We start from the raw sequence: 115343 nt of genomic DNA, 5'->3' as shown, positions 1-115343 counted from the left end.
GCACTCACGCCATTGAGCCGGAACCAACCCGCAATACTGAAGCGCGGGCGGTGCGCGGGCAGTACTTCATGGGGAAAGTCCTCAGACAGAAACATCACCAGGCGCCCGCCTTTAGGCACCAGCTTTGTCAGAAAGCTCTCATCATCATTGTAGATAACCAGCTCTCCCCCATCCTTTTCCTGCCAGTCTTTATCGTTCAGATACAATACCGTCGTAAGAATACGGTTGGCTTTACCACGAAAACTATCACGATGCTTTTTATAGAAATCCCCCTGCTCGTACTTGGCAAAATGCGCCTCGTATTCAAACAGGCCCAGATAAAGGTAGCGATTAGCCGCCTGACGGATCACTTCCATTTTATCCAGATAGTGATGAACCGGCTGGCCCATCTCTTCTTTCAGCCAATGAATCTTATCACTTCGGATAGACGCCACATGGGTATGGGCATCCTGACGCCCGATACCCGCTTGTGACCATTCAGATGGCAAGCATTGCAACAGTGCAGAAATTTCGTTTGCAGAAAGAAAATCGTCCCACACACACCAGCCCTGCGTGTGCAGGCTATCAAGCATAGTGTCGAGATCCATGCGATCAATCCGTATTAGCCTAGCGTTGAGGCTTTATAGACACTCACATGGCGAGTCACAAATCATTGATTGAATGGAAAAGAGAAAAAAAAATCATGGATAAATTTTACAGCTTATAACCATAAAATAATCTGATTGATAATTATCCACTGTTTGCCAGAACCCACTGTTCTATTTTTCTGGCGACAAAGGGATGCGTGAGCAATCCCATATGATTAACACTACCTATAACAAACTGATTATATTCAGGAAAACCCACAGAAAGATGCTGCTCGCCTCCTTCCCCCAACGCGCTCGAAACCGGCACCAGACCATCGCCGATACGGCGGCTTCTTTCATCCTGGGTATGTTTACTCAGACAACTGGCGACAGCGTAACAGGCCACACCGTCCGGTAAAGGAGGGCGAAGGGGATGAGGTGGCGGTGGCTCTCGTTGCCAGTCGGAATGGCAGATAGTGCCTAGACTGAGATCTTTACTGCCGGCACTGCGCTGCCGGGTCAGATTGGCCACGGATTGCAGGTAAGGCACCGCCTCAATACGGGTTTCTGCCCAGCTGGCCAGTTTTGCTAAAGGTGCGCCGTTATGCGGGGTGCCCAGGGTAACCAGTGTAGATAGCTGATTTATCCAGCTCACCTGATGTTTTGCAGCATAGAAGCAAGCACTCCTGCTGACCAGCCCGCCCATGCTGTGGGCGATAATGACAATTTCCTGTACCGGACAAGGCCACGCGGCAATCAGCTGCTCTAACAATAGAGCGAAATCTTCACCATTGGTCGAAATGTGGCGTCCGGTGTTATAACGCAGATACACGGGGGTATAGCCAAACTTCGCCAAATTTCGTCCGTGATCATGGGGCTTACGTTGCCATTGACTGTCATTCATACACCAGCCGTGGACACAAATCACAATCCGGGTCTGCGGCAGCGACAATTGTCCGGCCAACCTAATAGGATCCAGGCTCAGTGGCTGCATACCGCTGCTGAATGCCATTCTCTGTGCTAGCCGGCTTTTGCGCTCTTCAAGCGCATCCCCCATCACACCGTTCAGGGTGGCGATCACCAGATCACTGGGTGCCGGTGGCAAACCGGTTTCAACAAATTCCCCCAAACCAGCCCGCCATTGACTCGCGTTGGCAAGAGCACGATCAGATAGATCACTAAACAGTAACTGAAGTGTACGGTTAATCCGTCGTTTAAATACCATACTCACACCCTTACATCAGATCTCAGACCTGGCCACCGCTGGTCACCTCGGTGCAATACTGCGTACTCACAGCGTATCACGGTTCTGATATGCCGCAGCCATATTAAGGATAGGTTATGGCCCACCGGTCATTTACGTACGCCAGCATTGATGTGAAATAGCTCAAGCTCTCGCATAAAACCTGTCCAGTCCGCTCGCCAAGATAGAGCTTAGACTCTAGTCTGCTAGATACATAACAACACTGGGATCTCTTAACATGGAAGACCAATTAAGCGCTACCGAGTACTTTGATTTTCACCACCCGGCTATCCAACGTTTCAGCAAACAGGTGGCAGGTCGCACAGCGGCCGAGAAAGCCATCAGTATGTATTATCTGGTTCGCGATGAAATTGTTTACAATCCTTACACGCTGAAGGATGGCCTGCCCAGTCTGAAAGCCAGCTATTGCTTTCAGACAAATCAGGCATATTGCATCCCAAAAGCGGCGCTTATGGTCGCACTATGCCGTCTGCATGGTATCCCGGCCCGTCTTGGTCTCGCAGATGTGATCAATCACTTATCAACGCCGGCATTGGTTGAATGGCTGGGGACAGACTATTTCGCTTTGCATGGCTATGCAGAGATCTGGCTGAACCAGGGCTGGGTAAAAGTGACACCTGTATTCGATCGTGCTTTATGCGAGAAGTTTAACGTTGAACCACTGGAATTTGACGGTAAACATGACGCTATTCTCCATTCCGCGACAAAAGATGGTAGCAAACACATGGAGTATGTAAAATATCACGGTTGTTTTGATGACATGCCCATTGAATTTATTAGAAAAACAGCCTCCGCGGCTTATCCGAAATTTGCAGATTTATTCAATCAGGACCGGGTTAGCACTCACTAGTTTCGCCCGGTCAATGAGTCAGCATCAGAACGCGTCTATACACTCTGTTTCATTTTTCCCTGATTAATCGCGACTCAAGAGCACAAGCGAGCCGGATAAAATATGATTATTTATTTTACTCTGAAAAGTTAATTCGCTTTTTTGCGTTAATTGCATACAATAACGGGGCAGCTGGACAAGCTTTAGGAGAGAAGTAGTGACCACGCCAGTGAAAAAAAAATCAACGTTAAAGAAATCACCCACTGTGGGTCCGACACTTACCCAGGATGATATTGTCTACGGACACATTTTTGATGCCATCCTGGAACAGCGCCTGCCACCAAACACTAAGCTCAATGAAGAAGCACTGGGTGAAATTTTCGGTGTCAGCCGAACTATTATCCGTCGTGCCTTACTTCGCCTGTCTGTCGAGCAGATTGTTAAAATTCGCCCGAACCGTGGTGCCATAGTCGCTGCGCCTAATGTTGAAGAAGCCCGACAGGTACTGAAAGCGCGTGAAGTACTGGAGCTCGCCATCACAGAACTGGCCGTTGAACATGCAACCAGCGAACAAGTCGCTAAATTACGTGAACTGGTTAAAGAAGAGCATGCCGCTTTTGATCAAGGCGATGTGGGCCGGGGTATCCGCCTCTCCGGTGAATTCCATATCCAACTGGCCAGCATGGCTAATAACCCTCCTTTGCTTTCCTTCCAGCGCAGTATTGTGTCACAAACTTCTCTGATCATTGCACTTTATGAAGTCGGTAACCGAGGTCAATGCTCTTTTGATGAACATAATCAGCTGCTGGACGCTATTGAAGCGGGTGAAACAGAAAAAGCGGTTTCACTGATGCGTAGTCACCTGGGCCATATCAATGCGAAGTTAGCCCTTGATGATGAAGCGATAAGTAGTGACCTGCACGCGGTATTTTCTGATGTTGTGTTGAAGAGAAGATAAGTCGAAACAATTTCTAGCAAAATATAGAACAAGATTGTATACAATACTGATATGCCCTATACTGTTCTCAGTGGGGCATGCAGCCTACGCGTTCAGTTCGGTATTGTATAAGTTGGTGCTGCACGCTCCCACCTACCTCTCTCTATTGCTAAATAGCATGACAAAATTACGATGAGTGCGTTTGCCATTCTAATCGTTGTCCTGAAAACATAATCCTGCGCAATATCCCTGTGATCATATTCAACATTCGTCCTTTATTATCGGCGCTTTAACTTATTTCTAAATGTGATTGGCTTTGCTGACCCCAAAAAATGATAGCATAAAAAAAAGGAATAGTGCCGCTGACACTATTCCCAAAGGGCACACAGTCTCCAAGGACAAAGAAAACTGTGTCTACCGTTGCCTCTTACAACTTACAACATAACTCAAGGAGTTATTCAGTTACCGGATTCCTCCTTCGGAAGAATCAGAATGGCGCGAAAATCATTCACATTCGTCAGCGTTGGACCAGTTGTTAACAATGAATCCAATTGTTTGAAGAAAGTGTATCCATCATTGTTATCCAGATAGTCCTGACTGTTGAGCTCCAGTGCCTGTCCCTGGTGATAACTCTGCGGATTCAGTACAGCACCAGCATTATCTTCGACCCCATCAATACCATCGGTATCGGCGGCCAGCGCAAAGATCTGCGGATGGCCCTGCAGTTCGTGATACAGGCTCAGCAAAAACTCACTGTTACGCCCGCCACGTCCCTCACCCCGGACTGTCACCGTGGTTTCACCACCAGACAGTAATACGCACGGTGCGGTGAAAGGCTGTCCGCGGTCGGCAATCTGCTTGGCAAGAGCTGCGTGTACTTTAGCGACATCGCGAGATTCACCTTCAATGCAATCGCTCAGGATATGCGCCGGAATACCCCACTGACTGGCCTCTTCAGCAGCCGCTTCCAATGACAGCTGAGGGCTGGCGATCAGCTCAAATCTAGCCCGCTCCAGACAGGCATCACCCGGTTTTACCGTTTCAGATTCTGGGCTGTGCAGCCACTCTGTGACCGAATCGGGTACGCTCACCTGATAACGGCTCAGAATATCTAACGCATCTTTACTCGTGGTGGGATCAGCAACCGTCGGACCGGAAGCAATCACGGTCGCCTCATCGCCGGGTACGTCCGAAATGGCCAGTGTAATCAGTTGCGCAGGGGCAACGGCCTTAGCCAGCCTGCCGCCTTTAATGGCAGACAGGTGCTTGCGTACACAGTTCATTTCATCAATGGCCGCCCCGGATTTCAGCAACGCTTTGTTGATTTGCTGCTTTTGCGAGAAGGTAATGCCGGGAGCAGGCAAACTCAGCAAGGCCGATCCGCCACCAGACAAGAGACAGATCACGAGATCCTTCTCGTTAAGCCCGGCAACCAGGTTCAGGATGCGTTCTGCCACTTCACGGCCGGCATCATCCGGCACCGGGTGGGCAGCTTCGATCACCTCGATCTTCTGGCATTCTGCGGTGTGACCATAACGAGTCACGACCAGACCTTCCAATTCACCTTCCCAGACACTTTCCAGTGCTCTGGCCATTGAGGCGGCGGCTTTACCCGCCCCTATTACCACCGCTTTACCTGTTCTGTCTTCAGGTAAATAGTGTTTCAGGGTTTCACCGGGCAGGGCCTGTTTTACTGCACGATTAAACAGTGCAGTCAAAAATGCATGCGTTTCCATTTGCATGTTGCGCTCCACGTCAAGTTAGCTCCCAGTTACGGCAAGCAACAGGGGAAAAAACCCGAAACCGTCACTGTCACTGTCACCCACATTATTTATCGAACTGGTAGGGCCGGCTAAAGCCACCTCTGACAAGCAGCCAGCCCTAATATCCAACCCGCGGTTTCGGGACCACATAACCAAAGGAGACTAAAAATTGTTATGTGACAATAATTATTCAGGATACAGCTGATTACCAGCTGCATACCTGGGGCGACATCAATGATGCCGCCTTTTCATCAGATTACTGACGGATGCTGTGATTAGCCAGCTCTTCAATCGCACGAATCAATGCTGAGTGATCCCAGCCTTCGCCGCCCAGTTTCACACAAGCGTCAAACAGATTCTGAGCAGACTGGGTATTTGGCAGAGACATGCCCAGTGCTTCAGCGCCGGACAGCGCCAGGTTCAGGTCTTTCTGATGCAGTTGGATACGGAAACCTGGGTCAAAAGTACCCTTAACCATACGCTCACCGTGGACTTCCAGCACTTTAGAGTTGGCAAAGCCACCCATCAGCGCTTCACGAACACGGGCTGGATCGGCACCGGCTTTAGAGGCAAATACCAGGGCTTCAGCAACCGCTTCAATGTTCAGCGCAACAATGATCTGGTTTGCCACTTTACAGATCTGGCCTGCACCGTTATCACCGACCAGGTTGATATTCTTACCCATGACTTCAAACAGTGGCAGTGCTTTGGCGTAGGCTTCTTCGCTGCCGCCAACCATGATGGTCAGCGCGGCATTAATGGCACCCACTTCGCCACCAGATACAGGCGCATCCAGGTATTCTGCACCGGTTTCTTTCACTCGAGCTGCAATTGTTTTGGTCTCGATAGGCGAGATTGAACTCATATCGATAACGGTTTGACCCGGCTTCAGGACTTCGGCCACACCATTTTCACTAAACAGTACATCTTCCACCTGAGGGGTATTTGGCACCATCAGGATGATGTATTCGGCCAGTTCAGCCGCTGCTTTTGCCGAGTGGACAACCTGAGCACCGTTAGCAACCAAATCTGCCGGAGCTGGATTGTAATGGTCAGAGAAGACCAGTTGGTGTCCAGCTTTCTGCAGGTTTTCGGCCATTGGTTTACCCATGATGCCTGTACCGATAAATGCGATAGTCGTCATTATCCTCTCCTTAGATTTGATTAAATTCTTTCAGCCAGCCAAGGCCTTCTGTGGTGGTGGTCTGCGGTTTGTACTCGCAACCAACCCAGCCTTCATAGCCAATTTCATCCAGATGCCTGAACATGAAGTGGTAATTGATCTCACCCGTTCCCGGTTCATGACGGCCTGGATTGTCAGCCAGTTGCACATGGCGGATTTGACCCAGTTCACGACTCAGGGTCGTTGCCAGATCACCTTCCATGATTTGCATGTGGTAGATGTCGTATTGCAGCTCCAGATTGTCACTGCCTACTTTCTCAATAATATCCAGACCTTGTTTGGTGGTATTGAGGAAGAAACCTGGAATATCACGGGTGTTGATCGCTTCGATAATCAGGTTAATCCCTGCTTTTTTCAGCTCAGCCGCAGCAAAGCGCAAGTTATCAACAAAAGTGGCTTCCGCCTGACCCGGGGTGACACCGGCAGGGACAATACCTGCCAGACAGTTCACCTGAGTACAGTTCAGTGCTTTGGCATAGCGAATGGCTTCCGGTACGCCGGCACGAAACTCTTCAACCCGCTTAGGGTCGACCGCTATACCGCGGTCGCCTGCTTCCCAATCGCCCGCAGGGAGATTGAACAGCACCTGAGTCAGACCAAACTGATTCAGCTTTGCCTGAATCGCTTCTGCTTCAAAGGCATAAGGGAACAGATATTCCACGCCACGGAAGCCCGCCTGCGCGGCGGCCTCAAAACGATCCATGAAAGGTACTTCCGTAAAGAGCATGGATAAGTTTGCTGCTAATTTCGGCATGTCACATTCCTTTTGCTATTCGTGGCATCTTATTGATTGAAAGTGATGGCCGTTGGCGCATCCGCCTGATCTTCTGTCAGTGCTTCAAACTCGTTGATGCCGTCGATCTCGACGCCCATCGCAATATTCGTTACACGCTCCAGAATCACTTCAACCACAACAGGTACTTTGTGCTTGTTCATCAGAACCTGGGCTTCGCGTAACGCATCGGCGATTTTCTCAGGGTCCGTGACACGAATAGCTTTACAGCCCAGACCTTCAACCACGGCAACGTGGTCAACACCATAACCGTTCAGTTCCGGCGCATTCTGATTCTCGAACGCCAGCTGAACACAGTAATCAATGTCGAACTGACGCTGTGCCTGACGGATCAGACCCAGATAAGAGTTGTTCACCAGTACGTGGATATACGGCAGGTTAAACTGCGCACCAGCAGCCAGTTCTTCAATCATGAACTGGAAGTCGTAGTCACCAGACAGTGCCACAACAGGACGCTGAGGATCGGCAGCCCGTACACCCAAAGCGGCAGGGATCGTCCAGCCCAGAGGTCCAGCCTGACCACAGTTAATCCAGTGGTTTGGCTTGTATACATGCAGGAACTGAGCTGCGGCAATCTGAGACAGACCAATGGTGCTCACGTAGCAGGTCTCTTCGCCAAATACTTTGTTCATTTCTTCGTAAACACGCATTGGCTTCACTGGCGTTTCAGTGTAGTGCGTCTTACGCAGCATGGTTGCCTTACGCTGCTGACATTCAGAGACCCAAGCGCTGCGGTCGGCCAGCTTACCTGCGGCTTTCATTTCGCGGGCAACTTCAACAATCAGTTCCAGTGCGGCTTTTGCATCCGATACGATACCCAGATCAGGGCAGAATACGCGACCAATCTGAGTCGGCTCGATATCAATGTGAACAAACTTTCGGCCTTTAGTGTACACATCTACTGAACCTGTGTGACGGTTTGCCCAGCGGTTACCCACACCAAACACAAAGTCAGAAGCCAGCATGTTAGCGTTACCGTAACGGTGTGCTGTCTGCAGACCCACCATACCCACCATTAATTCGTGGTTATCCGAAATAGAACCCCAGCCCATCAATGTTGGAATCACAGGCACACCGGTGATCTCAGCGAACTGCTGCAGCAAGTCGGACGCGCCGGCATTAATAACACCGCCACCGGCAACAATCAGTGGTTTTTCAGATTGGTTCAGCATGGTTAATGCTTTTTCAATCTGAGCACGGCTTGCTGTTGGCTTGTAAGCTTCCAGCGGTTCATAGCTGTCGATATCGAATTCAATCTCAGCCAGCTGAACGTCAATAGGCAGGTCAATCAATACCGGGCCCGGACGGCCTGAACGCATCAGGTGGAAAGCCTGCTGGAAGGCACGGGGCACCTGAGCTGGCTCTAGTACAGTGGTTGCCCATTTAGCAACGGGTTTGGCGATGCTCTCGATATCAACCGCCTGGAAATCTTCCTTGTGCAGACGAGCACGTGGCGCCTGACCTGTGATACACAGAATTGGAATAGAATCAGCAGCTGCTGAATACAATCCTGTGATCATATCTGTACCCGCTGGGCCTGAAGTACCGATACAAACACCGATATTACCGGTATTGGTGCGCGTGTAACCTTCTGCCATGTGAGAAGCACCTTCCACATGACGAGCCAGAATATGATCAATGCCACCCAGTTTTTTCAGTGCAGCATACATGGGGTTAATCGCTGCACCTGGTACACCAAATGCCTGAATAACGCCTTCTTTTTTCAAAACTTCAACGGCGGCTTCAATTGCCTTCATCTTCGCCATACTGCCTCCTGCATAATTGTATACAATGTTGTGTATGATTGTATTCTAGACATACATAATTGATCTTAGCAAGGGGGCTGTTACGATTTAAAACAAACTTAATGTATCGGTAGCTTACTATTTATTTAAATAACAGTAAGTTATGCGCAAAATCAGCGATACATAAAAACAACATCAGATTTACATAGTGATAAAAACCACTTTACCTGATACGCCCATATAGGTTATAGATAATAGGAAAATTATAAAATGTATACAAAACGATAGACCGTTTGTTCTAAGGAGACGCAATTGGATACCCAACAACATCAAGAGGCACAAGCCGATTCCCTACAGCTCGCCGTTGGTTCACTGTCACCCGACTATCAGGCTATCCTGAACGACGATGCCATGGCGTTTCTGACGGCACTTGTCAGTCAGTTTTCAGGCCGTCTGGACGATCTGCTTGCCCGCCGTGAAACACGTCAGCGTGAATTCGATAATGGCAAACTGCCTGGTTTCAGGGCCGACACAGCCGATATCAGAAATGATAAAAGCTGGCGCATTGCTGATATCCCTGCTCCTTTACAGGATCGCCGGGTGGAAATTACGGGTCCGGTTGATCGCAAGATGGTGATTAATGCACTGAACTCAGGCGCAAAAGTCTTTATGTGTTGTTTCGAGGATGCCACTGCGCCGAGCTGGGACAACATGGTACAAGGCCAGATCAACCTGCGTGATGCCAACCTGGGCGAGATGCGCTATTTCGACGACAAGCGTCAGAAAGAATATGTACTGAATGATGATCCGGCCCTGCTGATTGCCCGTCCTCGCGGTCTGCACCTGCCAGAGCAGCACATTCAGTATCAGGGTAAGTCTATTCCTGGCTGTCTGATGGATTTCGGCTTGTATTTCTTCCATAACTACCAGACACGCGCTGACAAAGGCTTGGGTGTTTACTATTACCTGCCAAAGCTGGAGTCAATGGAAGAAGGCCAATGGTGGGCCGATGTGTTCCGTTTTACTGAAAACTACTTCGGTGCACAAACTGGAACCATCAAAGCAACCGTGCTGATTGAAACCCTACCAGCCGTTTTCGAAATGGATGAAATCCTGTACGCCATGCGCGATTACATTGTTGCCATGAACTGCGGTCGCTGGGATTACATCTTCAGCTATATCAAAACCCTGAAACAACACAAAGACCGCATTCTGCCCGACCGTCACGATGTGACCATGGCGCAGCCTTTCCTGACAGCATACAGCCAGTTGCTGATTGCAACCTGCCACCAGCGTGGCGCGCTGGCAATGGGTGGTATGTCTGCCTTTATTCCAAGCAAAGATCCTGAAGAAATGAAGCAGGTTCTGGAAAAAGTCATCGAAGACAAAGAGCGCGAGTCCAGCAATGGTCACGACGGCACCTGGGTAGCCCACCCTGGTCTGGTTGATACCGCAATGACAGTGTTTAACCAGCGTCTTGGCGGTAAACCAAATCAGCTTGATTATCTGCCATCTGCCGCCAACGACATCACAGCAGCAGATCTGCTGGCACCTTGTGAAGGCCACCGCAATGAAGCCGGCGTCCGTAAGAATGTGCGTATCGCTTTGCTGTATATCGAAGCCTGGATCCGCGGGCTTGGCTGCGTGCCAATCCATGGTCTGATGGAAGACGCAGCAACCGCAGAAATCTCGCGCGCCAATATCTGGCAGTGGATTCACCACGGCGTCACGCTGGACGATGGCCAGTTGTTCACTGCAGAACTGTTCCGCCAATGGCTGCAACAGGAAGTGGACAGCCTCAAGCTTGAACAAACGGACAACAGCCAGAATCGTCGTTTTGACGATGCGGCCAAACTGTTTGATGAACTGTCAACATCAGACGAATTTGCACCATTCCTGACATTGCCAAGCTACCCGCTGTTGGTAGGCTGATTGTCAGCTCAGGGGGATTTCCCAGGGCGGTAGAGACGTTTACTTCCAGTCATCATCTTGAATGACATTTTAGGAGTAAAGCCGCCCACCGAGCATGGATTGGTGGCACATACACAACATACCCGGCAGTCGGCTAACCGGCTGCCGCTCAAAAAGTTAGTCAATTAATTCTTGATCGGAGGGATCACTATGAGCTTAACACTGGACGAAGCACTGGTAATTACCAAGGGCGCATTCAGCACTGCCCTGACCAAAGGTGCTGCACCTCTTACTGTGGCTGTCCTCGACAGCGGCGGTAAACTCATTTCACTGCAACGTCAGGATGGCTCCAGTATGCTCCGTCCTGAAATTGCCATCGCCAAAGCCTGGGGAGCCCTGGCATTGGGTTGTTCTTCCCGTAAACTCGCCCTTGATGCCCAGCAGCGCCCTGCGTTCATGTCAGCCGTCAATGTGCTGGCCGAAGGTAACCTGCTGCCGGTACCGGGTGGCGTACTGATCCGCGGCAGCGATAACTGCCTGCTGGGTGCCGTTGGTATCAGCGGAGACTTATCCGAACTGGATGAGCTGTGTGCCATCGCAGGCATCAAAGCGGCGAACCTGCTGCCGGACGAAGTGGAAGTCGTGGAGTAATCAGCGATACCCCGTTCGTTATGCAAAGGGCCATCAGTGATGGCCCTTTTACTGTTTCACGGTTAATGACAGCTGCTACTTATCACTCTTCTTACTGCCTGCCAGCACCTCATCTGATGAGTCAGTAAAGCCAATACTGGCGCTTTCAATAACACTCACCCGCCGCGCTGCCCGAAAAGGCCGGGATCCCACGCGGTACAATATCAGAGACGACAAAATCAGCAGACATCCCAGCGCTTTGTTGAGCGTGAATACTTCACCGTACCACAGCACGCTGAGCGTCGCTGTCCACACAGGCTCCAGCAACATGATCAATGCCGCATTCGAGGCAGTGATCTGTTTTTGCCCGACCGTTTGCAGCACGTAACGTAGACTGGTTGCCAGCAAAGTACTGAGTGCGAACCAGCCCCAAATAGTCACCGGCACGTGAGTCGGTATTTGTTCGACAGTCAAAGACATAGTCAACGACAACAAGCCAGTGACAAATAACTGAATGCAGGCCAGTAACAGTATCGGTATCTGCTGGGCAAACCGGCTGTTCACGTTGAAGTGAATGGCCAGCATAAAGGCACAGGCGGCAAACCAGATCTGACTGTCAGACTGCTGCCAGCCGCCGGACAGCGACAACAACGCCATACCCGCCACCGCGACCGGCATAGAAAGCCAGAAGGCACGCGGCGGTTTCTGCCTGAAGAGCACCCAGGCGACAACCGGCACAAACAGCATTGACAAACTGGCAATAAACGCCCCTTCCGCTAAGGCTTCCGTATTGGACATGGCATGGATCCAGCACATCATGGCCACACCCAGCAACACCCCCACCAGGGCGGAAAAACCGATGGTTTTCAGCGTGGTGCGCCTGAACGCTGCATAACAAAACGGCAGCAGGCACAGTGAAGCGAGCATAAATCGCATGCCAATAAACAGAAACGGCGGCAAGCCCTGCAGCGTCTCTTTGGAGAAAATCCACCCGATGGCCGCGAGCATAGTCGTCAGCACCAGAATCGCGCTTGCTTTATAGTTCGGATTCAACAGAAACGCTCCTTTTTAGTGCCACAACAGACAATTACACTCGTGTAAGTCACACGATGACAACCATATCAACACTAAACCGCCAGGCTGGCAATGCTTTCTCTAGGGAGCTGGTAGGAATGTTTTTTCATGCTGGTGAAACGGAGAGATTGAGCGTCAGACATAAAAAATGGCCATCAGTATCAGTGACAGCCATTTTTATAAAAACGAACAATTACCCGACCCGATGAACGCGTATCCAGGTATGCGCACAATCCCCTTCTTTGTCGTAACCGATATTCACGGGTTTACCGGTTGCATAAGCAGTTAGCAACCGTGACAGTACCTGGTGCCGGGTTTCACCAGGTGTGCTCGCGTCAATGGCGAACAACTCAGGCTTGCAACTGGGGTGTGATGTTGGCTGATTCTTCAGCAAAAAATAAATCTGATTGCCATCCGTGTAAGTTAATACTTGCGTTACTACGCCAGTCATATTTGCGTTGTATACCGCATGTGAACTAAAAGATAAAAGCGACAACGCAACAAGCAAAAATCTATTCCATTTTTTCATTTTATTCTCCAACCAACTTAACGTGAAAAAACCAAAGTGTTAGCCCTTAATCAGCCACCAGCCTTCAAATTCGGTATTATCTGGCCATCCATCAATACATTGGGTGAAATTTAAATCACCTTCCCAGCGAACCCGAACAACTTTCCCACTGGCAAATGCCGTTAACGCCATCGATTCATCCGACTTGGTTGGCATCCGAATCCAGTTCGTCACACCTTCAGGTGTAGCTACCTGAATAGACAACGTTTGTCTGTCTGACCACTTGTATATATTTTCAATTTTTCCTTCACACAGTACACCTGCACTGGCGAACGGTGCGCTCAGAAACCCAGCTGCAATCAATAACCCCTTGACCAAACTTGCATATTTTTTATTCATTTTTTGCTCTCGAATATTATCAATATGATTATTTAATATACTTGGAAATAGTAAACGCTATCATCTGGCACCACCCAGTCACCAATTTCATTGCAGCGACTGCCGTTTTGGCTACCTGATACTGACGGGTGTTCGTAATAAATAGTCACCTTCCGGTTTGACATTTTGGCTGACAGAGCAGCAGATAACCATGCCTTACAATACTCTTCGGATACATTACACAACTTGTGGACGCCAAAGCCGTTACTGACCAATAGGTTTGACCTATCAACACCAAAATGTTTCACTTCGCCGGTGCAGTGGTAGTTGGCGTGGGCTGATAGTGACAACAGAGCTAACATGCTAAAAAATAATTTTCTCATAATAAAACCTTGAGCACCTTAAAAAGTTTGACCAATAAATATAGAAGCAACCATTATAAAAATTATGATGTACATGATCCTTATGTTTTTCACACAGCTTCTGTAAAGTCTTTTCCTACTTTCTTCTTTCAAATCAAAAACTGACTCTCCCTTAGAAAAAGCTTCAACCTGAATAATGTAATACACTTCAATAGTGCCTTTTTTCAATCCAATATCATGCTTTAAAATGTTAGCTAAAATAACACCTCGAAATGCAAGAATAATTGTTAAAATAAAACCAACAATAAAAATAGCTGTTACCATGCCTTAACTCCCGATCCACCCCAGACACCAATACCACCAGGAAACCTTAACTTCATTTCTACGTTAGTATTTAAATGACCATTGAGATCAAATTTCGTTGTAGAAAAGCCAATTGGCCCTAGTTGTACAGAAAAATTCCTATAAAAGCTCATCTCATCATTGACTGCTGTATTAGTCACAGAGTTATAAAGTGTCAGATCGCTGCCTACTCCACCGGATAGTCCAACACCCCATGAAGTCCCCAAACCAGCAGAACCTGATAAGCCATATTGATAAGTCGATTCTCCTTCTAAATTGATACAAGGACCCAAACATCCATCAATATCAACTGAAAAGTCTCCGTTATCTCTAAACCAACGAGTAATTGGATCTGCACCAGCTGCAACATCTATATGCTGTCTTAGTGAAGTAGATGCATTTCCGCCCATAAAAAATTCTTTAGCTATACTTAGACCTTTTTTCATTCTACTAGTAAAATCTTGAGGACTTCTGCCTAGTTCATTCACAATAAACTGAATTGCAGAAGTCACTGCACCATTAGCAAACTTCCCACCAGTAAGTTTTGATACTGTTCCACCCACTAAGCTTTGGACTGTAATACGAGCAAATGCGTTTGAAGTTCCTATTTTACCTGCCCCCTTCATGACCGCTGCACTCAGAAAGCCTGTACCAAAATCTCCGCCTTGTAAAACAGATAAGGTACCACCAGCAACACCATGTGCTGCCATTTGAGCTGCCGCACTTGTGACATTGAAATCTGTAAAAGAACCACCAAGAGCCCCAAATGCAGCCCCAGTTAGAGCGCCTCTTAACCCACCTTTAAAACTTCCTGTTGAAACAACGCCTGCTGCAAACCCGGTGATTGCACCTGCAATTGCACCGATAGCAATCTGGCTTCCAGCTAATGCCGTACCAGCTAACCAAGCTGCAGCCCAACCTGTTGCAGCTCCATATGTAACTACAGAGATCACAACAGCAGCAATAACCCGCCAGTACTTCTTAATTGTTTTAAACAACTTCTTAAAGAAATGTCCGCTTGGATCGTTGTACTTCATTGGGTTACTCAGCACATAACTATAACGGTTAAATGACTGACTATTGCTCGGTGCCTGAATAAAGGTGTCTGCGCTGATAAATCGGCCCAGGGTCGCGTCATACATGCGGCCATTCATGTGGATCAAGTCCACTTCATCCACCTGTTCATGGCCGGTGTAGCCCCGGTTGGCCATTAAGGCCTGCTGTACAAACGACTTATCTGTCTCCCACACAAAATCCCGCTCTTTGCCCCAAGCATCAAAATTGCGGCGATCGACCACATTGCCCCAGATATCTGTGATGAGATCAGCACTGCCCAGCGCATCACTGTGGAAATAGCGCAACTGCCTGTCGACCGACGCTTCAGTGCCGTTTTTGGAGGTTTTCTTGTCGATATTGAGCGCGACCAGCTTACCGCCAGCATTGATGAACTGCTTGTGTTCTACATCACCGTTGCTGTAATCAATCCGCTCGTAAGCTTTACCCAGATACCAGGTTTTATCCCCTTTATTATTGGTCTTCAGGTAGCGCGCTCTGTCCGGCCCATAACTGAAGGCTGCCCAGCTATCGCCACGGGTAATTTTGGTGGGTTTATTAAAGCTGCTCCATTCAAAGACACGCCCGTCGCCCTCCAGCATATTCCCGTTCAAATCGTATTGATAGGTACGATCCCCGGCACTGGTCACCGCGTGAACATGTTGTTTATCCTGATACGCGTAGTGGCCCACGTCCGACTTGTAAGTGATATTACCGTTTACACCATAGTCAACACTGTAGGTTTTATTAAACAATGGGTTATCACGATTAGCCCCTATCGTATCGATAATTTTATTGGTCTTCAGCCGATCCAGAGCATCATAGGTGTACGTCTCAGAGATACCCGTCATGATATCTTCCCGCAGAGTCACATTATCCATCGCATCATAGCGATAATGGAGCAGACGTTTTGCTTTCTTACCCTGATGTGTCGAAATGTTCTGCAGCTGGCCGTTCCCTTCGTTATAGTCGTACTGGTTGAACAAACCATTACCATAGGATTCAGCCGTAATACGCCCTTCTGCATCCAGGCTGTTCAGTTTCCAGTAATAAACACGATTTTTGTTAATTTGCTGCTCTGTTAAGTCTGTCAGTTGCTCGTACTGAACTTGATTTTGTTCACTTAAGTTTTCATAGCGGGAAGCAACCAGTAAAGTCTGTTTGGTTAACGTCACCAATTGAGCAGCCGCTGCTGCGTACGTGGTCGCCTGCATGCGGGTATGATCTTCCACATACTCGAGACGTTGAATTTCAGACGCAAGCTGGTTCAGACGCTGAAAATACTTGCTGACCAGACTGTCATAAATCTGCGGCATTGCCTTGCTGATCGCCAAGCGGGTTAGGTCATAAACACCGTCATTATTGTAATCACCAAAGAACGCGCTCTCGCCTGTTGCCTCCAGGCTGGATACTTTACTCGTCCAGTCAGCCAAACTTACCTTGCTTAACTGACCATCGACCAGCTTCAAATGATATGACGGCGGTGTGATAATCGGAATACTGACATCATTATGAATCAGGATAAAGTTGTCTGGCACTTCCAGATAAATATCGCCTGCCGAATCTCTGTAAACAGTCAGTGTTTTATGGTTAACCTGATTGTAAATATCAGATGTACCACCACTCACATTTTTGACCTGATCCAACAGCGAGTTAAACTCTTCACGACGTTGATTGTAGGTGATAGCCTGATTTTGAAGCTCTTTTGACTTATTCACATAATCAGATGCTTTCGCCAGTGCCTCAGCCAGCAAAGGCTTTATGACCTGATTATATTCTGCAGGATTGAAATCGAGTTTAAACTGACTCGGCGCACCATAAACACCGGTTAATGCACCTGTAACGGCATCGTACTCATGTTCAAGTGTGAAGTTATTCGGCCGAACATCTTTCACCATACGACCAAACTTGTCATATTCAAATTCACGAGCGAATGTGTGATCAGCCGTGAAAATTTCTTCTTTGCGCAACTGACCAAAGCTCGTATAACTGAGTTTCTTCAGGTAGCCTGGTGCTTCTGAACGGATTAACGCACCCTGCCAGGTTTCCCCGCCATAGCTGTCGTAATACCATTTACTCTCAGTAAACTCGCTTTTCGGTTGTTGGTTTTCAACAATGAGCTTTTCATCAACCCGCTTCACTATTCGGTTGAGCGCATCGTATTGCATAATTACGCTTTGTCCTTTGGCGTCCGTTTGTTTCAGCAGATTTCCGAAAGAGTCGTATTCATACTGCCAAAATCCCAGGTCAGGATCCCTTGTGCTTGTCTTGTTACCCAAATCATCATAGGTATTGACGATCGTGGCACCACCCGCACCCGTTGCCATCGACAGATTACCGGTTGGGGTATATTGATTCTTCACACTTGCAGATAAAGGTTGATCAACCTGAATTACCCAACCCATTGCGTTGGTAAAGGTCGTCTTTTTGCGACCTAAGGCATCCGTTTCTGTGACCTTTAGCGGTTCGTAAACATAAGACGCATACACATCACCTTTACCAGCAGGACCGGGCTCAGAGACAGATTGAATACGACCTAAAGCATCATAAATGGTATTCGAATATTGTGGTGTGTCACCCTGATAATACGGACGGCTAACTTTGACAATCTGATTCTTAGCATTATAGAAGGTATCTTTTATGATCCAGCGCTTACCGCCAACCGCCAGCGTTGCTGTGCGCCATTCTCGCTTAAATTTATCAAAGAATTGCTTAGCTTCACCGCCACCATCCGATTTGGTCACCACACAATATACAATCTGATTATTTGGTTTAAGACTGCTGCACTGTGAATGACTCGCGGGCAGATATTGAACTGAAGTACTCAGTTGTGCGGCGGTTCCTTTGAGCACTTCTTTTTTCACTTCACGACCAAAATCATCGTAATAAGTTGCAGCAATCAGCCCGTTACTGTCTTTGACAATTACTGAATTATTGAAACGATCAATGGTTTGAGTCGATGACTGGCCAAGCGTATTGGTATTAATAACAGTAACAAAATCACCCGCGTAAGTTTTTTTCACTGATGATGAGCGTTGAGATATACCACCATTTCCAGCAAAACCACTGATGAGTGAAGACTCAACAACCCCTTCATCATTACGGGTATAAGTCGTCGTTAAGGCAAGCGGACTACCCGCGGCGGATACTTCTTTGATCAACAAACCTGTCGTGGAATCATATTCAAACGATGCTTTTCTGACTTCTGTTTCGCCCTTGGCATCCGTGTGAACCACTTCAGATTCCAGCAAACGGCCTAAGTGCCATTTAGCGGTATCGTTCTTAAAGAGACTCTTGGTTTGCTTGGTGAATGTTTCATCAGTTTGAGTCAGCGGATTCTTCGCTGTAGTCGATACTGTAACCTTACCGACATTGCCAAATTTATCTATATCGGCATGTTCGGTAATGACAGTAGAAACGAGCTGGCTGTTTAGATCATAGCTCTGCTCAATTGTTTTTTTCTGCTCGACTTGGTAAACACGAGCCGTCGACAGTTTATTCACTGTTTTTGTTAAGGTTTGATAACCATGTCCATTCGAGGCTGTACCACTTGCAGAAATAACATAAGTCGCATCGGCAGGGCCTTGCATTAGCGGCCTCAATTGTTCAATTTCTGCTGCTGACAAGCCTTTTACTGAGGCGAAATGAGTAGGGTTCCCGTTTTTATCATAAGAGTAAGCTCCGGTTTTACTGAATTCATAATATTCATGAGAAGGGATAACAACCGGGATCATTACATCCCCATGAATTGGAATGAATTTATCTGGTGCTTTTAAATAATCCTTACCATTAACACGATACATTTCATACTTATGTGTTTCTTCTGTCGACAATAACTCCACTTTACCAAAAAGCGGAGTGAGACTCACCGTCTCAGAAATTTGTTGTTCATAATGGGATCCAGTCAAAGAAATAGAGTTACTAAACTCCGTTACACTTTCATTTAATAGGACGGATTTGTTGCCAAAATATTCACGACTTTCTTTTACAGTGCCATTGAGCGGAAATTCAGTGTTGTAATAAGTTTCACGAACACGAGTCAATTGACCATCATTTTTCTCTTTCTGCTGTATCCACTTAAACCCCGAAAAGCCATGACCTAGTAGATCATAGCTTGCACTTCCATAAGTAAAGTCATACGTATTAAACCGATTTGAGCCAGCCCCATTTTCAGATTTAAGCTGTTTCACAATGTACATTGGTCCGTAAGCATTTAGCTTGGGAAACTGATAATTCAGCTTACGTTTATCACCTGGGTATAACGCATTTTTATGGTAAACCTGACCATCAAATAGAGTCGTGAAAGAAACAGAAGAGTAATGCCCTAACCCATTTGTCACACCAGTAAACAAGTTTGGTGAAGGCTTTATTGTTGTATTCTCACTACAACGAATATAGCTATTTGTACCTGATTTATCACCAACATGACGACAATATTCAACATTTCCATCACTATTGGTATCGACAAACCAATTCTTATCTCTGTATCCCCAATCACCAACTTTATAAGTATAATCTACCCATGAACTTCCACTCTTCATGCTAGAGCAGCGCATATAGGTATTAGGGTGATCGCCTACAGCACGACAATAGTCTTGCTTTCCGTCTTTGTTTAAATCAAGCCACCAGCGTTTATCGCTATATCCCCAATCGAAATTAGCGACTTCAAAACCCGTTTTCAGTTCACTCACTTTACCAACGGAGCCAAGAGAACAGCGAAGCCGGCTATTGGCACCAGATTTATCGCCAACGGCACGACAGTAATCACTGGCGCCATCACCGTTGAGATCCGTCCACCAACGACGATCATCATAACCCCAGTCATCAATATGAATATCCTTGGTGGCAGAAATTCTGTCGCCATTAAATAAATCGCATCGCAGAGTACCACCATTCCCTGAATCTGCTACAGAACGGCAATAATCCGGAAAACCATTGCCATCAATATCAGCCCACCAAGTCCTTTTGATGTCACCCCAGTTAGAAATATTAAATTTTTTCTCATAGAAAGATCGGCCATCTTTATTAATACTGCAACGTAATAAACTGCCATCACTGCGACAGAAATCTATCCGGTTGTCGCCGTTTAGATCAATCCACCATCTTCTGTTTTTATCCGTTCCCCAAGAGCCAATATGAATCGAAAAACTGTTCACACTGCTCGCCGAGAAATTCGAACAATGTAAATTACTGCCTGATAACGCACAGTACTCCGTTTTTCCATCATTATTTACATCAAGCCACCAGCTTTCACTCGCATCTTTATAATTAAGGTTATGAGTAAATGAGCTACCATTACCAAGCCTACAGTCAATTCTCTTAGGGTTAATGTCATAAACACCATCAGTAGTGATTCGAGAGTACTTTTGACAATAATCAAGCTTTTTATCGGCATCTACATCCACCCACGCCCCATCAGATAAGCCACCCGTTGACCAGTTCGGGACCTTGATTGCGAATGAGTGATTCAAACTATAAGCTGAATTTCCGTTCCAGTGAAAGTTGGTTTTCGGCAAACAGGTTTCGTTTGCGCTGCAATATTGAACAGAAGCAAGCCGTGTCGGTGTATTCGAACTGAAATCAGCACCAGTATATGATAAATGATAATAATTCTTTACTTTACCATTTATCGCAATGCTGACTTTTGAAAGTTTCTCGTACTGAGATTTTACTTTTCCATTGACTTTACTAATGAGGCCATTTTGTAATGAAGATGTGTTTGCCTGATAAGTAAAATCTACGGTATAGGCATCATAAACAATCTGACGAATCAGGTTATTACTTGTATAACTGTACTTGATGATATTTTTCTTCGTTGTATCAGTAGATTCGGCCAGTAACCACACTAAATTATCTAAATCATTCTTGTAGGTCAGCACGTCACCAGATTTTGTTTTCACAATAAACTGGCTACTGGTGCCAAGCGAATCACCACTCAGTGTAATCTGGCTATATTGATCAATTTCAGTTTTGTAGCTTGACCCACTCTTACCGCGCTGGCCTGACACTGAAATCAGCCGAGAACCGTCAAGGCAAAAATTATCTTCATGGGTGTAATTTGGTGAACGTTTGAAGCCATCAGTACCTATGGTCGAACCACAGCGGGAAATTGCACTCAACCCTGACAGTGAAAAACCGGGGCCTAAAGCACTATAGCCAGATCCTTGGCTACTATAAGAAATAGATAATTGTGGAGTATTGCCGCCCCGTCCCTCAGGAAGCTGTAGCGGTATCTGATACATAGCAGCACCAGAATCGACCAATAACTCGCCAGGTAAAGAGCCCACTGTGCTGGCGTATGAAAAAGGTACAAAGAGTATGAGCAGTGCCAACATGAAGCGACGCATTATTATTCCTTATTCAAATATTGTTGTAATGAGGAAATATCTTCATCCAGTTGATTGAGATCGTAATCTTGAATGTCTTGCTGAAGGTCTGAGGGTTCTGCAAGTGTTTCCTGCTCATCCTTTAGAATCAGTTTTCTCAGCTGCTGAACACTCACTTGTGAGTTCAGCTTATCAACAGAATATTTATCTTCGAGAAGCAGGGGATCAGCAGGGTCCTGAGCGAACTCCTGCTCTGTAGGCTCTATCTCTGCGTCTGCGCTATGCCAGAGATAGTAATTACCAACAACTACAGCAAGCACTGTAGCTAATAACAAACCTATTATTTTTTTCATGCCAACCAAGAAAGTGAGATTAAATCACAAGTAACAAACCAAGTGCCCGTCATATTTTTGACGGATGGACACCAAATTACAAGGTGGCAATAATATCCATTATGGAAACATGAAGCTAGCGCATATTTATAGAATAAAGCCAAATTTTGCCATTCAGCCTGTAAACAAGATGTGTATCGTATTTCAACCTCACCCAATCACGACTCAATAAAGAAGCAAAAATTTTTCTTAGCTACACCGTATAAATAAAACCCTTATATCAGATCAATAGAGACCTCTTTCACTGGTTAAGTCTTAACAACGTCTCCGATAGATTTGCGTATAAAAAATGGCCATCAGTATCAGTGATGGCCATTCTTGCTTAAAACTAACAATTACCCTACCCGATGAACGCGTATCCAGGTATGCGCACAATCCACTTCTTTGTCGTAACCGATATTGACGGGTTTACCGGTTGCATAGGCTGTTCAGCAAAATGCTCAATTACTCTGGCATAACCGTTATTGCCTTACTATCACTGTCAAACGTAATGGTGTAAGTGGCAAAATCGGTTACCTGATAATCGGCCGACGGGTAGGATTCCGACCAGTTGCCGTCGTCAATTTTAAAACGGGCGGGTGATTCTTCGCCATTGAAGCTTTGCGTGCTTGTATACAAGCCAGTCTGCGAATCAAACTGCATCTCAGTTAAGCCCCAGCCATTCGATGTACCACGGAAATACCAGGTTTCACTGCCGCCAGAAGCGCCGGAGAGACAGTCTGAAATATCGCGCCAAACACCGTCCTGATAACAGAGATTTGGATTGGAAGCGCTGAGATCGGCTGTCTGGTTGTTTCCCTGATCACTGAAAATAACATTGAGTGTGCTCAGATTGACCCCGAAATCATGGCAGTAGCTGCCTCCTTCCTGAACCATCAATACGCCAGGCCAGGTTGCATCGGCGACAGGTTCTGACGCAGACACATTCCAGTAATAGACTGTTGGCTGGCTGAAGTTCTGCGGGTTATCGAAACATACCTTAGTGATAACTGTCTCACCACAATCAGATGTACATCCCTGCCCCAGTTTCGCGCCGACATGAATGGCTGCGGCATCATGAGAAGCGACATCAAAATGCGCATACCCCAGACTGTCGACCTGAATCGTCGGACCGCTGCAACTGCCTGACTGGGCATCAAAGTTACCCGCGATAATATTACAGTACTCACCTTCCGGCATGCCCGTCATCAAATTTTGGCTGATCACTTTAGAATCGTCGCGATTGATGGCTACAAAGCCTAAGCCACCCCGGCCAAAAGCAATCTGGTTGCTGCCATCGTCCCACCAGTTGGTAACACGGAATTCGGTTGCAGTATGGTTTCGGAAAGCGACCATATTTGCGACACCACGCCATCTGTGTTCACACACCCAGTCGCCGCCATCAAATCCGCAGGCATTGCCGGAATGAACGCCGGTGGAAGGCGGGCCCGCGTCAAAGCTATCAAAGTAATATCCTGACATGACTTTGGGGTAGCCGTAGGGATACGCCAGCGTAAATACATTGCCAAGGAAATACAGATTGCCGAAGTCCTGATGGCTGAGCACCTGTTGCGGATTATGACGCTCTTCATCATGGTTTGTAGTAAAAGTGACAGCACTGTCACTGGGCAACCAACCACTCCAGGAGCCAATGCCATTCAGTTCTTTGATGCCGCCATGCTTAAATTTAGGGCCGATAGCTCGGGCAAAATTAAACTCTGTGACATCACCAATATAAGTGTATTCGCTGGTCTGTACCGGCTCGCCGGCAGCACCAATCACTTCCTGAAAAATATAAGGATTACCATTGAGCTTATTCTTGATGGCGGCTATGTCTGCAGCAGGGATATGTTTTGCAGCATCAATCCGGAAACCGGCCACCCCCATGCTCAATGCATCATTCATATAATCTGCAATTTTCTGGCGCACATACTCAGATTCAGTTTTCAGGTCATTCAAACCCACCAGGTCACAATTTTGAATTGACCAGCGATCGCTGTAATTAATATCGTCTGTGCAGGTATGAAAATCGTCTGCGCTATAAGGCACTTCGGGAAAATATCTGTCCTGTGCAGCCATGTGGTTAATCACAGCATCAACATAGATATCAACGCCAGCAGCCTGACAGCGTTGCACCATATCGGCAAACTCGGCGCGGCCGCCACTTCGCCCCTCAAACGAGTAGCTCATGGGTTGATAACGCGCCCACCAGGCTGAATTGCTGACACTCTTCTGCGGTGGTGATACCTGAACGGCCGAAAACCCTTTTGGTCCGAGGAAGGTTTCACATTCCGTTGCGATATCATTCCAGCGCCACTCAAATAAATGAACGAAAGCTGTTCTCGGCACTTCCTGCGCTATCACAGGTGCCGTACTGAGCAGACTGCAACTCAGAACAACCGCTGCAGAGATATGTTTTTTTAATGTCATTGTCTTTCCTTTGTGTTTGGTGTAGGTACAGTTTCATTTTTCAAACAAATCACGAAAAAACTTCAAACACTGTAGGAAAACTGATGATTATCGCGTTAAGAAATTAATGACATTGTGAATAGGCTCTATTTTGGTGCAGAGATACGCCGTAACAGCAATATTTAGATCACAATATGTACCCTTCACCTTGTTAACAGCCATAAAAATAAAACCATCAAATATAAATAAATGAATTAAAATGGAAATATTTAATTACCCCTGTACAATATGTGATGAGAATCATGATTTTCTACCGATATAAAATACACCCATAACTTCACTTCTGGGATATATACTTATAGAATCAAAAACCAATGAATATTTTTATTAACACAAATCCCTTTCACAATATTACAAGACAGATTTAAAGCAAATAAAACCACCAGCATCGTAGCTAAAATAATTGATATTCAAATTGAATTTTCCACTCATTCACATTAATAATAAAACGCATTATTTAACTACCCGCCAAGTTTCCGTGAATCACCCACAAGAGGCACCCAGTTTTCAGCCCAGGTGTGATTTGTGCTTTCGCCCATCGCGGCTAAAGAAGTTGTCATAAATTCAATAAACACTCTGACTTTGGCGGGCAAATATTCGCGCTTAGGGTAGATGGCAAACACACCATTATCAGGCTGTGGCGGCCTGAAATAGGAATACAGTGACACTAAGCTGCCGTCGTTCAAGCCCTGTTTTGCAAGAAAGTGAGGTAGTTGAGCAAAGCCCAGACCATCGGCACACATATTGGCCATGGTTTCGCCATCATCAGTGATATGAGTCCGTTTTAATTCGTAAGGAACATATTCACCCTGCTCATCCGGCAAAAAGATGGGTTGTAGTTGTTGTGTCTCTTTGATCCGAAAACCAATCCAGCTGTGATGGTGAAAGTCATCACCACATTGGGGTGTGCCTTGTGCGGCTAAATAATCTGGTGAGGCGCAGACAAGAAAGTCCATTGGGCTCAGGCGCCGGGCCACCAGCCGACTGTCCTTGACATAACCCGTGCGCAGCGCGACATCAATATCGTTTTCAATGATATCTGCATGTAAATCATTGATTTCAAGATCTAACTGGATAGCTGGGTAACGCTGGCAGAATGCCTGCAGCAAGGGACGAAGATAGAGATGGCCATAACAGACGGCCGAACTGATGCGCAGAATACCGCAGGGTGAATCATTCAGATGCTTGAGTTCATCTTCGCAGACGGTGAGATCCTGAATCATCTTACGCACTGTATCGGCATAGCGCTGACCCGCGTCGGTGATACGCAATTGCCGGGTTGAACGCTGAAAAAGCGTCAGTCCTAACTGCGCTTCCAGACGACTGATTGCCTTACTGACTGTGGATGGATCAGTGTTACAGGCGCGTGCCGCTGCAGCAAAGCTCTCACCATCACATGTGGCTAAAAATATTTCTAACGACCTGAGTTTATCCATTCACTGAGCATCAAATGTTTATCCGTTGGCTGACTATAACAATAAAGACTCATGAATAGTATTCACGACTCAAAGGGATTTCGGCCTATTTTTCTTCCCTTTTCTGAATCTTAATATTCACGCTCCAACAACAAACCGTATTACATCAATGAGGTTTTATGTTCAGAAGAGTATCCGCTAATCATCCTCTGGCCTATTTTTTCCTGGCATTTATCACTATGGCTGGGCTTTCCTATATTAATTTTCTTCCGGGTGTAGTTAATGCACTCGCGGGCAATATTGGTTTTAGTGATACACAAGCCGGACAGATTGTTGCACTCAATGGCTACGGAGGCCTTTTGGGCAGCACGATCGCTATATTCCTGGTGCGCCGAATGCGTTGGCAACCGGCCATGTATACGTTTTTAGCCATGTTAGCTGTTATGGATACAGGGACGTTATGGATTGAAGATTACGGCGTCATGCTCGGCTGGCGCTTTTTAGCCGGGCTATTCGGTGGACTTTGTGTCGGTATCGGCTTTTCTGTACTGGCCAGGTTAAGCAATACAGATCGTGCTTTTGGCACCTTGTTACTTATCCAGTTCAGCCTGGGCGCTTTAGTGATTTATCTGCTGCCGGCACTCGAAACGCTGCTGAGTGCTCATGCGGTTTTTTATGTCATGGCAGGCTTTGCCTTACTGAGCCTGATTATGATGCTGTTTCTGCCTTCTCTTGCGACTGATCACAAGCCAGTCAAGCAATCGGTGTTGTTGTCTGAACTGAATGGAAACACGGTGTTATTACTGCTGGCCATCACTGCCTATCAGGTTGCCGCCAGTGCCATCTGGACTTATGTCGGGCGCATTGGCCTCGGTGCGGGCATTAGCGCGAATAATGTCAGTCTGTATATCGCAATAACCGGATTGCTGGGACTGTTGGGAGCTATGCTACCTGTGATAAACGGTAACCGTTTTGGTCGTTTATCCTGGGTTATCACTGGTGTTGCTCTGTCGATCATTTCCGCGCTATTGCTCAGCGTCACACCGCTAACCCCGCTTCTTTATGTCGCTTCAATGACGCTGCTGTTTTTTTCCTGGCCTGCAGTTCAGTCTTATTTGTTAGCGGTAACGGCTGAAATGGACGGTACAGGCCGCCTTTCAGCGCTGGCTGCTGTTGTTTCTTCTGTCGGTTTAGCGACCGGCCCCCTGCTCGCTGCCGGCTTATTAGATAACGGTAACTTTTCGAGCATGCTCTATGCCAGCGCTCTGGTCTTTCTCGCGTGCCTCTTTCTGTTATTCAAGCCTGTCCAGGCACAGGAAAATGCGGAAAACCCTGTGTTGTCATCTCACTATCAGTCAAATACTAAGGACCCAATATGATTCGCTATCTGTTGAGCAAAATGCTGCTGGCATTCAAAAACCGTTACGATTACGACATTCGTTATCAGCAGGATATTCTGAAAAACGATCTTGGGGCTTTTCTGAAATTTATGGGATTTCAGACCATGTCTTCTCATTCGGGTAATATGCCCGCAGGACCGTTGTATGCCGCCAGAATACGCGCCATTCTCTCGGACGATTGCGGCCCATGCACACAATTGGCGGTGAACATGGCCTTGGAGGCAAAAATAAGCCCGGATACGGTACAAGCCATTATTGATAAAGACTTAAACAATCTGACTGAAGATATTGCCCTGGTAGTGAAATTTACTGAATGTGTATTGGCTCATCATCCTGAAGCGGATGATTATCGTGAGAAAATACTGGTGTTGTGGGGTCCCAAAGGGCTGATTACGATTGGTTTTGCCATCAGTTCTTATCGGGTGTATCCGGCCCTGAAATACACGTTGGGCCACGGGAGAAGCTGTCATCGCATTCAGATCAACGCATCATCAATCACTCCTGAGCGGGGATCTGCTATAGCCGGGGAGACTAAGAATGCTGAATAAATGGAGCATCAGAATAGCAGTACTGCTCGGATTGGCAGCATTGGCTAACGGCGTATTGATGACGATCGCCCCTGAACCCTGGTATTGGATGGTGCCGGGTGTGCCGGACCGCGGACCGTTCAATCAGCATTTTCTGCGCGATATTGGCATGAATTACAGCCTGATCGGTGTGGCTTTTATTTGGGGAGCCATTTACACCCGGCAAAGGTTGGCACTTTGGTTGATGCCGACTGCCTGGTTAGTCGGCCACGCCATTTTCCATGTGTGGGAAGTACTTGCTGGCATTTGTGGGCCTGAATTTCTGGTCATTGATTTTGGCGGCGTTACACTGCCCGCCTTGCTGGCGCTGTGGCTGATTGTGACCAGTTATAAGGGACAGGCGCATGAATAGTACAAAGCGTGTTTTTCTGTTACTTAGCCTGAGTATCGCCTTGGGGGCAACACTGGCTATCGTAGCCCCCGAACCCAGGACACAACAAGCCATTGAATGGCTGGACAACCCGCGCAGTCTGGCAAATTTTAGTCTTGAATCTGAAGCCGGTGAATTTAATAACCAATCGTTAATGGGACATTGGAGCATAGTCTTATTTGGCTTTCTCCATTGCCCTGACATCTGCCCAACCAGTTTGGCACAGCTATCAAGACTCTCTGCAGTCCTGACAGAAAACCCAGGTAAACATAACGTCGCTTTTGTTTTTGTGTCTGTTGATCCCACGCGGGATTCCGTTGCCGAGCTCAGCCAGTATTTGCAATACTTTGATGCCTCAATTCTCGGTGTAACAGGAAGCGAAGCGCAGATAAAGCTATTTGCCGACAGTCTTGGTATCCGGTTTGAAGTCTCAGCAAACAAGGAAGACTACAGCGTTGCGCATTCTATCAAGTTTTCGATTATTGACCCTGAAGGTGTTTTTCGCGGGCGGTTTAGCCCGGACTTCGATATGCCCAGCTTAATCCAGGATTTTGCAGCCAAACTTAAATAAAGTTAACCAATGCCCAGATACAGGAAAGCGCCTTGATGCTAGAGACGCTGACTTAGCGGTTATAGTGCAAGGACCGACTGTCAATATGCATGACTGTAGAAAGGTGAATTGATACGGCTTAAATTTCAATAAGCGCCTTGCCGCTCATGGGCTTATAAAAATAAAACCCCTGCATCAAATCAACACCGGCTTTTTTCACCTGTTCAGCCTGGGCTATGTCTTCAACACCTTCAGCAACCACAGTAACCCCTTTTTCGTTACACATATTCACCAGAAATTTCACATAGGTACGGACTGAAGCATCCTCTTCCATTTTTTTGATAATGGTTCTGTCCAGTTTGAGCTGGGTGAACGGAATAGAAAAAAAGGTGTTGAAAGAGGTATAACCCGAGCCAAAGTCATCTAGGGAAATGGTGAATCCTGCTTTCTCCAGTGCTAACAACTGTTGAACGGCAAAAGGGTTCGATTCAAGAATGACAGATTCTGTTATTTCTATCGTCAGATATTCAGGTTTTAATTGATAGTGTTGGACAATGGCCAGAAAATGGGCAACAAGGTCAGGCTGCATCAGCTGTATAACCGATACATTGACTGAGGTCTTAATAACATTGGAGTGAGTCTGCCTGTATTGATTCAAAAATTCACATGCCAGCACAAAAACATGGTAACCCAACTCGACAATGTCTCCGTTTTCTTCTGCTACGCTGATAAATTCACCTGGCATGATCCCGCCATAGCGAACGCTGTTCCAGCGAACCAGAGATTCCACACTCACTATTTTCCCTGTTGAGGCACAGATAAGGGGCTGAAACAGCAAATAAAACTCATTGTCGGAAATGGCTTTTTTTATCCCTGTTTCTAAAAAAAGATGGCGTTCAATCGATCGCTTTTCATCATCAGCATAGAATGAAATACAGGCGTCTCTTTCTGAGCCGTGCCGCATAATTAGCGTTGACTTATATAACAGCGATTCTGGATCTTCATTAAGGTAGTCATTTTCCATCAACAAATAAACACCCACAGTCATTACCTGTAATGTCGAATGATGAAATGAATGAAAGCGTTGCTCAAAATCAGTCAGAACCAAACCAATCTGTTGTTTCAATACGGCTTCAGAGTAAGTACCGTTCTGTAACACTACAAATTCATCTGACTGAGTTCTGTAGACGTTTTTCGAACCAAAGGCTTCTTTCAGACACTCAGCGAAAAGTAAAATGATACTGTTACCCGCTTGATATCCAAATACATCCATTAGCTGGTTGATTTTATTCACACCAAACGTCATGACCGCTGCCTGCCTTTGAGCTTCAAGCAACTCTGCCAGTGTTTCCACTAATTTACGTCTGTTATTCAGGCCAGTCAGTGAATCACAATACGCCAACTGGTATAGCTTATCTTCATAGTGTTTTTTTTCAGTAATATCTTTATGGGCACCGACCATATACAGAAGATTACCACTGTCATCAGCATGAATAACACCGACCGCTTCAATCCAGTGATACTTCCCCTGTCGGTTACGCACACGGTACTGGCTGGTGAAACGGGTTATTTTCTCAGTCACCTGAGTGTTAATATTTTGAATAAACTGGCTTTTGTCGTCCGGATGCATAATGGTAATCCATTCATCCAGTGGTGAACCGTGTAATGACACATCGAAGTTTTCATAAAAGTGAGTGTTATAAAAGTTCACCGTATTATCCGGTGTCATTTCCCACAAACCTTCACTGCCAGCATCGAATATTTCCAACAACCTATGCTGATTATTAACAACGTTATTGTCGATAATGTCAGATTTCACGTTATGCCCAGTTGATTGTCTGTAAAAAATGAGGCGCGCAATATACCACATAAGGATATGCGATTAAAATATCAACAATATTGAATAATTGGCCTGTCCGTGAAAACAGTTAAACATACTGGTTCATAGAGATACTAAAGAACGATGACCTGGCAATGTATTGAAAAGTCAGGTCGAAAAGATATGCGCATACAACAAGTTCATTCAGGCAAGCACTTCACCTCAGTCCAGATCACACAGAGCACGATCCATTATGCTCTGTAGTAACTGAGTCACTTTTTAGCAATACTTAGCCAGATCTTTACCTAATTCCAATAGCTTCTCGCCGACCATAGGCCGATAGAAGTAGTAGCCTTGTATTAAACCAATACCGGTTTCTCTGACTAGTTCAACCTGAGAAAGATCTTCGATACCTTCTGCGACCACAGAAATCCCTTTTTCACGACACATCGCCACCAGGAATTTAACATAGGAGTACACAGATGAATCTTCAGCCATTTTTTTTACAATGCATCGATCTAATTTGAGCTGGGTAAAAGGAATAGAAAAAAAGGTGTTAAATGAAGAATAGCCTGAACCGAAGTCATCCAAAGAAATGGAAAAACCTAAATCATTAAGAAGCAGTAACTGTTCAACAGCAAATGCATTGGTTTCTAATACCGCCGATTCCGTCACTTCAACAGCCAGATAACTCGAAGAGAGTTGGTACTGATTGACAATCGCCAAAAACTGACGGACAAAATCTGCCTGCATCAACTGAATGACAGAGATGTTCACCGATACTTTAAAATCATGCTGGTGCTGCTTACGGTATTCAGCTATGTATGAACACGCCAGATGCAATACATGATACCCCAAAGGGACAATATCCTGGTTTGCTTCTGCTATGCCAATAAACTCGCCCGGATTAATTTCGCCATAACTGGCACTGTGCCAGCGAAGCAAAGATTCAACACTTTTGATTTTTCCAGTCGTTGCGCAGACTATCGGCTGGAACATTAAATAGAATTCATCATCCTGGATAGATTTCTCTATGCCGGTTTCCAGAAAAAGATGTCGCTCAATGGCTCGTTGCTCATCGTCTGCATAAAATGCAATGCGCGAGTCTTTCTCTTTGCCATATCTCATGATCAACATAGATTTATATAAAATTGACTCTACATCTTCAGCCACTGCGGAACCACCGGGCAATTGATAAACTCCGGCATTTAACTTTTGAATTGTGGTGTCGTGAACAGCACGAAAACGTTGATCGAACAGCGTGACCGCTTTTTTAATCGTGCAACATAGTGATGCTCTATCAGGACTGCCTTTGAGCATGACGACAAATTCGTCGGAATACGAACGGAAGATAAGATCCGTATCCGTAAAAACTTCAGTAATCGTTTCAGCACAGAGTTTTATTAAATTGTTACCGGCCTCAAAACCAAAAACTTCAACAAACTGGCTAAATTTCGTCAACCCAAAAGTAATAATGATGCCCGCTAAGCCGTCTGCCTGCATCGCTTTGAGTTGCTCAACCAATTGCCGGCGATTCCATAAACCCGTTAGTGAATCCTGGTAAGCCAACTGAAACAATTTTTCATCGTGCAATTTTTTTTCTGTTACATCTTTGTGACATCCAACCATAGACAGCAATTCGCCATGCTCATCAGTATTCAATACACCAACAGCTTCAATCCAGCGATATTCATTCTGCCGATTCCGAATCCGGTATTGGCTGGTAAAATAGCTGATTTTCTCCGTCACCTGTTGATTCACATTCTTCTGGAATTGTTCAATATCTTCCGGATGCATAATGGCAATCCACTCATCCATCGGGGAACCATTCAAGGTCACGTCAAAATTTTCATAAAAACGCGTGTTATAAAATTGCACCACATTCCCTGGCGTCAGCTCCCACAGGCCCTCACTGCCCGCATCAAAGATTTCTAACAACCGATTCCGGTTTACAGCTAAATTGATGTTGATAATGCCTGATTTCACGCCGAGCCCAACTCACTGACCAGATCAAAAATTGAGCGCGCAATATACCATATGAGGATATGCTAAAGTACTTTCACAACGCGAATATGTGCTCGCCTGCCAACTTCAAGAAAAAACCACATAAAAATCTAGCCTTACTATATCAGTCATAGCCATAAAGCCATCTGTTCGTCAATTTTAGGAATATTTGCCCTATTATCCGGTTTGACTGCTTTATGGTTACTTTCTGCGTTACACAACATGTTCACCTTTAGTTACAGTTAACATTTATCTTTTTTGCCACTTGAATCAATATCGCTAAAATAGTGCGCCAAATAATCGATCAACCCTCTTACCACCGGCAATAGATATTCTCTTGCGGGATAAAGTGCATATACTGACATTGATTTGGGTACCCAGTCGGCTAACACCACGGCTAACTTGCCGGCTTGAATGTCTTCATTCACAAGATAACAGGGTTGTACGGCTATTCCCGCTCCTTCTATTGCCGCGGCTTTCAATACGGTAGCTTCGTTTGAAATAAATCGGCACTTCACTTCTACCGATTCTGTGTGACTATTTTTTGTCAGATGCCACACATGCTGCTCGAAACTGCGATTGCCAAGGCATTGATGATGGCTGAGATCCGCCGGCATCTGTATAGCAGGCGATCGCTCGAGATAGGAAGGAGCAGCCACAATGACAGAGTCGCAACGTGCTATCGGTTTACCGATTAATGACGGGTCCGGCGCCATAGCAATACGGATAGCCAAATCAAATCTTTCGGCAATCAGGTCTGTTATCTGATCACGGACATCTATCTCAACAGATACCTCCGGGTTGAGCGCTAAAAATGACTGTATCGCCTTAGCAAGCTGTGCATGAGCAAAGGACATACTGGTCGTTAACCTGACATGGCCGGTGAGCCGGTCTGAAGGCAGCAAGGTCACCGCAATGTGCTCCGCCTGCTCTACCCAAAGCTTGATATCTTTCAGACACTGCTGGCCCGCTGTTGTTAACGCCACTTTGCGGGTGGTTCGCTGTAACAGCCGGGCTTTCATCCATTCCTCCATGGTAGCGATATAGCGGGTCACCATAGAGCGTGACATCTCCAGTCGATCGGCTGTCGTGGTGAAACTTTCGGTTGTGGCGACATCAATAAACACTTTTGCTGCCGTGAGTCTGTCCATTAATTTGTCCGATTTAAGAAACAATGTTGTTGATAATTGATTCTATATCCAATCAAGTTAAATCACTATGATGCATGCCATTCCCAATGACATTCGCTGGAGCGAACACATGAAAAAGACAATTTTAATGGCAGCCTCACTTGTGGCACTTTCTACTGCCACTCTGGCCGAAGCGGCGCCGCTTTCAACCCAGGTTTACAACGCCGATGGCAACAGCTTTCATGTCAATGCCACGCTGGTCTATGGTGAGCATGAGGCCATGCTGGTCGATACCGGTTTTACCCGTGCCGATGCCATGCGCATTGCTGCTATGGTGCTCGACAGTGGCAAAACACTGAAAACCATTTTTATCAGCCAGGCCGATCCGGATTATTACTTTGGCGCACAAGTGCTTAAAGAGCAGTTTCCTGAAGTGCGCCTGATCACCACGCCTGCAGTGCGTGCGGTGATAAAAGAGAAAATGGCGGGCAAACTGGCATTCTGGACACCCAAAATGGGTGATAACGCACCAGTGAAGACCTTGCTCCCTGACGCGTATGAGCAAACCACTTTAACGGTTGAGGGTGAAACCATTGACATTCTTGGTACCAATGGCAAGCTGGCGCACCGCCCTTACCTGTGGATCCCGTCCAGTAAAACCGTGCTGGGCAATGTTGCCGTATACGGTAACGTTCACCTGTGGATGGCAGATGCGCAGACACCTGCTGAGCAAACCGCCTGGACACAGCAGTTGGAAGCTATGCAGGCACTGCAGCCACAAACTGTCATTCCGGGCCACATGAAAGCCGGCACACCAATGACAGCTGACAACATCACGTTTGCGCTGAATTACCTGAAGGCATTTCAGCAAACCGTGAAATCCAGTGACAACAGTCAGCAAGTCATCGACACCATGGAGAAACGCTACCCCGACGCAGGCCTGCCGATGGCGCTGAGCATAGGTGCAAAAGTCCATATGGGAGAGATGAAATGGTAAATACTGCGGCGACAGTCCATTACTTTTACGACCCTCTTTGCGGCTGGTGCTACGGCGCCGCCCCGCTAATCGAACACCTGGCTGAACGCAAGGATATAGAGCTCGTACTGCATCCCGGTGGCTTGTTCAACAACCGAACGATAGACCAAGCAAGCCGCAGGCACTTTCTTGACAGTGATCAGCGTATCCATGCCCTGAGTGGCGTCATCTTTAGCGATGCCTATCTGGCAAAAATGCGACATGCAAACTCCGTTGTTCTTGATTCAATAGTGCCGATACGTGCCATTCTGGCAGCCGGTCACTGCGGAAAATCAGCATTAGAGATGCTAAAACGGATCCAGATTGCTCATTATCAACTGGGAAAAACCGTGCATGCCCCTGCAGTACTTGCTGAGTTGGCACAGGCAATGGGGATTGACGCGGATGTCTGGCACGCAACATTTGCAGCAACGAATGAACAGGATGCTATCTCAGAATCCATCCGACAAATGATGCAGTATCAGCTTCAGGGTTATCCATCGATGATGGTGGAAAAGCAGGGAAAAAGGCAATCGGTCCCGGTACAGTCTTTCTTTGGCAAACTGGATGCGTGGGATGATTTTCTGAATCGCCTGTCTGAAAACAACGGAGTGCAATAGCGATTGGATCAAAAAACCCAGCCTGATAGCTGGGTTCCTGATGTCTTGCAGGATCAAAGTGAAAGCATCACTTCAATCAAATATGGAGGCGCGTCCCGGAGTCGAACCGAGGTACACGGATTTGCAATCCGCTGCATAGCCACTCTGCCAACGCGCCATTTTGTGATACCGCTTCATTTGTTGCGGTACGGGTGCTAATTTACTGATTTTAAAATTTGAGTCAAACACTAATTAGTATTTTGCGTTTATTTGCTCAAATTTTCTCTCAACCAGTTAAAAACTGCACCAAAGTGTTGGTGTCTCCGATAAAACAAAGGCCGGTCAGTGACCGGCCTTCAATTTTTTTACTTGGCAGAATCTTAATTAACCGACCATTGTGACAAGGAACGCTTGAAGTCTTCATAGCCGAATTCATTCAGCTTTTGCACGTCGCCATTCGCACGCTGGCAGTAAATCGACGGCATTTTCAGGCCGTTGAACCAGTTCAGTTTCACCATGGTATAACCGGCGCTGTCCATAATGTGCAGACGCTGACCAATCTCCAGCGGCTGATCAAACTGCGTGACACAGAACTGATCACCAGCCAGACATGAACAACTGCCAATCACGTAGCGGTGATCACCGCTCTCGCTTGCGCCGCGGATCGAAGCAGGTTCGTTATAGATTAAGGTATCCAGACGGTGCGCTTCTGTCGCACTGTCGACAATGGCAGTTTTGAGCTCGTTTTCTACGATATCAACAACCGTCACCACCAGATCTGTGGTTTGAGTAATAATGGCTTCACCCGGCTCCAGATAAAGCTGAACGCCATGTTTTTCAGAAAACGCTTTCAGTGCTGCTGCCAGTTTCTCAACATCGTAACCCGGCCAGGTGAAGAAAACACCGCCACCCAGACTCACCCATTTCAGCTGATCCAGATAAGTGCCGAACTGCGCAGAAATGTCATCCAGCAAACAAATAAAGGCATCCACATCTTTGTTTTCACAATTCATGTGGAACATCACGCCGTCAATGCTGCTAAATACTTCCGGGTTAATGTGATTGATCTGAACACCCAGACGAGAGAACTGACGTGCAGGGTCGGCCAGATCCTGACCTGCATAACTGACACCGGGGTTAAGACGCAGACCCAGTTCAGCCTTGCCTTCCACCAAATGGCGGTGTGCAGCCAGCTGATTTTGCGAGTTAAAAATCATTTTATCGCAGATATCCGCGACTTCTTTCACATCGTCTTCGCTGTAACCCACGCTGTAAGCATGCGTTTCACCGCCGAAAGTGTCATAACCCAGCTTCACTTCAAACGGGCCGCTGCTGGTTGTGCCGTCCAGGTAGGGTTTGATGATGTCAAACACACCCCAGGTAGAGAAACATTTCAGGGCCAGAACCAGTTTAACGCCGGATAATTCTTTCAGTTTCTTGGCAATTTCAAGATTGCGGATCAGTTTGCTCTCATCAATCATGAAATACGGGGTTTTTAATTCAGGATGCTGCATATTCTAAGCTTCTATCTAAAGAAGCCGGTGTCGTTTCCAACGCCGGCTTGAATATAGTTAACTCAACAGTCGGTGACTTACTTGAGAATATTAATCAGTGGCTGGCGAGGTTCCAGCTCCTGAACATGCCAGTCCAGACCAATTTTCGGCATGGTTGCCAGGAACGGGTCCGGATCCAGTTGTTCCATATTGAACACACCAGCATCCGCCCACTTACCCGCAAAGAACTGCAATGCCGCAGTAATCGCAGGAACACCTGTGGTGTAGGCAATCGCCTGATGCTCAACATCTTTGTAAGCCACTTCATGATCAGCGTTGTTGTAGATGAATACGCTGCGAGGCTCGCCACTTTTGGTGCCCTGCACCCAGGTACCGATACAGGTTTTACCTGTGTAACCCGGTGCCAGTGTGGTAGGGTCAGGCAACAGGGCTTTCAGCACTTTCAGTGGCTCAACCACAGTACCGTCACCCAGTGTGACAGGATCAGGACTCAGCAAACCGATGTCGCGCATGCAGTTGAAATAGTTCAGGTAACTGTCACCGAAGCCCATCCAGAATTCGATACGTTTCGCCGGAATAAATTCTTTCATTGAACGCACTTCGTCGTGCGCCATTGAGTACACTTTTTGTGAGCCGACCAGCGGGAAATCAAATTCCATCATACGGGTGTGGCAGCCAACCTGCTTCCACTCACCGTCTTCCCAGTAGAAAGAGTCGCCCTGAATTTCCAGCATGTTGGTTTCAGGATCGAAGTTGGTCGCAAATTTCTTACCGTGATCGCCAGCGTTGACGTCCATTACGTCGATTGAATCAATCTCATCAAACAGGTGCTTCACTGCATAGGCAGCAAATACGCTGACTACGCCCGGATCGAAACCGGCACCCAGAATGCCTGTAATGCCAGCTTCTGCAAATTTGTCACGGAAAGCCCACTGAGGGTCATAGGCTTCTGGCACTTGCTGGCCTTCGCTACACAGGTCAACCGCCACTGATGTATCCAGATAGGACACTTTCGCCTGATAACAGGCTTCCATGATTGCAACGTTAACCCAAGGAGGACCAGCGTTAATAACAAGATCTGGCTGAACCTCTTTGATCAGTGCCACCAGGGCATCGACATCGTCAGCATCCACGGCACGAGCCTCAAGCTTCTTGCCTGGATCTTTCATATTGTTGCGACCCTTGATGGATTCAATGATCTGTTCGCACTTGTTCACAGTACGCGAAGCGATAGTAATATCACCTAACACATCATTGTTTTGAGCAGCTTTATGGGCAATAACCCAGCCAACACCCCCAGCACCGATTTGTAAAATTGCCATTTAATTCATTCCGTCTTCTTCAGATAAATCATTGGCTTGCTCCAGCCCCACTGGAGCAAGCCACGTCATTCAGTCAACCAGTGAACAAGCAAGCTGGTTAACTTCATTTAGCAGGTTCTCAAAATCTGCCATAGTCAGACATGGGTTGAGAATCGTAAGCTTGAGTGCAATTTTGCCATCAACTACGGTTTCACCCAATACTGCAACACCTTTCACCAGGGCCTCAAAACGCAATTTTTTATTCAATTGGTCCAGATCAGCCTCTGTATTTCCGACATAGCGGAACAGTACTGTCGACAGCGCAGGATCAGCCAGCAGTTCAAACTCTTCTGACTGGTTAATCATGTCTGCAACCTGTTGTGTCTGACCCAGCAGGTGGTCATACATAGCACCCAGTGAATGTGTCCCGACAGCTTGCATTGTCATCAGTACTTTCAGTGCATCAAAACGCTTGGTCGTCGCGATAGACTTATCAACCAGGTTAGGAACGACATCGTCTTCGCGGTTCAGGTAATCTGCATGGTGCAGCAGATACTTGAAGTTACTCTTGTCTTTGATGATCACTGCACCACAGCTGATTGGTTGATAGAACAGCTTGTGGAAGTCCACACTGATCGAATCAGCACGCTCTATGCCATGCAGACGCGTTTTGTGACGGCTGAGGATCAGCGCACCACCGTATGCACCGTCTACATGCAGCCACATCTTGTTCTGAGCGGCGATATCTGCCAGACCATCCAGGTCATCAATCGCACCGTGGTCTGTGGTACCCGCAGTACCCACTACCGCAAACGGCAGCAAACCATCACGTTTGAGCTCATCAATACGTGTTACCAGCGACGCCAGTTTGATGGTGCCGTCCGGATGCGTATCCACGGTTTCTACCGCATGCTCACCCAGGCCCATCAGCGAAGCTGACTTCTGCACAGTAAAGTGAGATTTCTTCGAGCACAGAATACGCATCTTGCCGGCATACTCAGGCAGACCTTGCTTCTGAATGTTATGACCCGACTGGATATCTGCAAAACGGTCACGTGCCAGCAACAAACCCATCAGGTTGCTTTGCGTACCACCGCTGGTGAATACACCATCAGCTTGCTTGTCGTAACCATAGACACCACACAGCCAGTCGACCACTTTCTGCTCAACAAAGGTGGCAGCCGTTGACTGATCCCATGAATCCATAGATTGATTCAGGGCAGCAATAAATGCTTCAGCCGCTACAGCCGGTACCAGAGGTGGCGTGTGCAGGTGCGCAATGCAGTTCGGGTGCTGAACAATGATTGAGTTCTTGGCAATCAGCTCGCCAGCCTGATCAATAACGGCATCCAGCGGCAGTTGCTGATCATTCAGCTCAATATTGTTGATCAGGTTTTTCAGCACCTGTGGCTCCATACCTGAGTATGGCGCAGTGGTACTTTCAAAAACTTGTTTCAGTACTTTAGTTGTCTGGTTCAGCGCCGCTTCGAACTGATCAGCACCGCCTTCACCTGTCTGGATGAAGAAAGAGCGCCATTTGTCGGCATCGCTTACCGCTGACTTTTCAACCACTTTTGCCGGACCGGCAGTAGCGATAATCGCTTTGCTCAGAGCATCCAGCGCAAAATCAATTTGCTCCAGGCTGATGATCAAAGGTGGCAGGAAGCGCAGGACAGAACCCTGACGGCCGCCTTTCTCAATGATCAGACCACGCTCCAGCGCAGCACGCTGAATTTGCATTGTCAGTTGAGGATCCGCTTCCGGCTCACCGAATTTGTTTTTCTTACCGCCTTTGACGATCTCAACACCCAGCATCAGGCCTTTGCCACGCACTTCGCCGATGCAGTCAACGTAAGTTGCAATGCGCTCCAGACCTTCGCGCAGGTATTGACCCGCCACGCGGGCATGCTCAACCAGGTTGTCACGACGGATAATTTCCAGTGCTTTTGCACCGGTTGCCATCGCCAGCTGATTACCACGGAAGGTGCCTGTGTGCTCGCCCGGACGCCAGGTATCAACCGACTTGTCGAAAATCAGCACAGACATAGGCAAACCGCCACCCACAGCTTTAGACAAGCACAGGATGTCTGGGGTAATGCCTGACTCTTCGAACGCGAAATTGAAGCCGGTTTTACCGATACCACACTGAATTTCATCAAAAATCAGCAGGATGCCGTGTTCTTTGGTAATACGGCGCAATTCACGCAGCCAGAATGCCGGGGCAGGAATCACGCCGCCCTCACCCTGTACGGGTTCAACAATGATTGCAGCCGGCTTTTGTACGCCACTTTCATCGTCGTTCAGCATACGCTCCAGATAACGCAGCGTTTGTTTGGCACCTTCATCACCGCCGATGCCAAAAGGACAGCGCAGGCTGTAAGGGAACGGCATGAAGTGGACATCAGCCATCAGACCCTGGCGGCGTGCCTTGGTGTTCAGGTTGCCCATCATGGCCATAGTACCGTTGGTCATACCGTGGTACGCGCCATGGAAGGCCATCATCACGTTACGGCCAGTGGTTTGCTTTGCCAGCTTGATAGCGGCTTCTACAGCGTCTGCACCAGACGGACCACAGAATTGAATGCGAGCATTGGCAGCAAACTCATCCGGCAGGAAGTTCATCACTTCACGGATAAATTTATCTTTTACTGGTGTCGTCATGTCCAGCGTTTGATACGGGATACCCGCATTCAGCTGGTCAATGATTGCTTGGTTAATCTCAGGATGGTTGTAACCCAGGGCCAGAGTACCTGCGCCGGCCAGGCAGTCCAGAAAGACCTGGCCACGACTGTCTTCAACCAATACCCCTGTCGCCTTCATAATCGCCAGCGGCAAACGACGCGGATAAGAGCGAACTTCGGACTCATAATGCTCCTGACTGAGCAGCAACTCATCTGGTGTCAGGTCATACAGGTCATGAACTACAGGAACATTGGACGCATGCTTGACATCGTCAAAATCAAACACATTACTCATTGGTTTTTAATCCAAAATAGTGAAGCCCACCAAAGGTGGTACTTTTGAGTATAAAAGACATTGATAAGTCAGTAACTTATCGGTAAAGCGCACTCAGCACACAACTAACAGCCCCAGCGATAAACATCACTGTAGTTTGATAGATAGTCAGCTGAAGACATGGTGATCGGACGATCAAGGCTCAGTAATAATACTGCAATTGGGTAAGACAAAGCTGATTTGGGTTAGAGACGTTAATGTATTCACAGTTGGGTTCCCTCAATGATGCCCTTGCTTCATTACGCAAGATTGCACTATTAATGCCCTTCTACTGACAGCGCCATCGCTAGCAGTACCTACGGATCGTCAACATGCAATCAGCCTGAGTTCATGATGACGGATGTGTCTCAGATATGTTGCCCCCTGAGATTGCGCGAAAAATAACATATTGCGCTTTTCATTGCCAAGCAGAATTTGCGATTGAATAAAAAAATTCATCTACTTTGTTTCAACACACTGGTTACAAGAGAAAAAGAAAAGCGGCCAAAGCCGCTTTCTCTAAATAGGTAGGTGATTGTTCTGTCACATATTGTCGGGGTGGAGTAAATCACCCTTTGCGGCTTTCAGATACAGATACATTGACCAATAGGTCAAAATTGTTGCCATGTAGAGGGCAACAAAACCCACAGTCTCCAGCAGTTCGTTGGGATGCCACATCAGCATCACCAGAGCAAACATCTGAGAAGCGGTTTTCACCTTGCCTACCCAGGAAACAGAAATGCTGGAACGCTTGCCCAGTTCAGCCATCCACTCGCGCAAGGCTGATATGATGATCTCTCTGCCTATCATGGTAATCGCCGGAATCGTTACCCAGACGGAGTGATAGTGTTCTGTCACCAGCACCAGCGCCGTTGCTACCATGACTTTATCGGCAACCGGGTCGATAAAAGCACCGAATCTTGAGGTCTGGTTCAGCTTACGGGCCAGGTATCCGTCAAACCAGTCTGTGATACCTGCTATGGTGAAGATAAGAGCGGTGGCAAACGGTGACCATTCGTAAGGTAGGTAGAAGGTAATCACGAAAAATGGAATGAGCACCAGCCTGACGAAACTCAGGATATTTGGAATTGTTAAGCGCATATTGTTCGTTCTTATGTTTAACGTATTGTGCCTGCCAACGAAAACCTTTCCGCTGTAAACAGACCTTAAGGGTGCCGCAAAGCTAGCCGTGTTGCAATGCGTCGTATATTTTTTCGGCCAGAGATCGGCTTATGCCCGGCACTTTTTCGATTTCTTCCCTGCTTGCGCGTTTCAGTTCCTGTAATCCCCCCATGTATTTCAACAATGCCTGTCTGCGTTTCGGCCCGATACCTTCCACATCTTCCAGTGTACTCCGTTTACGGGCTTTTCCACGCTGTGCCCTGTGACCACTGATAGCATGATCATGGCTTTCATCGCGAATATGCTGAATAAGATGCAACGCCGGTGAATCGCCAGGCAGTGAAAACTCTTCCCCGGTGACCAGCAGTAAGGTTTCCAGGCCAGGTTTTCGGGTTGTGCCCTTCGCCACCCCCACCAGTAACGGCCTTTTAGGCCAGTCAAGGCACAACGGGCTCACCACCTCATGGGCGCGGGAAAGCTGTCCTTTGCCCCCGTCGATAAAAATAATATCGGGGATCTTATCAGGATCAATCTGTTTACTATACCTACGGTTTAACACCTGTCCCATAGCGGCATAATCATCGCCCCCTGTGATGCCGGTAATATTAAACCGTCGATATTCTGCCTTGACCGGCCCTTCCTGATTGAAGACAACACAAGAAGCTACCGTTTTCTCGCCCATCGTATGGCTGATGTCAAAGCATTCCATACGGGAAAGTGAATCTAGTCCCAGCAATTCACGCAGCTCCGTCACACGCTGATGAACCGTCATTTTATGATTGAGTTTACTGGTTAATGCCGTCTGGGCATTGGTTTGCGCCAGTTTCAGGTAGCGGGCACGATAGCCTCGGGCCTGTGAACGCAATTCGACTTTACGGCCTGCGACTTCAGTCAGCGCTGTTGACAAGGCCGCCTGCTCATCGCCCAACGACTCACTGACAAGAATAACAGAGGGAATGGTCCGCCCTTCCGCCTGATTGAAATAGAACTGACTGATGAAGCTGGTGATCACCTCGTTCATATCGGTATCGGCTGGCATACGCGGAAAATAACTTCGGCTGCCCAGCACCTTGCCCTGACGGATGAAGAGAGCATGAATACACGCCATGCCTTTATCGTGAGCGATACCTATGACATCCAGATCATCTTCGCTGTCCTGGCTGACAAATTGCTGCTCCTGTATCCGGCGCAACGCCTGAATCTGATCCCGGTAACGCGCGGCCTTCTCAAAAGCGAGCTGCTGGCTGGCCACTTCCATTTTGTTTACCAGCGAATTGATCACCTGGCGGTCTTTACCTTGCAAGAACAGACGCACGAAATTGACCTGTTCAGCATAGTCCTCATCGCTGACTAATCCCTTGACACAAGGGCCGAGGCAGCGACCAATCTGATACATCAGACAAGGACGGCTGCGATTGGCGTAGACCGAGTCTTCACACTGCCGGATAGGAAAAATTTTCTGGAGAAGGTGCAGGCTTTGGCGAACAGCGCCTGAGTCCGGATACGGGCCGAAATACTCACCTTTGCGTTTCTTCGCCCCCCGGTGAACCGCCAGTTTCGGATGATGCTGACCGCTCAGAAAAATATAGGGGTAAGACTTATCATCACGCAGCAGTACATTGTATTTAGGGAGGTATTGCTTGATGTAATTATGCTCGAGGATAAGAGCTTCTGTTTCGGTGTGCGTAACAGTGACATCGATTTTACAGATGTTGCGAACCAGCGCCCGGGTTTTCTCGCTCGACACCTGAACACGAAAGTAACTCGCCAGCCGTTTTTTCAGATCTTTTGCTTTACCGACATAAATAACGTCACCAGCCTGGTCATACATTCGGTATACACCAGGCTGATTTGTGACTGATTTCAGGAAACTTTTTGCATCGAAGGTTTCTGACACTACAAGGTCTCTGTGTCTAACATGCCATGACGAATTGCAAGGTGGGTCAGTTCAACATCGCCATTGATATCCAGTTTATTAAACAAGCGATAACGGTAGCTATTTACCGTTTTAGGGCTTAAGTTCAATTGCTCGGAAATCTCGGTCACTTTCTGACCTTTGGTAATCATCATCATGATTTGTAATTCACGCTCAGACAAATCCTTAAACGGGTTCTCTGAGTTGGATGCAAACTGGCTCAGCGCCATTTGTTGTGCAATTTCCGGCGAAATATAACGCTGGCCACTATTTACCGTACGAATCGCGTTGACCATTTCATCCGCTCCGGCACCTTTGGTCAGGTAACCGCAAGCGCCGGCTTGCATCACTTTTGTCGGGAATGGGTTTTCCGTATGGACAGTCAGCACGATAATCTTCACATCCGGATTGAAGCGAAGGATCTTTCGCGTCGCTTCCAGCCCACCAATGCCTGGCATATTCATATCCATCAGGATTATGTCGGCATGCTCGTTTCGACACCACTTTACGGCGTCCTCACCACTGATGGCTTCCCCTACCACTTTAATACCACGGACATCTTCCAGAAGACGTCGGATCCCTGTGCGAACCAGTTCGTGATCATCTACAAGGAATACATTGATCAAGCTGTATCTCCAATATGATTTGGCTCTGCACCCTGCCGGAATTGGCGGGATAACTTTTGCTGATAGTACCCAATTTTGCCTGAACTTGGAATGTTCTCACAGACTGTTTATGTGTAAAAGCACACGAATTACTCATCGTATTAAGCCACATAAACGGATGAAAACATCCTGTTTCAGCCTGTTAAGTCAAAAACATACAGGGACAGTAACCTATGAAGCAGTGCAGAATAATATTCAGTATTACCGGGCTGTTATAATCCACAAAATAAAAAAATGCTACTCCCGTATTCATTCATCTTATTTATACTCATGCCCTAATTTATCTATTTCAGCCTCTTTGATGAAGCTGGCTGGCTTTTCACAGACTCTTAACATCGGTAGTACTGAAACTATCAAAAAACACACCGCCCGACCCAGCCAGTCCTCTGCTCTGTCTGACCCCTCACCGCGGCTTTCCCTTAACTTCAGTTTAGTTCAGCCCGCCTGTTCAATACGGCATGCTACCGTAAAAAAGCTTGTCAGATCACAGAGTCTCTACATTCATGGTCAATAAGAAAAAAATCATTCTATATTGATATATATCAACAAGTTAACCCATCCAATCACAAACAAACCCACGCCTTCCACTCAGCATATTCCACCAATAAATACTAAAATTTACAGATGAAGATTCCGTTTTATTGATGACAGTTATATCAAAACCATGACTTGTTACCTATATCACAACATTTAGAAACAAATTTGACACAAAAGGCATGACCCAACAGTACAAAAATGGAGCAAGATATTGATTAAAAAGAGTTAAGTGTATTTTTCAACCAAAGCTGCTCTGTCACACAGCGTTAACACAAAAGTTGACTACTGGGTCAAGTATATCCAGAATTGACTTATAGGTCAGATCATGAGCCTGTGAGGAGGTCACTTGATTACTTTTTTGTTAAACCAGGACATTCGGGAAGAAGAGCATGTTTCCCCGAATATGACGGTACTGAACTACCTGCGTACCCATGTAAAGAAAACAGGCACCAAGGAAGGTTGTGGCTCTGGTGACTGCGGTGCCTGCACCGTAGTGCTGGGTGAACTTGTCGACGGAAAACTGCAATACCGCTCAGTCAACTCTTGCCTGACGTTTGTGTCTTCCCTGCATGGCAAGCAGCTGATTACGGTTGAAGATCTGCAAAATGCCAACAAGCAACTCCACCCTGTTCAGCAAGCCATGGTCGAATACCACGGCTCACAGTGTGGTTACTGTACACCTGGCTTTATTATGTCGATGTTTGCGCTGAGCAAAAACAAGCCAGCAGCCGATAAAGAAGATGTGATGGAAGCGCTAGCAGGCAACTTATGCCGTTGCACCGGTTACCGCCCTATCGTCGATGCTGCCCTGTCGCTAAGCCAGGAAGAACAGCTGATGGATCAGTTCGCAGAGCTGGAGCGCCAGACAGTTGCCAAGCTGTCCAAAATCAATCTGTCTAACGCCACTTTGAAACATGACGGTCAATATGGCTTTTCTCCGACCTCAAGCGACGAGCTGGCCAATCTGCTGCTGACGCACCCGGATGCTCGCATGGTTGCTGGTGGTACGGATCTGGCTCTGGAAGTCACTCAGTTCCACCGCTCAATCGACAAGCTGATCAACGTGGGCCTGGTCAGCGATATGAAGATCCTGACCGAGACTGAAAGCAGCATTGAAATTGGTGCAAACCTGCCGATTTCTGACTGTTATGCCACACTGAAAAAGTACTATCCGGATTTCGGAGAACTGCTGCACCGCTTTGCTTCTCTGCAGGTGCGTAATCAGGGCACTATCGGCGGTAACGTCGCGAATGCCTCACCTATCGGTGACAGTCCCCCACTGCTGATTGCACTGAATGCGCAGATTGTGCTGCGTCGTGGTAACGACCGCCGTACCATACCGCTGGAAGACTACTTCATCAGCTATAAAGTCACGGCCCAGCAGCCTTCCGAGTTCATTGAAAAAATCATTGTGCCTAAGCCTGTGATTGGCAGCCAGTTCCGTGCGTACAAACTGTCGAAGCGTCTGGACGATGATATTTCCGCCGTCTGTGGTGCGTTCACTATCGCATTAAGCGATGACGGAAAAGTGGCTGATGCCCGTATTGCCTTCGGCGGTATGGCGGCAGTGCCAAAACGTGCCACCAACTGTGAAGCAGCACTGGTTGGTCAGACGTGGAATCTGGAGACGGTCAAGACCGCGATGGCTGCGCTGTCTGACGATTTCGAGCCGCTGTCTGATTTTCGGGCCAGCAAGGAATATCGTGCATTAACGGCCGCGAATATGCTGCACCGTTTCTATCTCGAACAACAGTCCAACGGCCAAATTGAAACAAGGGTAACTGCTTATGTCTAATCATCACCATAACACATTGAGTCACGATGAAATGGTGGCGAAATTCGCGCAGGATCTGACTTCCGGCGTGGGTAAAAGCGTAAAGCATGACAGCGCTGCCAAACAAGTAACTGGCGAAGCCATTTATATCGATGACCGGCTGGAATTTCCAAACCAGTTGCACGTGTATGCACGTACCAGTACGTATGCGCATGCCAAAATTACCAAGCTGGACGTCAGCCCCTGCTACGCCTTTGAAGGCGTCGCCATCGCTATCACCAGCAAAGATGTTCCGGGACAACTGGACATAGGTGCGGTATTACCGGGCGACCCCCTACTGGCAGACGGCATTGTTGAATTCTACGGTCAGCCTGTTATTGCGGTTGCCGCCAATGACATGGAAACAGCCCGCAAAGCCGCTCAGGCGGCCATCATCGAATACGAACCACTGGAAGCCGTATTGGATGTTGAAGAGGCTCTGGCCAAGAAACACTTCGTCTCAGGCAGTCACCAGCACAAGCGCGGCGACTCTGAAGGCGCACTGGCGAGCGCGAAGCACGTACTGGAAGGCGATCTGCATATCGGCGGTCAGGAACACTTCTATCTGGAAACCCAGGTCAGCTCTGTGATGCCAACCGAAGACGGCGGCATGATAGTGTACACCTCTACCCAGAACCCGACTGAAGTGCAGAAACTGGTGGCAGAAGTGCTGGGTGTGCCGATGCACAAAGTAGTGATCGACATGCGCCGCATGGGTGGCGGTTTCGGTGGTAAAGAAACGCAGGCGGCAAGTCCGGCGTGCCTGGCTGCTGTGATTGCTCACCTGACAGGCCGCCCGACCAAAATGCGTCTGCCACGTATGGAAGACATGGTCATGACGGGTAAACGCCACCCGTTCTACAACCAGTATAAAGTCGGTTTTGATGATGACGGTCGTATTCACGGTATTGATATTACGGTATCAGGGAACTGTGGCTATTCGCCTGATCTGTCTAACTCTATCGTGGACCGCGCCATGTTCCACTCTGACAACGCCTATTATCTGGGTGATGCCACTGTGACAGGTCACCGCTGTAAAACCAATACAGCTTCGAATACGGCTTACCGTGGTTTCGGTGGCCCGCAGGGCATGATGACCATTGAGCACATCATGGACGAAATCGCCCAGCATCTGGGCAAAGATCCGCTGGATGTGCGCAAGGTGAACTATTACGGCCATGATGATCGCAATGTCACCCACTATTACCAGAAAGTGGAAGACAACTTCATTCATGACATTACTGAGCAGCTGGAAGCCAGCAGTGAGTATAAAGCGCGCCGTAAAGCCATTGCTGAATTCAACAAAACCAGTCCGATTCTGAAAAAAGGGCTGGCGCTGACACCGGTTAAATTCGGTATCTCGTTTACAGCCACTTTCCTGAATCAGGCGGGCGCGCTGATCCACATTTACACTGATGGCAGTATTCATCTCAACCACGGTGGTACAGAGATGGGTCAGGGTCTGAATATCAAAGTGGCTCAGGTAGTGGCAGAAGTGTTTCAGGTGGATATCGACCGTATTCAGATCACGGCGACCAACACCGACAAAGTCCCGAATACTTCGCCCACGGCGGCATCCTCTGGTGCTGACCTGAACGGTAAAGCGGCTCAGAATGCCGCGCTGACCATCAAACAGCGCCTGATCGATTTTGCCTGCAGCCATTTTAAAGTCACGCCGGAAGAAGTGATCTTTAAAAACGGCCTGGTGCAAATTCGTGAAGAACTGAAAACCTTTGAAGAAATCATTCAGATGGCTTACTTCAATCAGGTTTCGCTGTCGAGCACAGGCTTCTACCGCACACCTAAGATTTACTACGATCATGAGAAAGCGCGCGGTCGCCCATTCTACTACTACGCCTACGGTGCAGCCTGTGCCGAAGTGGTACTGGATACCCTGACCGGTGAATACAAAATCCTGCGTGCCGACATACTGCATGATGTAGGTGCTTCCCTGAACCCGGCGATTGATATCGGTCAGGTTGAAGGTGGCTTTATTCAGGGTGTGGGCTGGCTGACGACAGAAGAGCTGGTGTGGAACGATCAGGGCCGCCTGATGACAAGCGGTCCGGCGAGCTACAAGATCCCGGCCATTGCTGATATGCCGATTGATTTCCGCACGCATCTGCTGGAAAACCGCAGCAACCCGGAAGACACAGTCTTCAACTCTAAAGCCGTGGGTGAACCTCCGTTCATGCTGGGTATGTCGGTCTGGAGCGCCATTAAAGACGCCATCCGTTCAGTTGCTGAGCCAGGTACTTTAGTGAAACTGGACACCCCGGCAACACCAGAGCGCGTACTGTGGGCAATTAACGAAGTGCAACCGTCTTCGTCTCAACCTTTCCTGAGTCGCAGGAAGAAAGAAGAGGCAGAGACAGCAACAAGTGAACAAGCCCAGTAAAAACAGCCAAAAGTAGTATATGGCGGGCCTTCGGGCTCGCCTGATGAGGAAAGCGCGATGTTTAAAGACAACTGGATTCATGCCCTGGCTGAACTGGATCAACGTGGTGAACCTTGTGTCATGGTCACTGTACTGGCAGACCGGGGTTCAGTACCTCGTGATGCCGGCACCAAAATGCTGGTGACCCGTAACGAGATCATCGCCACCATTGGCGGCGGTCACCTGGAGCACAAAGCGATCAAACTGGCACGGGAAATGCTGCTGACCGGAGACAGACATCCGCGCGTCGAGCACTTCAATTTAGGTGCCAGACTGGGTCAGTGCTGCGGCGGTATGGCCACCTTGAGCCTGGAGCCGATTGGTCAGCAACAACACCATCTGGTGCTTTTTGGTGCAGGCCATGTCGCGAAAGCGTTAATCCATATTGTCAGTACATTACCTTTTCGCGTGACCTGGATCGATCAGCGGGAAAGTGAATTCCCTGCCGAGCTGCCACTCGGTGTATCCAAGCTGGTGTCTGATGATCCGGTTGGCGAGATCCGCGATATGCCCGCCAACAGTTATTATCTGGTGATGACGCACAATCATCAGCTGGATTTTGAACTGGCAAGGGAAATCCTCAACAGAAATGATACTGCCTATTTTGGCATGATAGGGTCGCTGACCAAGAGGAAGAAGTTTGATTATCGACTGTCACAACGCGGCTACGATGATGAAACCATACGGCGTATGGTCTGCCCGATTGGGATTGATGCCGTCAAGGGTAAGCATCCGGCTGAAATTGCGGTTTCCGTTGCGGGCGAGCTGATTGCCCACTATCAGGGCGAAACCCTGGCCGATAAACGCGAGGACTCTGCTGCCACAGAGCTCAATGACAGCACCGACAATCAAGTCGCCTGACAGCGATTAACGAAGGATAAATACATGACATTACAACGCACGGCTTATCGCTCAGCGATTTTACACAGCATTGCCGATCCCCAGGAAGTCGGCCTTGAAAACAGCTTTGAATTTTTTGAAGACGGTGTTCTGGTGGTTGATAACGGCCACATTCTGGATGTGGGCCCGGCCGAAGAAGTACTGGCACGCCACCCGTCCTCAATGCCCGTTACTCAGTATGAACACAAGCTGATCACAGCCGGCTTTATCGATACCCATATTCACTATCCGCAAACCGGTATGATTGCCTCTTACGGCGAGCAGTTGCTGGACTGGCTGGAAAACTACACCTTCCCGGAAGAGCTGAAGTTTAAAAACCCTGTGTATGCACGTCAGGTTGCCAATATTTTCTTTGATGAGCTGGCCAGCAACGGAACGACCACTGCTCTGGTTTTCGGTACAGTACATAAAGAATCGGTAGATGTGTTTTTCGAAGAAGCTGAAAAACGCAAACTGCGCATGATTGCCGGTAAAGTCCTGATGGATCGCAACGCGCCGGATTACCTGACCGATACCCCGGAATCCGGTTATCAGGACTCAAAAGCGCTGATCGAAAAATGGCACAACAAAGACCGCCTGCTGTATGCCGTGACGCCGCGTTTCGCGCCAACCAGCACACCAGAGCAACTGGCCACAGTCGGTAAATTGCTGGAAGAGTATCCGGATGTGTACATGCACACCCATCTTTCTGAAAACAAGAAAGAAATTGAGTGGGTACTGGAACTTTTCCCTGAGCGTGACAGTTACTTAGATGTATACGATCATTACAAGCTGTTGAAAAACAGAGCGGTATTTGCCCACGGTGTTCATTTAACCGATTGTGAGTGCAAACGACTTTCAGAAACCGGTTCTGCCATTTCGTTCTGCCCGACGTCTAACCTGTTCCTTGGCTCTGGTTTATTCAATCTGCCAAAAATGGAACAACATGGTGTTCGTGTCGGTATGGGCACCGATGTTGGTGCCGGCACCAGTTTCTCACTGCTCCAGACTATGAGTGAAGCCTATAAGATTCTGCAGTTACAGCAGCAGAAACTGCATCCGCTGAAATCTCTGTATCTGTCGACACTGGGCGGTGCCAAAGCCCTGTACCTGGACGACAAAATAGGCAACCTGAAACCCGGCAAAGAAGCAGATTTCGTGGTACTGGATCTGCACGCCACACCGTTAATGTCTTTCCGCATGCAGCAAGCAAAAACGCTGGAAGAGCAACTGTTTGTGCTGATGAGTCTGGGTGATGACCGCACCGTCAGCAAAACCTTCGTCTATGGCGAAAAAGCCTACGATGCCGAAGGCACAACCGAACCAGAAATGGTAACTAAGAAAAAAGCGAGCTAAAAACTCGCGTCTCCACAATGCGTCTATCCTTGCCCGTCCCGGTATTCACGTCTCTAACACCGCCGCGGACGGGCGTTTTTTATCTTGCCTGCTTCTGTCTGAATCTAACTCACAACACCTTATGCGGTCCGAAGCACTCATAATGCATCTGCGATTCGCTCACGCCTTTCTCTTTAAGCTGCTTTGCCACATGCTGCATGAAACCTACCGGGCCGCAGAAATAGAAAGTGGTATTGTGCCAGTCAATTGCACCATCCATCTGGCTGAGATCCATAAAGCCGTCAAAATCTGTGTTGACTCCCTGTGGCTCGCGATACCATACACGGCTACTGACACCCTCTGTTGTATTTGCAATCTCTTCCACCTGGCTGCCAAACGCATGCTGACGGTGGTTTTCGGCAGCATGTAGCCAATGAACCGGCGCCTGGTGACTGTCTTTGATGCTCTCCAGCATCGCCAGCACAGGCGTCAGACCCACACCTGCCGAAATCAGGGCAACAGGCTGAGTCACTTCAGAACGGAAGAAGAAGTCTCCGGATGGTGCTGCCAGCTGGACTTTATCACCGACCTTCAGCTGCTGATGCAGATAAGATGACACAGTACCCAGCTTCTCATGCTTGACCGTAATTCGGTAAGTCTTGCCATTGGAGGCCCCCGACAGGCTGTACTGGCGGATTTCCTGATTGTCAAAGCAATCTGGCTTCAGATAAATACCAATGTACTGTCCCGGTTGGTAAGCCGCGACCGGCTGATCGTCTGTCGGCATAAACACGAAACTGGTAATCACATCGCTTTCTGGTGTTTTTGCCACCAGCTCAAATTCCCGCGTGCCGCGCCAGCCACCGCTTTTTGCCTCATTTTCCTGGTAAATGGCCTCTTCGCGATCAATAAAGACTTTCGCCAGTACACCATACGCTTCTGCCCATGCATCCAGCACTGCCTGGCCCGGTGCGAACAATTCATCAATGGTCCCAAGCAAGTGCTCACCCACAATCGCGTACTGATCAGCCGTAATGCTGAAGCTGGCATGTTTCTGGGCAATTTTCTCCACCACAGGCAACAGCACTTCCAGATTATCGATATTAGCGGCATAGCCGTACACCGCATTGAACAAGGCTTCACGCTGACGACCGCTGTCCTGATGGGTAAAGTTAAAAATATCTTTCAGCTCAGGGTGATGACTGAACATACGATCATAAAAATGTGCAGTGAGTTTAGGGCCGGTTTCGGCTAAAAGCGGTGCGGTAGATTTAACGATATCGATGGTGTTCTGGCTCAGCATAGCAGCTTCCTTTAAAGATGTATCTATAATGCATGTTTTAAAGTTGTATCTTAAATATATCTTTCAGTCAACAAAGGAATTACACTTGCTGCTAGTGTTCAAAGAGGAATAAATGTGCAACTGACCAATTTTACTGACTACGGATTAAGAGCGTTGATCTTGCTGGGTTCCTTGCCAGACGGGGAGCTCACCAGTATCAGCCACGTCAGTGACACGTTTGCTGTGTCCAGAAATCATATGGTGAAAATCATCAATAAACTGGGCCAGCTGGGTTATGTAAAAACCGTACGCGGAAAAAATGGCGGGATATGTCTGGCAATGCCAGCGAGTGAGATCATTGTGGGTCAGGTGGTTCGGGATCTGGAACCGCTGCAAGTAGTGAACTGCGCACCCGAGTTCTGCCATATCACGCCAGCCTGCCGCCTGAAATCTTATCTGGCGAAAGCCAAAGACGCTTTTCTGGCAGAGTTAGACCAATGCACCATCACCGATCTGCTGGCTGATAACCAGGAATTGCTGATTTTACTTACCAGGCCTGCATAAATTTCAGACAAAAAAAAGCCCCGATACAAATCGTATGGGGCTGGTCACATATTATGGATTGATATGTAAAGGAGATTATCTGCCCTTCTTTACCCAGGTTTCAGTTTTGGTCACAACACACGCTTATTCAATCAGATTGCCATCTAGTTTATGAACTTCGCCTGCTTGTATCCAAGCTGTAGCACCGGATATGTCTGGGCTAACGGACTATAAAGTGGGGGCTTTCGCCCCCGAGGGGATTAAAGATGCGCGCCCTGTTTCACCCAGGTACCGATCAGCTTACGCTCATCATCGGTCATCTGAGTCAGGTTACCCAGCGGCATTACTTTCGTTTGTACCGACTGCGCAACTATGCGGGGTGCATTCACTTTAATTTCTTCCGGTGTATCCAGTATCACACCCGCAGGCGCTGTCGAGAACGCAGCGTGCGTCGGTTGTGCTGAATGGCACACTGAACAACGCTCCTGAATGACATCATTCACCTGAGCAAAACTCACTCCGCTGCTGGCAGGCTGAGCTGCTGTTGCCGAGCCGGTTTCTGCCTGTGCAGTCGCTGATTCTGCTTTAGCTTCTACAGCAGGGACAGACGCAGCAGGAACAGAAGTCTCACCCATTCGGCTTGCGTAAGGCGAGGTCACAAATGCCAGCGCGATCATGCCCAGAGCTGCCACAGGCACTGTCCAGGCAAACTTCTGGCTGCCATGACGGGTGTTGAAGTAGTGGCGCACCAGGATACTGAAGACCGCCAGACCTGCCAGGATCAGCCAGTTATATTCTGAGCCATAAGTGCTCGGGAAGTGGTTGCTGATCATGATGAACAGCACTGGCAGCGTCAGGTAGTTGTTATGACGTGAACGCAGCAGACCTTTTGCCGGCAGTACAGGATCCGGTTCGCGGTTCTCTTCAATGGCTTTTACCAGACCACGCTGAGCCGGCATGATAACGAAGAATACGTTACCGACCATGATAGTACCGATGATTGCACCGACATGAATGTAAGCACCACGCCCGCTGAACACCTGGCTCAGGCCATAGGCTGCAGCCACTAAACCGAAGAACAGGATAATACCCAGTAACATCGGCTTCTTACCCAGCGCGGAATCACACAGCAGGCTGTAAATAATCCAGCCAGCTGCCAGAGAGCCTACACCCAGTGCAACTGATGCCGTGGCACTCAGACCTGAGCCCGGCGCAACCAGATAGATATCCGCATTGAGGTAATACACCACACCCAGCAGCAGAACACCTGTGATCCAAGTGAAGTAAGCTTCCCACTTAAACCAGTGCAGATTTTCAGGCATGCTTGGCGGTGCCAGTTTGTATTTTTCAAGGTGATAAATACCACCGCCGTGAATGGCCCAGAGGTCACCAGACAAGCCAGTTTTCGGATTGACACGGTTCAGGTTGTTTTCCAACCAGACAAAGTAGAACGAGGCACCAATCCAGGCGATACCTACAATCATGTGAACCCAGCGAATTGCCAGATTCAGCCATTCCGTCATATGTGGATCCATAACGAACTCCTGTTATGTTATGCGAACTTTAATTGCCTTGGGCTTATCAAAGTGCGACGGTTAATGCTTCCTGCTCCAAACTGCTCAGTGATAATTCGATACGAACATCGTCAGAAAAGTACACTTCATCGCAGTTATTGCCAGGCCCGGCACGATCGACGACCAGAAATTGATCATCCTTGCGCAGAGCCAGAACCGGGTGGTGCCAGACCCCTTTTCCATAATTCACGCCCTGACGTCCGTTACTGTAAAACGCCTTAAGCTGAGCGGGGTCCGGTGTGTCCCCTGCCGGGGCCACCAGGATCAGGTACGGATTTCCAAGTAAAGGAATAAAGGCCTGAGATCCCAGAGGATGCCTCTCCATCATGGCTATCTGTAAAGGATAACTCAAAGGCTGGGCTTCAAAGATACTGATGATGGCTGAACCACCTTCTTCCTGCACATCCACATTCGCCATAGCATGGTAACGTCGGGTTGACCCGTTATTGATCATAAAGTAGTCACTTACTTCTTTATCAATAACATCACCAAAAGGGGCAAATGCTTCGCGGGTAAGTGGCTCAATCGTCAGTTGTCTCACTGGTGTACTCATGGTGACTATTCCTGTCCTGATTACATTGTCTGCAGGCGGAATAAAGCGATCTTATTGATCTCTTCCAACGCCTTATCGAACTCAGCCTCAATTTCATTGCCTAATCGCGCCTCGAACGATTCGAGGATTTGATAACGATTGGCCCCTTTCACCGCCATGATGAAGGGAAACTGAAAACGTGCTTTGTAGCTATCGTTATAACGATTGAACTTTTCGAATTCTTCTGGTGAACACTGGCTAATCCCTGCGCCAGCCTGCTCGGCGGTCGACGCTTCGGTCAGCTCACCGTTCACAGCGGCTTTTCCGGCTAAATCCGGGTGCGCATTAATCAGGGCTAACTGTTCTTCTTTGCTGGCTGAAAGCAAAGTATCTGCCATACGCGCATGCAGGGTGCTGATGTCATCATCAGCATCACTGAGACCATTGTCGTAAACTTTTTCCGCCACCCAGGGGCTGTGCTCATACACATCTGCAAATTGAGAGACAAACTCTTCCCTGCTCATTTGGCTCGGTTGGCAAGACGTAAAACGCGCCATCATTAATACTCCTTCATACTTGGGTGCGGGTGGTGTTCGTGCCAGTGCTTGGCGATATCAATTCGGCGGCACAGCCAGACCTTGTCGTGCTGGCTGACATAATCCAGGAAACGGCGCAGTGCAGCGATACGTCCGGGACGGCCAATCAGGCGGCAGTGCAAACCCACTGACATCATTTTGGGTGCTGTAGCACCTTCTTCATACAGGGTGTCAAAGGTGTCTTTTAAATAATTGAAAAATTGATCACCTGCATTAAAGCCCTGCACAGTAGCAAAACGCATGTCATTGGTATCCAGTGTGTAAGGAATCACCAGCTGCGGTTTCGGACCTTCTTCGTGCCAGTAAGGCAGATCGTCATCGTAGGCATCAGAGTCGTACATAAAGCCGCCCTCTTCCGCCACAATGCGACGAGTATTCGGGCCGGTGCGGCCTGTGTACCAGCCGTACGGACGCTCGCCAGTCAGATTTTTGATAATCTCAATCGCTTTCATCATGTGATCGCGCTCTTCTGACTCGTCAATGTTCTGATAATCAATCCAGCGATAGCCATGGCTACAGATCTCGTGGCCGGCTTCGACAAACGCTTTCGCCACATCCGGGTGACGTTCCAGTGCCATAGCCACACCAAATACAGTCAGCGGCACATCGTATTCTTTAAACAAGCGCAGGATGCGCCATACGCCAGCACGGCTGCCGTACTCATAAATCGATTCCATGCTGATATGACGCTGACCCGGAAATGGCTGTGCCGCTGGGATCTCAGACAAGAATGCTTCCGACTCGCTATCACCATGAAGAATGCAACGTTCCCCACCTTCCTCGTAGTTGAGAACAAAAGAGACAGCGACGCGAGCGTCATTTGGCCAACGTGGGTGCGGGGGTACTGCACCATAGCCGATCAGATTGCGTGGATACTCATTACTCACACATGACTCCTTTAATCCTAATTGGTCAACACACTGACCATCTGATAATCAATTTATAACAGTGATTGTATACAATATCCAGAATTTTTGTAAATAAAATGTGCGCAACATTTTTTAATATCCATCAAAAAAAGTTAACTGCTTGTTACCCCTATATAGCTTACTTTAATATCAATACGTTAGCTAACAGTCAGGTACAACAAAGGGTTACATAGCCTAACTTTCGGGTTAACATTTCGGTTACACAAGCCTTTACTAATCGGTAAAGTTGTGTACATAGTTAAATACAATGTGGCGAACTGATTACGGATCACACATCAGAAGGCATACAATAGGTATGCAAGAAGTAATCCATTTTCTGTACAACTTAAGGAGCGCAACGCGCGAGGTTATCCATGGGAAAACTGACAACTCACGTGCTTGACACAGCCTCAGGCTTACCTGGAGCGGAAATTAAAGTGTCGCTTTATCGTCAAGAAGGCACAGACTTCGTTCTGGTTAAAACCACTCATACCAATTCTGATGGCAGAACTGACCAGCCTTTGCTGGAAGGAAGCGAATTCCAGAGCGGTAAATATGAGCTGGTATTTGAGACTGCCCATTACTTCCGCCAGAAAGGCGTTGAACTGTCTTCAGTTCCCTTTCTGGACGATATAGTCATCCGTTTCGGTATCGCAGATACCGGCAGCCACTATCATGTGCCGCTGCTGGTTTCACCTTACAGCTTCTCGACATACCGGGGCAGCTGATCCACAACGGAACACAAGTAGAACAATGATGGTTCCCGGCCTGAGGTCAGATGCAGGTCCGGGTACCGCGCAAGAGAGTTTGAAGATTGTATACAATGAGTGCAGGCTAAGTAGTAATCACTTCAAAAACCACGCAGTCTCCGGCAGTGACCAGGCCGGCAGGGTTTTCAGTAAGTGACGGCCTGGAACATTAGAGGGAAGTCCTGTCTGACAGGTGAAGTTGGGAACACTAAAAAACAACCAGCACACATCGTCACTCAGGCAAAAAAAGGAAGCGTCGTCATGAACAACTCTAAAACAGAAACGCTCGGTCGTTCTGAAGCTGTTTCAGCTTCACTGTTAGAGCGTCTGTTTAAACTCAGAGCTCACGGCACCAACGTGAAAAGTGAGATCGTCGGTGGGATTACAACCTTTGCCACCATGGCTTATATCATTTTCGTTAACCCACAGATCATGTCGGCCTCAGGCATGGATGCCGAAGCGGTTTTTGTTGCAACCTGTATTGGTGCTGCAATAGGCACTTTGCTGATGGGCCTGTTTGCAAACTGGCCTGTCGGTCTGGCACCGGGCATGGGGCTGAACGCCTTTTTCTCTTTCACAGTAGTGGGAGAAATGGGCTACAGCTGGCAAGTTGCCTTAGGGGCGGTTTTGATTTCCGGTATTCTTTTCGTTGCGATGAGCTTTTACAAAGTCCGCGAATGGATCATCGAAAGTATCCCTGAAAGCCTGCGTTTTTCCATGACTGCCGGTGTGGGTCTGTTTCTGGGACTGATCGGCCTGAAAACTGCTGGTATCGTGGTAGACAGTCCTGCCACTCTGGTCAGTCTGGGTGACTTTACCCAGCCACAGGCGCTGCTGGCCGCAATCTGCTTTCTGATCATTGCCGTACTGAGTGAGCGTAAGGTCTTCGGTGCCGTCCTGATCGGTATGTTCAGTGTTACCCTGATCGGTATTCTGCTGGGTCTGGTTCAGTACAATGGGGTGATTTCTTCTCCACCGAGTCTGGCACCGACCCTTTTCGCCATGGATATTGCCGGCGCACTGAACATTTCGATGATCAGCGTGATCCTGGCTTTCCTGTTCGTGAATATGTTTGATACTGCCGGTACCCTGATGGGTGTGGCTGAGCGGGCAAACCTGAGAAACAAAGAAACCGGTAAAATTGAAGGTCTGAGCAAGGCTCTGAAAGCCGACAGTATCGCCAGTGTGGCAGGTGCGTGTGTGGGTTGTCCGCCTGTCACCAGTTATGTAGAAAGTGCAGCGGGTGTTGCGGCAGGTGGCCGGACCGGGTTGTCAGCCATAGTGATAGGCCTGCTGTTTGTCGCGGCCATCTTCTTCTCACCGCTGGCTGGCATGATCCCGGCTTACGCCACTGCCGGCGCACTGATTTACGTTGCCTTTGTAATGATGAGCAGCATGCAGCACGTAAAATGGAACGATTTTACTGATGCTGCGCCTGCCGCCATCACCGCTTTGATGATGCCGCTGACTTTCTCCATCGCCAACGGTATCGCACTGGGTTTCATTACCTACACAGTGCTCAAAGTCGCCACGGGCAAAACCAAAGATGTCTCAATCAGCATGTACATTCTGACCGCGATTTTTGTCGCCAAGCTGGTGTACCTCTGATCACTGAATGACACATGCAATACCAATCTAAAAGTCATTATTAGAAAAGAAACATATATGCATACCTACCTCTGTCGAACGGCAGAGGCAGGTCACTGCATACTTAAAAAACAAAATTTAATAAAGCCATAGACGCGAACACAACCTATAACCCTACGCAGCCAATTCATCGGATGAATTGTGGAGAACTAACGATGAAACTTCTCTATACGCTAAACCAGAGACCACCACACAGTATCACCCTGCTCTTAGCTATCCAGCATATGCTGGCTTCCATCGGCGGCATTGTCGCTGTGCCATTAATTGTCGGCACCTCTATTGGTCTGCCGACCGATGAAGTCGTCACCCTGATCAATGCCGCCCTGCTCGCTTCCGGTATTGTTACCATTGCCCAGTGTCTTGGATTTGGCCCTGTCGGTATTCGTCTGCCCGTTGTGATGGGTTCGAGTTTCGGTTTTCTGGGTGTTGCCATCAGCATAGGCAATGCTGACGGTGTAGGCGGTATCATGGGCGCGGCACTTGTCGGTTCTTTTGTGGTCGTGGCAGCCAGCTTCTTCATGGATAAAATCCGTAAGCTGTTTCCCAATGTGGTCAGCGGTGTGGTGGTAACACTAATTGGCCTGACCATTCTGCCCGTCGCCATGAACTGGGTGGGCGATGCACCTAATACCAGTGAACAGTTCGCGACCATGCCAAAGCTGTTCCTGGCATTTATCTCGCTGGCAATCGTTATCGTCGTTTCCATTTACTGCCGTGGTGCCGTCGCCGCCTCTGCCATTGTTATCGGCCTGGCCGGTGGTTATCTGGTGGCCCTGTCAATGGGTATGGTTGATCTTGACCAGATTGCACGCGCAGAGTGGGTGGGCAGCCCGGCCATCATGGAATACGGAATGAGCTTCAGTCTGTCGGCTATCATCAGCATGAGCCTGGTCTACATAGTCGTGATTGCAGAAGCCACAGGGGATTTCATGGCTCTGGCAAACAACTGTAAAGTCAAACTGTCTGGTAACGATCTGAAACGCGGCCTGCTGGGTGACGGACTGGGCAGCACACTGGCTGCTTTCCTGACCGCCATGCCACTGGCTTCTTTCAGTCAGAACGTAGGTATCGTAGGCATCACAGGTGTGGCCAGCCGTTATGTCGTGGCAACAACCGGCGGCTTGCTGATCCTGGGTGGCCTGTTCCCTAAACTGGCAGCACTGGCAGTGACCATTCCTAAGCCAGTTCTGGGCGGTGTCGGTTTCATCATGTTCGGCATGATCGCTTATGCCGGTATTCGTATGCTGATAAAGGCAGCAGACACCAAACGTAACGCACTGGTGATCTGTGTCGGTCTGGCATCGGGTCTGGCAGTGACTATCGAACCGCGCCTGGTTCAGCACCTGCCACACGATCTGGCTAACCTGTTCCACTCAGGCATTACTACCGGCACAATCGTGACTGTACTGCTTAACCAGATCCTGCCTGAGAACGCTGTCAGCGACAAAATCGAGGAAACCGCAGACGACGAGGCAGAGAATGAACTTCCGGTTCAAGCTTCTGAAACTGCGGAAAAGAAGCAACACATTGAAACAGCTAAACAATCCTGAACAGAGAGACAAATAACACTTCACTTTAACCCGGGGATCCTGAAGATCCCCACCCCCATAAGACCTTCTCCTCGGTAACGGCAGAGAAGGCTAAGGAAATAAAAATGGTAACCATCTGGCTGAAAAACCCTTTAGCCATTTACACAGGCTCAAACACAGAATCGGATGCCCGCGGTGGCATCGTGATTCAAGGCAGCAAAGTGATTGAGCTGGTTCCTCTTGGTGCTCAACCGTCTAACAAACCCGATCAGGTGATTGATGCCAGTGAGCATGTCATCACTCCCGGACTGGTGAATGCCCATCACCATTTCTATCAGACGCTGACCCGTGCGTATCCGGATGCACTGAACAAAGAGCTGTTCCACTGGCTCAAAACCTTGTATCCGGTCTGGGCGGGCCTTGATGAAGAAATGATGCAGGTAGCCACTGAGCTGGCCTTGGTTGAGCTGATGATGTCCGGCTGTACTACCGCATCGGATCACCATTACCTGATCCCCCGCGGTCTGGAACACGCCATTGATATCCAGGTCGACACCGCACAAAAGCTGGGTATCCGTTCAATTTTCACCCGTGGTTCGATGAGTCTGGGTGAAGACGAAGGCGGCCTGCCGCCCCGTCATACCATTCAGAAAGAAGACACCATACTCGATGACAGCTTACGACTGATTCGTCAGTACCATCAGCGTGGTGATGGCGCGATGACGCAGATTGCTCTGGCGCCCTGCTCGCCTTTCTCAGTAACCACAGATCTGATGAAAGAAACTGCTCGTCTGGCAGAACGTGAAAATGTCATGGTACACACCCATTTGTGTGAAACCATTGATGAAGAAAACTTCTGCCTGGAGCGTTTCGGTCTGCGCCCTGTCGATTATCTGGAAGAAACCGGCTGGCTGAATCACCGTACCTGGCTGGCACACGGAATTCACTTTAACGAAGAAGAAATTCGCCGTTTAGGGAAAGCCGAAGTCGGTATCTGCCACTGTCCGTCATCAAACATGATGCTGGCCTCCGGTATCTGCCGCAACAAAGAGCTGGAAGCGGCAGGCGTGAAAGTGGGCCTGGGCGTTGATGGTTCAGCGTCAAACGACGGCTCAAACCTGGTGAACGAAGTGCGCATGGGGCTGTATATCCAGCGCCTGCGTTATGGTTCGGCTGATGTCACCCATTTCGATGCCCTGCGCTGGGCAACATCGGGATCGGCACGTGCTATGGGCCGTGAAGATTTTGGCACACTGGAGGTGGGCAAACAGGCTGACATCGCCATGTTCCGTCTTGATGATATCCGCTTCTCGGGTGCGCACGACCCATTGGCAGCCCTGGTGCTTTGTGGTGCCCATCAGGCAGACAGAGTCATGGTGGCGGGACAATGGCGTGTCCATGATGGCAGGGTGATCGGTGTTGATTTACCGGCACTGCTGAGCCGTCATCAGGCAGCCGCGAAACGTCTGGTCGAGCGATTCCAGCAACGCCGATAATCACATAATGACACCATTGTTTTTGTTCAGGATATAACACCCAAGCGCTTTCGCTCTTTACCTCGTTGGGCGGAAGCGCTTTTTTATTGGTTTCAAGTTTACTGACGATTTGAAGTGTATCAGCTTCAGGCTGATTTAATCTGGCAACCCCGAATCACCAGTTGAGTCAGAAATTCTGCGGCATCAGCAAAATCCTGATCATCCAGTGCTTCTTTTTCCAGTACATTGCAAATCTGCCAGCTGAAGTCGGCATAAGTCTGTGTCGATGCCCAGATAGTAAACATCAGATGCTGCGGCGATACACGCGCCATCATCCCCTTTTCTATCCAGCGCTCGAGTTTGGCAATGATCATTCTAGATTGCGCCAGCAACTCATCGCCAATATCTGACGGCAGATACGGTGCACCCGACATCACTTCGTTGGCAAACACTTTGGACGCAAAGGGGTGATCACGGGAAATGCGCAATTTGGTCTGAATATAAGAAGTGAGCGCCTGAGCCGGATCATCGAGTTGTTCAATCGGACTGGAAGCTTCCAGCAATGGCTGTGTCACACTTTCCAAAACCGCACGGTACAGGTTTTCTTTGGTCTTGAAGTAGTAATACACGTTCGGTTTGGGGACGTCGGCCAGCTTCGCGATATCGGCGACTTTCGTTGCTGCAAAACCCTGCTCCGCAAACAGGCGACCCGCAAACTTGATAATAACTTCCTGATTCTTTTCTCGAATACGTGACATAACCTGATTTCACCCTCCAACCGATGCAACGCCTCATACTAGTCGAACTGACCCGCGAATCAAAGTCTGACAAGAGTATTTGCCTGATATCTCCGGCGATTTCTCTTTTTTCTGTATCGCCGTAAATTTTTTGCATCCAGTTGCCGTCCCCAATCGTTTACTCAATGACCACCAACAACTAAAAAGGATCCATCATGAATACCAAACTCGTTGTGAGTGTCATTGCGATGAGCCTTTCCGGCATCGCGTCAGCTTCCAGTCACCGAGAAGCACCAAACATCACCCGGCTTCCCACTCTGGACTCTACCGACTTTTACGCCTTCAACAGCTATGAAAGCGGCCGGGAAGATTACGTCACCCTGATCGCCAACTACATACCGCTGCAAGATGCTTACGGCGGCCCGAACTACTTCGCGATGGATCCGGCCGCCGTGTATAGCATCCATATTGATAACGACGGTGATGCGATTGAAGATCTGACCTTTCAGTTCCAGTTTAAAAACGCCCTGCCGAACAACAACACAGGCGTCGCCCTTAATATCGGCAACAGCGGCGAAACACAGTCTGTGGCCGTGCCGTTAAAAGTTGTCGGCGGGATCAGTGCCGCCGATCAGAGCGCGGCAAATTTCAGTGAAACCTACACCCTGAGTCTGGTCAACGGCCCGCAACAAAATGGCCAGCCAACCAAACTCACCAATGTGTCAACAGGCCAGACAGAATTTCACAAGCCACTGGATTTCATCGGTACCAAGACCTTTGGCAGCGAAAGCGGCTATGTCGATTACGCCAATCAGTTCATCTATGAATTTACCATGCCGGGCTGCGCTGCTACGGGTAAAGTCTTTGCCGGCCAGCGCAAAGATCCATTCGTCGTGAATCTGGGTAAAACCTTCGATCTGGTTAACTATGTCCCTGTCGAAGGCGACAGTGCGCCTGGTGCCTCTGATGGCGGCGGTTTTCCGGGCGGAATTACTCAGTCAGCCGACAATGATGATCTGAGGCTCAAAAATGTCACCGAGCTGGCAGTTGAAGTCCCCAAAGTCTGTATTACCGGAGATGGCAACGGCACCATAGGTACCTGGACGACGGCCAGCTTGCCACAGGCAAGGATTCTGAATCCGAATGCGACCTTCGCCCGTCCGGAAGTCAATGGCGGCGCGCTGACGCAGGTCTCCAGGCTGGGCAACCCGCTGGTCAATGAGCTGGTTATCGGCTTAAAAGACAAAGATACCTTCTCAGCATCCAAACCTGCCGATGATACTCAGTTTGCAACATATGTCACACACCCAAGCCTGCCAGAGTTGCTGAACATTCTGTTCAAAGACGCGGTCAATGCGACACTGGGAACCAACCTAGCCACACTGGCGCCCACCAATTTCCCTCGCAACGATCTGGTCACAGCATTTCTGACCGGCTTCCCCGGCGTTAATCAGCTAAAAACGGTAACACCATCAGAAATGTTACGCCTCAACACAGCCATTGCTGCTAAACCTGTTTCCCAGCAATCGTCTTTCGGTGTTGCTGGCGACGATCTGGCGGGTTTCCCTAACGGACGCAGACCCGGTGATGATGTGGTAGATATTGCCCTGCGAGTTGTCATGGGCCGTTTATGTTACCCCATTCCTGTGAATGGAACAGATACAGATCTGGGTCTGTGCCAACCGGAAGATGCCAATGTCGGCAACGTCCCCTTTACTGATGGCGCACCGGTCAATGCCACCATGATGGGCGACAGTTTCCCTTACCTGGCGCCACCTCTTTCCGGTTCTGGTACTGACATGGTTTCAGAGTAAGGAGCAGCACAATGACTCGATCTATTCGCACTACCTTGCTGCTGTCAGCCGTGATCCTGGCGGGCTGTAACGGCAGTTCAGATTCCGGTCAGGATGCACCCGGGGGGACAAATGCCGCCCCGGTTGCAATGCCGCTGAGTCTGACAACACAAACCGATACCCCAATAACCGGCTCGCTTAAAGCCACAGACAAAGATGGCGACACCCTTCGCTTTGCGCTCGGCAATGCGCCGGGTCAGGGTACAGTCGTGATCACACCAGGCGGCACCGTCACCTATACCCCGGCCAGCGGGATAACAGGGAACGACCAGTTTAGCTACACGGTCAGTGACGGAAACAACGAGCCTGTCAGTGCACAAGTCTCTATCACGATTGAGGTACTCCAGGTCAGCTTTGCCTCGTTCAGCCGAGAGGTATTCAATGCCCCGTTAAACAGTACACCGAAAAGTCTGCGCGGGCGCTCTGTCAGTAACGACGTAAGCAGTCCGGATTTTTATGACGATCTGCTGATGGAATAAGGTTACCTGCTGTGGCCTGCTGCCAGGCCACCTTTGCGTTGTGTTCGATCGGCCAGGGATGGCCACTTTTTAAGGAAATCGTCCCATGAATACACATTCTTTTCCTGCACTGATGATCGGTATTGCCGCGTTATGCAGTGTATCCGTGTTTGCAAAGCCTTACCTGCCTGACAATCAGGATGCCGCTTTGCTGATGGTACCGGAACTGGCTGTCCAGTCAGCGACGCTGGAAGACATACGCACCTTAATTGACAACGCGCAGCGTCCGTCCGGCACTATTGATGGTTTCAGCCTGGCCGATGCTCTGATACAGCCACATCTGAATACGAACGCCTCCCCAGAGGCCCTCTACCTCTGGGCCAGGATTCAGCAGCACCAGCATGATTTCAAAGGTGCCGAGCAAACGCTAAAACGTTTACTGGCACAGCAACCCGATGATGCCAGTGCACGATTACTGCTGGCCAGCGTGCAGACTATCCAGGGTAAATTCACGCAAGCCAGGCAATCGTGCCTGCAGCTTATTGGCCGGTCTTCGATGCTCGTAGCGGCGGCCTGCGCACTGGACAACAGCTTTCAGCAAGCGAAAACCGAAGACAACCGCGTCCAGAGCTATAGTGAACTTCAGTCAGTTGCCACGCGTTATCCGTCACAACATCAGGAAGAATCTGTCTGGCTCATGCAAATCCTGGCGGGCATGGCACTGGCGCTTAACCGTCCGGAAGAAGCCCTGGCGCATCTCAGCCTGCCTGCTGACAGCCAGCGACCGATCAGCTATCTGAGTTTATGGGCAGAGGCTCAACTGGCTCAGGATAACCCTCAGGCTGTACTCACCACCCTGGCAGACGTTGTCTCCCGTTCAGGGGCTACTGATGACAATCTACTGCTGAAACTGGCCCTTGCAGAACAGATGACAGGGAGATTTCAACACTGGCAGGTTCGTTGCCTGAACCGGATCACCCTGCGTGAACAACGACAGGATACGACCCATGCCGGTTTACTGGCGAGCTATTACCTGCTGCTCGGTGATCGCCCTGACAAGGCGCTGTTCTGGGCCAAAATCAACTGGCAGCAAAACCGCCTGTTATCAGACCGACAATTGCTGATAGATGCTGAGCAGGCTTTTAATCAGCAAGCATGAAGCTTATAAGGACACCCTATTATGCGAACTCTCGTTATCCTTTTTGCACTGCTTGCCACTGCATTTACGGCACGCGCACACCAGTTAAGCACTGCATACCTGACCTTAGAGCAAGATGAAAACGCCACGCTGAGCGGTAACTGGCAATTACAACTGTCAGATCTGTATGCACTGATGGCCGATAAGGGAATTGTTCTGGACGCCAATCAGGACGGCAACCTTGCCTGGCGTGAAATCACGAACCAGCAGGCTGCAATCCAAGCACAGTTACTGAGCCAGCTGATCTTCGATCAGGACGGACGTCGTTGCGATATGGTGGTCGCTGGCAACATGATGCTGGAATCACACGCCAACCAGCTCTATCTGTGGCTGCCGTTAGAGGTCAATTGTTCGTCGGCTGCCGGACTGAATCTGTCCTATCAGGCTATGTTCGACATCAATACCGGCCATAAGCTGATCGTAAATATTGCTCAGTCTGAGCAAAGCATCAACAGAATCCTGGATACCAGTCACCGCTCGCTGGCAGTCAATATTCAAGCGTCTTCCATTGGCGAAACGGCACGTGAATACCTGTATCAGGGGGTCGTCCATATCCTGATCGGTACCGACCATATCCTGTTTCTGCTGGCCTTACTCCTGACTTGTGTGCTGTATCGCGATAAACAACAATGGAAGGGCATCGACAGTCCAAAATCGATACTGATCAGCACTACCTGGATTATCACAGCCTTTACCCTTGCCCACTCTATTACGCTGACAGCAACAGCGCTTAACTGGTTGCCATCGAGCCGCTGGGTCGAGTTCTTGATTGCTGTGTCTGTCGTTTTTGCCGCCCTGAATAATATCTTTCCGCTGATCACCAAACTGGGCTGGGTGACCTTTGGTTTTGGTTTATTGCACGGCATGGGGTTCGCGTCTGTACTGGGCGAACTGGGGTTGCCGGCAAGCCATACGTTGCTGGCGGTTGTGGCGTTCAATTTAGGGGTCGAACTCGGACAGTTGTCGATACTGCTGCTTGCTTTACCTGTGTTGATGCTTGTCAGACATCAATGGCGCTATCAGCGCTGGTTTATGCCAGCAGGCTCAGCATGTATTGCCCTGGTGGCTGTCCAGTGGTCCATAGAACGTTTCTGAATTTGTGGACGGTATATCAAACAGACGTTATGGAACTGGCGAATACTTTTGTGGCTGCTAACGTTGAAACAAGCTGATAAATCAGTTTCTTAACGTATTTCTTCATCACAGTACAAGGACAGACATGGATCAGGACGATCATCTCAAACTCATCAGCGCTACGGCACTGGGCGACAGGCAGGCCTTTGCCAGGCTGTATCAGCAAACCAGCGGCAAACTGCTGGCTGTATGCCTGAAAATGCTGGGGAACCGGGCGCTGGCCGAAGAAGCGATACAGGATGCTTATGTGAAAATCTGGCATAACGCGGCAGATTATCAGCACCATAAAGGCAGTGTCCTTACCTGGATGATCAGCATCGCCAGATACCGGGCCCTGGATATATTGCGTTACCAGAAAGTCAGAAAAGAAGACGCTATAACCGGTGAACCAGCATCACTGGAAGCAAGTGATGACAGGTTTACCGATCTCGACGCCGGACACAAATTAAGCCAGTGCATTGATGAACTGCCCCAGGAGCACCAACAGGCGATTCATCTGGCTTACTTTAACGGGCTGAGCCATCAGGAAGTGGTCCACTACCTGGATAAACCGCTGGGAACCATCAAAAGCTGGATTCGCCGAGGGTTACAACAACTACAAAGGTGTCTGACGCCATGAACTATAACAACCAGACATTAATCGATATGCTGGCCGCCGAGTACGTACTGGGGACATTACGCGGCCCGGCCCGGCAACGCTTTCAAACCCTGATGATGCAATCTACCCGCATCCGTGAAGCAACCTGGCAGTGGGAACAGCATCTCAACGACATTAACCATCGGATTAGTCCTGTCGAGCCAAGTGCTGCTGTCTGGCAAACGATCAGCCAGCGACTCGGTTTTGATGAGAACACAGCCAAAGAGACCGGCCATCATGTGCTCAAAAGCGGACTGTCCCGTTTGTGGCCTATGCTGACGGGTATTACCACAGCGGCTTCGCTTCTGCTTGCTGTTCTGCTCTGGCGGGAAAGCCAGATCCCCGTCGCACCCGGACCGGTCCAGCATGTGGCTGTTGTTAAAGGGGAAGATGCTTCTTCATACTGGCTGATAGAAGTCCATTCGCGTGATATCACTGTCCGGGCAGGCTCTTCGTTCCAGGGACTGGCCGACAAAGATTACGAGCTGTGGGCAGTGGCCGCCAATGAGCCGAACCCGGTTTCTCTTGGCCTGTTGCCAAAAGAAGGCGAGCTGGTACTGGCAAAAAATACCCGCTTTGATCAACTGAACATTCAGATGCTGGCGGTCAGCGAAGAACCACTCGGCGGCTCACCGTCCGGATTACCAACCAAGGTGCTATATACGGCAGAACTGGACAGGCTCTGACACCAAACGAAAAGTGACATCGTCACTTTGTGATCTGCTGTCCAATATAAAATTGTCATTCTTGTAGCACGCAGGCTATGTCCCCCGCTTTGAATTTAAGTAAAAGCGGGGGCTGGCAGCAGGCACACCTTAACCTTAACGCCTCAGACCATTTAACATCACATCCAGCGCTTGGGCAGCTTCATTCAATGCCACCGCGCTGTCCTCGCTGTCTGCAATATAACGCGCGGTGTCCAGCAATGCCCCGTTGATCAGCCTGGCAAGCATCACAGGTGATGAGGTGTCAGGGATGATTTTATCCCCGACTAATTGCGTCAGTAAGTCGGCAATCGCGTCAACGCAGCTCATGCGGACAGCCTGAATCTGTTCGCTATCAAGCACCGATGACGCATCCCTGATCATAATCCGTTGAATATCCGGCTCAGTCGCCATCTTCAGGTAGGCATGACAGCGCCCTGAAAATGCACTCCAACTGTCCGGGGCGCTGGCAGAGATCGCCTGCAGTCTGCTATCCATCTCCTGATCCAATTGCTGGTACACGGCAAAAAACAAGCCTTTCTTACTGCCGAAGTGATGATACAACGCACCACGGGTTAACCCCGCTCGGCCAGTCAACTCATCCATTACAGTGTCGGCAAAGCCAACTGTACCGAACCACACACGGGCATGCTGCAGCAAGGCAAGCCTTGTCTGTTCCATCGTGATTGCTCTGTTCATGCGAGTTAATGTTCCGAAAATATGAAAACAAGTTCATTTATAGTTGACATACACCGCGTATGTCAATTAGTTTCTTATGCACCCCATCTGCCATAAGCACGCATGGGCATATTCTTAATGACTGACTGGAGATATTCATGGCAAATCCTTATAAAGCACTGTTTCACGCCCCGGGAACATTGGCTTTTTCCCTGACAGGGCTGATTGCCCGCCTGCCCATATCCATGGCGGGTATTGGGATAATCACTATGATTTCCCAGCTCTCCGGCTCTTACTGGCTGGCCGGTGCGGTTGCCGCCACGTTCACACTCTCAACCGCCTTGATTGCTCCACAGATTTCCCGTCTGACAGACCGCTATGGTCAGGGCCGCATCTTGCCACCTGCTGCAGCGATCAGTGTGCTGGGTATGCTGCTGCTTTTGGTCTGCATTCACTTCGGAGCACCCGACTGGACACTCTTTCTGTTTGCGGTACTGGCCGGGTTTATGCCCAGCATGCCGGCCATGGTCAGAGCGCGCTGGACACAGATCTACAAAGGTCAGCCTGCCCTGCATACGGCTTACTCACTCGAGTCTGTGCTTGATGAAGTCTGTTTCATTGTTGGGCCTCCTATCGCCGTCGGTCTCAGTGTTGCTGTGTCACCCATCGCCGGACCGCTTGCGGCAGCTCTAATGCTGGCTGTTGGCATATCATTGTTCAGCTTGCAGAAAAAAACCGAACCTCCGGTATCAGAACAAACGGATCATCAGCAAGAATCTGCACTTGAACCTCTCACCATGAAAATGCTGCTGCTGACACTGATAGCTTTGGGCACCATAGTCGGTACTGTTGATGTGCTCAGTGTTGCCTTTGCCAAACAGCAGGGTGTGCCTGTTGCGGCCAGTTTTGTCTTGTCGGCCTACGCGGCAGGTTCCTGTATTTCCGGGCTGGTGTTTGGCGCACTGCGTCTGAACCTCACTTTGCCGAAACAATTGTTACTGGCTTCCATCGCCACTGCGGCAGCCACACTCCCGCTGCTGTTTGTTTACGATGTGCTGACGCTGTCCGTCTCCGTTTTCGTCGCGGGCATTTTCTTCGCACCGACCATGATTGTAACTATGGGCCTTGTTGAAAAGATTGTGCCTGAGTCAAAGCTGACCGAAGGATTTACCTGGATGATCACTGGCCTGGGAATCGGGATTGCCGCCGGTGCAGCACTCACTGGCTGGGTCATAGACGAGATGGGAATTCGTGCCGGATTCACCGTCACGATGGCGGCTGGCGGCGGTGTTCTGCTGGCAAGCGTGTATTGCTATCGTTTACTGCAACAACGTATGGCGCTGCAAACTGCCTGATCGTCAACATATCAGGGGATAGACAGCAGGCTCATACGCTGAGCCTGCTCTTTTTCTTCTGGTTTTATGTCTGGCTATTGGTCAGGGCTGTATCAAGAAAACGCACAATCCAGGACACCACCAGCTTGTCATCAACCGGTTGCGATAACGAGTTGATGCCTTTTTCATAAGCTTCAGCGGAGTAAAGCGGCTGCCGGGCTGTCATCAGATCTTTCACATAGTTTTTAGTGAACTCAGGATGTCCCTGTATACCGAGAAAATAGGTATTTATCCGAATCATGGCATAAGGGCAAAAATCACTGCCTGACAGCACTTCAGCCTCAGGAGGTAGCTGACTGATCTGATCCTGATGGCTGACCACAAGAGAGACTGTTGATCCGGCACCTTTCATCCAGTCGATTTTTTTCTTAACCGCATAGCTGTTGACACCTATTCCCCAGCCTCTGCCGGATGTCACCACTTCACCACCCAGTGCCTTTGCCATCAGCTGATGACCAAAACAGATCCCCACAAAAGGCTTTTTCTCTTCATACAGTTTTTCAATGAAGGCCAGTAAATGTCCAATCCAGACAAAGCCATCATTGGCGCCGAATTGACTACCCGATGTAATGTAAGCATCGCACTCATCAGGGTCTTTGGGGTATTCACCGTCAATCACACGGTAGAACACCAGGGTGATATGTTTTGAATAATCATTAAACAGAGCGGAAAACATGTCCCGATAGTTACCGTGCGCGACCTGTAGCTCAGCCGCCACATCGTCACACAAGAGCACACCTAATCGCATCCTTGTCTCTCCCAGTCTGTACCATCGCCAATTAAATGATTTCGAAATACCGGGCAAGCTCCCAGTCCGTGACCTGCTTTCTGAATTCGCGCTCTTCCCACTCGCGTGTAGCGGCAAAGTGCTCAACAAACTCTTCTCCCAGCAGGGAACGGGCAGCATCGGAGGCTCTGAAACGCTGTGCTGCCTCCCACAAAGTGGCGGGCAGTGCCAGCTCTGGCGGTTGCGGCTGATCATAGGCATTGCCTGCCACCGCATCCAATGGCTGCCATTGGTTCATGATGCCGTACAAACCTGAGGCCACAGCCGCTGCCAGTGCGAGGTAAGGATTGGCATCTGCCGCGCCCAGCCGATATTCAATGCGCTGAGATTTCTCATTTCCCGGTATCACTCTCAGAGCTGTCGTGCGGTTTTCAATGCCCCATGTTGCGTGTGTCGGCGCCCAGAAACCGGGCACCATCCGGGTATAACTGTTGATTGTTGGCGCAATCATACACAAAAAATCGGGCATCAAACGTTGCTGGCCCGCCAGAAACTGCCGTTGGATTGTGCTCATCCCCTGTGTTTTGCTGGCATCATAAAAAGCAGATTGTCCGTTTTTATGCTGGAGAGATACATGAATATGGCCGCTTTGGCCCGGATAGTCCATTGACCATTTCGCCATGAAGGTCGCCAGCAAATCCCGCCGCTGCGCCAGCACTTTCATGTAGGTTTTAAAGAGCGCCGCTTTGTCTGCGGCGGCTTCTGCCTGATCAACCGCAATGGCCGCTTCAATCACACCCGGACCTGTTTCAGAATGAATTCCCTCTATGGGGAAGTCCATAGTCTGCCCCATGGCCAGAATGTCGTGATACAGCTCGCTGTAGACTGAGTTGCGGATCATTGAATAGCCAAACCAGTCCGGCGTTACCGTTTGCAGGTTACGGAAGCCTTTCTCCCGAGCAGAATGCGGTGTTTCGCGAAACAAAAAGAATTCATATTCCAGTGCAGCATTGACTTCAAATCCCAGTGCATCCGCTTTTGCCAGCACTCGTCGTAACACCCCGCGTGGGCACACGGCTTCGGCCGTACCGGTAAATTCAGCAATAAAAAGCAGCATCCCCTCTTCATCCAGCACATCACGGCAAGTATGCGGCAGAATACGCACCGGGGCATCCGGATACCCGGTATGCCAGCCCGTATACTGAGTGTTGTCATAGAGCTGATCTTTTGCATCCCAGCCCAGCACCACGTCACAAAAAGAAAACCCCTTCTCCAGCGATGCCACAAACTTGGCTTTGGACATGTATTTGCCGCGCATGATACCGTCATTATCAAACAGCCCGACTTTGACATGGGTCAACCCACGCTCCTCGATAATCGCTATTGCATCGGCCACGGTTTTTACTGCTCGCGCTTCCATCATCAGCCTCACCCCCCTTGCTAAACCAGCAGAGCAGCGCCGCACAACAAGTACGGTTCGGCCCTTACATTAAGCTTAGATGCGATTTTGCAACATACTGAGTTTCAGGCAGTTTTGAGAGAGAAATCTGAGCCCATCACAAAGCCTCGCGCTCTTTCGTCAAGCGGTATCCGCTGTGCATCAGCCAAGTCCGACACCTCGTGCCATCAGCACAGCCAGCAAGGGAATCACAAGCAGCAGAAGTAACTCCAGACGGATAAGAATAACAATGACAGGCGGAACAGGAATGGTTTCACGGGTTGTACGTCTGTGCCTGTAAAAGAAAACGGTCGGAAAAACCGACAAGGCGGCCACTATCAGAAACAAAGTCACTTTGGCATGAAAGACCGGATTGGCGGTGTAAAAATCGGCAGGTTTGCCCACCAGAAACCACATTGCCAGCCCGGCCAGAAGTACAACCACGGCTGATATACCATAGATAGCATCCCACCTTGCCAAACGATGCATTTCCTCGGCTGTCAGGCGGCGTTTGATCAGCATATGCTCAACCACCAGTACCGAGAACAGTGCAAAAATGCCGATAAAGTGGAAATAGCGAATCACGATTTCGAACATACTGGGTCCTTATTGTGCAAAGAGACAAAGGTGCAAAGAGTTAGTTATCACCCGATGTTATTAAAAACTCTGCAATTTTCTGATAAGTGGCACGACACTGCATCGGCACGAGCGATTCAAGATTAAGGTAGGCGTGGATCATGTCATCAAGATGAAAATGTTCGGTAGGGATTCCCAGCGCTGACAATTGCTGCACGTAAGCCACACCTTCATCCCTTAACGGGCAGAATTCAGCCGTGATCATCAGCGTTCGGGGCATTTTCTCGCTCTTAGCCATAAACAAAGGCGAGGCGGCCTGCCTGTCTTCGCCATGCTGAAAATACTGATCAAAATACCACTGCATTTTATCCTGCTGAAGAAACAGCCCTTTGCCGTTTTCTGTGACCGAAGGCTGACTCATTGTGTAATCCAGGCTGGGGTAAATCAGCACCTGATTGTGTATGTTAACGTCCGGATCATACTGATAGTCAGCGCTCAGTGTTGCCGCCATAGCGCCGCCCCCAGAATCCCCCACCAGTGTCAGTGTCGATAAATACGCTAACTTATGTTTTTCAAGCAAAGGCCAGAGTTGCCCGATCACCATTCTGGCATCTGATAAACCCTTGGGATACGGCGACTCAGGCGCCAAACGATAATCAACCGACACCACAATATGTTGCGTGGCTTTTGACAGTTTACGACAGATGGGATCATACACAGCCACGCTGCCAGCCATGTGGCCGCCGCCGTGCAGAAAAACAATGACAGGCAACGGCCTGTCAGGTGCGGGATGATAAATACGGACAGGAACAGTCTGCGACTGCTGACTGGCGTGGGTATCGAGCACCCTGGCTATGTCTGGCGAGTCAGTCACACACGTCGCGGTCAGGCTCGACAGCCCGTCCCGTATAGCTTCAACCGTTGCCACATAGCCAGCTTGCCGCAGTTGCGCTAACCCCTGATTGTAGGCATCCAGCCACATTTTCAATCCATTATCCAGTTTTACCATGACTTAGCCGACCGACGCCTTCCCGTTGAGATTAAAGACCGGTGCATTAACTTAAGGTATCCAGATACACTGGCTCTTCGCTGCAAAACACAGTTTTCGCTCTGCCATTCGCTTTAGCCTGACAAAGTGCCTGATCGGCTCTGGCTACCATGGCATCCATAATCTGCGCCGGTTTGACAAACTGCGACAGGGCATTTTCATCAACCTGCCGGGTTTTCACATGACAGATACCTACGCTGGCCGTCAGTTTTTCATCCACCAGCGCGAGATTATCCAGCCCGCTCATTAAGCGATCACACACCACTTCAATGCCTGATCTTTCTGTATCGACCAGCCAAATGACAAAAACCTTACCGCCGTATCTGGCCCCAATATCGTAGCTTCTCAGGTTCTCTGTGAGCACTTTGGCAAACTCAATCAATACTTTGTCACCAAGCAAATGGCCGTAGGTATCGTTCAGTTCCTTAAAATAATCTATATCAACCAATAGTAAGGCGGCTTCCTGTGGTTGTTTGCTGCGGCGAAAATGATTAACCGACCGCAACAGTTTTTCCGTGAAAGCACGACGGTTCATCAGCTTGGTCAGCGGATCTGTCGAGGCCATTTGCTTGAGTTTTACGTTCAGTTCACGTAATTGGTTTTCCTGCATTCGCCGTACCATCTCAACTTCTATCCAACTCGCCATCAGTTGAAGAGAATCGATATCAATGTCTTTGAATGCACGGGGATAAGGAGCCGGGCTGGAAAAGTTCAGCGTTCCCCAGGTCACTCCGCCCACGTGGATAGGAATAGCAATATAGGATTCAAGTCCAAAATGCCGGTAGGCAGGATGGCTCCCCAGTATATCGCTGTTACCGACATGCTCAACGGCAACGACACCGTCCGACTCGCAAGTGACAGCGCAGTAGGTCATGCCAAATTCAAACTGATTACCTGGCATAAGGGGCATATATTCCGGGCAAATACAATAACGTATGGTGTACGTATCGCCTTCTACCTGGGCAAGAATACCGATATCCAGATCGAATCGCTCCAGTCCCAGCTGAATAAGCGCATGAATCTGGAAATCAAAACCTTTATCGTAGGACTGGGTAATTTGATGTAAACGGCGAATCACGTTTTCGCTTTCAGAATATTCAGTGTGCATACATTCCCTTGTTCTGTTAACTGCACCCGACTCAGTAGCTGTAACTGATAACTCATGAGGGATCACTCAACTATAGTGAGTCAGGGCAGCATACCGTCTGCTCAAAGAAAGATAAGCTACCAGTTACATATAAAAATACAATACACAAGCGCCGAGGATTCAATATCAAACGCATCAGAATTCATTGTCACTGATATCGTCAAGAATAGACTTCGCTGACTATTCTGCCCGAAGAAGTATCGATTTTTAGACCCAGGACATGGAATCCACAAGCCTATGAATACGCTGCCTATACTGATTAAATAAGGGAGTATAGACACAAAAGCAGGAGGCATCCGGTCATTCAATGCACAGCCATTAGATATGGAGTATTCGACAATGCATCGAACAGTCTCTTTTATGTTGTCAGGCTCATCCTTACTGCTGTCCTCTCTGATTTTAGTAACGTCCGGCACTCAGGCCGCCGAAACTTCATTTTCGGCCGGCAAAAAACTGGCGCTGCTCAGTAGTCAGCAACCCATCTACTCGCCACAGGTAAATATCGAAAAGCGCACAGGGCGTATCACCAAAGAAGAGTTAAAAAAGGGTGTGATGGACAGCCGCCATTATGTCGACATCGACGACTACCTGGCCAAACAGAACAAGAGCAATACTGCTGTCCCGCCGAACCGTTATTATGTGGTTAACAGTATTCGGGTCACCCGGCCTTACGGCAGCTGGTACGATGGCTACGGACAATACAGAACGGCCCAGGAAGCCAGCCACTGGCTGGGATTCACGGCGATTCATTTCGAATTGCTCGACCAATTGAATGAACATCAGCAACGACGCCATGAACAGGCGCAAATAACGGCCACTACATCGCCTGTGGGCCGTCCCGTACAATGGCAGGATGGTGCGGCTTCTGGTTCGGTAAAAGCAACGCGGGAAGGGACAACAACCAGTGGTCGCTATTGCAGGGAATTTCAGCAAATGGTGACAATAAACGAGACAACAGAAACCGCAGTCGGCACCGCCTGCAAACTACCAGACGGTACCTGGGAAGTGGTCTCGACCGGCTAATAATCTACTATCTTTGATCCGGCTCCGTTCAGAGGCCGAATAAACACCGGCGCCGCTAATCCAGTATCAGAGCCGCATAATAAACCAGACTGGCCAGCAGGCTCATGGCGGATCTTATTGCGTGCAGCCTCCCCCAGTGCGCTAACAACATGTAGGTTGTGCTGGACTGCTTTTTGAGTGCCGGTGACTGAAGCTGTTTATTCAGCGGCATAATCATCAGGTAAGTAAAGGGTATCACCGCAGCTATCAGCGCTCCGCCCAATAACCACAGCATCGAACTGCCTAAAGCCGCCGCTGTCACCGCAGCAAATGCCGAGCATAACGCCAGACTGAATTGCATTCTGGCGGCACGGCGATAACTGGGACTGAATTCAGTTGCCGCTATTTCTGCGCCACATTCCAGCCTCGCAGGATGCTCAGCAATACTGATATAACAGGCAGCGCCGCAAAACAGGCTGGCGCTGAATGCCGCCAGTGCGCCGGAGAGTTCCGCGCCAGTCACCACAAAAGACATCATGGTTTCCGCTATTTTTTCAGCTTAAAGGCAACAACATAGTCGCCAAGGGCGGTGCCGATTGAACCATGGCCTCCGGCCACAATCACCACCATCTGTTCGCCCTGGCTGTTAAGGTACGTCATAGGCGTGGCCTGTCCACCCGCGGGCAGACGGGCTTTCCATATTTCTTCGCCGTCACTGAGATCATAGGCACGCAGATAGTTATCGACTGCGGCAGCCATAAAGACAACACCGCCTTTAGTAATGATTGGCCCGCCTATGCCGGGAACGCCCATTTCAATGGGCAGTGGCAAGGGGGTCAGATCGCGAATGGTCCCGTTTTTATGCTTGTAGACCACTTTACCCTGGCTCAGATCGGCACCGGCCACATAGCCCCAGGGCGGTTGCTGACAAGGCACGCCCAAAGGTGATAAGAAAGGTTTCAGGCTGACGGCGTAATCAGCGCCTTCGTTGGCATTCACACCATGCTCTCCCACGTTCACTTCGCCCAGCGAGGCACTGCTGTCTTTCTTAATTAAGGTGGATGTAAACGCCAGATAGAGCGGCATACCGAACATGACCTGCCGCTCTGGATCCACGGCTATTCCACCCCAGTTAAAGACACCGAAGTTACCGGGAAAGACGATAGTGCCCTGCTCTGAGGGCGGCGTATAACGCCCTTCATAACGCAGCTGACGAAACTGAATACGGCAGTAGAGCTGATCAATCAGCGTGGCGCCCCACATGTCTTTCTCTTCCAGCGGCAGCGGATTAAAATTCAGTGCCGATTCAGGCTGCGTCGGAGAAGCAAAATCACCGTCAATCGTTCCCTGTGGTGCGGCGACTTCGGTAATCGGATGAATGGGCTCGCCGGTCTGGCGGTTCAGTACATAAACATCACCCTGTTTCGTCGGGACAACCAGCCCGGGCACCAGACCACTGTCCGTCTGAATATCAAGCAGGCTGGGTTGTGCCGGGGTATCCATATCCCACAAATCATGATGAACAAACTGCTGTACCCAGGCAGGCTGCCCATTATCCAGGCGTAATGCCACTACCGAAGAGGCGTATTTCTCTTCCTCTGGTGTGCGATACATGCCCAGTTGGTCAGGAGTACGGTTACCCATGGGGATGTAAATCAGGCCCAGCGCTTCGTCTGCACTGGCGACAGACCAACTGTTTGGCGAACTGGTCGCATACAGTTTGTCTTTGGCAATCGGTTTAGTCTCCGTTGGATTGGCCGAATCCCAATTCCACTTCAGCGCCCCGGTTTTTACATCGTAGGCACGGATAACCCCGGATGGCGAGTTGATGTCATAGTTATCATTGACTGAGCCAGCCACGACGACGACCCCTTTCGCGACCACAGGGGGAGATGTGGAATAATAATAACCGGACTTGGGAAAGGGCATATTGTGCAATAAGTCCAGCACCCCATCCTCAGCAAAGTTTTTACAGCGTGCCCCGGTGGCCGGATCCAGCGCTATCAGCCTGGCATCTGAGGTCGGTAAAAAAAGCTGTGCATCGCAATCAATACTGGCTAATGTTTCTGCCGCACCGGAACCGGGCTGCGAAATCATGGCCGGCTCGCCCGCCTGAGGCGCAAGATAAGACACCCCGCGGCAAGTCTGGTGCTGACGCTGATTGTCCTCACCAACCTTGGCGTTATACACCCAGCGCTGTTCGCCGCTGTCGGCATCCAGTGCCACCAGCCAGTTGTGGGGAGTACACAAATACAGGATATTGCCGATTTTCAAAGGCGTCGCCTCATAGGTGAACTCGCCAATATCCCCTTTTCTTTTCACATCATCGGTTTGGTACTGCCAGGCTTGCTCTAAATGACGCACATTCTGCGGCGTAATAGCCTCCAGCGGCGAGTAACGCTGCCCCAGATTACTCCGGCCATAACTGTACCAATCCTCTGCTGGCACCTGCCCCAGTTTGGGTGTCTGAACGATAGTGGAAGTGTTGAGCTGACCTTCGAGTGTGTGGGTGTCATTGAACAGGCTGCCCAGCGTGACCAGTGCAACTAACCACCAGTACGCGGTCAGACGGCTGATTCTGGTTCGCCCCATCAGTCGGAAAGAAAACAGCAGGGGGATACCCAATACCAGCAGCAGCCCCATCCTGCTTGCCAATGGCCACCAGTCGTAACCGGACTCCCACAATGACCAGATCAGCGATGCCAGCAAAAACAAGCCGTACAGGATCTGTGCGTTACCCCGCTTGGTTCTGACTTTTACAGCAACCAGCAAAAACACCACACCTGCAATGGCAAAATACCAACTGCCGCCCAGAGAGATCAGCCACAGGCCGCCCCCAAACAGCACCAGCCCGATGAGGAGATACAGAAATGCGATGAATCCCATGCGCCTCTTCCTTCTTAGTGTTTTCCGGCAAAATCGGACGGCAAGCAAAATGGGTTACTGACACGCTGACCGTACCTAAAAAAGCGTAGACTATGTGGAAAAGAAGTACTGAAATTCAATCAGATGTGACGAAGAAAATAGCGTTCAATGTGGTCGCGCAAAGCGCGACACAGTTAGTCCCCATCAGCCTTTATTCAACCGCAGCCACTCTTGTCGTGTAATTCGGTACAGGCAATGCTCAGCCAGTGAGTGATCATGCGGCAATTTAGGATGCATAAAATTTTGCTGACAATCAGACATGCCCAGCTTCTGCATCACTCGCCGGGAAGGCTGATTGGTTAAGGTGGTAAACGCATAAACGGCAGGTGCCTGCAGCTCGTCAAACGCATAACGCAGGGCACATTGTGCTGCTTCAGGTGCAAACCCTTTCCCCCATTGATCGGCAGCCAGTCGCCAGCCAATTTCAATAAACGGGGTGTTAGGGATATCAAGGTCCTGATAATGCAAACCGGTAAGGCCAATAAATTGACCGGTATCCTTTCTTTCTACAGCCCAAAAGCCCCAGCCATTATCCTTAATCAATGATGTGGCTTTGTGTGCAAGCTGAACGCTTTCGTCTTCACTCAGGGTTGCAGGAAAATACCGCATCACGTGCGGGTCTGAACACATGGCGGCAAACGGCGCGTGGTCTTCCTCTTGCCATTGCCTGATGATGAGCCTTTCTGTCTGCAGCTGACAAACATCTCTCTTTAGTATTTCAATCATTGGTTATCTGCCTGTGTTTGTTTGGCGATCACAGCCATGTGATCACTCCTGATAATTTGCATCCAGCAATTTGGCCATATAAATTTCATCAACATACTGCCCATTCACCCGCATGGCATCTCGTCTGATCCCTTCCTCTGCAAACCCGGCAGACGTATAAAGCTGACGAGCGGGTGCGTTATGTGCCATCACGGTCAGCTCAATACGGTGAAAAGTATGTTGGGAAGCCCACGATTCTAACGACGTCATCAGTTGCCGGCCAACCCCCTTACCCTGAGCGCTTTTTCGAAGGCCAATAGCGCAGTAAAGCGAATGCCTGATACGGTTCATTTTGCCACCCACCCCGACAATAAAGCCGACCAATTCACCGGCTGCATCTTCAGCGACGAACATAGTCTGCTTATTGGAATCCACCCATTCCGGCAATTGCTCTCTTTGCTGCTCTATCGTCAGCTGACGCTCTCCGGGTTCAAACAACATGAAATCTGTCTCCGTATCGAGCAAATGAAACAGTGCCACCAGCTTTTCAGCATCATTTAATGCCACTTTTCTGATTATCATGCTTACTCCAGTCATTATTCTTTGGCTTTTTCATCAGCCCGCTACTTTACACAATTAACACAAGCGCACAAAACCCAGTTGCATAATTAATGTTCATAAATGAAATTCACCCTTTCAATACAAAACCTATTTCACTTAATGCAATGATCTTTCTGAATTTACCTTTTAATCAATAAACGGTGAGAATCAAACTTTGTGCAGAAGATTAAATTTTTGTCATTTCGACCTGCTTAATTTTTTTCCTGAATTAGACTTGTGGGAGCCTGGTCAAAAATCAAACAAATCGTTACATTCATTTTCTCTAAAACAGTGGTATAGATTGCAGTTCTCAGGGAGGAGCAATGAGAAATCAGTTTCTCAAGCTTTTAGTATTATTGGCTGGATTTACACCGGTAATCGCAAGTGCCTCTCATCAGGATCCTTTGAGACAACCCTTAGCAGATTATGAACTATGGGCAACTGAACTGGTTTCACAGGAAGTGTACTACTGTTTTAATCCGTCCTGGCGTCCGTATGATTACCATGAACAAGCGCAACACAAAGGCATTTTTGCTGATTATCTGCACCTAATTGAGGCTTATCTGGGTGTCACTTTCCACCCTTATTTCACCAATAGCTGGACGGAGTCGTTATCAGCCCTTCAGCAAGGACACTGCGATTTCATTCCGGCTATCAGCCAAACACCGGAACGGGAAAAATACCTGTCGTTTACCTCCCCTTATTATCTGATTCATAATGTCCTGGTTGCCAAACCCGATAAACCCATGCTGAGGTCTTTGGATGAATTGGCCGGAAAGGCAATTGCCGGGCCGGAGAACACTGCCGTCATGACCAGATTACAAGCCTCCCACCCGGATATTCAGCAAGTCTATGCTGCAACGCCTTTGCAAGCCATGCACCTGTTAAATACCGGGGAAGTGTACGCCTTTGTCGCCCCGTTAGATTCACTGGTAGATGAACTGAAAGAGGATGTCTTTCGTAAAAAGATCATTGCCAAGCTCGACTTCTCACTGCCTATTGCTGTCGGGGTCAGGATAGACAAGCCCGAATTGCTCACGCTGATGAATCTGGCAGTACAATCTATTACTCCTGAAGAGCATCGTCAGATTTCCAGAAAATGGACGCAATTCACCCTGATAGAGAATCATAATTTCACAGATATTTATCGCTGGCCTGCCGTCTTGCTGGTAATTATTCTTGTACTTGGCTTCTGGATAACCCGATTACGCGATGAACTAAAACAACACAGTCAGACTGAAGCTCAACTGAGACACATGGCCAATCATGATGCGCTGACCAATCTGCCCACTCTTCGCTACGCCCAGGAAAAAATTGACAGTGCCATCCAGCGTTGTCAACGTAACAGTACCAATCTGGCATTGATGTTTGTCGATCTGGACGGATTTAAAGACGTCAATGATACCTATGGTCATGATGCCGGTGACAAGCTGCTGAAAGCCGTATCGCTCAGGCTGGTGAATTCACTGAGAGAAACCGATACTGTGGCCAGAATCGGGGGCGATGAATTTATTCTGGTACTGGAAAATATTGCAACCACCGATACAGCAACAATGCTGGCAGACAAAATACTCGCCATGTTCAGCCGTCCTTTCATGCTGGCAAACAAACCGCTCCAGCTTGGTGTCAGCATAGGGGTTTCAATGTATCCGTCACACGGCACAACCCGCGAATCTTTGCTGAAACATGCAGATCAGGCCATGTACTGTGCGAAGAAAAACGGCAAAAATCAGTGTCAGTTAGCCTTTGCGCAACAACAGATTTCTGTTGAACGAATCTGACCGTGCTTACTACACCTAACAGATTCAACAGTGAAAGCACCGCATTCGTTGATGTACATCAACCCACCGATACGGTTGCAATGCAACCAAGATTTAAAAGGTTATCAGAATGCTGTAACATTCATGTTGCCGTCTAAAAGAAGTCATAATAAGTGCAAAAACACAACAATCGCAGAGTAACCATGTTTACTTCTTCATTATTAGTATTCACATGACTTTAACCTGTAAAAACTGGTTCCTTTTTCGTTTTGCCACTCGGTACAGACATTTTCTGCTGGCAGTCTTACTGGGGCTCTGCGTCTTAGCTTTCGGCTTGGGCGCCATCTACCTGCATGCCAGAGGTAGTTTGGAAAACCTTGTTGAAGAAAAGGCCAACATTGCCAGTGCACTTTTTCAAAACACCATTGATGAGGCCCATACTGCCGTTAATAAGGCCACTCCATTGCTCAGCACCACCTGTAATCCTGACACAGCAGAAGAATTAAAACGTATTTCCGTGCTCAGCCCAAACATTCGCACCATTAATTTAGTGAAGAATGATTACATTTATTGCTCATCACTGTTTAACCGGCGGTTAAAAAAGAATGCGAACACCCGTATTTCCGTCGATTACCGGCTATTTCTGACCACACATAATTATTTCAATCCAAATGAAAAAATTCTTTTCCTCAGTGAAAAAGTTGGCGACAAATATGCAATCGCGAGCATTGATGTTCACTACATAAAAAAAACGCTCAAGACGATCGGTCAGAATATCCCGTTAACAATAACATTAAACAATAAGCAAAGCGTGGCATATTCTACACTTTACCCTGCGACAAAAGACGGCACATTAGTTGCCTTGGATTCCCGGGATAATGAGTTCATTATTTCGTCCCGGATTAGCCAGAAAATGTATCTGGATTACATGCTGTCGCATTTATACATTGCGATGTTCTTGTGTGCCATTTTTGCCTTTATCATTAGCGTAAATGGTTACCGCCAGCTCAAACGCCCGCGCTCACTTCAGGAGGAGTTACAGCGAGCCGTAGATGAAAATGAGTTTTTGCCTTACCTTCAACCTATAGTGAACGCTCATGGCAGAATTTGTGGCGCGGAAATATTAATCCGCTGGCACCACCCGAGTCAGGGTTTTATCATGCCTGACTTGTTTATTCCTCTGGCTGAAGACACGGGCCTCATTAATGTGATGACCACTCAGTTGTTGTCCTGTGTCAAATCTTATCTGCACAACAATCAGAGCTATCTGCCCGACGGCTTTCACTTAGCCATTAATATCAGCCCGGCTCAATGTAATAACCTGCTTTTCTATCAGGACTGTCTGAGTTTTATTTCTGCTTTTCCGGAAGGAAAAGTCAAACTGGTTGCCGAACTGACAGAAAGAGAGTTCATTAAAGACACAGGCAACGCTGCTCTCCTGTTCGAGAAACTACACAATCTGGGGGTGCAAATTGCGCTGGATGACTTCGGCACCGGTCATTCTTCACTGGCGTATATCAACCAGTTCAACATCGACATCATTAAAATTGATAAGAGCTTTACACAACTGATTGGTTCGGTCGACATGCCGAGCCACATTGTCGATAACGTTGTTGATCTGGCAAACAGACTGGACATAGATGTAGTAGCGGAAGGCGTGGAAAACACAACACAGGAAGCTTACCTCAAACAACATAACATTCAGTTCTTCCAGGGCTATCTTTACGATAAGCCCCTCCCTCCGGCGATCTTCATGGAAAAAATGAAAGAGCAGAGCGACATACAGGCACGCCTACAAGCGAATACGTCCGTTGAAGAATAACGGATTCAAGCAGGCAGGCGCATTGCCTGTTTGAATCCTTACAGCGCTACACCTTAAAGTAAGCAAGGTGCTGGTTAAGTAATTCAGAGGCTTGCGCCATTGCCTGACTTTCCTGAGCAAGATTCATGGACGACTCTTTCATTACATTAGCGGACAGATGAATACTGCTGACATTTTCATTCATTTCATTAGCCACTAAGCCCTGCTGTTCCGCTGCGGCGGCTATCAGCACCACCCTGTCAGTGGTCTGATTCAAATCAGACACCATATTTTCAAACGTGCTTCGGGTCTCCAGCGCAATATCCACACAACTTGCCGCCTGAAAATGGCTCGATTGCATGGTTTTACTCGACTGCTCGGCAATGCTGGTCAGTCTGTCGATACTGGCTTTTACCTCAGAGGTCGACTGCTGAGTGCGACTGGCAAGATTTCTGACTTCATCGGCAACCACGGCAAATCCACGTCCCATCTCACCGGCTCTGGCCGCTTCAATAGCGGCATTCAATGCCAGCAGATTGGTCTGTTCCGAGACATCCTGAATCACGTTTACCACAGCGTGAATATCTTTCACTCCCTGTAACAGTTCATTGACGAAGCTGTCAGCCTGAGTGATGTTTTCGGCCACCGACTGAATATTGTCACTGGTGGCTTTCATACTGACACTGCTTTGCTGTGCCTGCCCGGCAACATGAACGGTCGCCTCAGAGGTACTTTCTGCATTTTGAGCGACATCGTTAATGGTTGCAGACATTTCATTCATCGCCGCCGACAATTGTTCAAGCTGAACGTGCTGAGATTCGACGCTGGTTGCCGTTTCTTCACTGGCACTGGCAATACGGCCAGCCATCTCGCGCGATTGCTCTGCAGACTGACTGGCTATTTTGAGCGCCGCCTGCAGTTTATCCAGCATGCGGTCGACTTCCCGCCCCATTTCACCAATTTCATCTTTACGGTTTTTATTCAGCCTGACTTTCAGATCACCATCTGCAATAACATGAACCTTTTCGACCAGCGCATTGAGCGGTGTGACAATATCATGTGCCAGCAAGTACCCAATCAATGCCAGAATAATCACTGCAATGGCAGCAAAAGCCGATGCCTGGGTCAGGTTGCTGTAGAAAACATCGTCGATATCCGATACCAGCACACCCGAGCCGACTATCCATTCCCATTCAGGCACATACATCACGTAGGATATTTTTTCGTGCAGCCGGCCATCCGGTGCCCGCCAGGTATAATCCAGAAAACCCTGGCCTGTTGTGGTTGCGATATTCGCCATTTCACGCCAGTGATACTTGCCCGAACCATCCCGGATCGTGGAAGCATCAGCCCCGCTCAATTCCGGCTTTAACGGATGGATTATGACTTGCTGCCCTGGGTTGGTAATCCAGAAATAGTTATCACCATCATACCTGAGCTGTCCGATGGCCTTCAGTGCCATACTTTTCGCCTGCTCTGTGCCTAATTCCGATGCCTGAGCGGCAAAAAACGCAATGATACCTTGCGCGGTTTCGACCTGTGCACGCAGCTTATCCTCACGCTCACTGAATGAAGCGCTGCGCTGCTGCGCCAGATTGTAAATACAGACAGATACAATAATCCCAGCGGCGATAACCACCAGCAGCTGCAGCTTAATTTTTATTGATATATTTCCAAGTTTCACGTGATGTCCCTGCCAAAATAAGCAACAAAGCGCTTATTTTGCAGCAGGGTATCGTCCTATTAGTTATCTGAAATCAAAGAAAATTGAAATCATATGCCTGAGAAGCATGTATCATAACAATATGTGACAGCGCTCATAGAAAGGTGCGGTTGTACTCAGGCTATGAGCCGGGTTTAAGCCAGGAAAACGCGCGTCGTAAAAAAGCCACAGCATCCTGTGTGATCAGTTCCCCGTGCGCCAGCACTATGGTCTGCGGTTCCCAGCTCAGTATGTGCTCAATGTGACGCCGGGCCTCTGGCTTGTTCAGATAAAAGGATAAACGCCAGTCGAGAGGGGTTTTGCCGCTAGGCGCCATCACTCCTGCACTTTTAGCGATCACCCTTTGCCAGGGTTTAAAAGAATCGGCTGGAAAATTTTCTATCAGATCAGTCAGTATCAGCGTGCGTGTTTCCGGATGAAAAAAAACACATTCCTGCATCGCTTTCGAGCCGGTAAACAGCAATTGTTCAATAGCAGGCTGCCAAGGGTAATCCGATGATGAGGTAAGCTCATCGTCGAAGTGAAGATCACTGCGCTTGTGAATCACTTCTTTCGTCCCGAACGTGGTTGCATTGGGATAAGCCTGCTGCCACTGAGCAACAAACAGGTGATGTAAATGATTTGGCGCGATTAAATAACTCACCTCCCCCAAGGCATTGACCGCTTCCGCCAACTCTGTGGTCAGCTCAATCGGACTATGCACCCACAATTTTCCGTCAGGCAGTATCACCACTGTCATACGGGTTGTGTATGGCAGAGTAAAAAACGGCACCGCATTACCATCTGCTATCCAGACTGACTCATTAAAGGCATACATATTGAATCCCCACCCATCCACTTTATATGTGTCAGAAAGCATACCATTGAGAGGAATAAGGTTGAAGTAAGTGAGGCAGCACGCGCTGGCATGAAAGTACCGGCTAATTCCTATTACATTCCCCTCCACTACTGAGCCGGGCTGAAACGTGTGGCTTCAAAGCTGTTCAGTAAGCGGTGAATCAGGTAGGTTACCAGCAAAGTAGTCACTATCGCGAAGAAGATACTGCTCACCCGGTAGAGCGCACTGAACACCAGATCATTGCCCGGGGTCAGATACTGCCCGTACAAAATCCCCAGGGTTGTCAGCCCGCCAAAACCGGCGCCTGAACCACTCGACTCCTTAACATGCATATAGCTGAACAGCATGGCGCCTATCCAGAGCAAGGGAATAATCAATACCAGCATCCCGGACCAGTCGTACAATAACAACTGCCCTGCCATACCAAAGGCGACCCCCATGATTGTGCCCATCGCCCGTTTACGGGCATAACCCAAGGCGCCATTCCAGTTCATCGGAAATAGCAGTAACAAAGTGGTTGCCTGAGCCGACATCGAATCATTGAGATCAAAGATCTGGAAAACCAGAAACGACATGGTAGCAATACTGGCCCCCATCAGCGCTTCATGGCGCATCCGGTGGGACCCTTTCGGCTCGCTGGGACGCGCTGGCGGCTGACGGGGTTCGGCATCAGGGATCAAAAACGTCATCAGGTAAGCAATCACCACCGACAGCACATTGGCCAGCAGATTACTGAATATCAGATCATTCAAATCTGAACTCGGATAACTGGCAAAGTGCAGCATAATGCTCAGGCTGAGTACGCTGTTCGCCCCGAACAGGAAAAGCGTCCCTTTGGACATACAGGCAAATTTGTACAGAAAAAGCACGAAAGCAATCAGAGTCATCATGCCCGGATGCCCGCCAAAGAACCCGCCCAGTATCCCCACTTCCAACCCGCACACTATCGCCGCAGCCAACAGCTGACGCGCGGCATGTGCACTCATGACAGGCACCATACCCAGCAGCAGCATGGGGGTAACAGTAAAAAAGACGCCGTAGTTCCAACCGAAAATCTTACTGATGGCAAAACCGAGCGTGGCACCGGTGGCAATCCGCAGACACTGACGGAAATCGTTTTCCGACATCGGGTGATCCCATAATTTCATGGCACCTCCGGCTTAGTAAATGTAGTGCAGCGCACTGAGGAATTTAATCTGAGCTTTAGCCATCCAGGCAAACAGGCCACTGTCCGGCACCAGCTGTACCGTGGCACGCGCACCGGCGGGTAAGTGTTGCGGCGCTCCGCCTTCAATGTTCAGGTGAAGACGCATCCGCTGGGCATCCCGTACCCATCGGTTAGACTCTGTCGGCGTGGCAAGACGCCCATTTGCATCAAACTGACCGGCACTGACACCTGCATCCAAACTGCTGATACGTGCAGTGAAGACCTGCCCCGGCTGACTGTCGAAAGCAACCAGCGCCTGGCTGTCGTTACTGAAATGTCGCAGGCTCTTCTCGCGGAAATCGGCAATAATGTCGACATCCGTTGATACCAGCGCCACCAGCGGATTACCGGCAGATGCGTATGCGCCCTGCTCCAGCTGCAGGTTGGTGATCACACCGTCTCGTTTGGCTTCAACCCGGGTATAGGACAGATTCAGTTCTGCCTGTTGCAGCTGATTTTTCGCTACCCGAATGCTCAGATTTTTATCGCTGATTTCACCCCGGCTGACCTCCAGCTCTTTCAGGCGCGCTTGCGAGGCAGACAAATTCGCTTTGGCTGCGACAGCGGCACTCTGGGCATCATCACGCAGTTGTTGTGAGGTGCCGTTACGATGAAACAGCGTGCTCAGGCGATGCGCTTCGCGTGTTTTTTGTTGCAAAATGGCTTCATTCGCCGCAACTTCTGCCTTTGCGGCCAGAATAGACGCATCGAGCTGGCTGTTATTCTGGATCACTTTTTCCAGATTCAGGCGAGCTTGTTCGACAGCCAGTTGATAGGGAGCCGGGTCGATAACAAACAGCACATCGCCCTGATGGACGGCCTGATTATTATGCACATGTATTTCGGTGACCGGGCCACTCACTCGGGGAGCGACTTTGGTCACCACCCGGGTCGCCATCGCTTGTGGGGTCAAAGGCATAGCCAAGTCGGCCATCAAAAAATAGGCAAAGACCAGCACAAATGCGAAACAGGCGTATTTAATCCAGCGGGCAAATTTTTGATCAGGTGTCATAAATGTTTACTTCTCCTTAGGATCGTTATTGTGTTCTGTGTTCAGAGAATCCAGCGCATTGTGGGCAATCTGCTCCAGAATCAAGCCCAGCTTCTGTAATTCCTGACTGCTAATATTCGATAGCAGTTGTTTGCGCACCTGCATGATGCGCGCTTCCATCAGGGTAAGCAGTTGCCGCCCTTCTTCCGTCAGGCTGACAATCCGGGCGCGCTTATCGCTGTCGCAGCAACGGCGTGTGACCAGCGATTGCTCTTCAAGCTGCTTTAAAGTGCGCATCAGCGAGGCCAGTTCAATTTCCAGCGCTTCTGCCAATGTTTTCTGACTGACGTTATCGCCCAGTCGCTGCAGTTTCCACAACGCTGTCCAGCGCGGATGAGTGAGACCCAAAGGGGCCAGTTCACGGTCTGCCACCATCTTCCATAAACGGGAAACGCGGCTGAGTTGCTCAGCTAACGGGAGATCGCGAAGAATGTTCATATCTTGAATCATGGTACTTTACCAAATTACTTAGCCTGCTAAGCAATATAATATAGTTAGCAGGCTAAGTAAATACTCTGTGAGTTCAATCACACATTTTCTGTACGAGCACTTAGACGCAACGCAAATCGCTGATAAGAAGGCGGGATAATCTCAAACGGTGTCAAGCTCACCACCAGCAATGGTTATGGTCGCAGACCCAAGCGCCTTGAATAAGGTGCCCGTCGTACCTAATCTAACCGATAGCCGTGGCCATTTAACGAAAGGCAAAACCTGGTACACAGCCCAATCCCATTGGCATGACTCTTTGAGCAGTAGAACCGCGCCTGACAATTTTGAATCGCTCAAACAGATGAAAGCGAGGTATCAATGAAGATTACTTTTCTTGGTGGTACTGAAACGGTAACGGGATCCAAGTTTCTTTTGGAGACAGAACGAACCAGTGTGCTGATCGATTGTGGTCTGTTTCAGGGCTATAAGTGGCTGCGGGAGCGAAATTGGCAGACATTGCCTATGGATATCGAAAAACTCGACGCCGTTCTGTTAACGCATGCTCATCTCGACCACTCTGGTTATCTGCCTGTGCTGTACAAACACGGCTTTCGCGGCCCGGTCTATACGCATCACGCGACCAAAGATCTGTGCCGGATTCTGCTGGCAGACAGCGGCCACATCCACGAAGAGGACGCCAGGTATTACAACAAACACCATTTGGGCAAGCATGAACAGCCAGAGCCGCTCTACGACAGGCAGAATGCAGAAGACTGCATGGCACTATTTCAACCGGTAGATTTTGACGAATCAGTCGACGTCGGAGATATCCGTTTTTATCTGCAACCGGCGGGACATATTCTCGGTGCTGCCAGTATTATTGTGGAAGCAGAAGGAAAACGCGTGGGGTTTTCCGGGGATGTCGGCCGCTTTCACGATGTGCTGATGAGGCCTCCCCGACCGCTGCCCTCGCTTGATCTTCTTCTGATGGAGTCCACTTACGGCAACCGGCAGCACGATAAGCAAGACCCATTTGAAGAACTGGCAGAAATAGTCAACCAGGTTGCGAACCATGGTGGCGTCTTACTGATTCCTGCCTTTGCGGTGGGACGGGCACAGGCTTTGCAACATATGCTGGCAACCTTGATGGAAGAAAAGAGAATCCCCAGAATCCCCGTTTACCTTGATAGTCCGATGGCCATTCAAGTCTCTGATATTTTTTGTCAGTACCATGAACAGCACCGGCTCAATGCCAGCGAATGTCATCGCATGTGCAATGACATTATTTATATCCGTACCGTGGATGAGTCGAAGGCGATTGAAAAGCAAGCCTTCCCGCACATCATTCTTGCCGGCAGCGGGATGGCAACAGGAGGACGCATTCTGCACCACTTCAAACGCTTGCTCAGCAGCCCCAAAACCACCGTCTTGTTTACCGGTTATCAGGCAGGAGGGACACGGGGTGCAAAAATGCTGGCAGGTGTTGAGACGGTGAAAATCCACGGCGAATGGATACCGCTGCGTGCCTCGATAAAAATGCTTTCCAGCCTGTCTGGTCATGCGGATTACCTTGAACTGACCCAATGGTTACAGCAATCGGCACTGGCGAAAAAGACACCCATTCAGCTGATTCACGGCGACCCCGACGCCCTCGAAGCGCTGCGTGTGCATTTACAGGAACAGACAAAATTTACCGTCGATGTGGCGGGTTACTGGAGTATTTTACGCTTGTAGTCGCAGGGTGTATCAGATGGATAAAAGCCCAAAAGAAAAAGCCCCGTCAAAACGGGGCTTTCAGGAAACAATGAGTGACAACTGATTTAGAATGTCAGTTTGTTGATGATCTCATCGTCAACCTGGTTCGCTAATGTCACTTTGAGCTTAGGCGTTCTTGCCATTTCGCGCTGAATCGCGAAATTCGCTTCTTTGTTACGCGCCCAGCTGCGACGTGCAATGCCGTTGTTAACATCGAACAGTAACATAGACTTCAGCCTGCGTTCGGCGCTTTCACTGCCGTCAAGCAACATGCCAAAACCGCCGTTGATCACTTCACCCCAGCCTACGCCACCACCGTTATGGATAGAGACCCAGGTCGCGCCGCGGAAGCCGTCACCAATCACGTTGTGGATGGCCATATCCGCCGTAAAGCGGCTGCCATCATAGATGTTTGACGTTTCACGGAATGGTGAATCCGTGCCACTGACGTCGTGGTGGTCGCGGCCCAGCACTACAGGACCGATTTCACCGCGATTGATCGCATCGTTAAACGCTTTGGCAATTTCCATTCGACCTTGCGAATCAGCGTACAGAATACGCGCTTGTGAACCGACCACCAGTTTGTTTTGCTTCGCATCTTTGATCCAAGTGATGTTGTCTTGCATCTGTTGCTGAATTTCTTCCGGCGACTCGGCCATAATCTTGTTCAGCACCTCAGCGGCAATCGCATCGGTTCTGTCCAGATCTTCCGGCTTGCCTGAAGTACACACCCAACGGAACGGGCCAAAACCATAGTCAAAACACATAGGACCCAGAATGTCCTGTACGTATGACGGGTATTTAAAGTCGATGCCGTTTTCAGCCATCACATCGCCACCAGCACGCGACGCTTCAAGCAGGAAAGCATTGCCGTAGTCAAAGAAATAAGTGCCGCGAGCTGTGTGTTTATTTACCGCATCCGCATGACGCTTCAGTGTGTCTTGTACTTTTACCTTGAACAGCTCTGGCTCTTCACGGATAAGGCGGTTCGATTCGTCATAGCTGATGTCAACCGGGTAGTAACCGCCTGACCAAGGGTTGTGCAGCGATGTCTGATCCGAACCCAGGTGGATAAATATGTCCTTCTCGTAGAAGGTTTCCCACACATCCACCACGTTGCCGATAAAGGCAATCGAGACCACTTCGTCGTTGGCTTGCGCTGCACGAACACGTTCGACCAACGCATCCATATTGTCGATCAGCTCATCGACCCAGCCTTGTTCGTGACGTTTAATCGCCGCTTTCGGATTCACTTCGGCACATACCGTAATACAGTTGGCGATGTTACCGGCTTTTGGTTGTGCACCACTCATGCCGCCCAGACCCGCTGTCAGGAAGATCTTCCCTTTCGGGCTTTGACCTTTTTCCAGCACCTTGCGGAAGGCGTTCATGACAGTAATAGTGGTGCCGTGTACGATGCCCTGCGGGCCGATATACATAAACGAACCCGCTGTCATCTGCCCGTATTGCGTCACGCCTAATGCGTTGAATTTTTCCCAGTCATCTGGTTTTGAGTAGTTCGGGATCATCATACCGTTCGTCACAACAACGCGCGGTGCCTCTTCCGACGACGGGAACAGACCCATAGGATGACCTGAGTACAAATGGAGCGTCTGGTCGCTTTCCATTTCACTTAAGTATTTCATGGTCAGCAGGTATTGGGCCCAGTTCTGGAATACCGCACCGTTACCACCGTAAGTGATGAGCTCTTCAGGGTGCTGCGCCACAGCCGGATCCAGGTTGTTATCGATCATCAGCATGATGGCGGCTGCCTGCTCGCATTTCGCCGGATAATCTGAAATAGCGCGCGCTTTCAGGTCGAAGTCCGGCTTGAAGCGGTACATATAAATGCGGCCAAAATCTTTCAGTTCCTGGGCAAACTCCGCAGCCAGTTCCTGATGCCATTCTTTCGGGAAATAACGCAATGCATTGCGAATGGCCAATTGCTTTTCTTCCGGCGTCAGAATGTCTTTGCGTTTGGGCGCACGGTTGACACCGGCCGGATACGGTTTAGGCTCCGGCAGTACGCTAGGGATCCCTTGTCGAATTTGTTCTTGAAAATTGATTACAGTGTCCATTCTTACAGGCTCCCTTCAGTTCACATTAAACGCTTGTGTTTTCACCAATGCGATCATGGCATCGATGTCTGGCTTCAGCAGGCGGTCTTCTTCCAGCTTGGCCACTTTCTCACGAATAATTCGGTAGTTTTCTTCAATCAAATCTGAACAGCGATTCGGACGTCTGAATTCAATCGCTTGCGCTGCATACATCAGTTCGATAGCTAAGATCTTTTCCAGGTTACCTAAAATCTGATTCAGCTTTCTGCCCGATATACTGCCCATAGACACGTGATCTTCCTGACCCATAGAGGTCGGCACGCTGTCAGCAGACGGTGGAAAACAGAGTGATTTGTTTTCAGTGACCAGCGCCGCTGTCACGTATTGCGGGATCATCATGCCCGAGTTCAGGCCACCGGATGCTGTCAAAAGACGCGGCAAACCGTGTAAGCCTTCAAGCAGAAGGTAGCAGCGACGGTCTGAAATATTACCCAGTTCCGCTGCAGCAATAGAGGCATAATCCAGCACCATTGCCAGCGGTTGCCCATGGAAACTACCGCCGGAAATGGCTTCTTCGGAGCTGATAACAATCGGGTTATCAGTCACTGAATTCATTTCAATTTCAGCCAGTTCTTTCAAGTGATTGTAAGCATTACGCGACGCACCATGCACCTGCGGAATACAGCGCAGGGAATAAGGGTCTTGCACGCGGACACAATCAGCATGCGAGGCCATGTTCTGTGAGTCTTTGAAGAAACGTCTCATGCGGGCGGCGACTTCGAGGTTACCGGCAAATGCACGCGTCAGGTGCAGCTCTTCTCTGAATGGCGAACCACTGCCCTGCATTCCCTCGATACTCATCGCGCCGGCCAGATCAGCTAAATCAAGCAGATAACGCATTTTGGTGAGTGCGGTAATGGCATGAGACAGAATAAACTGTGTGCCGTTGATCAGTGCCAGACCTTCTTTTGCATGCAGCTCAAGCGGTTCTAAGTCATTTTCACGCAGCGCTTGTGCGGCTGGTACTATGCCGTCACCCTGCCAGAATTCACCTTCACCGATCAGGGGCAAAAACAGGTGAGAAAGCGGTGCCAGATCACCCGACGCGCCAACAGAGCCTTGCTCCGGCACAACAGGGATCAGATCCTTTTCGAGGAACGCCAGCATACGCTGAACAACTTCCAGACGAATACCCGAGTAACCCTGACTTAAGGCATGTATCTTGGTGATCAGCATCAGTTTTGAGATGGATTTCGCAATCGGCTCACCCACACCCACCGCATGGGTAATCAGGAGGTTTTTTTGTAACAGATGCGTTTCTTCCGGTGAAATTTGAGTGTCACACAGCGGGCCGAATCCGGTATTGATGCCGTATACCGCCTTGTCTGAGGCGGCAATGATGTCCACATTACGACGGCTTGCATTGATTTTGTCGAGCGCTTCTTCACAGAGTTCCGCTTTGATACTGCCATCCGCTATGCCGTTTACAATATCCAGATTGAGTTGATCAACACCATATCTAAACATCTTATTTGTTCTCCTGACTGACTGATATCTCTGTATCAGATTGCTTCTATAAGACAATGCTAGCTTGCCCTGTAAGTTTTATAAAAGCATAATGTTCGTAGTTTATTCCGGATTTATCGAACTAATAATTCACACTGACAGAGAGTGACTATGCAGATTCAAGATGTTGATTTACGGATGCTGAGAATATTCGTTGCTATCGTTGAGTGTGGCGGTCTGTCGGCGGCAGAATCCCGCTTAAACATCGGCCGCTCAACCATCAGTTCTCACTTATCGGATCTGGAAGTTCGCCTTGGGATTACGCTTTGCAAACGTGGCCGCAGCGGCTTTGAGGTCACAGAGGCCGGGCGCGTGACCTATCAAGCCTCGCTGGAGTTGCTCCAGCAGTGCGAAGCCTTTGCCGCCACAGTGGCGAGTTCTAAAAACGAACTGTCCGGCCGGGTCACGATTGCCATGATAGATACGTTAGTCAACGATCCGCGGTGCCGTGTCGCCCAGGTGATTGCCGGATTAAAAAGCAGAAGTAATAACTTACAGTTCGACATCAACGTATGCGAAGCGCGCGAAGTAGAAACCTCTGTTGTGAATGGGCGCTCGCTGGTGGGAATCGGCGTTAGTCGTCATCCGCTAAGGGGGCTCGACTATTACCCTCTGCATAATGAAACGAACTATCTGTATTGCGGGAAAGGCCATCCGCTGTTCGATTGCCACCCATCGGAAATCGACACGCTGTTACAACAAGCGGAGGTGATCACCAGTAACTATATGCGGGATAAGGAAACCCGCAACGACGCGCTGAATTACCAAAACACTGCCATCGCCTATCACGATGAGGGAATTGCCCATTTGATTTTATCCGGTGCGTTTATCGGCTACCTGCCCGAGCACTACGCCAGCACTTGGGCCAACAAGGGGCTGATTAAACCTATCTTGCCCGAGAAATATACCTATCAAATCCCGGTCATGCTGATCACGTTAAACAATAATTCTGCGTCGCCACTGGCCAAAGCACTGATCAAAGAAATTAAACGTTGTCACCGTACTGACACCTGATTCAACGAGGTTGTTGCCAAGGCTCAAGTGCAACCAACTATACAGAACGGCGTCATCAACAGAAATGCCACAGGTTGCAATATACCTTTGTTACTCACTCAGAAAAGCCCGTATCTGCTCTCTCAGCCAACGGCGTAGTGGATCGGCATGTGTCCGTTCATGCCAAAACTGAAAGATATCAACACCCGGCAGCTCGAAGGGGACGGGATAGATCTCCAGACCGTCATCAAGCTGAGCTGCCTCTTTTGCCAGTGATGCCAGGCAGGTCACGATCAGATCACTGTGCCGGATAATACGCGCTGGGGATAAAAAACTCGACACACCCGCAACAACCTGACGGCGTAACCCCAGTTTTTCCAGCCCGCGATCAACATTGCCATGCAGATCGCCTGTCAGGGTTGTCACGATATGCTGGCAGCTTAAGTAAGTTTCAAGATCAAGCTCCTGCCCTATCCGGCTGTGATTTCGATTCGCAAGTACGGCAAATTTCTCGCTGGCGACTTTCTGCTGCCGGAATGTATCCGGTAACTGGGTATAAAAGCCTGCAATCGCAATATCGCACTGACCATTTTCCAATTCTGCTCTGGGCAGCTTGCTCCCGGTATTGTGGGTCACTAAGGTTAACTGTGGGGCGTGCTTCTGGACATGCGGAATCAGGCGGGCAAACAACTTCTGTTCCATATAATCGGTTGAGTAAATGTATACCTTGTCTTTCCGCGACAAAAAATCTTCCGTGTCCAGCTCACTGTAAAACTGCTCCAGGCCATTCATTAAACGGCGAATTTCAGGTGCAATCGCATGGGCTTTCGGCGTTGGCGTTAATCCTCTTGGCGCTTTGACAAAAAGAGGATCATCAAATTCATACCGGAGTTTGTTCAGCTTATGGCTCAAAGCAGGCTGACTCAAAGTCAGACGTTCAGATGCACGAGTAGCATTCCTTTCCTGATAAAGGATGTGAAAAATCATCAGCAAATTCAGGTCTTTCTGATAGACATTCATAATTTGGATATCAATTATCAGTTTTTTAGAATTCAAGAATATCACGGAGACGCTTATTCTCACCAACAATCAACGAGAACAAACAGGAGTACATTGTGAAAGTTTTAATGATTCTGACCTCACACGACAAACTCGGCGACACCGACCATCAAACTGGCTTCTGGTTGGAGGAATTCACCACACCTTATTACACTTTGGCCGATGCAGGGGCCGAGATCACTCTGGCATCTCCCAAAGGTGGCTTGCCGCCCATAGATCCACGCAGTCAGGACGAAAGTTCTGCCGTAGACAGTACACGTCGCTACGCTTCAGATCAGACACTTCAGTCTGCCCTGTCACATACTTTCAAACTGGCTGAAATGGATGCGTCTGAATTTGATGCCGTTTTCTACCCAGGGGGGCACGGACCACTGTGGGATCTGGCAAATGACAAGGATTCCATCGCACTGATTGAGCAGTTTTACGCGCAGGGCAAGCCTGTTGGCGCAGTCTGTCACGGACCTGCCGTATTCAAGTCCACCCGCAATGCGCAGGGAGAACCTTTAGTCTCCGGAAAGCGTGTCACCGGATTTTCTAATGAAGAAGAGGCAGCGGTTGAATTGACCGATATTGTTCCTTTCCTTGTAGAAGATATGCTCAAAGCTAACGGGGGCCTGTATGTGAAAAAAGACAACTGGCAGAGTCACGTCGTTACGGATGGCTTACTGATCACAGGTCAGAACCCGAATTCATCGCAAGCATGTGCACAAAGTGTGCTTGATGCGCTGAATGCAAAGTGAGATCAACCGATGAAATACTTACATACCATGGTTCGGGTCAGAGACATCGAGCAATCACTTGCCTTTTACTGTGATGGCCTTGGATTGACTTTAATCAAGCGTAATGACTACCCGGAAGGCCGGTTTTCCTTACTGTTTCTGGCGCCACCTGACCAACCAGAGGCACAGCTGGAACTGACCTACAACTGGGATCCTGAAATGTATTCAGAAGGCAGGAACTTTGGCCATCTGGCATATGAAGTTGAGGACATTTACGCGATCTGCGAGCATTTGCAGTCAATGGGCGTCACCATCAACCGCCCACCCCGTGATGGCCATATGGCGTTTATTCGGTCTCCGGACAACATTTCCATCGAGTTGCTGCAAAAAGGTGAAGCTTTACCTGCCGCTGAACCCTGGGCATCTATGCCAAATACGGGACATTGGTAATCCAATGCTGAGTGCCACTGCCGCGATGACAGAATGAACTGGCACTGCAGATGGTTATGAGCGGCATTCAAGTTCAATCTGGCCAGAGCGCAGACGAAAAAAAAAAACCGCTGTTAGTTCAGCGGTTTCTTCAAATGTGGTGGAGCCAGAACAAGGTATGGAGGGATTTTCAAATCCCGGACAACGCACACTGAAGCTCAATAAAAAAAGCCCCGTCTAAAGACGAGGCTTTTGAATGTGGCGGAGAGATAGGGATTTATCGCTCGCAAGCTCGCGCCCCTTCGGGCGTTGCCTGAAGGCAACGTGGTCTCGCTTCGCTCGGCTGAACTTCTAGGCTTCTTCACCCTATCTCATTTTGCCAAGGTTCAGGCGAAAAAAAACCGCTGTTAGTTCAGCGGTTTCTTCAAATGTGGCGGAGAGATAGGGATTTGAACCCTAGATACGCTATTAACGTATGCCGGTTTTCAAGACCGGTGCTTTCAACCACTCAGCCATCTCTCCGTAAGTGGTGCGCATGATACCCAGCCGATCCCATGTTGTAAATACCCCAAAGAATCAAATGCACACTTGATCGCCAATCTGACACATTCATTTTCGTTTTGACTGGTTTTTCAGCCCTTTAGCTTTCCTGTTGCCCCGTTAACTTTCCTGTTGGACAGAGGTCAACGCTTTTTCCTGTGGTTGCGCTGCTTTAGGTTTTCGCATCACCAGATAAACGGCCATCGCAGCCAGCATGAAACCGACCGCACTCATCGCATCAAAGGTTTCATTAAATGCCAGCCAGGCTTCCAGCGCAGTCACTGGCGGCACCAGATAAAAGGTTGAGGCGACTTTCGATGCTTCACCGTGTCTCACCATGTAAAGCAGCAACCATACAGCAGTCACGGACACACCGAGTACCAGCCAGGCCAGGGTCAGGGTGAATGTCAGGTTCCATTCCACCTGCATGGTTTCCATCGTCATCATCACCGGCGCGAACAGTAGCGCAGCCATCAGGTATTGATAAACCGAGCCACCCACCAGATCAACCTGCTGGCAGAAACGCTTTTGATACAGTGTACCGAGTGTAATGCCGAGTAAAGCGGTAGCCGCACAGACATACGCGGCCACTTTATGATCTTCCTGCTGCCAGCTCATGTTGCCTTGCAGCACCAAAGTAATTCCCATCAGCCCCACTAACAGCCCCAGCCACTGAGACAGTGTCAGACGCTCCTGTCCGATTGCGACTAACAAGAGTGCGGTCAGTACAGGTTGTAATCCAACCAGCAAGGCGCACAGGCCTGCCGGCATGCCAAGATAAATGCCGTAATAGGTGCCACCCAGATAAAAACCATGAATAAGTACACCCGCGACCATGCTGTGCAGCCGTGCGCGGCCTGTTGGAAGCTGGCCGTTAAGTACATACAACAACACCATAAAAATCAGAATATTGAGTGCCATGCGTATAAAAAGGAACGTTGCAGGTTCCGCATACGGCAGGCCAAAACGGGCGCCAATGAAACCCGTGCTCCACAGCATCACAAATATGAAAGGAATAAACCGAGCCACTGAGACGTCCTTCTGGTGATTATCATGATTTTCCACTACTGTAGATGGGTACAAAAAAAGTAAAAAGTGACAGTTTTGTGATTTTAGTAGGGTACAGATGCAACAAGCACAAGACGAAAAACCAGCCAGCGAGGCCAAATACCGCCAGGTGATCAGGGAGCTGACGCTGCGAATAGATCGCGGTGTTTATCAGGCTGGCGATAAACTCCCTTCGATTCGCCAGTTAAGTGATCAGCTCACGGTGAGCAAAAACACTGTCATACGTGCGTATCAGGAACTTGAAGCGGCGCAGAAAATTGAAGCGCATCCCCGGTCTGGCTACCGGGTCATTCCTGGCGTGCGCGCGGCGCCCCTGACGATGCAGGCCCCCGGCTTTGTCGATTTACTGACACTCAGCCGAACCATATTACAGCAGTCTCCGTCATCGTCTTTGCTTCCAACCGGCAGCGCGCACCCCAATACCCAATTCCCCGCCATTACCTCGCTGTATGCAGAAATTGGCCGCCACAGCCGTTATCAGACTCATCTGCCAAGCCATTATTTGCTCCCGCCAGGCGATGAGCAATTACGCAAGCAGCTGGTCACAGTTAACCAGTGGCTGGGCATTTCAGCCTCGCCCGATGACATTCTGATCACGCACGGCGCTCAGCAAGGGATCAGCATGGCATTGCAGGTACTGACCCAACCCGGCGATACCGTCATCGTGGATTCCCCCTGCTATTTCGGCAATCTGCTGTTGCTGGAATCACTTGGTCTGAAAGTGGTAGAGATACCCTCTCACCCGCAGACCGGGATGGAGTTAACCCATCTGTCACTCGCTCTGGCTCAGTGGCCCGTCGCCGCCATTCTGATTAACCCGAGCTTCAATAACCCCACCGGCTCTGTGATGCCACGCAGTGAACGCAAGCGCTTTCTCAGCATTACTGCAGGCATCCCTGTCATTGAAGACGATGTGTTTGGTGATCTGGGCTACAGCAAACGCCCGCCAGCGCTCTACAGCCTGGATACCGATAACAGGGTGATCTACTGCAATTCGTTATCTAAAACACTGGATTCGCGTTTGCGTATTGGCTGGATGCTGGCCGGACAATATCAGCCACTGATTGAAAAACGCCTGCTTGCAGACAACATGGGCAGCCTTAATCTGATGCAGTCGGCGGTGGCTGAGTTTTTAAAGACAGGCAAATACCGCACTCACCTCAGTAAAGTCAGGCGCTATTACCAGCGCAATCAACGCGCATTCAGCCAGCGTTTTTGTGCTGCCCTCGACAACTATCCCTGGATGGCTGGCCGCTATCAGTTACATCTGGCCGATGGCAGCTTTCTGTGCTGGCTGACTCTGCCCGGACAGGCTGACAGCTATCAGCTTTATCAGCAGGCGCTAGCGGCCGGAATCAGTCTGTTACCCGGCAATATGTTTTGCACTCAGGATCAGTACCGCCATTGTCTCCGGCTCAGCTACGCTGCATTCGAAGATAATTCCCACTGGAACTCAGGCCTGAAAAAGCTGGCACAGCTCATTGCCGAACACATAAAACCACTAATTGATAACGCAGAGTGAGCATCGACTAGGCTTACTGAAAAGATCATTTTATTAAGGAAGATACCATGAGATTCCGACACCTTGCCTTCATAGGTACATTGTTAAGCACATTGTCTTTTTCAGTGGCATCCGCGCCCAGCATTGTCAGTACCGGTTCCAGTGAAGGAATGGATTATCAGCTTGAAAAAGTGACTGACGGCCTGTCAGTTCCCTGGGGAATGACCTTTATTGACCTAACAACACTGCTTATTACACTGCGTGAGGGAAAGGCGGTACTGGTCGATACCCGCTCAGGCCAACAAAGCGCCCTGAGTGGTTTACCCGAGATATATACCCGGGGTCAGGGTGGTTTACTGGATGTCATCCTATCCCCCGATCCCCTGGCAAAGGGCTGGATCTATTTTACCTACAGCAAACCGGTCAACAACGGCAGTGCCACCACACTGGCAAGAGCCAGATTGTCAGGCCAGACACTTACCGACTGGCAGGATTTGCTGGTTTCCCGTTCACACAGTGACGCCAGCAAACACTATGGCAGCCGGATAGCTTTTGATATGAAAGGCCATGTGTTTTTCTCTGTCGGTGACAGAGGAAACCGCCCGAACGGGCAGGACCTGACCAATCATGCCGCCTCGATATTACGTTTAAATCTTGATGGCTCAGTACCAAAAGATAATCCCTTTTATGGCCAGTCTGGCGCATCGGCAGAGATCTGGAGCTATGGTCACCGCAACCCGCAAGGCATGGCATTTGATTCGGCAACAAACAGGTTATGGGAAATTGAACATGGTCCGCGTGGCGGTGATGAAATCAACCTGATCCTGCCCGGACGCAATTACGGCTGGCCAATTACCTCACACGGTAAGGAATACTGGGGACCGCTGGATGTCGGCGAGTCAAAAGAAAAAGCCGGTATTGAGTCACCGAAAAAAGTCTATGTCCCTTCCATTGCCCCCGGCAGTCTGTTGATTTATCAGGGCAGCGCTTTCCCGGCCTGGCAAGGTAATCTGTTTGCCGGCGCACTGGTGTTACAGCATCTGAATCGTGTCGCCCTTAATGCGCAGGGAGACCCTGTAAAGGAAGAGAGGCTGTTCGAAGCCTTGAATGAAAGAGTTCGCTCACTGGCGCAAAGTGCAGAGGGGATTATCTATTTCGGCACGGACAACGGCAACCTGTACCGTATTATGCCGAAATGACAATGAAACAGCCCCCGCATCATGCGAGGCGGTGGCTGTCGTTAGTCCGGGTAATTACAGATGCTCACCACGACGCAACGCATCAATACGCTTGTCCAGTGGTGGGTGTGTCATGAAAAGCTCAGACAAGGTTTTCTTGCCGTTGATGCCAAACGCCATCATTGAGCCTTCCAGATGAGACTCCTGGCTGACTTTCAGACGCTCCAGAGCAGCGATCATCTTCTCTTTACCGACCAGATGCGCAGAACCGGCATCGGCTTTAAATTCACGGTGACGGCTGTACCACATGGTAATGATGCTGGCCAGGAAGCCGAACAGTAATTCCATAATGGTCGAAACGATGAAGTAGGTCATGAAACTACCGCCCTCACCTTCTTCATTGTTGTTACTCACGCCGCTGACAGCACCCGCGATAATACGGGAGACAAAAATCACAAAGGTGTTCACCACCCCCTGCAGCAAGGTCATGGTTACCATATCACCATTGGCAATATGGCTGACTTCGTGCGCCAGAACAGCCTCGGCTTCATCACGGGTCATGCTGTGCAGCAGCCCGGTAGAAACAGCCACCAAAGATTCATCACGCTTGGCACCTGTTGCGAACGCATTGATATCCGGTGAATCATAAACAGCCACAGTCGGCATACCAATACCAGACTGCTTGGCCTGACGTGCCACGGTTTCCATCAGCCAGTGTTCGGTTTCATTACGTGGATGTTCAATGACCATACCGCCTACAGATCTCAGCGCCATGGACTTTGACATGAAGAGGGAAATCAAAGAACCGCCAAAACCAAACAGCACCGCCATAACTAACAGGCCGTTTAAGCTGCCTGGTTGTAAATCAGTGACGGCATAAATAATATTGAGCACAATGCTGAATACCAGCATTACGGCAAGGTTGGTTGCCAGGAACAAGCCAATTCGCTTCATACCTTTCTTTCTCCAACAAAGGTCTGGGTGTCAAATGCTTATACGCCTTCCCGATGGCTGGCGTATCAATAAGATGGTACTTATAGTATGGTCGTTTAATCTAAAAACAAGCGGAAGCAGGAAATTGTTACTTTTGGTAAGGGATATCCGCTTCTGAGACAAAAGTCATGGTTTGTTCACTTAGCAGGGCCTTAGACTTTGGTCGTATTGTATAAGATGTCACCATTCTCTATTGTCGTTGCGTATTCGCATTCACAGTATCTAACAAGGAGGCAAGATGGCTGACCAAGAAAACTACCAAGTCGCAATTGATATCCTGCGTTGCCATCTTGGCATGACGGCTGAAGAAGCCTGCGCAGAGCTGGGGATTGACCCGGCTGCGTCTAAGACAGCCGAGGCGATGGATTCTGCCGCTGTACTGGGTGATAATTAATCCCAGCCGCTTTTAACATCATTTAGCCAAAACCTCCGTCCGGAGGTTTTGTCATTTCTGCGTCATATTACATCTACGACAGTTCTCATTCAGAATGGATATGTGATACTAGTCCCAAAAATCATTATGAACACTGTACAGGTAGATTATGAACAAGCCCTATTCAACCGCTATGGATAGCGCCGCTTCACACGAAAGCGTGAATCCTCTGCTCACTCCAGTTGCTCTTTTTATGGCTATTGCCGTTATGGCTGCTATCGCAGCATTTATTATTAAAATCGAAATGCTGCAACTGAGTGGCAACCTTGGCGAGAATTCGCTCGTTGAATATACTCAGGAACTCTTTTTGTTTTTAACCAGTGCACTCTTTTTGGGCGTGGCGATTAAACAGCCCGGCCAGAAAGGCTTTGCTGTTCTGGTTTCTGCGTTTTTTATGGTGTTGCTGATCCGTGAACTGGACGGGTTACTGGACCTTATCTGGCACGGCTTCTGGAAATTCCCGGCTGTCGTGGTCGCGGTGCTGGGAATAGCATATGCCCGTAAACACCTGACGACAACACAACAATCACTCAGTCGATACAGCAAACACGCCAGTTTCGGTCTGATGCTGGGCGGCATGGCTACCCTGCTGGTATTCTCTCGCCTGTTTGGTATGGGAGAGATATGGCAAACCGCGATGCAGGATAACTATATGCGAGAAGTAAAAAATCTGGCTGAAGAAGGGGTTGAGTTGCTGGGTTATAGTTTAATTCTGTCCGCTGCAATCTGGTATTGCTTGCCAGGTCTGGTCAACAAAAAGCAACGCGCTTAACACCATTCAGATGCGACAGCGCCGCCTTGCTGGCGGCGCTGTCATATTATAAAGAACTGGACGTCGTTGGTGCCAACAGGGCCATATTCAGGTAAGCCGTTAAGTCTCGCTTGGCAATACCGGGCAAATATGGGATCTCACCTAACTTAGGGGCTGGCAGATAAGTTTCAAGGTACTTCAGGTTATCCTCGTAACAATGGGTATCCGGATCAACAAGGTTAGCTACCCACCCTGCCAATGTCAGGCCATCATTTTGAATCGCTTCAGCGGTCAGCATCGCATGGTTCAGACAACCCAGTTTCACGCCCACCACTAATATGACTGCCATTTCCTCCTGCTTTACCCAATCAGACAGTTTCATGGTGTCGGAAAGAGGAACACGCCAGCCCCCGGCACCTTCAACAAACACCACATCATTCTTGCTCTTGAGCTTTGATAAGCCTTCAGACAATCTGACAGGATCTATGCTAATGCCTGCCTGCTTAGCCGCAATGTGAGGTGCAATGGGCGGCTCAAACGTATAAGGGTTAACTTCTTCATACTGTAATTCGGGCTGCGAAGCGGCTTGCAAAAACAGCGCATCAGCATTACGCATACCATAAGCGGTCAGGGTGCTGCCTGACGCAATCGGTTTAAACCCTGCCGTTTTTTGCCCGGCGCGGACACTGGATTCAATTAAAGTACGGGTAACAACCGTTTTCCCTGCATCGGTATCGGTTCCTGTAACAAAAAATGCGTTAGCCATTGGTGAACACTCCAAAACAAACTTGATACGTTGCGGGTAACTGACCCGTACTGTCGCGAAAACGCGCATACGCATTTTCTATCCGGTTCAACGCCGTCCGACCGAACATCCCTTGCCGACGTTGCTCAGACAGGTGAGTTGCACCTATCCCCTTAAGATCCTTCATTAAATCCAGCGCACGCTGATAATGCATAACCACTGGCTCAACCGATATCTCTGCTGCATTCAAGCCGGCATCTGCTACAGCCTGTGAAAGCTGAGTAACAGAGTCGAACTGATTAACATGCAATTGCGTATCAACCGATTGCCACGCGCGCTCAAGCTCAAACAATGTGCCCTCTGCCAGCGTGGTGATTCCAATCACCCCGCCCGGTTTGACGACTCGCTGCAACTCCCGTAACGGAACGGCCAGATCAGAGCACCATTGCAGGGCCAGGCTGGAAAAAGCCGCATCAAAATAGTTGTCCGGAAACGGCAGCGATTCGGCATCAGCGACACAAAACGCCCCTTCACCGTCACAGCGAACCCTGGCCTGAGCCAGCATTGGTTCTGACAGATCAACGGCTGTGGTCTGGTAGCGCCTGGTTTGCAACTGGCGAGTGAAATACCCGGTTCCGCATCCGACATCCAGCCAGTGGCTGCCTTCCGGCAGGCAGGGCAATGTCTTCAGCAATTGATGCCCGACCAGCCGCTGAAACGCCGCCGATTGGTCATAATGCTTTGCGGCTTTACCAAAACGGGCGGCAATCGCCTGCTTGTTGAGACCAGACAAGCTCTGATTCTGTGGCTTAACAGCCACTGTCGGACTGATTTCCTGCATCCTGTACCTCTTCAAAAGACGCATTCAACGATGTTGCCAACGCTTTGACTTGTTTCTCTGTATGGCTGGCTGAGAGGGTGATACGTAACCTGGCCTGATTGAGCGGCACAGTCGGCGGGCGGATAGCCGACACCCAGATACCTTTTTCAGCCAGCGACGCTGACAAGCGGGTGGCCAGTTCACTGCTGCCCAGCAATACAGGTTTGATTGGCGTTTCTGTCGCAACCAGACCCACTTCCGGCAGCAGTTCGTCATTGAGAATGTGCCCTAGTGCCGCCAGTTTATCCCTGCGCCAGTCTCCGCTCTGGACCAGATCGCAGGCGGTGCACAGTGCATGAGCCTGTGCCGGTGGCATCGCTGTGGAGTAAATATAATGCCGCGCAAACTGAATCAGATACTCGGCGACATCATCGCTGCACAACACCGCCGCTCCCTGCATGCCGAAGGCTTTACCAAACGTCACAATGCAGATCTCAGGTTTAATGCCAGCCAGCGCCGCACTGCCACGGCCGCCTTCCCCCAGCACCCCGCAACCATGGGCTTCGTCAACCATCAGCCAGCTTTGCGAAGCGCGGCACAGGGCAGAGATCTCCGCCAGCGGCGCCTGATCACCATCCATACTGAACACACCTTCAGTCACCACCAGAGTGGCGGCACCATCGTCTGAGCCAGCATTCAGTAATGCCTGCAGGGCATTGAGATCGTTGTGGGCAAAGCGGCGCATTATCGCCGGTGATAAGAGGCCCGCTTCCATCAGAGAGGCATGATTGAGCTTATCCTGGATCAGCCGATCTGATTTGCCGAGTAAGGCAAAAAGCACTGCCTGATTGGCACTGAATCCGGTACTGAAAAGCAAGGCTCTGTCGTACCCCAGCCAATCCGCCAGCCGACGCTCCAGTTCTGCATGCGGTGCGTGATGCCCGGTTACCAGAGGTGAACCACCACTGCCTGCACCATACACAGACAGCCCCTGCTGCCAGGCCGCGATTAATTCCGGGCACTGAGCCAGTCCCAGATAATCGTTACTGGAGAAGTTGATATGCGCTTGCTGTCTGTTGGCAAACTGCACGCAGGATGGCTGCCTGTTGAGTGGCTGTCTCTGGCGATACAGTCCCTGAGTCTGTCGCTGACTCAGGGACTGTGCTATCCGGGAATTAAACAGAGGCATCGTAGAACAAGTCATCGGCTGCCGGGCGGGCAGCCACGCGCTGTGCTACCTGACCCAGCAGTTCCTGCTCCTGATACTCATCCGGCTTAGCGGCTTTTTCCTGCCGGTTTATACCCAGCTTATTAAACAACTGCATGTCTTTGTCTTCTTCCGGATTCGACGTGGTCAGCAGCTTGCATCCATAGAACACAGAGTTTGCGCCCGCCATAAAGCACAGTGTCTGGGTTTCTTCACTCATTCCCTCACGGCCCGCCGACAAACGAACAGCAGAAGCCGGCATCATAATACGGGCCACCGCAATAATACGGACAAAGTCCAGCGGATCGACATCATCCACACTATCCAGTGGCGTGCCTTTGACTTTAACCAGCATATTAATAGGCACACTTTCCGGGTGTACCGGCAGGTTCGCCAGCTCAACAAGCAGGCCAGCCCTGTCCCGGGCGCTTTCGCCCATGCCTATGATGCCGCCAGAGCAAATTTTCATACCGGCATCACGGACATGTGACAATGTATCCAGGCGATCCTGATAAGTACGGGTGGTAATGATATTGCCGTAATACTCAGGTGAGGTATCCAGATTGTGGTTATAGTAATCCAGACCGGCATCAGCCAGCGTGTTGGCCTGATCGCCGGTAATCATGCCCAGCGTCATACAGGTTTCCAGCCCCATAGACTTCACACCACGTACCATTTCCAGCAGGTAAGGCATATCGCGTTCTTTCGGGTTTTTCCATGCTGCGCCCATACAGAAACGTGTCGCACCCGAGCTTTTGGCTTTTTCTGCCGCATCCAGCACCCGCTCCACTTCCATCAGGCGTTCGCGGTCAACGTCGGTACGATAGTGGGCGCTTTGCGGGCAGTACTTACAGTCTTCCGGGCAGGCACCGGTTTTGATCGACAGCAAGGTACTGACCTGAACCTTGTTGGGTTCATGGTACTGACGGTGAATTTGCTGCGCTTCAAACACTAAATCCATGAAGGGTTTTTCAAACAGCGCCTGAACTTCTGCAACGCTCCAATCGTGTCTTACTTCCACGTGTAAACCTCTTTAATTGTTCTTATGTCCCGCAGCTTGACGCGATAACCGCAACAATTACACGGGTTTGAATACTTGCAAGTCTACTTTGAGCAAGTACACTGTCAACCACAAAGAAAACACAAGGTTTACATCTGTGCAAAATATCACCACCAAAGAGAACTCCTCCAACCACTTGACTGCATCACAGGTGGATTTGGATTACGATCGTCAGCACGTCTGGCACCCGTACACTTCCACCATCAACCCGCTTCCCTGCTACCCAGTGACTCATGCTGATGGCGTGACCCTGTATCTTGAAGATGGCCGGGAATTGATTGATGGCATGTCTTCCTGGTGGTCAGCGATTCACGGTTATAATCACCCGGTGCTGAATCAGGCCGCACAGGATCAGCTGGGCAAAATGTCGCATGTCATGTTCGGCGGCCTGACCCACCAGCCTGCTGTTGAATTGTGCCGCAAACTGATTGCCATGACGCCTGAACCCTTACAGCAGGTATTCCTGGCAGATTCCGGTTCAGTATCGGTGGAAGTGGCTTTGAAGATGGCGCTTCAGTACTGGCACGCCAAAGGTGAATCGCGGGCGAAATTCCTGACGCTGCGGCATGGTTATCACGGTGATACCTTTGCCGCTATGTCGGTTACTGATCCCGACAATTCAATGCACAGCCTGTATAAAGGTTTTCTGCCAGAGCATCTTTTTGCGGATTCACCTGCGCTCGGTTTTCATGACGAGTGGGATGAGAGTGACATTGCAGACTTCGCCTCCCGGCTGGACCAACATCATCAGGACATTGCCGCTGTCATCCTGGAACCTGTTGTTCAGGGCGCCGGAGGGATGCGTATCTATCATCCTACCTTTCTTCGCCGTGTGCGCGAACTGTGTGATGTCTATGGTGTGTTGCTGATTGTCGATGAGATTGCAACCGGGTTTGGCCGCACAGGTAAACTCTTCGCCTGTGAACATGCCGGCATCAGCCCGGATATCATGTGTGTCGGCAAAGCACTGACCGGCGGCTATATGACGCTGGCGGCAACCCTGACCACCAGGCACCTTGCCGATACCGTATGCAGCGGTGCCGCAGGCTGTTTTATGCACGGTCCGACTTTCATGGGCAATCCGCTGGCCTGCGCCGTGGCCAATGCCAGTCTGTCTTTGCTGGAAACGGGGGAATGGCAGCAGCAGGTCAACCAGATTGAAGCGCAACTGGCCGAATTACTGCCCGCGGTAGCTCAGTCAGACAAAGTGAAAGCCGTTCGCTGGCTCGGGGCGATTGGGGTGGTGGAGCTGTATGAACCTGTGGACATGGTCACGATACAGCAAAGTTTTGTAGACAATGGTGTCTGGATTCGTCCATTCGGTCGACTTATCTACATCATGCCGCCATTTATTATTAATAATCAGCAACTTAAAAAACTTGTTTTCGCTATTTTACAATCATTGCACTAATATCGAAAAACAGACAGATCCTCATGTTTAACCAGATATACTCTATGTAAGAGTCATTATAAGGCCGTCATGTACCTCGCACCATTTAGCGGCCTTTTACAAACATGCTGTCAGAAGGCTAAGTATGATGCAGTTACCCCTTTTCCCGCTCAGGCTCTATGTCTTGCCGGGAGGCGTCAGCAAACTGAGAATTTTTGAGCCCCGCTACACCCGTTTGGTGACAATGGCGATGTCCTCAGGCGATGGTTTTGGCTTATGTATGAAAGATGGTGATTCGCTGTGTCACTTCGGCACCCGGGTCGAAATCACAGATTTTGAACAATTACCTGACGGATTACTGGGCATCACTATACGGGGGATAGAAAAATTCGTCATTAACAATCACTGGCAGGAAAAAGACGGGCTGAGATTAGGTGAAGTCAGTGCGATAAAAAACTGGACGTCCAGTTCTACCCGCTTCATCGACAAGCCCATTGCCAATAGCCTGGAAGCCTTGTTTGATGAATATCCCGATTACGCAGCGAACTACCCGGACCCCGATTTTACTGACATGGCCTGGGTCTGCCAGCGGTGGCTCGAAATTCTGCCTTTAGAAACCAATCAAAAACAATGGTTTATGAGCAGAAACGACCATCGTGCTGCGCTGTCGTTCCTGCACAATGTGATAGATGAAGAGCTCAGACACGACGATATATAACGCAGCCGTTTAACCCCGCCCCTCTCGGGCTAACCGTTGATCGACCATGCGGCGATAGACTGCGGACAGCACATGCCTGATGCCGGGCAGTGCCATTAACCAGGCCACAGGCCGCATCCACCAGATTTGCTTCAACAGCAATATATAGGCATCCATTTCCTTGTGGACCGCTCCGTTGCTGTCCTGAACGTGTAGCTCCCGCAGCGCTCTGGATGGCACAATGCCCATCGCTGCCAACTCTTCATCTTTTCCGGTAATGTCGTACCATTTAACCCGATGCGGATGCTTCCCCAGCCAGGATTCATACCATTTCCGGTCGCGAACACAGGTCGGGCAGGCTCCGTCATAAAACACAGTGATTTTGTTCGTTTTCATGATGGTTCTCCTTGTTGCCGCGGCGCTTACTTTAAGTCTGGCTGATAGCGGGTATTACACATAAAAAACGCAGCGGACAGGTCATTCGCTGCGTAGTTCAATGGCTGCTTGCTGACAACTGCTAGCCTTCCTCAATCAGTTTCACCAGCAGGTGACCATCATACATGGCCTGTTTCACCAGCGCGGCGGCAGGCATAGTCGCCTGAGTATAAAAACTGGTTTCTTCAATACGGAGATCCTGGTTATAAACCGGTAAAGACTGGCTCTTCACACACTCAATAATGGCAGGATACAACACAGATTTGGCCTGATTGAATTCCCCGCCGATCAGCACCTTCTCAGGGTTAAACAAATTAACCATAATGGCAATGGCCCTGCCTAAGTGGAAGCCCAGTTCAGTAATCACCTGATAAGCCAGCGGATCGCCCTGAACGGCAGCCTCGCAAATAGTCTCGATCGTCAGTTCTTTGCCGTATAAGGATGACGCCTCGCCCAACGCCAGACGCGATTTCACCTGCTGCCTGACGGCCTGCAAACTGGCTACCGTTTCCAGGCATCCTTTGTTGCCACAATAACAGGGCAGGCCATCAGGCTGAATCTGAATATGGCCAAGCTCACCGATGTTTCCGATCCGCCCCTGCAGCACCTTATTGTCCAGTATGATGCCCGCCCCCACTCCGTGATGAATGGAGATCAGAATAGAGTTCGCGACATCTTTGGCATTGCCAAACAATTGCTCAGCCAGCGCCCAGGAGCGGGTATCATTACCGATAAACACCGGCAGGCCCGTTGCTTCATGAATTGCCGGTCCCAAAGGCAAATCTTTTACCTCATAGTGCGGCATTTGCAGCACCATGCCTTTATCGGAATTCACTAAGCCCGGTAAGGAAACAGCAATGGCAGTAATACGATCCAGCTGTTTGGCGTGGCGGGCAAAAAAGGACTCGATTTCACCGAGCAACTTCTGCAACACATCATTTTGTGCCAGCTCTTCGATATCCTGCCGCTCTTCAAACAGGATATCGCCGCCCTGCTCATGCAGTGCGATAGTCAGATATCCGCGACCAAGACGAATGCCTAAAAATTGCCAGCCATCATTATCAGGCACTAGACCAATAGCCGGACGGCCACGGTTGCCTGATTCCTGAATTTCAGCTTCTTTGATCAGATGCCCGTCAAACAGCTCACGGGTGATTTTGGTAATACTGGCTGGCGCTAACTGGCTCTTTTTCGACAGCTCGATACGGGAAATAGGCCCATACTGATCGATAAGTTTGTAGACGCTTCCGGCATTGTTTCTTTTGATATGATCGATATGACCGGGTTGAGCGACATACATGCTCTGGATCCTCAAAGGTTAACGAATACGCAAGAAGTTGAATTTTTTTACTTTGCGAAGTAATTGTGAAGCCCCTTGTGCCAAGGACGTGAACCCAGTCACGACCAGTCTGTCCCTTTTGGTCTTCGCTTTACCGGGCCGGCCAAACAAACTACATGATTGAAAGATATGTGGCTCTAGAGACAATGGCGCAGGGTTCTGACATAATACGCGCCCTTTGAGGTTCAGGGTATAAAAACACCCTTTTTCGCGTTAACTTGCTTGATTGTTTTGAGGTCAGCCGTGTACAAAATCAATGAAATCTTTGAAACCATCCAGGGTGAAGGTGTTTTCACAGGCGTGCCGGCTATTTTTGTCCGTCTGCAAGTTTGCCCTGTCGGCTGTGCCTGGTGTGACACAAAGCAAACCTGGAGCGCCGAACCTCAGGATGAAGTGAACGTCAGCGCCATGCTTGCCAAACAGGGCGACTCGCCAAGCTGGACTTCTCTTGATGCCAGCGGCATTGTCAACCTACTGATTGAGCAGGGTTACACTGCAAAGCATGTTGTGATTACCGGTGGCGAACCTTGTCTGTATGACTTACGCCCGCTGACCGAGCAGCTGGAAGCCAGCGGTTTCCGTTGCCAGATTGAAACCAGCGGGACTTATGAGGTACTGGCGACAGAGAATACCTGGGTAACTGTTTCCCCGAAAATTAACATGAAAGGCAAACTCCCCGTTTTGCCCGGTGCGCTGTCACGCGCCAATGAAATCAAGCATCCTGTCGGCACGCAAAAGGATATCGACCAGTTAGATGCGCTGTTAGCCAGTGTGCCTCTGCAGGACACAGTGACCATCGCCCTGCAACCCATCAGCCAGAAAGCCAGAGCCACCGAACTGTGTATTCAAACCTGTATTGCCCGTAACTGGCGTCTGTCTATCCAGACACACAAATACCTGTCGATTGCCTGATTACCCTGGCACCTCAGCCCACCCTGTTTCCGGTCGTCTCAATTCTTAGATGCTGTCTCAACAGATGAGACGACCCATAGGGTTTTACATTTTCCTGCCCGCCGCTTACCTATACTCAGCCCAAACACCGAAACCAATCGGACCGCCTATGATCGGCCATGAGATTGGTACAACACGTGCTGCATTGAGTATTCAGGGGAAATGTTATGCGCACCTATCTGAGACTTGGTCTGAGCCTGTTTCTGGCTGGCCTGCTTTCTGCGTGCGGTGGCGGCGGAGATGATGCAGGCATTCAACCTGCTGAGCTGCCACCCGTTAAAACCAAATTTACCGTCACTGTCGACTTGCCTGCCGGGTTGATGACAGCACAGCAAAGAGTGAGCTGGAGTCCTGTCAGCCAGGCTTACGCGGCCACCCCGGAACTGTACCAAGACAACTTTGCTGTATTGTTTATCAATCAGCAGGGTAAAGTCATGGGTCAGGGTGACATCACCAGTTTTGCGATGACAGACGGCAACTACAGTATTGAAGCCCAGGTACCGCTGCTGCTGCATGGCGTGCTGGTGCTGGATCTCAATGGCGTGCCGCAATTTGCTATCGGTGATGCCTTACCGACCAATCTTTTCATGACTCCGTTAACGGATACCGAAATCGCCCTGTCTTTAAAAACCACACTGGCTTACCGCGCGTTGATCAAACGCGTCGCTGCAGACGGCCATTGGGGCATATTCAGTGAAACCGTCAGTGATCCCAGTAATATCGATGTCCGGGATGCCGGTGATTTCGTCAATGAACTGGCTGATGAGCTAAGTGTCACCCTGATCCCCAAACTGGGCCTTAATGGCGTCAGCCTGAGTAATCTGATGTCGCTCAGCATAGTCAATGACATCCTTGAAGGGATCATGACCCGCAAATATACCGAGCTGACGGCGCAAAAAGACGAGATAGCCACCATCTTCAATTCGGGCTTCTGGCGTCTGGCCAGCCACAGCTCAAACACAGGCAGCACCCTTGAAGCTGACATGATGGACTACAACAGCCCGGATACCGCCACCAATGAAACCCGCCAAGTCGACTGGCGCTGGACCAAAAATGGCCAGAGCGATATTTCACTGACGGAAGATTTCACCTACCTCAGCGAACAGGGGTTGGTTCAGTTCGACAGCAAAGACGATGCGATAAAGGG

General features: G+C 49.3%; 97 protein-coding genes, 2 tRNA genes and 1 other RNA gene (2 of these 100 cut by a window edge). 41 read left to right on the top strand and 59 right to left on the bottom strand.

Going from position 1 to position 115343, the window contains the following annotated elements; all coding sequences use genetic code 11:
- Positions 1 to 587 carry the 5' portion of a 2OG-Fe(II) oxygenase gene (locus D6M16_RS03795; RefSeq protein WP_120510640.1) on the bottom strand. The gene continues 25 nt to the left of window position 1, outside the view, so 587 of the gene's 612 nt are visible here — the first part of the coding sequence; the start codon lies at positions 585 to 587; its stop codon lies off the left edge, out of view.
- Positions 588 to 729: 142 nt separating this feature from the next.
- On the bottom strand, positions 730 to 1791 hold the full coding sequence (locus D6M16_RS03790; RefSeq protein ID WP_120510639.1) for an esterase/lipase family protein: 1062 nt from the start codon (positions 1789 to 1791) through the stop codon (positions 730 to 732).
- A 256-nt stretch (positions 1792 to 2047) separates the two neighbouring features.
- Between D6M16_RS03790 and D6M16_RS03785 the strand changes: the two genes are divergently transcribed.
- A complete protein-coding gene (locus D6M16_RS03785; RefSeq protein ID WP_120510638.1) occupies positions 2048 to 2680 on the top strand; it encodes a transglutaminase-like domain-containing protein in 633 nt (210 codons plus the stop codon).
- A gap of 196 nt (positions 2681 to 2876) precedes the next feature.
- Positions 2877 to 3617 carry a GntR family transcriptional regulator gene (locus D6M16_RS03780; RefSeq protein ID WP_027252419.1) on the top strand — a complete coding sequence of 247 codons (741 nt, stop codon included), beginning with the start codon at positions 2877 to 2879 and terminating at the stop codon, positions 3615 to 3617.
- A 437-nt stretch (positions 3618 to 4054) separates the two neighbouring features.
- Here D6M16_RS03780 and D6M16_RS03775 read toward each other — a convergent pair whose 3' ends face one another.
- From D6M16_RS03775 to gcl, 4 genes are all read right to left on the bottom strand, one after another.
- Positions 4055 to 5338 carry a glycerate kinase type-2 family protein gene (locus tag D6M16_RS03775; protein WP_120510637.1) on the bottom strand — a complete coding sequence of 428 codons (1284 nt, stop codon included), beginning with the start codon at positions 5336 to 5338 and terminating at the stop codon, positions 4055 to 4057.
- Between the two features lie 277 nt (positions 5339 to 5615).
- Positions 5616 to 6503: a 2-hydroxy-3-oxopropionate reductase gene (locus D6M16_RS03770; protein ID WP_046219194.1), complete on the bottom strand. Its 888-nt coding sequence runs from the start codon at positions 6501 to 6503 to the stop codon at positions 5616 to 5618.
- A 10-nt stretch (positions 6504 to 6513) separates the two neighbouring features.
- Entirely contained in the window at positions 6514 to 7296 is a 783-nt protein-coding gene (gene hyi / locus D6M16_RS03765) for a hydroxypyruvate isomerase (protein WP_120510636.1), read from the bottom strand.
- A 29-nt stretch (positions 7297 to 7325) separates the two neighbouring features.
- The gene (gcl, locus tag D6M16_RS03760; RefSeq protein ID WP_120510635.1) at positions 7326 to 9101 is read right to left on the bottom strand and encodes a glyoxylate carboligase; all 1776 of its coding nucleotides are present in this window, start codon (positions 9099 to 9101) and stop codon (positions 7326 to 7328) included.
- Positions 9102 to 9491: 390 nt separating this feature from the next.
- Here gcl and aceB point away from each other — a divergent pair, with 390 nt between their 5' ends.
- Positions 9492 to 11012 (top strand): malate synthase A, encoded by a 1521-nt coding sequence (gene aceB, locus D6M16_RS03755; protein WP_240435570.1) that lies wholly within the window; start codon positions 9492 to 9494, stop codon positions 11010 to 11012.
- A 189-nt stretch (positions 11013 to 11201) separates the two neighbouring features.
- Positions 11202 to 11642: a GlcG/HbpS family heme-binding protein gene (locus D6M16_RS03750; RefSeq protein ID WP_120510633.1), complete on the top strand. Its 441-nt coding sequence runs from the start codon at positions 11202 to 11204 to the stop codon at positions 11640 to 11642.
- Positions 11643 to 11717: 75 nt separating this feature from the next.
- On the opposite strand, the gene D6M16_RS03745 is transcribed toward D6M16_RS03750, so the two are convergent.
- The 9 genes from D6M16_RS03745 to D6M16_RS03710 all read right to left on the bottom strand — a co-directional run bounded on the left by D6M16_RS03745 (position 11718) and on the right by D6M16_RS03710 (position 25940).
- On the bottom strand, positions 11718 to 12677 hold the full coding sequence (locus D6M16_RS03745) for a DMT family transporter (RefSeq protein WP_120510632.1): 960 nt from the start codon (positions 12675 to 12677) through the stop codon (positions 11718 to 11720).
- 211 nt (positions 12678 to 12888) lie between these two features.
- A complete protein-coding gene (locus D6M16_RS03740) occupies positions 12889 to 13224 on the bottom strand; it encodes a hypothetical protein (protein ID WP_120510631.1) in 336 nt (111 codons plus the stop codon).
- A 39-nt stretch (positions 13225 to 13263) separates the two neighbouring features.
- Positions 13264 to 13602, bottom strand: coding sequence for a hypothetical protein (locus D6M16_RS03735; RefSeq protein WP_120510630.1), 339 nt, complete (start codon positions 13600 to 13602; stop codon positions 13264 to 13266).
- 32 nt (positions 13603 to 13634) lie between these two features.
- On the bottom strand, positions 13635 to 13964 hold the full coding sequence (locus D6M16_RS22155; RefSeq protein WP_162940919.1) for a hypothetical protein: 330 nt from the start codon (positions 13962 to 13964) through the stop codon (positions 13635 to 13637).
- Between the two features lie 18 nt (positions 13965 to 13982).
- Positions 13983 to 14267, bottom strand: a complete 285-nt coding sequence (locus D6M16_RS03730; RefSeq protein ID WP_120510629.1) for a hypothetical protein — start codon at positions 14265 to 14267, stop codon at positions 13983 to 13985.
- Positions 14261 to 21685: an RHS repeat-associated core domain-containing protein gene (locus tag D6M16_RS03725; protein ID WP_120510628.1), complete on the bottom strand. Its 7425-nt coding sequence runs from the start codon at positions 21683 to 21685 to the stop codon at positions 14261 to 14263. Before D6M16_RS03725 ends, D6M16_RS03730 begins: the two co-directional genes overlap by 7 nt.
- 2 nt (positions 21686 to 21687) lie before the next feature.
- A complete protein-coding gene (locus D6M16_RS03720; protein WP_120510627.1) occupies positions 21688 to 22017 on the bottom strand; it encodes a hypothetical protein in 330 nt (109 codons plus the stop codon).
- 483 nt (positions 22018 to 22500) lie between these two features.
- Positions 22501 to 24465, bottom strand: a complete 1965-nt coding sequence (locus D6M16_RS03715; protein ID WP_120510626.1) for a starch-binding protein — start codon at positions 24463 to 24465, stop codon at positions 22501 to 22503.
- Between the two features lie 500 nt (positions 24466 to 24965).
- A complete protein-coding gene (locus D6M16_RS03710; protein WP_120510625.1) occupies positions 24966 to 25940 on the bottom strand; it encodes a LysR family transcriptional regulator in 975 nt (324 codons plus the stop codon).
- Positions 25941 to 26098: 158 nt separating this feature from the next.
- On the opposite strand from D6M16_RS03710, the gene D6M16_RS03705 reads away from it, so the two are divergent.
- The 4 genes from D6M16_RS03705 to D6M16_RS03690 are packed head-to-tail and all read left to right on the top strand — an operon-like array spanning position 26099 to position 28847.
- Entirely contained in the window at positions 26099 to 27298 is a 1200-nt protein-coding gene (locus D6M16_RS03705) for an MFS transporter (protein ID WP_120510624.1), read from the top strand.
- 20 nt (positions 27299 to 27318) lie between these two features.
- Positions 27319 to 27867 (top strand): hypothetical protein, encoded by a 549-nt coding sequence (locus D6M16_RS03700; RefSeq protein WP_205576827.1) that lies wholly within the window; start codon positions 27319 to 27321, stop codon positions 27865 to 27867.
- The gene (locus tag D6M16_RS03695; protein ID WP_120510622.1) at positions 27857 to 28258 is read left to right on the top strand and encodes a hypothetical protein; all 402 of its coding nucleotides are present in this window, start codon (positions 27857 to 27859) and stop codon (positions 28256 to 28258) included. The genes D6M16_RS03700 and D6M16_RS03695 overlap by 11 nt, the downstream gene beginning before the upstream one ends.
- Entirely contained in the window at positions 28251 to 28847 is a 597-nt protein-coding gene (locus D6M16_RS03690; RefSeq protein ID WP_120510621.1) for an SCO family protein, read from the top strand. Before D6M16_RS03695 ends, D6M16_RS03690 begins: the two co-directional genes overlap by 8 nt.
- Positions 28848 to 28965: 118 nt before the next feature.
- Here the strand turns inward: D6M16_RS03690 and D6M16_RS03685 are convergent, their stop codons facing one another.
- From D6M16_RS03685 to D6M16_RS03675, 3 genes are all read right to left on the bottom strand, one after another.
- Positions 28966 to 30645, bottom strand: coding sequence for a putative bifunctional diguanylate cyclase/phosphodiesterase (locus D6M16_RS03685; protein WP_162940918.1), 1680 nt, complete (start codon positions 30643 to 30645; stop codon positions 28966 to 28968).
- A gap of 279 nt (positions 30646 to 30924) precedes the next feature.
- A complete protein-coding gene (locus D6M16_RS03680; RefSeq protein WP_120510619.1) occupies positions 30925 to 32631 on the bottom strand; it encodes a bifunctional diguanylate cyclase/phosphodiesterase in 1707 nt (568 codons plus the stop codon).
- A gap of 260 nt (positions 32632 to 32891) precedes the next feature.
- Positions 32892 to 33800, bottom strand: coding sequence for a LysR family transcriptional regulator (locus tag D6M16_RS03675; RefSeq protein ID WP_120510618.1), 909 nt, complete (start codon positions 33798 to 33800; stop codon positions 32892 to 32894).
- A 109-nt stretch (positions 33801 to 33909) separates the two neighbouring features.
- On the opposite strand from D6M16_RS03675, the gene D6M16_RS03670 reads away from it, so the two are divergent.
- A complete protein-coding gene (locus tag D6M16_RS03670) occupies positions 33910 to 34776 on the top strand; it encodes an MBL fold metallo-hydrolase (RefSeq protein WP_120511856.1) in 867 nt (288 codons plus the stop codon).
- A complete protein-coding gene (locus D6M16_RS03665) occupies positions 34770 to 35414 on the top strand; it encodes a DsbA family protein (protein WP_120510617.1) in 645 nt (214 codons plus the stop codon). Before D6M16_RS03670 ends, D6M16_RS03665 begins: the two co-directional genes overlap by 7 nt.
- Before the next feature lie 83 nt (positions 35415 to 35497).
- Here D6M16_RS03665 and D6M16_RS03660 read toward each other — a convergent pair.
- The 7 genes from D6M16_RS03660 to uvrY all read right to left on the bottom strand — a co-directional run bounded on the left by D6M16_RS03660 (position 35498) and on the right by uvrY (position 44865).
- A tRNA-Cys gene (locus D6M16_RS03660) sits at positions 35498 to 35571 on the bottom strand.
- Positions 35572 to 35773: 202 nt separating this feature from the next.
- Positions 35774 to 36907: a carboxynorspermidine decarboxylase gene (nspC, locus tag D6M16_RS03655; RefSeq protein ID WP_120510616.1), complete on the bottom strand. Its 1134-nt coding sequence runs from the start codon at positions 36905 to 36907 to the stop codon at positions 35774 to 35776.
- Between the two features lie 77 nt (positions 36908 to 36984).
- Positions 36985 to 38229, bottom strand: a complete 1245-nt coding sequence (locus D6M16_RS03650) for a carboxynorspermidine synthase (protein ID WP_120510615.1) — start codon at positions 38227 to 38229, stop codon at positions 36985 to 36987.
- A 69-nt stretch (positions 38230 to 38298) separates the two neighbouring features.
- A complete protein-coding gene (locus D6M16_RS03645; RefSeq protein ID WP_120510614.1) occupies positions 38299 to 41184 on the bottom strand; it encodes a pyridoxal phosphate-dependent class III aminotransferase in 2886 nt (961 codons plus the stop codon).
- A gap of 561 nt (positions 41185 to 41745) precedes the next feature.
- Positions 41746 to 42303 carry a CDP-diacylglycerol--glycerol-3-phosphate 3-phosphatidyltransferase gene (gene pgsA / locus D6M16_RS03640; RefSeq protein WP_120510613.1) on the bottom strand — a complete coding sequence of 186 codons (558 nt, stop codon included), beginning with the start codon at positions 42301 to 42303 and terminating at the stop codon, positions 41746 to 41748.
- 82 nt (positions 42304 to 42385) lie between these two features.
- Positions 42386 to 44221: an excinuclease ABC subunit UvrC gene (gene uvrC, locus D6M16_RS03635; RefSeq protein ID WP_120510612.1), complete on the bottom strand. Its 1836-nt coding sequence runs from the start codon at positions 44219 to 44221 to the stop codon at positions 42386 to 42388.
- Positions 44221 to 44865 carry a UvrY/SirA/GacA family response regulator transcription factor gene (uvrY, locus tag D6M16_RS03630; protein WP_027252441.1) on the bottom strand — a complete coding sequence of 215 codons (645 nt, stop codon included), beginning with the start codon at positions 44863 to 44865 and terminating at the stop codon, positions 44221 to 44223. The genes uvrC and uvrY overlap by 1 nt, the downstream gene beginning before the upstream one ends.
- Before the next feature lie 922 nt (positions 44866 to 45787).
- On the opposite strand from uvrY, the gene xdhA reads away from it, so the two are divergent.
- From xdhA to guaD, 4 genes are read left to right on the top strand one after another with little or no spacing between them, the layout of a single operon-like run.
- Positions 45788 to 47236 (top strand): xanthine dehydrogenase small subunit, encoded by a 1449-nt coding sequence (gene xdhA / locus D6M16_RS03625; RefSeq protein ID WP_120510611.1) that lies wholly within the window; start codon positions 45788 to 45790, stop codon positions 47234 to 47236.
- On the top strand, positions 47229 to 49652 hold the full coding sequence (gene xdhB / locus D6M16_RS03620; protein WP_120510610.1) for a xanthine dehydrogenase molybdopterin binding subunit: 2424 nt from the start codon (positions 47229 to 47231) through the stop codon (positions 49650 to 49652). The genes xdhA and xdhB overlap by 8 nt, the downstream gene beginning before the upstream one ends.
- 57 nt (positions 49653 to 49709) lie before the next feature.
- Positions 49710 to 50552 carry a xanthine dehydrogenase accessory protein XdhC gene (gene xdhC, locus D6M16_RS03615; RefSeq protein WP_120510609.1) on the top strand — a complete coding sequence of 281 codons (843 nt, stop codon included), beginning with the start codon at positions 49710 to 49712 and terminating at the stop codon, positions 50550 to 50552.
- Between the two features lie 24 nt (positions 50553 to 50576).
- Positions 50577 to 51926, top strand: a complete 1350-nt coding sequence (gene guaD, locus D6M16_RS03610; protein ID WP_120510608.1) for a guanine deaminase — start codon at positions 50577 to 50579, stop codon at positions 51924 to 51926.
- 109 nt (positions 51927 to 52035) lie between these two features.
- Here guaD and hmpA read toward each other — a convergent pair whose 3' ends face one another.
- Positions 52036 to 53208 carry an NO-inducible flavohemoprotein gene (gene hmpA / locus D6M16_RS03605; protein WP_120510607.1) on the bottom strand — a complete coding sequence of 391 codons (1173 nt, stop codon included), beginning with the start codon at positions 53206 to 53208 and terminating at the stop codon, positions 52036 to 52038.
- Between the two features lie 114 nt (positions 53209 to 53322).
- On the opposite strand from hmpA, the gene nsrR reads away from it, so the two are divergent.
- Positions 53323 to 53751, top strand: a complete 429-nt coding sequence (nsrR, locus tag D6M16_RS03600) for a nitric oxide-sensing transcriptional repressor NsrR (RefSeq protein ID WP_120510606.1) — start codon at positions 53323 to 53325, stop codon at positions 53749 to 53751.
- 239 nt (positions 53752 to 53990) lie between these two features.
- Here nsrR and D6M16_RS03595 read toward each other — a convergent pair whose 3' ends face one another.
- The 4 genes from D6M16_RS03595 to puuE are packed head-to-tail and all read right to left on the bottom strand — an operon-like array spanning position 53991 to position 57319.
- Positions 53991 to 55265, bottom strand: coding sequence for a urate hydroxylase PuuD (locus D6M16_RS03595; protein WP_120510605.1), 1275 nt, complete (start codon positions 55263 to 55265; stop codon positions 53991 to 53993).
- Between the two features lie 46 nt (positions 55266 to 55311).
- Positions 55312 to 55857: an ureidoglycolate lyase gene (locus D6M16_RS03590; RefSeq protein ID WP_046219225.1), complete on the bottom strand. Its 546-nt coding sequence runs from the start codon at positions 55855 to 55857 to the stop codon at positions 55312 to 55314.
- Between the two features lie 20 nt (positions 55858 to 55877).
- Positions 55878 to 56393: a 2-oxo-4-hydroxy-4-carboxy-5-ureidoimidazoline decarboxylase gene (uraD, locus tag D6M16_RS03585; protein ID WP_120511855.1), complete on the bottom strand. Its 516-nt coding sequence runs from the start codon at positions 56391 to 56393 to the stop codon at positions 55878 to 55880.
- 2 nt (positions 56394 to 56395) lie between these two features.
- Entirely contained in the window at positions 56396 to 57319 is a 924-nt protein-coding gene (puuE, locus tag D6M16_RS03580; RefSeq protein ID WP_120510604.1) for an allantoinase PuuE, read from the bottom strand.
- A 395-nt stretch (positions 57320 to 57714) separates the two neighbouring features.
- Here puuE and uraH point away from each other — a divergent pair, with 395 nt between their 5' ends.
- From uraH to D6M16_RS03560, 4 genes are all read left to right on the top strand, one after another.
- The gene (gene uraH, locus D6M16_RS03575) at positions 57715 to 58068 is read left to right on the top strand and encodes a hydroxyisourate hydrolase (RefSeq protein ID WP_120510603.1); all 354 of its coding nucleotides are present in this window, start codon (positions 57715 to 57717) and stop codon (positions 58066 to 58068) included.
- 282 nt (positions 58069 to 58350) lie between these two features.
- The gene (locus tag D6M16_RS03570) at positions 58351 to 59697 is read left to right on the top strand and encodes an NCS2 family permease (protein WP_120510602.1); all 1347 of its coding nucleotides are present in this window, start codon (positions 58351 to 58353) and stop codon (positions 59695 to 59697) included.
- A gap of 194 nt (positions 59698 to 59891) precedes the next feature.
- The gene (locus tag D6M16_RS03565) at positions 59892 to 61286 is read left to right on the top strand and encodes a nucleobase:cation symporter-2 family protein (protein ID WP_120510601.1); all 1395 of its coding nucleotides are present in this window, start codon (positions 59892 to 59894) and stop codon (positions 61284 to 61286) included.
- Between the two features lie 104 nt (positions 61287 to 61390).
- Positions 61391 to 62761 carry an 8-oxoguanine deaminase gene (locus tag D6M16_RS03560; RefSeq protein ID WP_120510600.1) on the top strand — a complete coding sequence of 457 codons (1371 nt, stop codon included), beginning with the start codon at positions 61391 to 61393 and terminating at the stop codon, positions 62759 to 62761.
- Between the two features lie 125 nt (positions 62762 to 62886).
- On the opposite strand, the gene D6M16_RS03555 is transcribed toward D6M16_RS03560, so the two are convergent.
- Positions 62887 to 63498 carry a TetR/AcrR family transcriptional regulator gene (locus D6M16_RS03555; RefSeq protein ID WP_120510599.1) on the bottom strand — a complete coding sequence of 204 codons (612 nt, stop codon included), beginning with the start codon at positions 63496 to 63498 and terminating at the stop codon, positions 62887 to 62889.
- Between the two features lie 194 nt (positions 63499 to 63692).
- Between D6M16_RS03555 and D6M16_RS03550 the strand changes: the two genes are divergently transcribed.
- From D6M16_RS03550 to D6M16_RS03525, 6 genes are all read left to right on the top strand, one after another.
- Positions 63693 to 65291, top strand: coding sequence for a DUF4331 domain-containing protein (locus D6M16_RS03550; RefSeq protein WP_120510598.1), 1599 nt, complete (start codon positions 63693 to 63695; stop codon positions 65289 to 65291).
- An 11-nt stretch (positions 65292 to 65302) separates the two neighbouring features.
- On the top strand, positions 65303 to 65809 hold the full coding sequence (locus D6M16_RS03545) for an Ig-like domain-containing protein (RefSeq protein ID WP_120510597.1): 507 nt from the start codon (positions 65303 to 65305) through the stop codon (positions 65807 to 65809).
- A gap of 85 nt (positions 65810 to 65894) precedes the next feature.
- The gene (locus D6M16_RS03540; RefSeq protein ID WP_120510596.1) at positions 65895 to 66947 is read left to right on the top strand and encodes a tetratricopeptide repeat protein; all 1053 of its coding nucleotides are present in this window, start codon (positions 65895 to 65897) and stop codon (positions 66945 to 66947) included.
- A 21-nt stretch (positions 66948 to 66968) separates the two neighbouring features.
- Positions 66969 to 68081, top strand: coding sequence for a HupE/UreJ family protein (locus tag D6M16_RS03535; protein ID WP_120510595.1), 1113 nt, complete (start codon positions 66969 to 66971; stop codon positions 68079 to 68081).
- Between the two features lie 124 nt (positions 68082 to 68205).
- Positions 68206 to 68739 carry a sigma-70 family RNA polymerase sigma factor gene (locus D6M16_RS03530; protein WP_120510594.1) on the top strand — a complete coding sequence of 178 codons (534 nt, stop codon included), beginning with the start codon at positions 68206 to 68208 and terminating at the stop codon, positions 68737 to 68739.
- Entirely contained in the window at positions 68736 to 69443 is a 708-nt protein-coding gene (locus D6M16_RS03525; RefSeq protein ID WP_120510593.1) for an anti-sigma factor, read from the top strand. The genes D6M16_RS03530 and D6M16_RS03525 overlap by 4 nt, the downstream gene beginning before the upstream one ends.
- A gap of 135 nt (positions 69444 to 69578) precedes the next feature.
- Here D6M16_RS03525 and D6M16_RS03520 read toward each other — a convergent pair whose 3' ends face one another.
- Positions 69579 to 70142, bottom strand: coding sequence for a TetR/AcrR family transcriptional regulator (locus D6M16_RS03520; RefSeq protein WP_205576826.1), 564 nt, complete (start codon positions 70140 to 70142; stop codon positions 69579 to 69581).
- A gap of 155 nt (positions 70143 to 70297) precedes the next feature.
- Between D6M16_RS03520 and D6M16_RS03515 the strand changes: the two genes are divergently transcribed.
- On the top strand, positions 70298 to 71494 hold the full coding sequence (locus D6M16_RS03515) for an MFS transporter (RefSeq protein ID WP_120510591.1): 1197 nt from the start codon (positions 70298 to 70300) through the stop codon (positions 71492 to 71494).
- A 64-nt stretch (positions 71495 to 71558) separates the two neighbouring features.
- Here the strand turns inward: D6M16_RS03515 and D6M16_RS03510 are convergent, their stop codons facing one another.
- The 5 genes from D6M16_RS03510 to D6M16_RS03490 all read right to left on the bottom strand — a co-directional run bounded on the left by D6M16_RS03510 (position 71559) and on the right by D6M16_RS03490 (position 76430).
- A complete protein-coding gene (locus D6M16_RS03510; protein WP_120510590.1) occupies positions 71559 to 72281 on the bottom strand; it encodes a glutamine amidotransferase-related protein in 723 nt (240 codons plus the stop codon).
- A 31-nt stretch (positions 72282 to 72312) separates the two neighbouring features.
- On the bottom strand, positions 72313 to 73683 hold the full coding sequence (locus D6M16_RS03505) for a glutamine synthetase family protein (RefSeq protein ID WP_240435517.1): 1371 nt from the start codon (positions 73681 to 73683) through the stop codon (positions 72313 to 72315).
- Between the two features lie 177 nt (positions 73684 to 73860).
- Positions 73861 to 74295, bottom strand: a complete 435-nt coding sequence (locus D6M16_RS03500; protein WP_120510588.1) for a DUF2214 family protein — start codon at positions 74293 to 74295, stop codon at positions 73861 to 73863.
- 40 nt (positions 74296 to 74335) lie between these two features.
- On the bottom strand, positions 74336 to 75283 hold the full coding sequence (locus D6M16_RS03495; RefSeq protein WP_120510587.1) for an alpha/beta hydrolase: 948 nt from the start codon (positions 75281 to 75283) through the stop codon (positions 74336 to 74338).
- Between the two features lie 46 nt (positions 75284 to 75329).
- Positions 75330 to 76430, bottom strand: a complete 1101-nt coding sequence (locus D6M16_RS03490) for a GGDEF domain-containing protein (RefSeq protein WP_120510586.1) — start codon at positions 76428 to 76430, stop codon at positions 75330 to 75332.
- A gap of 378 nt (positions 76431 to 76808) precedes the next feature.
- Between D6M16_RS03490 and D6M16_RS03485 the strand changes: the two genes are divergently transcribed.
- The gene (locus D6M16_RS03485; RefSeq protein WP_162940917.1) at positions 76809 to 77492 is read left to right on the top strand and encodes an RT0821/Lpp0805 family surface protein; all 684 of its coding nucleotides are present in this window, start codon (positions 76809 to 76811) and stop codon (positions 77490 to 77492) included.
- Positions 77493 to 77547: 55 nt separating this feature from the next.
- Here D6M16_RS03485 and D6M16_RS03480 read toward each other — a convergent pair whose 3' ends face one another.
- The 4 genes from D6M16_RS03480 to D6M16_RS03465 form a co-directional block, all read right to left on the bottom strand.
- On the bottom strand, positions 77548 to 78009 hold the full coding sequence (locus D6M16_RS03480) for an anthrone oxygenase family protein (protein WP_120510584.1): 462 nt from the start codon (positions 78007 to 78009) through the stop codon (positions 77548 to 77550).
- An 8-nt stretch (positions 78010 to 78017) separates the two neighbouring features.
- Entirely contained in the window at positions 78018 to 80357 is a 2340-nt protein-coding gene (locus D6M16_RS03475) for a membrane-bound PQQ-dependent dehydrogenase, glucose/quinate/shikimate family (RefSeq protein WP_120510583.1), read from the bottom strand.
- A gap of 183 nt (positions 80358 to 80540) precedes the next feature.
- A complete protein-coding gene (locus D6M16_RS03470) occupies positions 80541 to 81122 on the bottom strand; it encodes a GNAT family N-acetyltransferase (protein WP_120510582.1) in 582 nt (193 codons plus the stop codon).
- Positions 81123 to 81164: 42 nt separating this feature from the next.
- Positions 81165 to 81683 carry a GNAT family N-acetyltransferase gene (locus D6M16_RS03465; protein ID WP_205576825.1) on the bottom strand — a complete coding sequence of 173 codons (519 nt, stop codon included), beginning with the start codon at positions 81681 to 81683 and terminating at the stop codon, positions 81165 to 81167.
- A 341-nt stretch (positions 81684 to 82024) separates the two neighbouring features.
- On the opposite strand from D6M16_RS03465, the gene D6M16_RS03460 reads away from it, so the two are divergent.
- Together D6M16_RS03460 and D6M16_RS03455 are read left to right on the top strand one after the other, a co-directional pair.
- Entirely contained in the window at positions 82025 to 83482 is a 1458-nt protein-coding gene (locus D6M16_RS03460; RefSeq protein ID WP_120510581.1) for a diguanylate cyclase domain-containing protein, read from the top strand.
- 346 nt (positions 83483 to 83828) lie between these two features.
- On the top strand, positions 83829 to 85283 hold the full coding sequence (locus tag D6M16_RS03455; RefSeq protein ID WP_162940915.1) for an EAL domain-containing protein: 1455 nt from the start codon (positions 83829 to 83831) through the stop codon (positions 85281 to 85283).
- A 46-nt stretch (positions 85284 to 85329) separates the two neighbouring features.
- Here the strand turns inward: D6M16_RS03455 and D6M16_RS03450 are convergent, their stop codons facing one another.
- The 5 genes from D6M16_RS03450 to slyA form a co-directional block, all read right to left on the bottom strand.
- The gene (locus D6M16_RS03450; protein WP_120510579.1) at positions 85330 to 86946 is read right to left on the bottom strand and encodes a methyl-accepting chemotaxis protein; all 1617 of its coding nucleotides are present in this window, start codon (positions 86944 to 86946) and stop codon (positions 85330 to 85332) included.
- 160 nt (positions 86947 to 87106) lie between these two features.
- Positions 87107 to 87802: a DUF4336 domain-containing protein gene (locus tag D6M16_RS03445; protein WP_120510578.1), complete on the bottom strand. Its 696-nt coding sequence runs from the start codon at positions 87800 to 87802 to the stop codon at positions 87107 to 87109.
- A gap of 128 nt (positions 87803 to 87930) precedes the next feature.
- Positions 87931 to 88971 (bottom strand): DUF2955 domain-containing protein, encoded by a 1041-nt coding sequence (locus tag D6M16_RS03440; protein WP_120510577.1) that lies wholly within the window; start codon positions 88969 to 88971, stop codon positions 87931 to 87933.
- Between the two features lie 12 nt (positions 88972 to 88983).
- The gene (locus tag D6M16_RS03435) at positions 88984 to 90042 is read right to left on the bottom strand and encodes an HlyD family secretion protein (protein ID WP_120510576.1); all 1059 of its coding nucleotides are present in this window, start codon (positions 90040 to 90042) and stop codon (positions 88984 to 88986) included.
- Between the two features lie 6 nt (positions 90043 to 90048).
- On the bottom strand, positions 90049 to 90531 hold the full coding sequence (gene slyA, locus D6M16_RS03430) for a transcriptional regulator SlyA (protein ID WP_120510575.1): 483 nt from the start codon (positions 90529 to 90531) through the stop codon (positions 90049 to 90051).
- Positions 90532 to 90888: 357 nt separating this feature from the next.
- On the opposite strand from slyA, the gene D6M16_RS03420 reads away from it, so the two are divergent.
- Entirely contained in the window at positions 90889 to 92244 is a 1356-nt protein-coding gene (locus D6M16_RS03420) for an MBL fold metallo-hydrolase (RefSeq protein WP_120510573.1), read from the top strand.
- A gap of 86 nt (positions 92245 to 92330) precedes the next feature.
- Here D6M16_RS03420 and D6M16_RS03415 read toward each other — a convergent pair whose 3' ends face one another.
- Positions 92331 to 94343, bottom strand: coding sequence for a urocanate hydratase (locus D6M16_RS03415; protein WP_120510572.1), 2013 nt, complete (start codon positions 94341 to 94343; stop codon positions 92331 to 92333).
- Positions 94344 to 94358: 15 nt separating this feature from the next.
- Positions 94359 to 95849, bottom strand: a complete 1491-nt coding sequence (gene hutH, locus D6M16_RS03410; RefSeq protein ID WP_120510571.1) for a histidine ammonia-lyase — start codon at positions 95847 to 95849, stop codon at positions 94359 to 94361.
- A gap of 150 nt (positions 95850 to 95999) precedes the next feature.
- Between hutH and D6M16_RS03405 the strand changes: the two genes are divergently transcribed.
- Positions 96000 to 96902, top strand: a complete 903-nt coding sequence (locus tag D6M16_RS03405; RefSeq protein WP_120510570.1) for a LysR family transcriptional regulator — start codon at positions 96000 to 96002, stop codon at positions 96900 to 96902.
- A 90-nt stretch (positions 96903 to 96992) separates the two neighbouring features.
- Here D6M16_RS03405 and D6M16_RS03400 read toward each other — a convergent pair whose 3' ends face one another.
- Positions 96993 to 97868 carry a LysR family transcriptional regulator gene (locus D6M16_RS03400; protein ID WP_205576824.1) on the bottom strand — a complete coding sequence of 292 codons (876 nt, stop codon included), beginning with the start codon at positions 97866 to 97868 and terminating at the stop codon, positions 96993 to 96995.
- 128 nt (positions 97869 to 97996) lie between these two features.
- Between D6M16_RS03400 and D6M16_RS03395 the strand changes: the two genes are divergently transcribed.
- Both D6M16_RS03395 and D6M16_RS03390 read left to right on the top strand, forming a co-directional pair.
- Positions 97997 to 98680 carry a type 1 glutamine amidotransferase domain-containing protein gene (locus tag D6M16_RS03395; protein WP_120510568.1) on the top strand — a complete coding sequence of 228 codons (684 nt, stop codon included), beginning with the start codon at positions 97997 to 97999 and terminating at the stop codon, positions 98678 to 98680.
- Between the two features lie 9 nt (positions 98681 to 98689).
- Entirely contained in the window at positions 98690 to 99109 is a 420-nt protein-coding gene (locus D6M16_RS03390; protein WP_120510567.1) for a VOC family protein, read from the top strand.
- A gap of 238 nt (positions 99110 to 99347) precedes the next feature.
- On the opposite strand, the gene D6M16_RS03385 is transcribed toward D6M16_RS03390, so the two are convergent.
- From D6M16_RS03385 to D6M16_RS03375, 3 genes are all read right to left on the bottom strand, one after another.
- Positions 99348 to 99473, bottom strand: a non-coding RNA gene (locus D6M16_RS03385) — RtT sRNA.
- 46 nt (positions 99474 to 99519) lie between these two features.
- Positions 99520 to 99610 (bottom strand) — tRNA-Ser (locus D6M16_RS03380).
- Between the two features lie 138 nt (positions 99611 to 99748).
- Complete coding sequence (locus D6M16_RS03375) at positions 99749 to 100627, bottom strand: DMT family transporter (protein WP_120511853.1); 879 nt, start codon at positions 100625 to 100627, stop codon at positions 99749 to 99751.
- Positions 100628 to 100754: 127 nt separating this feature from the next.
- Here D6M16_RS03375 and D6M16_RS03370 point away from each other — a divergent pair, with 127 nt between their 5' ends.
- Together D6M16_RS03370 and D6M16_RS03365 are read left to right on the top strand one after the other, a co-directional pair.
- Positions 100755 to 102218 (top strand): aminotransferase-like domain-containing protein, encoded by a 1464-nt coding sequence (locus tag D6M16_RS03370; RefSeq protein WP_120510566.1) that lies wholly within the window; start codon positions 100755 to 100757, stop codon positions 102216 to 102218.
- A gap of 47 nt (positions 102219 to 102265) precedes the next feature.
- Entirely contained in the window at positions 102266 to 103396 is a 1131-nt protein-coding gene (locus D6M16_RS03365) for a PQQ-dependent sugar dehydrogenase (RefSeq protein ID WP_120510565.1), read from the top strand.
- Between the two features lie 54 nt (positions 103397 to 103450).
- Here the strand turns inward: D6M16_RS03365 and htpX are convergent, their stop codons facing one another.
- Complete coding sequence (gene htpX / locus D6M16_RS03360; protein WP_120510564.1) at positions 103451 to 104329, bottom strand: protease HtpX; 879 nt, start codon at positions 104327 to 104329, stop codon at positions 103451 to 103453.
- Between the two features lie 277 nt (positions 104330 to 104606).
- Here htpX and D6M16_RS22150 point away from each other — a divergent pair, with 277 nt between their 5' ends.
- A complete protein-coding gene (locus D6M16_RS22150; RefSeq protein ID WP_162940914.1) occupies positions 104607 to 104762 on the top strand; it encodes a hypothetical protein in 156 nt (51 codons plus the stop codon).
- A gap of 148 nt (positions 104763 to 104910) precedes the next feature.
- A complete protein-coding gene (locus tag D6M16_RS03355) occupies positions 104911 to 105573 on the top strand; it encodes a hypothetical protein (protein ID WP_162940913.1) in 663 nt (220 codons plus the stop codon).
- A gap of 46 nt (positions 105574 to 105619) precedes the next feature.
- Here D6M16_RS03355 and bioD read toward each other — a convergent pair whose 3' ends face one another.
- Genes bioD through bioB form a run of 4 tightly spaced genes read right to left on the bottom strand, consistent with a single transcriptional unit; the run spans position 105620 to position 109345 of the window.
- Positions 105620 to 106318 (bottom strand): dethiobiotin synthase, encoded by a 699-nt coding sequence (bioD, locus tag D6M16_RS03350; protein WP_120510562.1) that lies wholly within the window; start codon positions 106316 to 106318, stop codon positions 105620 to 105622.
- A complete protein-coding gene (bioC, locus tag D6M16_RS03345) occupies positions 106311 to 107138 on the bottom strand; it encodes a malonyl-ACP O-methyltransferase BioC (protein ID WP_120510561.1) in 828 nt (275 codons plus the stop codon). Before bioC ends, bioD begins: the two co-directional genes overlap by 8 nt.
- A complete protein-coding gene (gene bioF / locus D6M16_RS03340; protein ID WP_120510560.1) occupies positions 107107 to 108306 on the bottom strand; it encodes an 8-amino-7-oxononanoate synthase in 1200 nt (399 codons plus the stop codon). The genes bioC and bioF overlap by 32 nt, the downstream gene beginning before the upstream one ends.
- Complete coding sequence (gene bioB, locus D6M16_RS03335) at positions 108293 to 109345, bottom strand: biotin synthase BioB (RefSeq protein ID WP_120510559.1); 1053 nt, start codon at positions 109343 to 109345, stop codon at positions 108293 to 108295. Before bioB ends, bioF begins: the two co-directional genes overlap by 14 nt.
- Before the next feature lie 190 nt (positions 109346 to 109535).
- Here bioB and bioA point away from each other — a divergent pair, with 190 nt between their 5' ends.
- Positions 109536 to 110795 (top strand): adenosylmethionine--8-amino-7-oxononanoate transaminase, encoded by a 1260-nt coding sequence (gene bioA / locus D6M16_RS03330; RefSeq protein WP_120511852.1) that lies wholly within the window; start codon positions 109536 to 109538, stop codon positions 110793 to 110795.
- A 127-nt stretch (positions 110796 to 110922) separates the two neighbouring features.
- Positions 110923 to 111492, top strand: a complete 570-nt coding sequence (locus tag D6M16_RS03325; RefSeq protein ID WP_120510558.1) for an LON peptidase substrate-binding domain-containing protein — start codon at positions 110923 to 110925, stop codon at positions 111490 to 111492.
- Between the two features lie 9 nt (positions 111493 to 111501).
- Here D6M16_RS03325 and D6M16_RS03320 read toward each other — a convergent pair whose 3' ends face one another.
- Positions 111502 to 111867 carry a thiol-disulfide oxidoreductase DCC family protein gene (locus D6M16_RS03320; RefSeq protein WP_120510557.1) on the bottom strand — a complete coding sequence of 122 codons (366 nt, stop codon included), beginning with the start codon at positions 111865 to 111867 and terminating at the stop codon, positions 111502 to 111504.
- Between the two features lie 121 nt (positions 111868 to 111988).
- The gene (mlc, locus tag D6M16_RS03315) at positions 111989 to 113206 is read right to left on the bottom strand and encodes a sugar metabolism global transcriptional regulator Mlc (RefSeq protein WP_120510556.1); all 1218 of its coding nucleotides are present in this window, start codon (positions 113204 to 113206) and stop codon (positions 111989 to 111991) included.
- 282 nt (positions 113207 to 113488) lie between these two features.
- Here mlc and queE point away from each other — a divergent pair, with 282 nt between their 5' ends.
- The gene (queE, locus tag D6M16_RS03310) at positions 113489 to 114157 is read left to right on the top strand and encodes a 7-carboxy-7-deazaguanine synthase QueE (RefSeq protein WP_120510555.1); all 669 of its coding nucleotides are present in this window, start codon (positions 113489 to 113491) and stop codon (positions 114155 to 114157) included.
- A gap of 206 nt (positions 114158 to 114363) precedes the next feature.
- On the top strand, positions 114364 to 115343 hold the start of the coding sequence (locus tag D6M16_RS03305) for a hypothetical protein (RefSeq protein WP_120510554.1). Its footprint extends 1882 nt past the window's final position; the window shows 980 of its 2862 coding nt (coding positions 1-980); its start codon is at positions 114364 to 114366; its stop codon lies off the right edge, out of view.

Origin of the sequence: Photobacterium salinisoli (genome assembly GCF_003614885.1) — a bacterium.
GTDB classification, from domain to species: Bacteria; Pseudomonadota; Gammaproteobacteria; order Enterobacterales; family Vibrionaceae; genus Photobacterium; species Photobacterium salinisoli.
The sequence above is the reverse complement of the archived record's forward strand: the minus strand, read 5'-3'. Positions and strand labels throughout refer to the sequence as shown.

Bases quoted from the DNA above. Each gene is read 5' to 3' on its own strand.
- D6M16_RS03790 (WP_120510639.1), bottom strand. From the start codon at position 1,791: ATGGTATTTAAACGACGGATTAACCGTACACTTCAGTTACTGTTTAGT.
- D6M16_RS03785 (WP_120510638.1), top strand. From the start codon at position 2,048: ATGGAAGACCAATTAAGCGCTACCGAGTACTTTGATTTTCACCACCCG.
- D6M16_RS03775 (WP_120510637.1), bottom strand. From the start codon at position 5,338: ATGCAAATGGAAACGCATGCATTTTTGACTGCACTGTTTAATCGTGCA.
- D6M16_RS03770 (WP_046219194.1), bottom strand. From the start codon at position 6,503: ATGACGACTATCGCATTTATCGGTACAGGCATCATGGGTAAACCAATG.
- hyi (WP_120510636.1), bottom strand. From the start codon at position 7,296: ATGCCGAAATTAGCAGCAAACTTATCCATGCTCTTTACGGAAGTACCT.
- gcl (WP_120510635.1), bottom strand. From the start codon at position 9,101: ATGGCGAAGATGAAGGCAATTGAAGCCGCCGTTGAAGTTTTGAAAAAA.
- aceB (WP_240435570.1), top strand. From the start codon at position 9,492: ATGGCGTTTCTGACGGCACTTGTCAGTCAGTTTTCAGGCCGTCTGGAC.
- D6M16_RS03750 (WP_120510633.1), top strand. From the start codon at position 11,202: ATGAGCTTAACACTGGACGAAGCACTGGTAATTACCAAGGGCGCATTC.
- D6M16_RS03740 (WP_120510631.1), bottom strand. From the start codon at position 13,224: ATGAAAAAATGGAATAGATTTTTGCTTGTTGCGTTGTCGCTTTTATCT.
- D6M16_RS03735 (WP_120510630.1), bottom strand. From the start codon at position 13,602: ATGAATAAAAAATATGCAAGTTTGGTCAAGGGGTTATTGATTGCAGCT.
- D6M16_RS22155 (WP_162940919.1), bottom strand. From the start codon at position 13,964: ATGAGAAAATTATTTTTTAGCATGTTAGCTCTGTTGTCACTATCAGCC.
- D6M16_RS03730 (WP_120510629.1), bottom strand. From the start codon at position 14,267: ATGGTAACAGCTATTTTTATTGTTGGTTTTATTTTAACAATTATTCTT.
- D6M16_RS03725 (WP_120510628.1), bottom strand. From the start codon at position 21,685: ATGCGTCGCTTCATGTTGGCACTGCTCATACTCTTTGTACCTTTTTCA.
- D6M16_RS03720 (WP_120510627.1), bottom strand. From the start codon at position 22,017: ATGAAAAAAATAATAGGTTTGTTATTAGCTACAGTGCTTGCTGTAGTT.
- D6M16_RS03715 (WP_120510626.1), bottom strand. From the start codon at position 24,465: ATGACATTAAAAAAACATATCTCTGCAGCGGTTGTTCTGAGTTGCAGT.
- D6M16_RS03710 (WP_120510625.1), bottom strand. From the start codon at position 25,940: ATGGATAAACTCAGGTCGTTAGAAATATTTTTAGCCACATGTGATGGT.
- D6M16_RS03705 (WP_120510624.1), top strand. From the start codon at position 26,099: ATGTTCAGAAGAGTATCCGCTAATCATCCTCTGGCCTATTTTTTCCTG.
- D6M16_RS03700 (WP_205576827.1), top strand. From the start codon at position 27,319: ATGCTGCTGGCATTCAAAAACCGTTACGATTACGACATTCGTTATCAG.
- D6M16_RS03695 (WP_120510622.1), top strand. From the start codon at position 27,857: ATGCTGAATAAATGGAGCATCAGAATAGCAGTACTGCTCGGATTGGCA.
- D6M16_RS03690 (WP_120510621.1), top strand. From the start codon at position 28,251: ATGAATAGTACAAAGCGTGTTTTTCTGTTACTTAGCCTGAGTATCGCC.
- D6M16_RS03675 (WP_120510618.1), bottom strand. From the start codon at position 33,800: ATGGACAGACTCACGGCAGCAAAAGTGTTTATTGATGTCGCCACAACC.
- D6M16_RS03670 (WP_120511856.1), top strand. From the start codon at position 33,910: ATGAAAAAGACAATTTTAATGGCAGCCTCACTTGTGGCACTTTCTACT.
- D6M16_RS03665 (WP_120510617.1), top strand. From the start codon at position 34,770: ATGGTAAATACTGCGGCGACAGTCCATTACTTTTACGACCCTCTTTGC.
- nspC (WP_120510616.1), bottom strand. From the start codon at position 36,907: ATGCAGCATCCTGAATTAAAAACCCCGTATTTCATGATTGATGAGAGC.
- D6M16_RS03650 (WP_120510615.1), bottom strand. From the start codon at position 38,229: ATGGCAATTTTACAAATCGGTGCTGGGGGTGTTGGCTGGGTTATTGCC.
- D6M16_RS03645 (WP_120510614.1), bottom strand. From the start codon at position 41,184: ATGAGTAATGTGTTTGATTTTGACGATGTCAAGCATGCGTCCAATGTT.
- pgsA (WP_120510613.1), bottom strand. From the start codon at position 42,303: ATGCGCTTAACAATTCCAAATATCCTGAGTTTCGTCAGGCTGGTGCTC.
- xdhB (WP_120510610.1), top strand. From the start codon at position 47,229: ATGTCTAATCATCACCATAACACATTGAGTCACGATGAAATGGTGGCG.
- xdhC (WP_120510609.1), top strand. From the start codon at position 49,710: ATGTTTAAAGACAACTGGATTCATGCCCTGGCTGAACTGGATCAACGT.
- guaD (WP_120510608.1), top strand. From the start codon at position 50,577: ATGACATTACAACGCACGGCTTATCGCTCAGCGATTTTACACAGCATT.
- hmpA (WP_120510607.1), bottom strand. From the start codon at position 53,208: ATGCTGAGCCAGAACACCATCGATATCGTTAAATCTACCGCACCGCTT.
- D6M16_RS03595 (WP_120510605.1), bottom strand. From the start codon at position 55,265: ATGGATCCACATATGACGGAATGGCTGAATCTGGCAATTCGCTGGGTT.
- D6M16_RS03590 (WP_046219225.1), bottom strand. From the start codon at position 55,857: ATGAGTACACCAGTGAGACAACTGACGATTGAGCCACTTACCCGCGAA.
- uraD (WP_120511855.1), bottom strand. From the start codon at position 56,393: ATGGCGCGTTTTACGTCTTGCCAACCGAGCCAAATGAGCAGGGAAGAG.
- uraH (WP_120510603.1), top strand. From the start codon at position 57,715: ATGGGAAAACTGACAACTCACGTGCTTGACACAGCCTCAGGCTTACCT.
- D6M16_RS03570 (WP_120510602.1), top strand. From the start codon at position 58,351: ATGAACAACTCTAAAACAGAAACGCTCGGTCGTTCTGAAGCTGTTTCA.
- D6M16_RS03565 (WP_120510601.1), top strand. From the start codon at position 59,892: ATGAAACTTCTCTATACGCTAAACCAGAGACCACCACACAGTATCACC.
- D6M16_RS03560 (WP_120510600.1), top strand. From the start codon at position 61,391: ATGGTAACCATCTGGCTGAAAAACCCTTTAGCCATTTACACAGGCTCA.
- D6M16_RS03555 (WP_120510599.1), bottom strand. From the start codon at position 63,498: ATGTCACGTATTCGAGAAAAGAATCAGGAAGTTATTATCAAGTTTGCG.
- D6M16_RS03550 (WP_120510598.1), top strand. From the start codon at position 63,693: ATGAATACCAAACTCGTTGTGAGTGTCATTGCGATGAGCCTTTCCGGC.
- D6M16_RS03545 (WP_120510597.1), top strand. From the start codon at position 65,303: ATGACTCGATCTATTCGCACTACCTTGCTGCTGTCAGCCGTGATCCTG.
- D6M16_RS03540 (WP_120510596.1), top strand. From the start codon at position 65,895: ATGAATACACATTCTTTTCCTGCACTGATGATCGGTATTGCCGCGTTA.
- D6M16_RS03535 (WP_120510595.1), top strand. From the start codon at position 66,969: ATGCGAACTCTCGTTATCCTTTTTGCACTGCTTGCCACTGCATTTACG.
- D6M16_RS03530 (WP_120510594.1), top strand. From the start codon at position 68,206: ATGGATCAGGACGATCATCTCAAACTCATCAGCGCTACGGCACTGGGC.
- D6M16_RS03525 (WP_120510593.1), top strand. From the start codon at position 68,736: ATGAACTATAACAACCAGACATTAATCGATATGCTGGCCGCCGAGTAC.
- D6M16_RS03520 (WP_205576826.1), bottom strand. From the start codon at position 70,142: ATGGAACAGACAAGGCTTGCCTTGCTGCAGCATGCCCGTGTGTGGTTC.
- D6M16_RS03515 (WP_120510591.1), top strand. From the start codon at position 70,298: ATGGCAAATCCTTATAAAGCACTGTTTCACGCCCCGGGAACATTGGCT.
- D6M16_RS03510 (WP_120510590.1), bottom strand. From the start codon at position 72,281: ATGCGATTAGGTGTGCTCTTGTGTGACGATGTGGCGGCTGAGCTACAG.
- D6M16_RS03505 (WP_240435517.1), bottom strand. From the start codon at position 73,683: ATGATGGAAGCGCGAGCAGTAAAAACCGTGGCCGATGCAATAGCGATT.
- D6M16_RS03500 (WP_120510588.1), bottom strand. From the start codon at position 74,295: ATGTTCGAAATCGTGATTCGCTATTTCCACTTTATCGGCATTTTTGCA.
- D6M16_RS03495 (WP_120510587.1), bottom strand. From the start codon at position 75,283: ATGGTAAAACTGGATAATGGATTGAAAATGTGGCTGGATGCCTACAAT.
- D6M16_RS03490 (WP_120510586.1), bottom strand. From the start codon at position 76,430: ATGCACACTGAATATTCTGAAAGCGAAAACGTGATTCGCCGTTTACAT.
- D6M16_RS03485 (WP_162940917.1), top strand. From the start codon at position 76,809: ATGCATCGAACAGTCTCTTTTATGTTGTCAGGCTCATCCTTACTGCTG.
- D6M16_RS03480 (WP_120510584.1), bottom strand. From the start codon at position 78,009: ATGATGTCTTTTGTGGTGACTGGCGCGGAACTCTCCGGCGCACTGGCG.
- D6M16_RS03475 (WP_120510583.1), bottom strand. From the start codon at position 80,357: ATGGGATTCATCGCATTTCTGTATCTCCTCATCGGGCTGGTGCTGTTT.
- D6M16_RS03470 (WP_120510582.1), bottom strand. From the start codon at position 81,122: ATGATTGAAATACTAAAGAGAGATGTTTGTCAGCTGCAGACAGAAAGG.
- D6M16_RS03465 (WP_205576825.1), bottom strand. From the start codon at position 81,683: ATGATAATCAGAAAAGTGGCATTAAATGATGCTGAAAAGCTGGTGGCA.
- D6M16_RS03460 (WP_120510581.1), top strand. From the start codon at position 82,025: ATGAGAAATCAGTTTCTCAAGCTTTTAGTATTATTGGCTGGATTTACA.
- D6M16_RS03445 (WP_120510578.1), bottom strand. From the start codon at position 87,802: ATGTATGCCTTTAATGAGTCAGTCTGGATAGCAGATGGTAATGCGGTG.
- D6M16_RS03440 (WP_120510577.1), bottom strand. From the start codon at position 88,971: ATGAAATTATGGGATCACCCGATGTCGGAAAACGATTTCCGTCAGTGT.
- D6M16_RS03435 (WP_120510576.1), bottom strand. From the start codon at position 90,042: ATGACACCTGATCAAAAATTTGCCCGCTGGATTAAATACGCCTGTTTC.
- slyA (WP_120510575.1), bottom strand. From the start codon at position 90,531: ATGATTCAAGATATGAACATTCTTCGCGATCTCCCGTTAGCTGAGCAA.
- D6M16_RS03420 (WP_120510573.1), top strand. From the start codon at position 90,889: ATGAAGATTACTTTTCTTGGTGGTACTGAAACGGTAACGGGATCCAAG.
- D6M16_RS03415 (WP_120510572.1), bottom strand. From the start codon at position 94,343: ATGGACACTGTAATCAATTTTCAAGAACAAATTCGACAAGGGATCCCT.
- hutH (WP_120510571.1), bottom strand. From the start codon at position 95,849: ATGTTTAGATATGGTGTTGATCAACTCAATCTGGATATTGTAAACGGC.
- D6M16_RS03405 (WP_120510570.1), top strand. From the start codon at position 96,000: ATGCAGATTCAAGATGTTGATTTACGGATGCTGAGAATATTCGTTGCT.
- D6M16_RS03400 (WP_205576824.1), bottom strand. From the start codon at position 97,868: ATGATTTTTCACATCCTTTATCAGGAAAGGAATGCTACTCGTGCATCT.
- D6M16_RS03390 (WP_120510567.1), top strand. From the start codon at position 98,690: ATGAAATACTTACATACCATGGTTCGGGTCAGAGACATCGAGCAATCA.
- D6M16_RS03375 (WP_120511853.1), bottom strand. From the start codon at position 100,627: ATGCTGTGGAGCACGGGTTTCATTGGCGCCCGTTTTGGCCTGCCGTAT.
- D6M16_RS03370 (WP_120510566.1), top strand. From the start codon at position 100,755: ATGCAACAAGCACAAGACGAAAAACCAGCCAGCGAGGCCAAATACCGC.
- D6M16_RS03365 (WP_120510565.1), top strand. From the start codon at position 102,266: ATGAGATTCCGACACCTTGCCTTCATAGGTACATTGTTAAGCACATTG.
- htpX (WP_120510564.1), bottom strand. From the start codon at position 104,329: ATGAAGCGAATTGGCTTGTTCCTGGCAACCAACCTTGCCGTAATGCTG.
- D6M16_RS22150 (WP_162940914.1), top strand. From the start codon at position 104,607: ATGGCTGACCAAGAAAACTACCAAGTCGCAATTGATATCCTGCGTTGC.
- D6M16_RS03355 (WP_162940913.1), top strand. From the start codon at position 104,911: ATGAACAAGCCCTATTCAACCGCTATGGATAGCGCCGCTTCACACGAA.
- bioD (WP_120510562.1), bottom strand. From the start codon at position 106,318: ATGGCTAACGCATTTTTTGTTACAGGAACCGATACCGATGCAGGGAAA.
- bioC (WP_120510561.1), bottom strand. From the start codon at position 107,138: ATGCAGGAAATCAGTCCGACAGTGGCTGTTAAGCCACAGAATCAGAGC.
- bioF (WP_120510560.1), bottom strand. From the start codon at position 108,306: ATGCCTCTGTTTAATTCCCGGATAGCACAGTCCCTGAGTCAGCGACAG.
- D6M16_RS03325 (WP_120510558.1), top strand. From the start codon at position 110,923: ATGCAGTTACCCCTTTTCCCGCTCAGGCTCTATGTCTTGCCGGGAGGC.
- D6M16_RS03320 (WP_120510557.1), bottom strand. From the start codon at position 111,867: ATGAAAACGAACAAAATCACTGTGTTTTATGACGGAGCCTGCCCGACC.
- mlc (WP_120510556.1), bottom strand. From the start codon at position 113,206: ATGTATGTCGCTCAACCCGGTCATATCGATCATATCAAAAGAAACAAT.